Origin of the sequence: Actinomadura scrupuli, from assembly GCF_050971785.1 — a bacterium.
In the GTDB taxonomy this organism is placed as follows: domain Bacteria; phylum Actinomycetota; class Actinomycetes; order Streptosporangiales; family Streptosporangiaceae; genus Actinomadura_E; species Actinomadura_E scrupuli.
This window is the reverse complement of the sequence record NZ_JBPCCU010000006.1, coordinates 457,309-568,807: the sequence shown is the minus strand read 5'-3', so window position 1 is coordinate 568,807 and position 111,499 is coordinate 457,309. Positions and strand designations below refer to the sequence as shown.

At 71.3% G+C, this 111,499-nt stretch carries 107 protein-coding genes (2 of these 107 running past the window's edge); 45 read left to right on the top strand and 62 right to left on the bottom strand.

Annotated elements, in window-relative coordinates; translation table 11 throughout:
- Window positions 1-682, bottom strand: partial view of a glutathione S-transferase C-terminal domain-containing protein gene (locus ACRYCC_RS28225; protein WP_433816728.1) — the 5' portion only. Its footprint begins 311 nt before the window's first position; 682 of the gene's 993 nt are visible here — the first part of the coding sequence; its start codon is at window positions 680-682; its stop codon lies beyond the left edge, outside the window.
- Between the two features lie 753 nt (window positions 683-1,435).
- Here ACRYCC_RS28225 and ACRYCC_RS28220 point away from each other — a divergent pair.
- Window positions 1,436-1,981 carry a helix-turn-helix domain-containing protein gene (locus ACRYCC_RS28220; protein WP_433816727.1) on the top strand — a complete coding sequence of 182 codons (546 nt, stop codon included), beginning with the start codon at window positions 1,436-1,438 and terminating at the stop codon, window positions 1,979-1,981.
- 182 nt (window positions 1,982-2,163) lie between these two features.
- On the opposite strand, the gene ACRYCC_RS28215 is transcribed toward ACRYCC_RS28220, so the two are convergent.
- From ACRYCC_RS28215 to ACRYCC_RS28185, 7 genes are all read right to left on the bottom strand, one after another.
- Window positions 2,164-3,234 carry a peptidase C39 family protein gene (locus ACRYCC_RS28215; RefSeq protein WP_433816726.1) on the bottom strand — a complete coding sequence of 357 codons (1,071 nt, stop codon included), beginning with the start codon at window positions 3,232-3,234 and terminating at the stop codon, window positions 2,164-2,166.
- Between the two features lie 14 nt (window positions 3,235-3,248).
- Window positions 3,249-4,952: a dipeptide ABC transporter ATP-binding protein gene (locus ACRYCC_RS28210; RefSeq protein WP_433816725.1), complete on the bottom strand. Its 1,704-nt coding sequence runs from the start codon at window positions 4,950-4,952 to the stop codon at window positions 3,249-3,251.
- On the bottom strand, window positions 4,949-5,764 hold the full coding sequence (locus ACRYCC_RS28205; protein WP_433816724.1) for an ABC transporter permease: 816 nt from the start codon (window positions 5,762-5,764) through the stop codon (window positions 4,949-4,951). Before ACRYCC_RS28205 ends, ACRYCC_RS28210 begins: the two co-directional genes overlap by 4 nt.
- Window positions 5,761-6,756 carry an ABC transporter permease gene (locus ACRYCC_RS28200; protein WP_433816723.1) on the bottom strand — a complete coding sequence of 332 codons (996 nt, stop codon included), beginning with the start codon at window positions 6,754-6,756 and terminating at the stop codon, window positions 5,761-5,763. The genes ACRYCC_RS28205 and ACRYCC_RS28200 overlap by 4 nt, the downstream gene beginning before the upstream one ends.
- Window positions 6,726-8,369 (bottom strand): ABC transporter substrate-binding protein, encoded by a 1,644-nt coding sequence (locus ACRYCC_RS28195; RefSeq protein WP_433816722.1) that lies wholly within the window; start codon window positions 8,367-8,369, stop codon window positions 6,726-6,728. The genes ACRYCC_RS28200 and ACRYCC_RS28195 overlap by 31 nt, the downstream gene beginning before the upstream one ends.
- A 152-nt stretch (window positions 8,370-8,521) precedes the next feature.
- Window positions 8,522-8,746: a hypothetical protein gene (locus ACRYCC_RS28190; protein ID WP_433816721.1), complete on the bottom strand. Its 225-nt coding sequence runs from the start codon at window positions 8,744-8,746 to the stop codon at window positions 8,522-8,524.
- A 205-nt stretch (window positions 8,747-8,951) separates the two neighbouring features.
- Window positions 8,952-9,725 carry an SDR family oxidoreductase gene (locus ACRYCC_RS28185; protein ID WP_433816720.1) on the bottom strand — a complete coding sequence of 258 codons (774 nt, stop codon included), beginning with the start codon at window positions 9,723-9,725 and terminating at the stop codon, window positions 8,952-8,954.
- 82 nt (window positions 9,726-9,807) lie between these two features.
- On the opposite strand from ACRYCC_RS28185, the gene ACRYCC_RS28180 reads away from it, so the two are divergent.
- Window positions 9,808-10,437, top strand: coding sequence for a TetR/AcrR family transcriptional regulator (locus ACRYCC_RS28180; RefSeq protein WP_433816719.1), 630 nt, complete (start codon window positions 9,808-9,810; stop codon window positions 10,435-10,437).
- 214 nt (window positions 10,438-10,651) lie between these two features.
- On the opposite strand, the gene ACRYCC_RS28175 is transcribed toward ACRYCC_RS28180, so the two are convergent.
- From ACRYCC_RS28175 to ACRYCC_RS28155, 5 genes are all read right to left on the bottom strand, one after another.
- Entirely contained in the window at window positions 10,652-11,404 is a 753-nt protein-coding gene (locus ACRYCC_RS28175) for a TIGR00266 family protein (RefSeq protein ID WP_433816718.1), read from the bottom strand.
- 179 nt (window positions 11,405-11,583) lie between these two features.
- Window positions 11,584-12,429, bottom strand: coding sequence for a leishmanolysin-related zinc metalloendopeptidase (locus ACRYCC_RS28170; RefSeq protein ID WP_433816717.1), 846 nt, complete (start codon window positions 12,427-12,429; stop codon window positions 11,584-11,586).
- 99 nt (window positions 12,430-12,528) lie between these two features.
- Window positions 12,529-12,969 carry a hypothetical protein gene (locus ACRYCC_RS28165; RefSeq protein ID WP_433816716.1) on the bottom strand — a complete coding sequence of 147 codons (441 nt, stop codon included), beginning with the start codon at window positions 12,967-12,969 and terminating at the stop codon, window positions 12,529-12,531.
- 18 nt (window positions 12,970-12,987) lie between these two features.
- Window positions 12,988-13,572, bottom strand: coding sequence for an RNA polymerase sigma factor (locus tag ACRYCC_RS28160; protein WP_433816715.1), 585 nt, complete (start codon window positions 13,570-13,572; stop codon window positions 12,988-12,990).
- Between the two features lie 48 nt (window positions 13,573-13,620).
- The gene (locus ACRYCC_RS28155; protein ID WP_433816714.1) at window positions 13,621-16,197 is read right to left on the bottom strand and encodes a CHAT domain-containing protein; all 2,577 of its coding nucleotides are present in this window, start codon (window positions 16,195-16,197) and stop codon (window positions 13,621-13,623) included.
- A gap of 110 nt (window positions 16,198-16,307) precedes the next feature.
- Between ACRYCC_RS28155 and ACRYCC_RS28150 the strand changes: the two genes are divergently transcribed.
- Window positions 16,308-17,786, top strand: coding sequence for a S8 family serine peptidase (locus ACRYCC_RS28150; RefSeq protein WP_433816713.1), 1,479 nt, complete (start codon window positions 16,308-16,310; stop codon window positions 17,784-17,786).
- Window positions 17,787-17,854: 68 nt separating this feature from the next.
- Here ACRYCC_RS28150 and ACRYCC_RS28145 read toward each other — a convergent pair whose 3' ends face one another.
- Both ACRYCC_RS28145 and ACRYCC_RS28140 read right to left on the bottom strand, forming a co-directional pair.
- The gene (locus ACRYCC_RS28145; RefSeq protein ID WP_433816712.1) at window positions 17,855-19,930 is read right to left on the bottom strand and encodes a LuxR C-terminal-related transcriptional regulator; all 2,076 of its coding nucleotides are present in this window, start codon (window positions 19,928-19,930) and stop codon (window positions 17,855-17,857) included.
- 37 nt (window positions 19,931-19,967) lie between these two features.
- Window positions 19,968-20,510, bottom strand: a complete 543-nt coding sequence (locus ACRYCC_RS28140; RefSeq protein ID WP_433816711.1) for a hypothetical protein — start codon at window positions 20,508-20,510, stop codon at window positions 19,968-19,970.
- 346 nt (window positions 20,511-20,856) lie between these two features.
- On the opposite strand from ACRYCC_RS28140, the gene ACRYCC_RS28135 reads away from it, so the two are divergent.
- Window positions 20,857-21,186 (top strand): hypothetical protein, encoded by a 330-nt coding sequence (locus ACRYCC_RS28135; RefSeq protein ID WP_433816710.1) that lies wholly within the window; start codon window positions 20,857-20,859, stop codon window positions 21,184-21,186.
- Between the two features lie 116 nt (window positions 21,187-21,302).
- A complete protein-coding gene (locus ACRYCC_RS28130) occupies window positions 21,303-21,674 on the top strand; it encodes a hypothetical protein (protein WP_433816709.1) in 372 nt (123 codons plus the stop codon).
- 850 nt (window positions 21,675-22,524) lie between these two features.
- Here the strand turns inward: ACRYCC_RS28130 and ACRYCC_RS28125 are convergent.
- From ACRYCC_RS28125 to ACRYCC_RS28115, 3 genes are read right to left on the bottom strand one after another with little or no spacing between them, the layout of a single operon-like run.
- Window positions 22,525-23,145 (bottom strand): dihydrofolate reductase family protein, encoded by a 621-nt coding sequence (locus ACRYCC_RS28125; protein WP_433816708.1) that lies wholly within the window; start codon window positions 23,143-23,145, stop codon window positions 22,525-22,527.
- Entirely contained in the window at window positions 23,145-23,651 is a 507-nt protein-coding gene (locus ACRYCC_RS28120) for an SRPBCC family protein (RefSeq protein WP_433816707.1), read from the bottom strand. Before ACRYCC_RS28120 ends, ACRYCC_RS28125 begins: the two co-directional genes overlap by 1 nt.
- Window positions 23,652-23,654: 3 nt before the next feature.
- Entirely contained in the window at window positions 23,655-23,996 is a 342-nt protein-coding gene (locus ACRYCC_RS28115) for an ArsR/SmtB family transcription factor (RefSeq protein ID WP_433816706.1), read from the bottom strand.
- A gap of 368 nt (window positions 23,997-24,364) precedes the next feature.
- Here ACRYCC_RS28115 and ACRYCC_RS28110 point away from each other — a divergent pair, with 368 nt between their 5' ends.
- On the top strand, window positions 24,365-25,351 hold the full coding sequence (locus ACRYCC_RS28110; protein WP_433816705.1) for a DMT family transporter: 987 nt from the start codon (window positions 24,365-24,367) through the stop codon (window positions 25,349-25,351).
- A gap of 117 nt (window positions 25,352-25,468) precedes the next feature.
- Here ACRYCC_RS28110 and ACRYCC_RS28105 read toward each other — a convergent pair whose 3' ends face one another.
- Window positions 25,469-25,981, bottom strand: coding sequence for an ester cyclase (locus ACRYCC_RS28105; protein ID WP_433816704.1), 513 nt, complete (start codon window positions 25,979-25,981; stop codon window positions 25,469-25,471).
- 288 nt (window positions 25,982-26,269) lie between these two features.
- Window positions 26,270-27,829: a hypothetical protein gene (locus tag ACRYCC_RS28100; protein ID WP_433816703.1), complete on the bottom strand. Its 1,560-nt coding sequence runs from the start codon at window positions 27,827-27,829 to the stop codon at window positions 26,270-26,272.
- Window positions 27,830-28,028: 199 nt separating this feature from the next.
- Here ACRYCC_RS28100 and ACRYCC_RS28095 point away from each other — a divergent pair, with 199 nt between their 5' ends.
- Window positions 28,029-28,439: a hypothetical protein gene (locus ACRYCC_RS28095; protein WP_433816702.1), complete on the top strand. Its 411-nt coding sequence runs from the start codon at window positions 28,029-28,031 to the stop codon at window positions 28,437-28,439.
- 27 nt (window positions 28,440-28,466) lie between these two features.
- Here the strand turns inward: ACRYCC_RS28095 and ACRYCC_RS28090 are convergent, their stop codons facing one another.
- Window positions 28,467-28,592: a hypothetical protein gene (locus ACRYCC_RS28090; RefSeq protein ID WP_433816701.1), complete on the bottom strand. Its 126-nt coding sequence runs from the start codon at window positions 28,590-28,592 to the stop codon at window positions 28,467-28,469.
- Window positions 28,593-28,765: 173 nt separating this feature from the next.
- On the opposite strand from ACRYCC_RS28090, the gene ACRYCC_RS28085 reads away from it, so the two are divergent.
- Window positions 28,766-31,291, top strand: coding sequence for a tetratricopeptide repeat protein (locus tag ACRYCC_RS28085; protein ID WP_433816700.1), 2,526 nt, complete (start codon window positions 28,766-28,768; stop codon window positions 31,289-31,291).
- Between the two features lie 11 nt (window positions 31,292-31,302).
- Here ACRYCC_RS28085 and ACRYCC_RS28080 read toward each other — a convergent pair whose 3' ends face one another.
- Window positions 31,303-32,496, bottom strand: a complete 1,194-nt coding sequence (locus ACRYCC_RS28080) for a hypothetical protein (protein ID WP_433816699.1) — start codon at window positions 32,494-32,496, stop codon at window positions 31,303-31,305.
- Window positions 32,497-32,557: 61 nt separating this feature from the next.
- Entirely contained in the window at window positions 32,558-33,466 is a 909-nt protein-coding gene (locus ACRYCC_RS28075) for an SDR family NAD(P)-dependent oxidoreductase (protein WP_433816698.1), read from the bottom strand.
- 84 nt (window positions 33,467-33,550) lie between these two features.
- Here ACRYCC_RS28075 and ACRYCC_RS28070 point away from each other — a divergent pair, with 84 nt between their 5' ends.
- The 4 genes from ACRYCC_RS28070 (at window position 33,551) to rnc (ending at window position 37,265) form a co-directional block, all read left to right on the top strand.
- Window positions 33,551-34,084 carry a TetR/AcrR family transcriptional regulator gene (locus ACRYCC_RS28070; protein WP_433816697.1) on the top strand — a complete coding sequence of 178 codons (534 nt, stop codon included), beginning with the start codon at window positions 33,551-33,553 and terminating at the stop codon, window positions 34,082-34,084.
- A gap of 104 nt (window positions 34,085-34,188) precedes the next feature.
- Window positions 34,189-35,670 carry a DHA2 family efflux MFS transporter permease subunit gene (locus ACRYCC_RS28065; RefSeq protein ID WP_433816696.1) on the top strand — a complete coding sequence of 494 codons (1,482 nt, stop codon included), beginning with the start codon at window positions 34,189-34,191 and terminating at the stop codon, window positions 35,668-35,670.
- Between the two features lie 247 nt (window positions 35,671-35,917).
- Window positions 35,918-36,316: an STAS domain-containing protein gene (locus ACRYCC_RS28060; RefSeq protein WP_433816695.1), complete on the top strand. Its 399-nt coding sequence runs from the start codon at window positions 35,918-35,920 to the stop codon at window positions 36,314-36,316.
- Window positions 36,317-36,509: 193 nt separating this feature from the next.
- On the top strand, window positions 36,510-37,265 hold the full coding sequence (gene rnc / locus ACRYCC_RS28055) for a ribonuclease III (RefSeq protein ID WP_433816762.1): 756 nt from the start codon (window positions 36,510-36,512) through the stop codon (window positions 37,263-37,265).
- A 72-nt stretch (window positions 37,266-37,337) separates the two neighbouring features.
- Here the strand turns inward: rnc and ACRYCC_RS28050 are convergent, their stop codons facing one another.
- Complete coding sequence (locus ACRYCC_RS28050) at window positions 37,338-38,024, bottom strand: response regulator (RefSeq protein ID WP_433816694.1); 687 nt, start codon at window positions 38,022-38,024, stop codon at window positions 37,338-37,340.
- Entirely contained in the window at window positions 38,021-39,223 is a 1,203-nt protein-coding gene (locus ACRYCC_RS28045; protein ID WP_433816693.1) for a sensor histidine kinase, read from the bottom strand. Before ACRYCC_RS28045 ends, ACRYCC_RS28050 begins: the two co-directional genes overlap by 4 nt.
- A gap of 134 nt (window positions 39,224-39,357) precedes the next feature.
- Between ACRYCC_RS28045 and ACRYCC_RS28040 the strand changes: the two genes are divergently transcribed.
- From ACRYCC_RS28040 to ACRYCC_RS28030, 3 genes are read left to right on the top strand one after another with little or no spacing between them, the layout of a single operon-like run.
- Window positions 39,358-40,290, top strand: coding sequence for an ATP-binding cassette domain-containing protein (locus tag ACRYCC_RS28040; protein WP_433816692.1), 933 nt, complete (start codon window positions 39,358-39,360; stop codon window positions 40,288-40,290).
- Entirely contained in the window at window positions 40,287-41,855 is a 1,569-nt protein-coding gene (locus ACRYCC_RS28035) for an ABC transporter permease subunit (protein WP_433816691.1), read from the top strand. Before ACRYCC_RS28040 ends, ACRYCC_RS28035 begins: the two co-directional genes overlap by 4 nt.
- A complete protein-coding gene (locus ACRYCC_RS28030) occupies window positions 41,852-42,628 on the top strand; it encodes an ABC transporter permease (RefSeq protein ID WP_433816690.1) in 777 nt (258 codons plus the stop codon). Before ACRYCC_RS28035 ends, ACRYCC_RS28030 begins: the two co-directional genes overlap by 4 nt.
- Before the next feature lie 61 nt (window positions 42,629-42,689).
- Here ACRYCC_RS28030 and ACRYCC_RS28025 read toward each other — a convergent pair whose 3' ends face one another.
- The 8 genes from ACRYCC_RS28025 to ACRYCC_RS27990 form a co-directional block, all read right to left on the bottom strand.
- On the bottom strand, window positions 42,690-43,310 hold the full coding sequence (locus ACRYCC_RS28025) for an L-threonylcarbamoyladenylate synthase (RefSeq protein WP_433816689.1): 621 nt from the start codon (window positions 43,308-43,310) through the stop codon (window positions 42,690-42,692).
- 127 nt (window positions 43,311-43,437) lie between these two features.
- Entirely contained in the window at window positions 43,438-44,646 is a 1,209-nt protein-coding gene (locus ACRYCC_RS28020) for an ROK family protein (protein ID WP_433816688.1), read from the bottom strand.
- Window positions 44,646-45,323 carry a TetR/AcrR family transcriptional regulator gene (locus ACRYCC_RS28015; protein WP_433816687.1) on the bottom strand — a complete coding sequence of 226 codons (678 nt, stop codon included), beginning with the start codon at window positions 45,321-45,323 and terminating at the stop codon, window positions 44,646-44,648. The genes ACRYCC_RS28020 and ACRYCC_RS28015 overlap by 1 nt, the downstream gene beginning before the upstream one ends.
- A gap of 119 nt (window positions 45,324-45,442) precedes the next feature.
- Window positions 45,443-46,792: a HAMP domain-containing sensor histidine kinase gene (locus tag ACRYCC_RS28010; RefSeq protein ID WP_433816686.1), complete on the bottom strand. Its 1,350-nt coding sequence runs from the start codon at window positions 46,790-46,792 to the stop codon at window positions 45,443-45,445.
- Between the two features lie 165 nt (window positions 46,793-46,957).
- On the bottom strand, window positions 46,958-47,374 hold the full coding sequence (locus ACRYCC_RS28005; RefSeq protein WP_433816685.1) for an acyl-CoA thioesterase: 417 nt from the start codon (window positions 47,372-47,374) through the stop codon (window positions 46,958-46,960).
- A 37-nt stretch (window positions 47,375-47,411) separates the two neighbouring features.
- Window positions 47,412-47,954: a dihydrofolate reductase family protein gene (locus ACRYCC_RS28000; protein WP_433816684.1), complete on the bottom strand. Its 543-nt coding sequence runs from the start codon at window positions 47,952-47,954 to the stop codon at window positions 47,412-47,414.
- A gap of 63 nt (window positions 47,955-48,017) precedes the next feature.
- On the bottom strand, window positions 48,018-49,091 hold the full coding sequence (locus tag ACRYCC_RS27995; protein ID WP_433816683.1) for a sigma-70 family RNA polymerase sigma factor: 1,074 nt from the start codon (window positions 49,089-49,091) through the stop codon (window positions 48,018-48,020).
- A 50-nt stretch (window positions 49,092-49,141) separates the two neighbouring features.
- Window positions 49,142-49,846 carry an alpha/beta fold hydrolase gene (locus tag ACRYCC_RS27990; RefSeq protein WP_433816682.1) on the bottom strand — a complete coding sequence of 235 codons (705 nt, stop codon included), beginning with the start codon at window positions 49,844-49,846 and terminating at the stop codon, window positions 49,142-49,144.
- Window positions 49,847-49,902: 56 nt separating this feature from the next.
- Here ACRYCC_RS27990 and ACRYCC_RS27985 point away from each other — a divergent pair, with 56 nt between their 5' ends.
- A complete protein-coding gene (locus ACRYCC_RS27985) occupies window positions 49,903-50,388 on the top strand; it encodes a P-loop NTPase family protein (RefSeq protein WP_433816681.1) in 486 nt (161 codons plus the stop codon).
- An 80-nt stretch (window positions 50,389-50,468) separates the two neighbouring features.
- Here ACRYCC_RS27985 and ACRYCC_RS27980 read toward each other — a convergent pair whose 3' ends face one another.
- On the bottom strand, window positions 50,469-50,834 hold the full coding sequence (locus ACRYCC_RS27980) for a hypothetical protein (RefSeq protein WP_433816680.1): 366 nt from the start codon (window positions 50,832-50,834) through the stop codon (window positions 50,469-50,471).
- A 161-nt stretch (window positions 50,835-50,995) separates the two neighbouring features.
- On the opposite strand from ACRYCC_RS27980, the gene ACRYCC_RS27975 reads away from it, so the two are divergent.
- The gene (locus ACRYCC_RS27975) at window positions 50,996-52,390 is read left to right on the top strand and encodes a hypothetical protein (protein WP_433816679.1); all 1,395 of its coding nucleotides are present in this window, start codon (window positions 50,996-50,998) and stop codon (window positions 52,388-52,390) included.
- Between the two features lie 85 nt (window positions 52,391-52,475).
- Window positions 52,476-53,549 (top strand): alpha/beta fold hydrolase, encoded by a 1,074-nt coding sequence (locus ACRYCC_RS27970; RefSeq protein WP_433816678.1) that lies wholly within the window; start codon window positions 52,476-52,478, stop codon window positions 53,547-53,549.
- Here ACRYCC_RS27970 and ACRYCC_RS27965 read toward each other — a convergent pair.
- Window positions 53,459-55,228 carry an MOSC domain-containing protein gene (locus tag ACRYCC_RS27965; protein WP_433816677.1) on the bottom strand — a complete coding sequence of 590 codons (1,770 nt, stop codon included), beginning with the start codon at window positions 55,226-55,228 and terminating at the stop codon, window positions 53,459-53,461. The two genes, ACRYCC_RS27970 and ACRYCC_RS27965, sit on opposite strands and share 91 nt — an antisense overlap.
- Window positions 55,229-55,505: 277 nt before the next feature.
- Here ACRYCC_RS27965 and ACRYCC_RS27960 point away from each other — a divergent pair, with 277 nt between their 5' ends.
- Window positions 55,506-56,297 (top strand): maleylpyruvate isomerase family mycothiol-dependent enzyme, encoded by a 792-nt coding sequence (locus tag ACRYCC_RS27960; protein ID WP_433816676.1) that lies wholly within the window; start codon window positions 55,506-55,508, stop codon window positions 56,295-56,297.
- Between the two features lie 84 nt (window positions 56,298-56,381).
- Here ACRYCC_RS27960 and ACRYCC_RS27955 read toward each other — a convergent pair whose 3' ends face one another.
- Entirely contained in the window at window positions 56,382-56,879 is a 498-nt protein-coding gene (locus ACRYCC_RS27955; protein ID WP_433816675.1) for a DUF3291 domain-containing protein, read from the bottom strand.
- 238 nt (window positions 56,880-57,117) lie between these two features.
- Here ACRYCC_RS27955 and ACRYCC_RS27950 point away from each other — a divergent pair, with 238 nt between their 5' ends.
- Complete coding sequence (locus ACRYCC_RS27950; protein ID WP_433816674.1) at window positions 57,118-57,561, top strand: phage holin family protein; 444 nt, start codon at window positions 57,118-57,120, stop codon at window positions 57,559-57,561.
- 164 nt (window positions 57,562-57,725) lie between these two features.
- Window positions 57,726-58,424, top strand: coding sequence for a response regulator (locus ACRYCC_RS27945; protein WP_433816673.1), 699 nt, complete (start codon window positions 57,726-57,728; stop codon window positions 58,422-58,424).
- Window positions 58,425-58,434: 10 nt separating this feature from the next.
- On the opposite strand, the gene ACRYCC_RS27940 is transcribed toward ACRYCC_RS27945, so the two are convergent.
- Window positions 58,435-59,247 carry an STAS domain-containing protein gene (locus ACRYCC_RS27940; RefSeq protein ID WP_433816672.1) on the bottom strand — a complete coding sequence of 271 codons (813 nt, stop codon included), beginning with the start codon at window positions 59,245-59,247 and terminating at the stop codon, window positions 58,435-58,437.
- Window positions 59,237-60,070: an MEDS domain-containing protein gene (locus ACRYCC_RS27935; protein ID WP_433816671.1), complete on the bottom strand. Its 834-nt coding sequence runs from the start codon at window positions 60,068-60,070 to the stop codon at window positions 59,237-59,239. The genes ACRYCC_RS27940 and ACRYCC_RS27935 overlap by 11 nt, the downstream gene beginning before the upstream one ends.
- Window positions 60,071-60,446: 376 nt before the next feature.
- On the opposite strand from ACRYCC_RS27935, the gene ACRYCC_RS27930 reads away from it, so the two are divergent.
- Window positions 60,447-61,055 (top strand): hypothetical protein, encoded by a 609-nt coding sequence (locus ACRYCC_RS27930; protein ID WP_433816670.1) that lies wholly within the window; start codon window positions 60,447-60,449, stop codon window positions 61,053-61,055.
- Window positions 61,056-61,164: 109 nt separating this feature from the next.
- Here the strand turns inward: ACRYCC_RS27930 and ACRYCC_RS27925 are convergent, their stop codons facing one another.
- Entirely contained in the window at window positions 61,165-62,832 is a 1,668-nt protein-coding gene (locus tag ACRYCC_RS27925) for an MFS transporter (protein ID WP_433816669.1), read from the bottom strand.
- 405 nt (window positions 62,833-63,237) lie between these two features.
- Between ACRYCC_RS27925 and ACRYCC_RS27920 the strand changes: the two genes are divergently transcribed.
- Entirely contained in the window at window positions 63,238-64,887 is a 1,650-nt protein-coding gene (locus ACRYCC_RS27920) for a long-chain fatty acid--CoA ligase (protein ID WP_433816668.1), read from the top strand.
- A 39-nt stretch (window positions 64,888-64,926) separates the two neighbouring features.
- Here ACRYCC_RS27920 and ACRYCC_RS27915 read toward each other — a convergent pair whose 3' ends face one another.
- The 3 genes from ACRYCC_RS27915 to ACRYCC_RS27905 all read right to left on the bottom strand — a co-directional run bounded on the left by ACRYCC_RS27915 (window position 64,927) and on the right by ACRYCC_RS27905 (window position 66,870).
- The gene (locus tag ACRYCC_RS27915; protein ID WP_433816667.1) at window positions 64,927-65,541 is read right to left on the bottom strand and encodes a TetR/AcrR family transcriptional regulator; all 615 of its coding nucleotides are present in this window, start codon (window positions 65,539-65,541) and stop codon (window positions 64,927-64,929) included.
- Between the two features lie 133 nt (window positions 65,542-65,674).
- Entirely contained in the window at window positions 65,675-66,532 is an 858-nt protein-coding gene (locus ACRYCC_RS27910) for a hypothetical protein (RefSeq protein WP_433816666.1), read from the bottom strand.
- A gap of 2 nt (window positions 66,533-66,534) precedes the next feature.
- Complete coding sequence (locus ACRYCC_RS27905; RefSeq protein WP_433816665.1) at window positions 66,535-66,870, bottom strand: hypothetical protein; 336 nt, start codon at window positions 66,868-66,870, stop codon at window positions 66,535-66,537.
- Between ACRYCC_RS27905 and ACRYCC_RS27900 the strand changes: the two genes are divergently transcribed.
- Together ACRYCC_RS27900 and ACRYCC_RS27895 are read left to right on the top strand one after the other, a co-directional pair.
- Entirely contained in the window at window positions 66,869-67,621 is a 753-nt protein-coding gene (locus ACRYCC_RS27900) for a pentapeptide repeat-containing protein (protein WP_433816664.1), read from the top strand. The two genes, ACRYCC_RS27905 and ACRYCC_RS27900, sit on opposite strands and share 2 nt — an antisense overlap.
- A gap of 96 nt (window positions 67,622-67,717) precedes the next feature.
- Entirely contained in the window at window positions 67,718-67,954 is a 237-nt protein-coding gene (locus ACRYCC_RS27895) for a hypothetical protein (protein ID WP_433816663.1), read from the top strand.
- Window positions 67,955-68,395: 441 nt separating this feature from the next.
- Here the strand turns inward: ACRYCC_RS27895 and ACRYCC_RS27890 are convergent, their stop codons facing one another.
- The 3 genes from ACRYCC_RS27890 to ACRYCC_RS27880 all read right to left on the bottom strand — a co-directional run bounded on the left by ACRYCC_RS27890 (window position 68,396) and on the right by ACRYCC_RS27880 (window position 70,826).
- Window positions 68,396-69,361, bottom strand: coding sequence for a TIGR03557 family F420-dependent LLM class oxidoreductase (locus ACRYCC_RS27890; protein WP_433816662.1), 966 nt, complete (start codon window positions 69,359-69,361; stop codon window positions 68,396-68,398).
- Between the two features lie 136 nt (window positions 69,362-69,497).
- Entirely contained in the window at window positions 69,498-70,190 is a 693-nt protein-coding gene (locus ACRYCC_RS27885; RefSeq protein WP_433816661.1) for an HAD family hydrolase, read from the bottom strand.
- A gap of 129 nt (window positions 70,191-70,319) precedes the next feature.
- Complete coding sequence (locus tag ACRYCC_RS27880) at window positions 70,320-70,826, bottom strand: hypothetical protein (protein ID WP_433816660.1); 507 nt, start codon at window positions 70,824-70,826, stop codon at window positions 70,320-70,322.
- 439 nt (window positions 70,827-71,265) lie between these two features.
- On the opposite strand from ACRYCC_RS27880, the gene ACRYCC_RS27875 reads away from it, so the two are divergent.
- Window positions 71,266-72,051 (top strand): ferritin-like domain-containing protein, encoded by a 786-nt coding sequence (locus ACRYCC_RS27875; RefSeq protein WP_433816659.1) that lies wholly within the window; start codon window positions 71,266-71,268, stop codon window positions 72,049-72,051.
- A gap of 29 nt (window positions 72,052-72,080) precedes the next feature.
- Window positions 72,081-72,914, top strand: coding sequence for a ferritin-like domain-containing protein (locus ACRYCC_RS27870; RefSeq protein WP_433816658.1), 834 nt, complete (start codon window positions 72,081-72,083; stop codon window positions 72,912-72,914).
- 93 nt (window positions 72,915-73,007) lie between these two features.
- Here the strand turns inward: ACRYCC_RS27870 and ACRYCC_RS27865 are convergent, their stop codons facing one another.
- Window positions 73,008-73,829, bottom strand: a complete 822-nt coding sequence (locus tag ACRYCC_RS27865) for a peptidoglycan recognition protein family protein (protein WP_433816657.1) — start codon at window positions 73,827-73,829, stop codon at window positions 73,008-73,010.
- A 302-nt stretch (window positions 73,830-74,131) separates the two neighbouring features.
- Here ACRYCC_RS27865 and ACRYCC_RS27860 point away from each other — a divergent pair, with 302 nt between their 5' ends.
- The 4 genes from ACRYCC_RS27860 (at window position 74,132) to ACRYCC_RS27845 (ending at window position 76,809) form a co-directional block, all read left to right on the top strand.
- Complete coding sequence (locus tag ACRYCC_RS27860; RefSeq protein ID WP_433816656.1) at window positions 74,132-74,839, top strand: LmeA family phospholipid-binding protein; 708 nt, start codon at window positions 74,132-74,134, stop codon at window positions 74,837-74,839.
- Window positions 74,840-75,043: 204 nt separating this feature from the next.
- On the top strand, window positions 75,044-75,238 hold the full coding sequence (locus ACRYCC_RS27855; RefSeq protein WP_433816655.1) for a hypothetical protein: 195 nt from the start codon (window positions 75,044-75,046) through the stop codon (window positions 75,236-75,238).
- An 88-nt stretch (window positions 75,239-75,326) separates the two neighbouring features.
- On the top strand, window positions 75,327-75,575 hold the full coding sequence (locus tag ACRYCC_RS27850) for a DUF6343 family protein (RefSeq protein ID WP_433816654.1): 249 nt from the start codon (window positions 75,327-75,329) through the stop codon (window positions 75,573-75,575).
- 58 nt (window positions 75,576-75,633) lie between these two features.
- Window positions 75,634-76,809 (top strand): PP2C family protein-serine/threonine phosphatase, encoded by a 1,176-nt coding sequence (locus tag ACRYCC_RS27845; RefSeq protein ID WP_433816653.1) that lies wholly within the window; start codon window positions 75,634-75,636, stop codon window positions 76,807-76,809.
- Between the two features lie 6 nt (window positions 76,810-76,815).
- Here ACRYCC_RS27845 and ACRYCC_RS27840 read toward each other — a convergent pair whose 3' ends face one another.
- Entirely contained in the window at window positions 76,816-77,853 is a 1,038-nt protein-coding gene (locus ACRYCC_RS27840) for an iron-containing redox enzyme family protein (RefSeq protein WP_433816652.1), read from the bottom strand.
- A 73-nt stretch (window positions 77,854-77,926) separates the two neighbouring features.
- Window positions 77,927-79,168, bottom strand: a complete 1,242-nt coding sequence (locus ACRYCC_RS27835; RefSeq protein WP_433816761.1) for a carboxylate-amine ligase — start codon at window positions 79,166-79,168, stop codon at window positions 77,927-77,929.
- Window positions 79,169-79,399: 231 nt separating this feature from the next.
- Here ACRYCC_RS27835 and ACRYCC_RS27830 point away from each other — a divergent pair, with 231 nt between their 5' ends.
- Together ACRYCC_RS27830 and ACRYCC_RS27825 are read left to right on the top strand one after the other, a co-directional pair.
- Window positions 79,400-80,728, top strand: a complete 1,329-nt coding sequence (locus ACRYCC_RS27830) for a sensor histidine kinase (protein WP_433816651.1) — start codon at window positions 79,400-79,402, stop codon at window positions 80,726-80,728.
- Window positions 80,729-80,819: 91 nt separating this feature from the next.
- A complete protein-coding gene (locus ACRYCC_RS27825) occupies window positions 80,820-82,580 on the top strand; it encodes a toprim domain-containing protein (protein ID WP_433816650.1) in 1,761 nt (586 codons plus the stop codon).
- A gap of 105 nt (window positions 82,581-82,685) precedes the next feature.
- On the opposite strand, the gene ACRYCC_RS27820 is transcribed toward ACRYCC_RS27825, so the two are convergent.
- Complete coding sequence (locus tag ACRYCC_RS27820) at window positions 82,686-84,119, bottom strand: MFS transporter (protein WP_433816649.1); 1,434 nt, start codon at window positions 84,117-84,119, stop codon at window positions 82,686-82,688.
- An 86-nt stretch (window positions 84,120-84,205) separates the two neighbouring features.
- On the opposite strand from ACRYCC_RS27820, the gene ACRYCC_RS27815 reads away from it, so the two are divergent.
- Window positions 84,206-84,598, top strand: a complete 393-nt coding sequence (locus ACRYCC_RS27815) for a MarR family winged helix-turn-helix transcriptional regulator (RefSeq protein WP_433816648.1) — start codon at window positions 84,206-84,208, stop codon at window positions 84,596-84,598.
- Window positions 84,599-84,668: 70 nt separating this feature from the next.
- On the opposite strand, the gene ACRYCC_RS27810 is transcribed toward ACRYCC_RS27815, so the two are convergent.
- Complete coding sequence (locus tag ACRYCC_RS27810) at window positions 84,669-85,223, bottom strand: TetR/AcrR family transcriptional regulator (RefSeq protein ID WP_433816647.1); 555 nt, start codon at window positions 85,221-85,223, stop codon at window positions 84,669-84,671.
- Window positions 85,224-85,296: 73 nt separating this feature from the next.
- On the opposite strand from ACRYCC_RS27810, the gene ACRYCC_RS27805 reads away from it, so the two are divergent.
- Window positions 85,297-86,547 carry an MFS transporter gene (locus ACRYCC_RS27805; RefSeq protein WP_433816646.1) on the top strand — a complete coding sequence of 417 codons (1,251 nt, stop codon included), beginning with the start codon at window positions 85,297-85,299 and terminating at the stop codon, window positions 86,545-86,547.
- 19 nt (window positions 86,548-86,566) lie between these two features.
- On the opposite strand, the gene ACRYCC_RS27800 is transcribed toward ACRYCC_RS27805, so the two are convergent.
- The gene (locus tag ACRYCC_RS27800; protein ID WP_433816645.1) at window positions 86,567-87,064 is read right to left on the bottom strand and encodes a tetratricopeptide repeat protein; all 498 of its coding nucleotides are present in this window, start codon (window positions 87,062-87,064) and stop codon (window positions 86,567-86,569) included.
- A gap of 156 nt (window positions 87,065-87,220) precedes the next feature.
- On the opposite strand from ACRYCC_RS27800, the gene ACRYCC_RS27795 reads away from it, so the two are divergent.
- The gene (locus ACRYCC_RS27795; protein ID WP_433816644.1) at window positions 87,221-87,973 is read left to right on the top strand and encodes an SDR family NAD(P)-dependent oxidoreductase; all 753 of its coding nucleotides are present in this window, start codon (window positions 87,221-87,223) and stop codon (window positions 87,971-87,973) included.
- Between the two features lie 43 nt (window positions 87,974-88,016).
- Here the strand turns inward: ACRYCC_RS27795 and solA are convergent, their stop codons facing one another.
- Entirely contained in the window at window positions 88,017-89,087 is a 1,071-nt protein-coding gene (gene solA, locus ACRYCC_RS27790) for an N-methyl-L-tryptophan oxidase (RefSeq protein ID WP_433816643.1), read from the bottom strand.
- A gap of 171 nt (window positions 89,088-89,258) precedes the next feature.
- Window positions 89,259-91,502 (bottom strand): family 2 encapsulin nanocompartment cargo protein terpene cyclase, encoded by a 2,244-nt coding sequence (locus ACRYCC_RS27785; RefSeq protein ID WP_433816642.1) that lies wholly within the window; start codon window positions 91,500-91,502, stop codon window positions 89,259-89,261.
- A gap of 206 nt (window positions 91,503-91,708) precedes the next feature.
- Here ACRYCC_RS27785 and ACRYCC_RS27780 point away from each other — a divergent pair, with 206 nt between their 5' ends.
- Window positions 91,709-92,911 (top strand): DUF6183 family protein, encoded by a 1,203-nt coding sequence (locus ACRYCC_RS27780; RefSeq protein WP_433816641.1) that lies wholly within the window; start codon window positions 91,709-91,711, stop codon window positions 92,909-92,911.
- A 17-nt stretch (window positions 92,912-92,928) separates the two neighbouring features.
- Here the strand turns inward: ACRYCC_RS27780 and ACRYCC_RS27775 are convergent, their stop codons facing one another.
- The 3 genes from ACRYCC_RS27775 to ACRYCC_RS27765 are packed head-to-tail and all read right to left on the bottom strand — an operon-like array spanning window position 92,929 to window position 95,152.
- Window positions 92,929-93,870, bottom strand: a complete 942-nt coding sequence (locus ACRYCC_RS27775) for a DUF1963 domain-containing protein (RefSeq protein WP_433816640.1) — start codon at window positions 93,868-93,870, stop codon at window positions 92,929-92,931.
- Window positions 93,871-93,888: 18 nt separating this feature from the next.
- Window positions 93,889-94,668, bottom strand: coding sequence for a tRNA(His) guanylyltransferase Thg1 family protein (locus ACRYCC_RS27770; protein WP_433816639.1), 780 nt, complete (start codon window positions 94,666-94,668; stop codon window positions 93,889-93,891).
- Entirely contained in the window at window positions 94,643-95,152 is a 510-nt protein-coding gene (locus ACRYCC_RS27765; RefSeq protein ID WP_433816638.1) for an AAA family ATPase, read from the bottom strand. Before ACRYCC_RS27765 ends, ACRYCC_RS27770 begins: the two co-directional genes overlap by 26 nt.
- Before the next feature lie 165 nt (window positions 95,153-95,317).
- Here ACRYCC_RS27765 and ACRYCC_RS27760 point away from each other — a divergent pair, with 165 nt between their 5' ends.
- Complete coding sequence (locus tag ACRYCC_RS27760) at window positions 95,318-95,734, top strand: hypothetical protein (protein WP_433816637.1); 417 nt, start codon at window positions 95,318-95,320, stop codon at window positions 95,732-95,734.
- Here ACRYCC_RS27760 and ACRYCC_RS27755 read toward each other — a convergent pair.
- Window positions 95,725-98,139 carry a HelD family protein gene (locus tag ACRYCC_RS27755; protein WP_433816636.1) on the bottom strand — a complete coding sequence of 805 codons (2,415 nt, stop codon included), beginning with the start codon at window positions 98,137-98,139 and terminating at the stop codon, window positions 95,725-95,727. The two genes, ACRYCC_RS27760 and ACRYCC_RS27755, sit on opposite strands and share 10 nt — an antisense overlap.
- Before the next feature lie 481 nt (window positions 98,140-98,620).
- Here ACRYCC_RS27755 and ACRYCC_RS27750 point away from each other — a divergent pair, with 481 nt between their 5' ends.
- Window positions 98,621-99,937, top strand: coding sequence for a hypothetical protein (locus ACRYCC_RS27750; RefSeq protein WP_433816635.1), 1,317 nt, complete (start codon window positions 98,621-98,623; stop codon window positions 99,935-99,937).
- Between the two features lies 1 nt (window position 99,938).
- Here ACRYCC_RS27750 and ACRYCC_RS27745 read toward each other — a convergent pair whose 3' ends face one another.
- The gene (locus ACRYCC_RS27745) at window positions 99,939-102,299 is read right to left on the bottom strand and encodes a hypothetical protein (RefSeq protein WP_433816634.1); all 2,361 of its coding nucleotides are present in this window, start codon (window positions 102,297-102,299) and stop codon (window positions 99,939-99,941) included.
- A gap of 99 nt (window positions 102,300-102,398) precedes the next feature.
- Window positions 102,399-103,253, bottom strand: a complete 855-nt coding sequence (locus tag ACRYCC_RS27740; protein WP_433816633.1) for a helix-turn-helix domain-containing protein — start codon at window positions 103,251-103,253, stop codon at window positions 102,399-102,401.
- 147 nt (window positions 103,254-103,400) lie between these two features.
- Between ACRYCC_RS27740 and ACRYCC_RS27735 the strand changes: the two genes are divergently transcribed.
- From ACRYCC_RS27735 to ACRYCC_RS27720, 4 genes are all read left to right on the top strand, one after another.
- On the top strand, window positions 103,401-104,000 hold the full coding sequence (locus tag ACRYCC_RS27735; protein ID WP_433816632.1) for an NADPH-dependent FMN reductase: 600 nt from the start codon (window positions 103,401-103,403) through the stop codon (window positions 103,998-104,000).
- Window positions 104,001-104,089: 89 nt separating this feature from the next.
- The gene (locus tag ACRYCC_RS27730) at window positions 104,090-105,061 is read left to right on the top strand and encodes an ABC transporter ATP-binding protein (RefSeq protein WP_433816631.1); all 972 of its coding nucleotides are present in this window, start codon (window positions 104,090-104,092) and stop codon (window positions 105,059-105,061) included.
- Complete coding sequence (locus tag ACRYCC_RS27725) at window positions 105,058-105,912, top strand: ABC transporter permease (RefSeq protein ID WP_433816630.1); 855 nt, start codon at window positions 105,058-105,060, stop codon at window positions 105,910-105,912. Before ACRYCC_RS27730 ends, ACRYCC_RS27725 begins: the two co-directional genes overlap by 4 nt.
- Window positions 105,913-105,927: 15 nt before the next feature.
- On the top strand, window positions 105,928-106,167 hold the full coding sequence (locus ACRYCC_RS27720) for a helix-turn-helix transcriptional regulator (RefSeq protein WP_433816629.1): 240 nt from the start codon (window positions 105,928-105,930) through the stop codon (window positions 106,165-106,167).
- A 25-nt stretch (window positions 106,168-106,192) separates the two neighbouring features.
- On the opposite strand, the gene ACRYCC_RS27715 is transcribed toward ACRYCC_RS27720, so the two are convergent.
- The 3 genes from ACRYCC_RS27715 to ybiA form a co-directional block, all read right to left on the bottom strand.
- Window positions 106,193-107,176 carry an HD domain-containing protein gene (locus tag ACRYCC_RS27715; RefSeq protein ID WP_433816628.1) on the bottom strand — a complete coding sequence of 328 codons (984 nt, stop codon included), beginning with the start codon at window positions 107,174-107,176 and terminating at the stop codon, window positions 106,193-106,195.
- Entirely contained in the window at window positions 107,173-107,502 is a 330-nt protein-coding gene (locus ACRYCC_RS27710; protein WP_433816627.1) for a PadR family transcriptional regulator, read from the bottom strand. The genes ACRYCC_RS27715 and ACRYCC_RS27710 overlap by 4 nt, the downstream gene beginning before the upstream one ends.
- Window positions 107,503-107,607: 105 nt before the next feature.
- Window positions 107,608-108,183, bottom strand: coding sequence for a riboflavin biosynthesis intermediates N-glycosidase (ybiA, locus tag ACRYCC_RS27705; protein WP_433816626.1), 576 nt, complete (start codon window positions 108,181-108,183; stop codon window positions 107,608-107,610).
- Between the two features lie 164 nt (window positions 108,184-108,347).
- On the opposite strand from ybiA, the gene ACRYCC_RS27700 reads away from it, so the two are divergent.
- Complete coding sequence (locus tag ACRYCC_RS27700) at window positions 108,348-108,869, top strand: hypothetical protein (RefSeq protein WP_433816625.1); 522 nt, start codon at window positions 108,348-108,350, stop codon at window positions 108,867-108,869.
- A 372-nt stretch (window positions 108,870-109,241) separates the two neighbouring features.
- Window positions 109,242-111,499, top strand: partial view of a DUF4407 domain-containing protein gene (locus ACRYCC_RS27695; RefSeq protein WP_433816624.1) — the 5' portion only. Its footprint extends 400 nt past the window's final position; the window shows 2,258 of its 2,658 coding nt (coding positions 1-2,258); its start codon is at window positions 109,242-109,244; its stop codon lies beyond the right edge, outside the window.

Here is a 111,499-nt window from a genome sequence, read left to right as displayed (position 1 = left end):
GGCGGTCGGCCAGCCGCTCGTCCAACTGCTCGAAGGTGGCGAGCAGCCGGTACCGCAACCTCTCGTACTCCTCCTGCGTGGTGGCCCCGGCGACCCGGTAGGTGCCGTTGTTGACGGTTTCGTACACCTGCTCGTTGAGCGCGTCGATTTGCGGGCGCAGTGCCTCCGGGTAGAGGTCCAGGTCGTTGCCCCACGCGTTGAAGGCCACACCCAGATCGATGGTGATATCGGGGAAATTGTTGCTGACGATCTTCCCTGTGGTGCGGTCCCACAGCGTCGGCACCGAGATGTGTCCCCGGTAACCCGGTTCGGTCGCCTCGTACGCCTCCCGCAGGAAGCGAAAACCGTTGACCGGGTCGGCGCCACGCCGCTCCCGGAACGCCCAGCCGCGCGAGTCGCGCACGTCGTCGACGTACGACAGGGAGACGACGTCGTCCAGACCCTTGACGGAACGGACGATCGCCGTGCGCTGCGCCCACGGGCAGAACCAGCCGACGTACAGGTGGTAACGGCCCCGCTCGGCCCGAAAACCGCTGGAGCCGTCTGCGGTGATCCGGCCCTGGAAGGGGTATACAGGCCGATTGAAGCCCTTGCCGCGCTCGAATCCGTTGCCGGGACCGTACTCCCCGTAGGTGTCGTAGTCCACGGGAGCCGCGTAGGGAGACTCGGTGGATTGTGTCATCGGTTCCACTCCTCGATAGGTGGGTGTCAACCCAGGATGCGCGCCATGCCGGAGCCCCCGGCGAGCGGGGCTCCTGCAGCGAACGGAGGGAGTCTGACGCGATTTTCCTATCTTACCGGTATGAAAAATTGACTACCGGTGCAAACCTCAGTGCTGTGAGCAGCGAACCCCTGACCATCGTCGTGGTGGGAGCCGGCCCCGGCGGCACGGTCATGGTCGATCGCCTGACCGCGAACGCGCCTGCCAGGTGTCCCACAGTTCGAGATCATGACGAACATCCTGATCCCCGCCGGCGCGGATCCCGCCCTCGTCGACGACTGGGTGCCGGTCGGTCAGGAGCGGGCCAGCCGGAAACGTCACCGCTGCGGTCCGCGGACGCGACCTTTTTGCGGCTAACGTCCGCCGTCTTCGGCCAGGCCCGGGCCTGGCGAAGTACGACGACGTAGAGGCACTCAGGCTGCTCCTGCATGCGCACGGAAGCAACCCCGCAGCCGCACGGTTGGCACTGGGTCCCTACGCCGTGGCGGCAGAGGTCTCGGGCTCCGCCCTGGACTTCATTCCCGCGCGATACCAGTTGGCCGGCCTGGTGTTCTCCGCGAGACTCCTGCATCGGCGGGACGTACGAGAACGCGCGGCCCGACTATCGCAGGAGAACGACGGGCGATGATGCGCATCAGGGGGAACGCGGCTTACCGCACCGACCTGGCCTGCGGATCGTCCTGGCCGGGGCCGGGGGCACGCCATCATGTCCGTATGAGTGCTTCCGCGAGTCAGATACGTGCGGCGATCGCCGGCAACCTGCGCCATGCCCGGCAGTCCGAGGGGCTGAGCATGCGCGATCTGGCCGACCGGGCCGGGGTGAGCAAGGCCCTGCTCTCGCAGCTGGAGCGGGGAGTGGCGAATCCGACCATCGAGGTGCTGTCCGGGGTGGCGACCGCGCTGTCGCTGGAGCTCGCGGATCTGATCCGTACGCCGTTGTACGAGCCGCAGGTGCTGCGCGCCCTGACCACCGAGGACGGAGAGGCCCGCACGCTGTTCTCCAGCCCGGAGCGGCGCCGTTTCGAGGTGTACGAGGCGGCTCTCCCAGCCGGACAGGCCCGGGACAGCGCCCCGCACGGCCGGGGGTCAGAGGAGTTCGCCTACGTCATCTCCGGCATCGTCACCCTGGAGGTCGCGCAGTGGACGGTACGGTTGCGCGCAGGTGACGCGGTGCGCTTCTCCGGGGAGACCGAGCACAGCTACCACGCGGGCGGCCGCCCGGCCCGGCTGCTGACACTTCTGTCGATGCCGTCCGACTGAGCCTGCCGTTGGCGGTCTCCGCCAACGGCTCAGTCGTCGGGCGCGGACTCTGCGGAATCGTCGATGGCGGCGAGTTCCTCCGTGGACCAGTGAGACGCCCGGCCCGCAGGTCGTCGGTCACCGAGCGCAGCCACTGGAGTTCGGCGGCCGTCACAATGGCTTCTTCAGCCGGGGATGAACCGTCACGGGCGGCGCAGCACCACCATGCCGCGGTAACTCGGCGTCCCGTACCAGGCCAGCCGGTCCAGAGTGGCGGCGGGCAACGGCAGGTCCACGGCGTCGAGGAACGTCTCGCCCAGGTCGGCGTCGGTCCACGGGTCGTTGGCGTAGAAGACGTCCCCGTCCACCGAGTGCACAGTGATCCAGTGCGGGCTGCTCTCCGCGTGCATGCCGAGTTGCTCGATGAGCACCAGGGCGATCGCGCCCTCCGCGAGCACCGCGCGCAGGGTGCCGAGCTCGAAGGCCTCGATCCGCACGCCGAGGCCACGGGCGGCCGCCTCGGTCCGGAAGCCCCGTTGCAGGAACTCGCGCAGGTCGCGTTCCTCGTCGTTGCGGCACAGCTCCAGCAGCGTCGTGCGCTCGGTGGACAGCAGAACCTCGGGCCTCGCGCCCTCGTCCGCCGCGGTGAGGGCGAGCCCGAACGGCTCACAGCCGCCCACCGTCGTCGCCGTACGCCACAGGCGCATCTCGTCCTCGCGGGTCGGCTCGGCACGCAGGCCCAGCGCGGACAGCCCCATCAGCAACGCGGCCGGACCGCAGGTGAAGTCGGTCGTCTGCCGCATGTACGGCACCGGCCCGCGCGGCGGACGGACCCGCCAGCGCACCTGCCCCAGCCCCGGATCGCCCTGCTGCGGGCCGACCACCGGACCGGCCCAGCGCGGCACGGGAACCTCGGTGTACCCCCGTTCCAGCGAGCGGGACCACTCGTGGTCGCGGGCGCCGAACTGCCGCTTCACCGCGACCGCCCCCTCCCGCCAGGCGCGTTCCTCGATCGCCTCGATGACCAGGTCGCCGGCCGCCGGGTCCGGCGCCCACACATCGACGATCTTGCGGTAGGCGGTCAGGGGCCGGTGCACCTCGAACGCGGCGGCAGCCAGCCTGTCACCATGACGCGCGGTCACCAGCGTCGCGACCTGGATCCCGCCGTGCAGGCTCCAGCGTCGCAGCAGCCCGGCCGGCAGACCGGCGACGCCCTCGGCCACCCCGGTCGCCTCGCCGATCACCGGCAGCACGTCGATCCGAAGTTCCGGCATGATCCGCGATTCCCCTATTCCGCCGTTGGCACGCTGGCCAGCAGCCGTTGTGTGTACGGGTGCTCGGGGGCCGAGAGCACCGAACGCGCCGCGCCGGTCTCGACCACCTTCCCCTTGTGCATGACATAGACGCGGTCCGCGACCTGCCGGGCGATGGCCAGGTCGTGGGTGATGAACAGCAGGGTCAGCCCGAGCTCCCGGCGCAGCGAGGAGAGCAGGTTGAGCACGCCCGCCTGCACCGAGACGTCCAGCGCCGACACCGACTCGTCGCAGATCAGCACCTCCGCGCGCGGTGCCAGCGCGCGGGCGATCGCGACGCGCTGGCGTTCCCCGCCCGCCAGGGCCCGGGGCCTGCGGCGCGCGTAGGTCTCCGGCAGGCCCACCAGCGTGAGCAGCTCCCCGACCTCCGACTTGGGCCGCCCGGCCGCCGCGAGCGCCTCGGCCAGGGACGTGCCCACGGTCAGACCCGGGTTCAGCGCGGAGTACGGGTCCTGGAAGACGATCTGGATCCGCCGGGGACCGGGCGCCGCGCCCGGGAAGTCGATGACGCCGGAGTCGGCCCGTTCCAGGCCGACGACGCACCGGGCGAGCGTGGTCTTGCCCGAACCTGACTCCCCGACCACCGCCACCGCCTCGCCCCGCCCGACGTGCAGGTCGATCCCGTCCAGGGCGGGCGTCGACGCGCCGCGGAAACGCTTGGAGAGCCCCCGCACCGTGAGCGCCGCCTGGGCGGGCTCCGGAGCGCTCTTCTCGTCGGCCGGAGCGGCGGGCGGCGGCACGGCGGCCCGTTCGGGACGGAGGCAGGCCCCGCGATGCCCGGGCGCCACCTCCGTCAGCGTCGGCTCGATCGTGCGGCACGCGTCGTCGGCGAGGTCGCAGCGCGCGGCGAACGCGCACCCGGCGCCCAGCTCGTTCGGCTGGGGCATCGAACCGGGGATCGTCGGCAGCACCGCGAGCCGGTGCAGCAGCGGCGGGTCGCAGGCGGCCAGCCGCGCGGTGTACGGATGCGCCGGAGCGCCGAGCACGTCGGCGGCCGGGCCCTCCTCGACCAGACGCCCCGCGTACATGACCATGATCTGGTCCGCCCGGCTGCGGACCAGCCGCAGGTCGTGGGTGATCAGGATGAGCCCCATCCGCCGCCTGAGCTGCAGATCGGCGATGAGTTCGAGCACCTCGTGCTGGGTGGTGACGTCCAGCGCCGTGGTCGGCTCGTCGGCGATCAGCAGGTCGGGGTCGGCGGCCAGCCCGGCGGCGATCGCCACCCGCTGCCGCATGCCCCCCGACAGCTCGGACGGGTACTTGCGGGCGGCCTCGGCGGGCAACCCCACCTCGGCCAGCAGCCCGGCGACCCGCTCGGCGCGCCGCCGCCGGTCCGCCACCGCCCAGCCGATCTGGTCACCGCACCGGTGCACCGGCGACAGCGAGGTGAACGGGTCCTGTAGCAGCAGCGCGATCCGCGAGCCGCGGACCCGCCGCCACGAGGAGGCGGCGCCGTCGGGGTCGAGTCTGTCGCCGTCCAGCTCGATCAGGCCGTCGGCCCGGACGCCGGGGGGCAGCAGCCCGCTGAGCGCCTTGACCGTCATCGACTTGCCGGAGCCGGACTCGCCGACGATGGCGACGGTCTCGCCGTGCCGGACCGTCAGGTCCAGACCGGCCACGATGACGCCGGACGGCCCGGTGACCCGCAGATCCCGGGCGCGGAGCAGCGGAGCCGTCATCGGGCCGCCACTCTGCGGTCGAGCAGCTCGGACATCCGGTCGCCGAGCAGGTTCACCGCTGTCGCGGTGAAGATGATCAGGAGTCCGGGGACGATCGACGCGAGCGGGTTGTCGCCGAGCAGCTGGCGGCCGTCGGCGAGCTGCCGCCCCCAGTCCGGGGCACCCGGCGGGACACCGAGACCCAGGTACGACAGCGACGAGAGGGCGACCAGCGCGAAGGCGACGTTGAGCAGCAGGTTCGCGGCCACGATCGGGACGATGTTCGGCGTGATGTGCCGGAACATGATCCGCCAGGGGCCGATGCCGAGCACCCGGGCCGACTCGATGTAGGGCCGGGAGACCTGCTCGATCACCGAGGCCCGGACCAGCCGGACGTCGGAGGGGGAGAACAGCACGATCAGCACCCCGACGGTGAGCCAGTACCCGCCGCCGAGCAGCCCGGCGATGACGATCGAGAGCAGCACCGCGGGCAACGCCAGCAGAAGGTCCGCGTAGCGGCCGGCGAGCAGGTCGACGAGGCCGCCGTGGTATCCGGCGACGGTGCCGAGCAGCACCCCGATCACCATCGAGCCGCAGGCGACCAGCAGCGGACCGGCCAGCGCCGAACGGGCACCGGCCAGCGACAGCTCCGCGATGTCGCGGCCGAGCTGGTCGGTGCCGAGCAGGTGGCCGTCCACCCCGGCCCCGACGACGCCCGTGTAGAGGTGCTGGTCCAGCGCGTGCGGGGCGAGCAGGCCGCCGGCCAGCGCGCAGACCGCGACGACGGCGAGGATCGCCACCGACAGCACGGTCGTCACCGCCGGGCGGCTCACCGCCGCACCATCCGGGCCCGTACCCGCGGGTCGATGGCCAGATACGCGAGATCGACCACCAGCGCGCTCATCGACACGATCAACGCCACGATGACGGTCAGCGCCTGGACCACGGGAAAGTCCTTGAACAGCACGGATTCCTCCATCAGCGCGCCCAGGCCGGGCAGCGCGAACGTGACCTCGATCAGCACCGTGCCGCCGAACAGGTAGGCCACCATCAAGCCGAGGCTGGTCACGATCGGGATCGCGGCGTTGCGGAGCACGATCCGCAGCACCCGGCGATGCGAGAGCCCGCGGCTGCGGGCGAACATCACGTAGTCCTCGCCGAGTTCGCGGATCACCGCGGCCCGGGTCAGCTTCACCACGAACGCGCCGAGGCCGAGGGCCAGCGCGACGGCCGGCAGCACGAGATGCCACAGCCCGTCGAAGAACCCGGACCCGGTCCCGTAGATCGGGAACCAGCCCAGTCCCACCGCGAAGACGTACAGAAGGATCAGGCTGACCGCGAAGCCGGGCGCGCTCACCCCGACGACCGCCGCTCCGACCAGGAGCCGGTCCGCCCACCGGCCGCGCCGCAGCGCCGCCATGACCCCGGCCGGTATGCCGACCAGCACGGACAGCACGAAGGCCAGCCCGGCGATGGCCGCGGTCACGCCCAGCCGGTCCACCAGCATCCGGCCCACCGGGCCGCCGGTGCGGATCGAGGTGCCGAAATCCCCGGTCAACGCATGGGTGAGCCAGCGCCAGTACTGCTGCAGGAACGGCTCGTCGAGGTGGTACTGCGCCCGGATGCCGGCCAGTGCCTCCGGAGTGACGCTGCGGGTGCCGAGCAGGTTGCGCGCGATGTCACCGGGTGCCAGGAACATCAGGCTGAACACCAGCAGCGACAGCGCGAGGAGCAGCACGATCGCCGCACCGATCCGCTGGACGGCGAAGACGACGATCGGCCGGCTCACCGCGCTCATCGTGCCGCGTACACGTGACCCGGCCATGCGTTCAGCAGGGTGTACGAGCTGTAGTCCTTGACGCCGATCGCGTCGGTCATGGCGGTGGCGGCCTGCCCCCACCACAGCGGCGCGTAGGCCACGTCGGCCGCCTGCGCCACCTGGGCCTGGATGAGCAGCGCCGCTCGCTTGGCCGGGTCGGACTCGGTCCCGGACTTGGCGATGACGTCGGCGACCTGCTTGTTGGCGTACTTGGCCGGGTTGCCGGCGGACAAGAACCAGTTCGCGAGCTCGCCAGGGTCGCCGGTGGTGTTGAAATACCACATGTAGCTCAGCGCCGGGGAGGTGTTCAGCTCGGCCAGCCACTGCTCGATCGCGAGTTCCTTCACCTCGAGCGTGATGCCGATCTTCTTCAGGTCGGCCGCGAGGGCGAGCGCCGCGGTGCCCAGCTGCGGGCCGGTGTTCGGGTACGAGATCTTGGCGGTGAAGCCCTTCGGCGCCGACGACTGGGCCAGCTCCTGCCGGGCCTTGTCCAGGTCGTACCCGTACTGGGGGACCGCGGCGAGCCGGCTGGCCGCCTGCTCGGCCGTCCACAGCCCGCCGAACTGCTCCGGTGTGGACAGGGCGGTGGCGACCCGGCCCCGGCCGTGCAGGATGTCCTTGACGATCGCGTCCCGGTTGACCGCGTACGCGATCGCCTTGCGCACGTGCACGTCGTCGAACGGCTTGGCGGTGGTGTTGAAGGTCAGACCGACGTACGAGCGGTCCGGCGCGGAGACCACCCGGGTCCTGGGCGCCGACTCCCACTGCCCTGCGGCGGCCGGCGGCACGTTGAGCGCCAGGTCGGCCTTGCCGGCCTTCCAGGCCAGCAGCCGGGTGTTGTCGTCCGGGATGAAGTCGAAACGGATCTTGGTGACCTTCGGCCGGGTGCCCCACCAGGTCTCCACCCGCTCGAACTCCACGTGCGAGTCCGGGGCGAAGCCGGTGACCTTGTACGGTCCGGAGCCGACGAGCAGCGCGGACGCCGTGCCGATATGCCCCTTGGCCTTCTGCCAGGCGGCCTTCGGCGCCACCCAGAGCGCGTCGGCGTTGGTGGCCACCCAAGGGAAGGCCTCGTTGCGGGCCTTGGCGGTCAGCGTGATCTCGTGGTCGCCGGACTTGACGGCCTTGGCGAGGTTCGCCCAGTAGCTTGCGGTGCTCGGGGAGATCTTGGTGTCGCGGGCCATCTCGATGGAGTACAGGATGTCCTCGGCGGTGACCGGGCTGCCGTCGTGGAAACGGGCGTCCGGGCGGAGGGTGTAGACGTACGTCGTCTCCGACGTGCGCTGTACAGCGGACGCGAGGCCAGGCACGATCCGGCCGGCGGAGTCGACGCCGGTCAGCCCCTCCATGCAGATGTTGGCGACGAAGTAGTTGAGGATCCCCGACTCCTGGCCGGGATACAGGGTCGACAGGGACCCGGGCAGGGCGACCCGCAGCAGGTCGATGGTCTTGCCGGTGTCGGTGCCCGCCCCGGCCGACGCGCTGGAGTGGTGCGTGGCCGACGATCGAGCCCCGCACGCCTCCAGGAAGGCCGATGCCGACAGCACCGTCGCCCCAGCGAAGGCGGCCCGCAGGACACTACGCCGGCTCGGCAGAGCCGTTCCCTCGTCCAGAACCATGGCGACCACCATCCAAAAATGTCTACTGTCACTGGCCAATCGGATTGCCATAGTAAACACCGAGAAGACACAACTCCGCTACCTGCATGTTTGTGAGCTTTGCAACCGATCTTCGTCAGTGGCCGGAGTGTCGCGGGGGAGGGTAATCGCCGTCAGGAGGCCAGGTCGTCCAGGGAGTTCAGGCGGATCTCCACCGCCTGCGCCTCCGGGACCTTCAACGCCTGGAACGGGTCCAGCGCCTCGCGCCAGCGTATCCGGGCCGACTCCTGGCCCTTGACGTGCAGCAGCACGCCCGCGATCCCGTCGTGGACCTTCGCCCTCTGGTAGAGGGTCGCCGATCTTCCGGACCACCGTGAGCGCCGCCTCGAATGCCGCATCGCGGCGGAGTATCGCCCTGTCTCCCAGCCGATCATGGAAGCCGAACCGGTGCGCGGGCTCCTCCTGTAGCAGGCTTGCACCGACGGCATGTGTTTAGGGGCATGCAGTTGCGGGGTCCAGGTAATTACGGATGTGGCTCTTGACCCGAGGTGTTCCCTGCTGATCCCGGTCAGGACAGGGTGGGAAGCCGGGCCATCTGAGGGCTTACAGTCCGGCGCCGCCGGTTGCGTCGATCACTCTGCCGGTGACCCAGCGGGCGTCGTCGGAGGCGAGGAAGGCGACGATGTCGGCGATGTCGGCGGGTTGTCCGACGCGACCGAGGGCGGCCAGGGAGGCGGCGTGGGCCTGGGCGCCGGGGTTTCCGCGCAGCCATCCGGCGTTGACGTCGGTGTCGACGATTCCGGGAGCCACCGAGTTAGCGGTGATGCCACACGGGCCCAGTTGCTTGGCCAGGTTCAGTGTGAAGGTGTCCAGGGCACCCTTGGTGGAGCCGTAGGCCATGGCCTCAGGCATGGCCAGGCGAGCCGCGCCGCTGGAGATGTTGATGATCCGGCCGCCGTCACGCAGCCGCTTCAGCCCTTCCTTGACGATGAAGAACGGTGCCCGGACGTTCACGGCGAAGACCTCATCGAACCCCTCCTCGGTGAGCGAGGCCAGGTCGGCGCTACGGCCGATCCCGGCGTTGTTGACGATGATGTCGACGCCGTCGCCGGGGGCGTGGGCGCCGACCTGGGCGTCGAAGGCGGCCCACAGAGCGGCCGCGTCGCCGTGGCTGCCCAGTTCCGCCCGGATCGCAAAGGCCCGGCCGCCGTTCTTGCCGATCCGCTCGACGACCTCGGTGGCCGCTGTCTGGTCGCGGGCGTAGGCGACCGCGACGACGGCGCCGTCACTGCCCAGCCGCTGGGCGATGGCGGAGCCGATTCCCCTGCTGCCGCCGGTGACCAATGCGACCTTGCCGTCCAGTGCGTGTGCGCTCATGGTCGGTTCCCCTCTATTTATTGATCGATGACTCAAGAAATAAGTTAACATGTTTTTTGAGCGATCGCTCTACAATGGGGACATGAGTACGGCAGGTGCGACACGGGGACGCCCCCGAACCTTCGACCGCGACGCGGCGCTGGCCGCAGCCACCCGACTGTTCTGGGAGCGCGGCTACCAGGCCACCTCGGTCAGTGAGCTCACCGAGGCGATGGGTATCAGGCCAGCCAGTCTGTACGCCGCCTTCGGCGACAAACAGTCGCTGTTCAAGGAGGTGGTGGCCACTTACGGGCACTCACCCGTCGGCGCCTTCGTGGGTGCAGCCCTGAGAGAGGAACCCACCGCCTACGCCGCGTTCGCCCGCATCCTGCGCGAGGCCGCGGAAATCTACCCCGACCCCTCCCACCCAGCCGGGTGCCTGACCATCACCGCCGCCACCAACGTCGCCGTCCAGGACGCCGACATCGAGACCTTCCTACGCGACCTGCGCAACACCAACCTCAAGGTCTTGCAGGACCGCCTTACCGCCGCACAACAAGCAGGAGAACTACCCCGCGACACCGACCCCCACGCCCTGGCCGGATACTTCGCCACCATCATCCAAGGAATGTCACAACGCGCCCGAGACGGAGCCGACAAGACCGAACTCATCCAGGTCGCCGAGCTGGCCCTAGCCGCTTGGCCCGCACACCGACCATCCCAGCGGCACTGACCTGCCTCACAGCCACACCCAGCGAACTGACCACGCCAGCACGGGCCACCCTGGACGCGTACGCTCCACCATCGCGCACCAAGTCGTAATGTTGGTACGCCGCGGCGATCCAAATCTGCGCGCGGCGATCACCGTCGCGAAGACCAGGTAGAACATCGGCCGTACCTCCGCGCCCAGGAGGTCCCGGACCTTCCAGCCGACATGGGTTCAGGGCTCAGCGATCGCCGATGGTGAAGGTGAAACCCGACGACGAACGCCGGCCGCCGCCCTGGTGCGAGTGGTTGCTGCTCGCGAACGGCAGTTTCCGCTTGAGCCAGTCGACCAGCGACTGCGGGTTGCGGGACTGCAGAAGTATCTGGCCCGGCCCGGTGAAGTCGAAGACCATGCCCTCGCCGGAGAGGTACGACTGGACGATGTTTCCCTCGACCGCCTCCCGTAGCCGGAAACCGACCTCGGCGTCGTAAGCGACGACGTGCCCGCTGTCCACGGTCATCCGTTCGCCGCTGCCGAGTTCATAGGTGTCGATGGCGCCGTACGCGCCGAGCACGACCCGACCCTGGCCCTCGGTGCGCAGCACAAAGGAGCCCTCGGGGCCGGAGAAGTTCTTCACTCCGCCCCAGGAGGTGTCGAACGTGACGCCGGCCTCGTGCGCGATCCACGAACCCGCGGTCAGGAAGAAGGGATTCTCCGGGGACACTCGGATGGTCACCACGTCACCGGGCAGCTTGGCCGCCACGTCGATCCACCCGCCCTCGTCGGGCGCCGTATAGGTCGTGATGAAGAACGACTGGCCACCGAGGAGCTTGCGCCGGACCCCCTTGAGGATGCCGCCGTCCACCCCGGAGTCCATGCGCACACCATGGCTGGTCGCGTACATGGCACCGGCACCCACCTTGACCTGCTCATCCGGCTGGAGATGGCAGCGGACCACCGAGAAGTGCGGTGCATGTCTGGACTCAACGCGCATGGCGGGACAATACGACACCCGGCTCTGCCGGTGCTGAATAATCATCCGGTGAACTGACCAGGCCCGACACGGGCCTTGATACAGCACCGAACGGCCATTCGGCGGGACGGGCGGGCGGCTTACCCGGGTTGCGGCCGCACCGCGGCCGCTCCGCCACCGGCCCGGCGCCCGTCAGTCGCTCATTGTGCGGGGACCGGTATGGGGACGGTGGGGAGGACGAAGCCGCGGTCGACGGGTGCGGCGTGGGTGACCAGCAGGCCTGCCTGTGCGAGCGAGAGCAGGTCGGGCAAGGTGTAGGGGTCGGCGGCGGCGAGGTCCACCTGGTAGCCGAGGTCCTGAAGGCCGGCGATGGTCAGTGCGCTCAGCGGATTGCCGGCCGCGCCCACGAAGCCGGTCATGAGCTCGGTGCCGAAGACGCTCTCTCGCCAGTGAACGCGGGCGGTGCCTCCGCCGCCCTGGTTCTCCACCGGCACGGGCTGGGGGCCGCCCGTTCCGAGGAGCAGGCCGTACTGGGTCATCGCGGCGGGTCCGTTGAACACCGGGTTGGTCAGCGCGGCCGGGTCGTCCGGCAGTGGGCTGACCAGTCCCTGCAGGGCCCACATACTGCCGATTCCGAGTACGTGACCCATCTCGTGGGTGATGACGTCGAGCAGGGTTCCCTCGCTCTCCATCTGGGCGAGGTCTGCGGTGTCGAAGGCCATGTGGCCCTTGCACGGCTGTTGCCAGGTGCCGTCCGGGGCCCTGCGGGCGTGGGTGGGACCGGCCTGTCCCAGGACGTGGCCGACTCCGTCGATCGCCTGGCCCTGGGCGAGGATCAGTACGTCGTCGATGAGGTCGCCGTCGATCTCGATGTCCGGCAGGTCGCCGACGATGACGTGTGCCCAGCGGTCGGCGGCGCCGGCGAACGCGGCCTGCTGGGTCTCGGTGAGCCCGCCCAGGAAGCGGATCTCGATGGTGAACGGTGAGTCTGTCGCCGCGAGCTCCTTGGCTCGCGCTGCGTCGGCTTTCGCCAGATATGTCTCCATGGCTCGACAATCGCCCTACTGCCCGCACCGCGCATGAGCAGGGGCCTACTCAGGTTTCCGGCCAGAGCACATGCCGCAGAGGCCGAGTCCCCGCGACGATCAGTGGGCCGGGAACCACTCGGTGACGATGCCGGGGTCGAGGTCGCAGCGGAGGCTGACCGGGCCGTGGCCTAGCGGACCCGAGGTGAAGCGGCCCAGGTCGTCGGTGGTGACGGTCACGGTGCGGCCCGGGGTCCGGATGTCGATGCGGACCGGACCGGAACAGTCCACGCGCCCGATGATGCCGGTCTCCTCTCCGTCCACCACGAGCTCGACATCAATGCTGACCGGCCCTGCCGTGAAGGTGAGCAGCCGGCCGGGAGAGCCGGCACGGACGGCGCCCGCCGCCGTACGCGAGTCGAACGTGAGCGTGGCGAGTTCGGCGTCCACCGACCTCATCGTGAACGCGGCCTCGGCGGCTTGCCGGGCCCGGTCGGGCGGCGGGTCGAAGAGCCGGGCCGCCTGCCGTAGCTCCGCCTCGAGTACGGCGTCGTCATCCATGCCCTGCCTCCTTCCGGTTCACCCCGTACCGCGGACGCCCCGTTCGGCCAGCAGCCCGCGGAGCCGCTGGAGGCATCGAGCTCTGGTCGGGCCGACGCTGCCGACCGGCATCTCCAGTGCGGCCGCTATCTCAGCGTAGCTCGGCGGCGGCGAGCCCGACAGGATGCCCAGCAGTCGGCGGCAACGGTCCGGCAGGTCCTGGAAGGCCGCCCACAGCCCGTGCAGCCGCTCGGCCTGGTCCGCGGCTTCCTCGGCGGCCAGCACGGAGGCCTCGGGAGAGTGGTCGTCCACCGCCGGGGCGACGGCGTCGGTGTCGGGCACCGGGCCGACGCGCCGGCTCGCGCGGAGCAGTTTCAGGGCTTCGTGGCGGGCCGTGGTGGCCAGCCACCCACCGATCCGGTCCGGCTCCTTGATCCGGCCGATGTGGTCGGCGAGCCGGAACCAGGTGATCTGGCCGACCTCCTCGGCGTCGTCGCGGCTCAGCCCCTGCGCCCGGGCCACCGACCACACCAGGCCTGTGAAGCGCCCGACGAGGGCGTTCCACGCGGCGGCGTCCCCATCGGCCGCCGACGTCACCAGGCCACCGACATCTTCGTTGTGCACCGTGGCTTGCTCCCCTGTAGAGGGTCCATCGTAGGCAGGCGACCACCCTCAGGCCGCGCCAATCGCGACAAACGACAAGCCGGTCGCCTGGTGCAGCGGATCCGGCGGCAGCGCGCGCCGGGCGTCGCGAAGTGCCTCGGCCATGCTCCGCCCGGCCCGGAGCGCCTCGTGCAGCGCCAGCATCAGCGGGACCGCGGCCTGGTCGTTGACCGGCACCACGGCCGCGACGATCCCGGCCGTGCCGAGCGGGAGCAGCGCGGACGCCAGCCCCAGGAGCTCGTCCGCGCCGACCTGCTCCAGCCGAGCCGAGTCGCAGCTCGGCAGGACGATCCGGTACGGGGCCCGCCGCAGCCGCTCCAGGTCATGCACGCTGAGCGGACCATCGTCCATGCGCAGCGCGGAGAACATCGGACTGTCGGACCGGAATGTCCCGTGCGCGGCGAGATGCGCGAGGCCGCAGCCGTCCATCGCGGCCAGGACCGCCTCCACCGTCGCCCGGCCCCAGCCCAGCACGGCCGGCTTGTCGTAACCGGCGGTCAGCGCCGGTACCTCGCCGCCGGCCAGTCCGGGGCCCTGGACCAGGACCACCCGGTCCGGTCCAGGGCCCTTGTCCAGGGTGCGCAGCCAGGCATCTGCCGACGGCGCCGCACTGTGGACCCGGTCGTGGAACGCGGGCATCACCGCCCACGGCACACCGTGCAGCCGCGCCGGGGGCACCACGATCACCGGCCCGGTGCCGAGACGGGACGCCGCCGGGCCCAGCAGCAGTTCCTGCAGCCGGCGCCCGCCCGTCCGGACGATCGCCAGCCGCTCCGCCGAGGCGTGGTAGGAGAGCCGGTGCAGACCCGCCCGCACATGGCCGAGCTCGGCCAGCGCGTCCGCGGCCCGTCCGGCCCGGAACTTCCGGACCCGGCCCTGGCCGCAGAGCAGCGTGTACAGCTCGCCGTCCAGCTCGGAGATCTCCACGAGCAGGTGGTCGCCGAGGTCGCGCAGCAGCTCGCGGCTGTCGAGGCGGCCGGTCGCCCCGCCGGCACCGCTGATCCGGTACGACCGGGACCGGATCGCGTCCTCCAGCCGGCGCAGCTCCCTGGCGAGGTCCCTTCCGCCGCTCTCGATACGGTTGTGGATCTCCCGGAAGGCCGTCAGGTCGCGCAGCAGGTCCGGGTCGTCGGGCGGGCGGACGGGGGGCACCGCGAGCGTGGTGGCCCGCCAGCGTTCGCTCCATTCCAGCAGTCTCCGGGTGCTGCCGGTCCGCAGGCTGATCCGCTGTGCGAGCGCCGCCAGTTCTCCGCCGTACGCAGTGGCCCGGGCCCGTAGTTCGGTGGCGCCCAGTGTGAGCCGGTACTGGTCCAGGACGTCGAGGCCGCGGCGGCAGGCGGTCAGCGCGGCCGCGTTCTGCCCGGCCGCCTCGGCGCGCAGCGCGTACGCCAGCCAGCCCTCGACGCGGGCCAGTGGCGGGCCCTTGAGCCGGGCCTTCATGGCGGTGGCGAGCACGCGGTCGGCATCGTCGAAGCGGTTCAGTGCCAGCGCGACCCGGCCCGCGAGCAGCGCCGCCGGTACGGACTCGGGCGAGTTCAGTGCGGCCAAGCGCGTTGCAAGGTCTTCGGCCTCGCGGAAGAGCCGCGCGGTGTGTTCCCCGGTGGCGAAGCGGGCCTGGCAGTGGACGAGACGGGCATGCGTCCGCCACCAGTCCCGGCGCTGCCTGGCGAAGATCCGCATCGCCTCTCCGGCCCGTACGGCCGACGCCTCGGGATCACCGGCCGCCAGTGCCGCGCGCGCGGCGGAGAGCAGGAGTTCGGCCCGGCGGATCGGCTGGCCCCGGGCCTGCTCGATCGCCTTGATCGCCTGGTCCGCCTCGGCCAGCGCGTCGTGCGCGAGCCCGGCCATCAGCAGCAGCCCCGACCGTTCGACGTGCAGCACGTACATCGGCGTCCCGAGCACGGCATAGCGCCGGGCCGCCTCGTCGAAGTGCGACAGCGCGGCCGGTACGTCACCGCTGCGGGAGGCGGCCAGCCCTCGATTCTCGATGGCCATCGCCATGTCGACGTCCTGCCTTGTCTCCGCGCAGAGCCGCTCGGCCTCGGCGAAGTCCCGGTCGGCCGCGGCAGCCTCACCCATCGCCAGCCGTACGGTCCCGCGAATGCTCAGCGCACGAACGAGCCAGATGGCGTCGCCCGCCTCTCGGAGAACCGGCATCGCCACCCGGAAATCGTCCATGGCCTCGGCGTGACGGCCGAGGGTCCAGTAGACGGCAGCGCGGCGGTGTCGCAGCTGCGCGGCCGCGAGTCCCTCAGCGGCGATGAGCGCCGCCTCCAGCGTCGCAAGCCCCTGGCGGGTGCGGCCGGCGAGGACGAGCGCGGCGCCGAGCGTGCCCAGCACGTCCGTCTCACGATCCGCCGAGCCGGACCGACGGGCAAGACCACGGGCTCGCTGCAGGGCGGCGATCGACGCGGTGACGTCGCCGAAGTCTCTCTCGAAGATCCCGATTGCCTGGTAGGCGACCGATGCGTCGAACGGACTCACTGAATCCGTCAGAAGGGCGCGCGCCGCGGTAACGGCCTCCTTCGGCCGTGCGAAGACCATCGGCAGCAGATCCAGCGAGTTCTCGAGGCCCCCAGGTGGCACGCATCGATGCTAAGTCCACGGTTCGAGGCTCGTCCATTGCGACGATGTATCAGGAGGGCACTCGGGGGCTCCAGATCGTGTGCCTACTGAGCAACCAAGGAGATCGGGCCATGGCGTCACGAAGATTCGTTGAGCAGCTCCGCGTCGTACAGGATGCGCTGAATGTGCCACTCGCCGCCGGACCCACCGGGACAGGGCCGGCCGATCCGCCGTGCGCCTTCCAACGCGGCACCATCCTGGTCGGCAGTGAGGACGCCGGCTGGCTCCAAGAATCATCCGACAGCCCGCTGCGGCACATGAGCCCCAGGCGACAGAGTCATCCGGAGCGCGCGGGGCTGGTACGACTGAGCGTCGGCTCCGCCGTGGATGAGGCCGAACTCGGTGATCCCACGCGGCGGGACCTCGGTGATCCCATGCGGCCGGACGATGATGTGCCCGAGGCACTCGATCGCCTGAAGAACATGGCGGACCGGCGGGCGATCGATGCCGCACCGAACCACATCATCGGGATCACTAACGGGACCATCTGCCCGGCCGACGAGCCGTGGCCGACCACGGAACCCCGCAGCGTCCGTGACGTGGCACCGGCCCCGGCCGACCACCGCCGACCGCTGGTCCTGGTCATCGACACCGGCCTGGTCGCGGAATACGGCCTCCTCGGCTTCGGCGACGGCATCTCCGGAGCCGCGCGCAAGAACGAGACCACGACCGGCCCGGACGGCCAGGAGTACATCCGCGAATACGTCGGCCATGGCACCTTCATCACCGGTCTGCTGAAGGCCGTCGCACCGACCGCTCTGGTCCAGGTCAGCAATGTCCTCGACCAATCAGGTGCCGCATTGGAGGACGACTTCACCCACCGTCTCTTCGCCGCACTGGATCAGTTCCAGGCGGAGCACTCGGACTGGCCGGACATCATCAGCCTGTCCGCCGGATCACCGGCCCTCAAGGATCTTCACCACCTCCCCGTTTTCTCGAGGTTCATTGAGGCGATCAGGGACAAGCCGACTCTGTTGGTGGCGGCGGCTGGCAACAACGGCAACTCGATCCGCTTCTGGCCGGCCGCGTATGCCGCGGAACCCTCGGCGGCCGACTTCGTCGTGTCAGTGGGCGCTCTGCGTGAATGTCTGACCGGCCGCGCCTGCTTCAGTGACTTCGGCCCCTGGGTGAAGGTGTTCGCGCCCGGAGAGCGGCTCGTATCCGGCTTCTCCGGCGCCGCTCGTAAGCTGCAGTACCAGCACGCGACCTTCGAGCAGTGCCAGTTCCTCCCACCCGCGGACAACTACTGCTGCGCCTGCCGAGCCCCCTACCACGGGGGGGCGCTCTCGCATGAGTCGTCACTCGTCGGCGGGGGCTCCGTGGCGGACTTCACCGGAACGCACGACGCGCGGTGGAGCGGCACCTCGTTCGCCACTCCGCTGGTCGCGGGGTACGTCGCGCAGCGGATGGCCCGGGAGAACCGCGCCGACGCACGCGGCGTCTACGCGGACATGCGTAAGAACGCCGAGAGGATCGACATCGCGGGCGAGACCGCCCTCAAGATCGTCCCCACCGGCTTCACCGTGCAGCCGATGGACGTCGACTGCTGAGCAGCCGGCCGAGCCTCGGGCGGGACCCCCGTCCCCGCCCGAGGCCCGATCGCGTCCACTGGTGACCCCTACTCGGTTTCCAGGCCGGCGAAGAGCTGCGCCAGGCCGGCCCGGTCGTGGACGCCGAGTCGGTCGTAGATCGCGTACAGATGGTTGGCGACGGTGCGGATGGAGACGGTCAGCCGGTTCGCGATCTCCCGGTTGCCGAGCCCGGCCACCGCGAGCCGGGCGATCTCGCGCTGCCGCTGGGTGAGGTCCGGCGCGGCGAGCGCGGTCAGCGCGGGGGTGCACGCGCCTTCGCAGACCCGGCCCAGCCGCCAGCCCTGGTTGAGCGCGGCGCGGGCGCGGCGCGGCTCGCCGGTACGGACGTGCTCGGCGGCCGCCTGGGCATACGCCTCCGCCGCGTACAGCAGGTAGCCGAGATGCTCGAACTCCTTGGCCACCACCTCCAGCGCCGTGCCGTCATGGGCGATGCCGGCGGCCGCCTGCCTGGCCACGAGGGCGGCGTACGCGCCGGACAGCCGTTCCAGCTCCGGCGCGACCCGTTCCGGCATACCGAGCCGGACCACGTCGTGGAGCGCGAACAGCCGCGCTCGCCCCCGTACGGCCAGCGCGGCGCCCACCGTCCCCTCGCGGTCACCTGCCGCGGCGAGCAGCCACACGCGTGCCAGCCCGACGGCCCCGGCCCCACACTCGCCCAGCGGCCCGGCCGCGGGCACCAGAGCGCCGGCGTCCACTTCGGCCAGGGCCTGGTGGGCGGTGGCGGGGTCGCCGAGCAGGGCGGCGGCGTGCGCGAGCTCTCCCATGCAGAGCGGGATGGGACGGCGCAGAGCACCGTCCCGGGCCCAGCGCAGTGCCGTGCGGGGCAGGCCGCGCAGCCGGGCCAGGCGGGCCTGGTGGCCGCAGTAGGCGGCGGCGGCCTCGTCCCAGCCGGTGTCCGCGCCGATCACCGCGGCCACCGTGAGGTCCCCCGCCTCGAGTGCGGCCTCCAGCCGGGCCGCCTCTTCGTCGAGCAACGACGTGTGCCGGGTGGCCGCCGTGATGACCGCCGCCGCCGGCGCTCCTCCCCCCGCCGACAAGGCCGTACGGCCGAGCCGGAGCGCCAGCGGCACCTCGTGGCCGGCCAGCGCCCGATCGGCGGCGGCGATCAGCAGGTCCGGGGCGACCGGATCACCACAGTCGAGCCGCCACACCGCGGCTCGCAGCGGATCGTCGATGCACCGGGCCAGGCGGCGCTGGATCCGGCGGGCCCGAAGCCGGCCGGTCATCGCCCGGATGATCACGGCGTAAGGAATGGTCCCGTCAGGGGCGAGAAGCCCGCGTGTCTCCAGCAGTTCGACGGCCTCCGCACCGGCCAGCGCCGCCAGCGTCTCCACCGGCAGCGGCGTGCCCGCCGGACCGGCCGCGGCGAAGGCGGCGTGAGCCAGGGCGTCCCAGGCGGGCCCGTCGAGGTCGCCGCACCGGCTCGCGACCAGTTCCCTGATCCGGCCGTCGACGGTGTCCAGGCCCCGCCAGGTCCACAGGCCGCCGCGCTGGACGAGGATCCCGGCGCGTACCAGCTCGCCGAGCATCCGCAGGTCGCCTCGTACCGTCGCGGCGAGCCTGCGCACCGCCCGGTACTCGACCGGGCCGTCCAGGACGGCGCCCAGCAGCTCGGCCAGTTCCGGCTCGGTCAGCGGGGCGAGTGGCAGCCGCCCGAGCAGGTCGTCCTTCCACAGGGCGGTGATCGCGTCCGGGGCAGGGGCTCCGTCCACGACGGTGGCCACCACCCGCACCTCCCGGTGCAGGGCGAGCTGGTGGACCAGCGCGGCCGAGGCGTCGTCGAGCAAATGCGCGTCGTCGACCACCAGCACCGGCGCCGGCCCGCGCCGCAGCGCGGCGCGCACCTGCTTCGTCGTGGGCGGCGCTCCCGGCGACAGCCAGCCCGCGAAGGCGGAGAGCGGCTGCCGCGCGGCGCACCGGGTCCCGACCACGCGCAGGGCCGGGCGGACCTCCGCGGTGAGGCGGGTACGTCCGGCTCCCGGCGGCCCGGCGATCAGCAGTCCTCGCCCCTGCCTGCCGTGCAGGGCCCGGGCGATCCGGTCCAGATGCGGCCCCCTGGCAACCAGAGGCCAGTGCGTCGTCCCCATCGCATTACTGGTCATGAACATAGGAGCCGGTACGGCCCGCGCTGATACATGACTACGGGCGCTCATGGGGCGCCGCCGGCCGCGAGTCCCGCTCATCGCAGCAGTCCCGTCCACGGAGCACTCTCGGGAGGTGGGGCGCGTAGGCCCACAGGCGCGAGATGACCCACAGGCTCTTGGCGTCGGTGCGGCACCTGCGGCCGTGCGCGCAGGTGCTCGGCGTAGGCATCCAGATCGTCGGTGGTGACCTGGGAAATTCGGTGGTTCCGCGTGCGGCGAGCCAGGAGGCGAAGCGATCCACGTCTGGAAGTAGTGGCGCAGCGTGGACGGTTGCGTCGTCGAGCGTGAGGCACGCTGCTGGAGCAGGACGGCCGGGGGTCGGCACGTTCAGCTCGGCGAATGCCGCGCGCGTCAGGCCGGGCCGCAGCCCGGCGGGGCACCGGCTCCAGTCGACGACCAGCGAGCGATTCGACTCCTTGGGGCTCATCAGGGCCAGGCGCCAGGCCAGATCACGAAAGCGGGGCCGCTGCTCCGGTTCGAAGCCGGGCCGCAGCCGGTGGAAGAGCAGGACGAAGGTGTCCGGTGCCGGGCCGATCACTTCCGGTGCGGCAGGAGTGGGCGAGGGCGCGGTAACGGATCAAGCCTCCGTTCCAGCATCGCGTGGATCAGCTCCCGGTCGCTGTCGTACGCCACTTCGCTCCCTCAGCCGCAACACGACATGAGGCAACACAGCGTATGTCTACAGAACATCGCTACGTGATCTCCTTGGGAAGGACCGCGGCGAGCGGACCCGAGTCACCATCGCGCTGGCCTCGGTGCGGTACCCGAAGCCGCTCTCTTTGCCAGCCGCCGCGTGACCCTGCAGACCGCACAAATCACCGCTTGCGGAGGCGCGCCCGGCGTGAACAGTGAGAACAAACTTACAAACTAAGTCAGGAGGCGTCATGAACAAGATCGCTAACTACGGTGCCCTGGACCTCCACGGTGTTGAGGCCATGGACGGCAGTGTGCGGTTCTACGTGAGCGTCGTCACCGATCGACACGTGCTAACACGCATAAAAGACGTCCTCGACCGTCTGGACATCCGATACGAGGGTGGCTGGATGGAGGAGGACCACAGTGTCCGCTGGGTGCACGCCATCGTCTGGGACCCGGACATATCGTTCGTGTTCGACGTGGTGCACAACCTGCTGGAGGTGTGGGAGCCCGGGTATTTCAACATCGACTATCCAAGTGATAGTCACCCGGGCGAATGCACGGTTCTCCTCCTGTGAACGGGGGGAGGGCCACAAGAAGGCCTACGGGCTTTCAGGGCCGCTGGACTCGATGTCCAGCGGCCCCTTTTAACGTCCACCACAACGGCAGGTCGAAGACCAGCCACACCAATCTCGTGGATCAGACTCCGCAGGACCGGCCCTACCTCGCTCCATCCGATCAGCAGAATCGGACCCACCGCATCGAACGCCGCACGCCCGTACGCACCGCGCAGGATCGGCTCGGCAGCGTTGAGCGCAAGTGTCGTCATCCCAGAGAACGCGAGAAGAACCCGCGCGGACCTGAGCCGCCGGGGCGAAACGCCATGGCCAGTCAGCTGGTGCAAAGCCAAAAGCAACGCCACGACGGACAGATCGACGGCTGGAGCCACCAGCGGAGCAGCCCACCCAGGAGCACCGAGCTCAAACCCAACGCCCACACGTTAGAGAAACTGAAGGCGAAAGTGAACATCGCGATCAGCAGTAGCGTCGTCGTGATGATCCGCTGAACGAAGACCTCCGCCTCGCCTGTGTGCACGTGTCTGTTCCGGGTCCTGGTCACCAACAGATTCCCTCCCTCCTCAAAAGCCCCCACACGTAACACGTACGGCCCCTTCCCTGTCAGCCATGCCCCTGTCATTGACAGCAGCGACCGACTCCCCACCAACCGCGGACCATCCCACCCGCCCAAGTCCGACCCGTCTCAGCCATCAGGAACCGGAACATCAACTAGATCAACACGTCCCGTGCAACCCTCTCCGAACGCTGAACACGCTCAAGGCTGACGATGTGAAGCCCTGGCCTGGCGGCATAAGGAGGTGAGACCTCCTAGCCAGCCGATCTCATCCGGCATGATGATGGCTGAACCCGCTAAGCGATGAAGGCGTGGCGACAGAACCATCGCAGCCGAGACCACATGTGTTGGCCCGAGGTGTGCCCGGACGTCCGGGAACACACAGGTACCAGCAAGCAGAGCCAGGCACTATTCGGCAACCACAATCGGTCACACCATGCCGAAACGGGATGAAATAACGTTCGTCGAACGGGCAGGCACAGATTAAAACAGCATCCAAACCGCTACGGATCAAGAGGTTGGGGGTTCGAATCCCTCCGGCTGCGCTTCGTCTGACCAGCAGAAACGCCCCTCGAGATGACCATGCGAGGGGCGTTTTGCCAACACCCTTGCCATCAGGGACTTCGTACTCGGTGAGGGGACGTAGTCGGCGTCGCGGGGTATCGACCGGTCGGCCGGCACGCCGTCACCGGCCCGTCACCCGCTCCACCTAGAAGGGCCAGGCCAGGGACATGATCCCCAACCTGGACCTTGATCGTTTCTAAGGGCGAGCAGTCGCCGTGCGCCTACCGCTTCCGGACTGCGTAGGTCAGGTGGGTCGCATGGTGCGTCGGCTCCGCGCGGACCGGCTCCAGGGCCACACGGCCCGCGTCCACGCCCTCGAACAGGCGGATTCCGGAGCCGAACAGCACGGGTGAGAGCGCGATCGAGAACTCGTCGATCAGACCGGCGTTCACGTACTCCAGGATTGTCGCGCCGCCGCCCGCGATGCGGACGTCTCGGTCGCCGGCGGCCTCGCGGGCCTGGTCGAGCGCGGTCTCGATGCCGTCGTTGACAAAGTGGAAGGTGGTCCCGCCCGGCCGCTCCCAGGGGTCACGCTTCTCGTGCGTCACGACGAAGACCTGGGTGTGGAACGGCGCCTCCTCCGGCCACATCTGCTCGCCGGCATCGAACATGCGCTTGCCCATGACGCTCGCGCCGGTGCGCTCGAACGTCTCGCGGGCGATGTCGTTGTCGCGCCCTTCCTCGCCGCCCTCGCCGATCTTCAGGTTCTCCCGGGTGAACCGCTGCGGGAGGAGCCACGCATGCAGTTCCATCCACTGCTGCCCCATCAAGTCCTCGCTGGACTCGGGCGCGACGAACCCGTCCAGCGACATCGACACGCTGAAGAACACTTTTCCGGCCATCAGCCCTCAATTCCATTCCGAACGATTTCGGTGATGTAGGCAGCCAGGTTGCTCAGGGTCTGCTGGCCGCCCTCGATCGCGTGGTACTTCTCGACCGCCTCCTCGCGCAGCTCCTTGGTGGGGAACACCGTGCGCATCTCGATCCGGGTCGCCGCGCCGTCGGGCGCGAACGTGAGGACCGACTCGAAGGCGTTCGGGTCGTCGCGGGACTCACCGTGCAGCAGCGCGATCCGCTCCGGCGGGGCGATCTCGGTCCAGGAGATCCATTCCTGGTAGTCCGTCCCGTCCGGCCCGTGCAGCACGAAGTCCCACTCCCCGCCGACGCGGAACTCGAAGGACCGCGTGGTGGTGGTGAACCCCTCCGGTCCCCACCATCGCGACAGGTGCCGCACCTCGGTGAACGCCTCGAACACCAGCTCCCGTGGGGCACTGATGACCCGGGAGATCACGATCTCGCGGTCGGCCGTCGCCGGCTCCGCCCGGGATTGTTGCCTTGCCCCTGCCATCGGTCATTCCTCCTGCCGTGTCTGCTTGAGGTCCTGCACGTACGCGTCCAGCCGGTCGAAGCTCTCGTTCCAGAACCGCTCGAACCCGCCGGCCCACTCGTGGACCGGCCGCAGCCCGCGGGCGTCCAAGCCGTACAGGCGCTGTTTGCCTGCCTTGCGGTCCCGCACCAGCCCGACCTCCCGGAGCACCCGCAGGTGTTTGGACGCCCCCGGCTGGGTCATCCCCAGTTCCTGGGCCAACTCGGTCACCGGCCGCTCACCCGCCCGCAGCAGTACCAGGATCTCCCGGCGCTGCGGCTCGGCGATCGCGTTGAAGACGTCCGACGTCGTCGCTGCTCGTGCCATGGCAGCAATCATATGCCCATATCGGAATGCGTCAAGCAACGCGTCGCCTAGGTCAGGCGGGAGTGGGTCTTCGCCGGCCAGGGTGTGGGCACCGACCTGATCTGTGCCGTGTGGTAACGCCGCGCGGTGCGCACGAAACGCTTGACGGACGGCGCGGTACCGGTAGCAGGTCACCTTGTCCCGCCGGCCCGCGGCACGCCGAGCGTATGATCATTTTGAACTTCACAAACCAAACCGGTTCTGCGGAGTCTCGTCGTATCCATCGGCGCGATCTCCAAGGGACCGGCTCACAGCTGATCCCTTGCGCGCCTGTTCGAGGGATTGCAAACATGAAAAGTTCACCGGCCACAGGGCCGGAGAATATGGCTTTGGGCGCGGGTCTCACCCTCGTCGAAGGTTCGTCGAAGCTGTTCGGGCGGTCGATCTTCAAGAACTACCTGCTCGACAGCATCGCGATGTCCGCTCTGGTCGTCACGACGGCCGAGTACGGCATCGGTGCGGCAGTTCTGCTGCTGGTGGCGTACAGGCTCCAGATACTGGGGCTGGTCCGCCACACGGAGCCGCGGCCTCAGCGGCTCCGGTTGACCTGGCAAGCCGTGACGGCGATCGCCGTGCTCGGCGGCTGCAACCTCATGGGCCGGGGCCTGATGGCCCTGGCGATGACGTCGGGGACGGCTCTCGCCACCATCAACGCCATCACGTTCGCCGTCTCGACCATGACCTACTCAAAGGAGGTCTGGCAGACGGGGCAACGGTTCGCGGCGATGCTGGTGCCGCTGCTCATCGTGCTGGGTCTTGCCGTCTCCATCGAGGCATGGCACATCACGGTGCGCCCGTGGGGAGTCATCTGGTCCATCGGATCGGCTCTCTCCGGCATCATCTACATGGCGCTGTCCCGGAGTTACGTCGATCGGGGCGGTGCGGACGCCGACCAGTTCCAGGCACTGAGCACGAGCCTGGGCGTGGTGGGTCTCGCCGTGTGGGCCAAGCTGGCGGGCGAGGACCCGTCGGTCGGCTGGTCCTGGGAGGTCCTCTTGGCGCTGCTCTGCACAGCGCTGATGACCGTCGTCGTTCCCAGGTACCTGCACGTGAGGGCGAGAAGGGCGCTCGGAGATGCCGTCTACACCATCTTGTGGAGCGTCATTCCGCTGCTCGGGCTGCTGGTCGATCTGATCATGGAGCAGAAGATCCCGACGATATGGCAGGTCGTCGGGATGTCCTGGATCAGCGTGATCGCCGCCGGAGCGTCCCTGCTCCGGCTGCCGCCCGAGGCGAGGGCCACCCAGCGGAGAAAGTTCCGCAGGGCGGTCAAGCGCCTCAAGAAGCTGTTCGGCTGCGGGTCCGCCTACGGGTGATCCGGGCCGGTCGGCACCGTACGTGTGGTTTCGCATGACACCGCACGAATTCTACGGCGGGGAGGCATCACAGCTTCCCCGCCGTTCCCGAAGCCCGGAGATCCCGGCCCGTACCTGCTACCGCCGCAGTAGCATCCGCCTCCAGCCGGACCGCTGCCCGGGATCCACGACGTCATCGGCCGGGGGCGAGGGAGGTTCGGGCTCAGCCAGGACGAGCCCGAGCTGGCTGTACAGCTCCAGCTGATCGAAGTATCCGCGGTGCGTGACGATCTTGCCGTTCTCGACGTAGGCCGCACAGGCGGCACGGACGGTGACGTGACGGCCGGTCCCCTCCAGCACCCGTCCGTTGGGCAGCAGGAACGGCCCCGTGTGAGTGCCGGTGAGCGCCCATTCCGTGATGGCGGGATCGTCACACTCCATCTCGGCCCACGCCGTCTGGTGGTAGTCCTCGAAGCCGTCGAAGAAATGCTGGTAGAACCAACCGATCTCCTCGGGTCCTTCCGCTACACCCGTCGGCGAGACCAGTACGGCGTCTGGGCTGTAGTACTGGATCGCTCGATGCACGTCGTGCGCGTTGATCGCATCGTGCAACCGGTGTTTGACATCCCAGGAAGAAGAAGAAACAGACATGACGATGGCCCTTCACTGATATGGAGACGAGGCCCTGGGAGGCCCCCCGGTGCACTTCGGGATGACCAATGTCGCAGCGCTCAGGCGACACCGAGCCGGGTCGGAAACCCAGCACCGTTTCTGACGCTACCCAGCGAGGATTCAGCCCCGGACAACGTGTCCGGCCGGCTTGCGTTCAGGAACACCCCACTCTGTCCAGACCGGCCCATACGCTGTCCAAGGCCGCCAAAAGTCGGTTCCGGGCAATTCCTGACCGGCGGCGACGGCACAGGCGCTTCAGTTGCGGCTTCAGTTGCGGCTCAGTGCGCGGGTGATGCTCGCCAGCACGGCGATGGTCAGCACCCAGCCGAACACCCGGAGGCCGGCGGCCAGGGCCAGCCCGCCATGGAGCGGGCTGAAGGCATCCTCCTGGCCGAGGTTGGGTGCGGGCAGCAGCAGGTCGAGTGTGTACAGCAGGGTGTTGAACGGCGGGTGGTCCGCCTTGGCCGCCGCCGGATGATGCCGGGCGAAGTACCACGAGCCCACCGTGAACGCGGCGGCGAGCCAGAGCGCCGCACGGCCGGGCACATACCCGTACCCCGCCAGGACGTCCTGCAGCCAGCCCCACGGGCGCGCCCACCAGCCCTGCTCCCGCATCCGGGCCCGCTGCTTGGCCAGCAGCACCCGCCGCGCCTCCTCGTCATGGCCCAGCCGCCGGTAGTGGGCCGCCAGCTGCTCGTACGGCTGCGCGCGGTAGCCGCCCGCTGATCGCGACAGCCAGCCGAGCCGCAGCCGAGCGGGTGCGTCGGGGTACAGCTCCTGATAGGTCAGTCCGTTCAGTTCCAGCCGGTCCGGCCACTGCCAAGGATCGTCCTCGATGGCCCCGATCCGGGCGCTGACCAGCCGGACCACTCCCTCGGCGGTGAATCCCCCGGTGAGGATCATGTTCTGGTCCATCCGCAGACCGTCTGCGGACAACGCCTCGCCGCCGGGGTTGACCAGCCGCGCGCCGGACAGATCGAACGCCCCGCCGATCCGGCCGTCGAGCACCCGGACCTCACCCTCGGCGGTGAATCCGTGGCGGAAGAACACGCTGCCCGCCACGGTCAGCCTGGTCGCCGACAGGGCGTGCCCGCCCGGATTGACCAGCCGGGCGCCGTCCATCTCGAGGTTGCTCCCGATGTGCGCGCCGCGCAGCCGGATGGTCCCCTCTGCGCTGAACCCGTCGCGGCAGTAGATCCCGCTCGTCACGGTCAGCCCGTCGGCCAGGAGCGCGTTACCGCCCGGGTTCTGCAGGCGGGCACCGTGCAGGCGGAGCGTTCCACCGATGTGCGCATCGATCAGGTCGACCTCACCCTCGGCCACCAGCCCGTCGGCTCGCACGTCGCGCTTAACGGTCAGCCCGTAGCCGACCAGCACCTTGGCATCCGGGTTGACCAACCTGGCGCCCTGCAGGACGAACGTGCCGTCGATGTGGGCGTTGGCCAGCCGAACCTCGCCCACGAGGCTGCCTTGCAGGGAAACGGTGCGAAGCCGGGCCTCCTCGGCCTGGATCCCGGCGCCCAGCCAGCACCCGCGCAGCGCCAACCGGCAGCAGGCCTCCATCCCCGCGAGGTCCAGCAGGCCTTCGATGCGGGCACCCTGCAGCACCAAAACACCGACGCTGCCCGGCTCGACCGGGACGGCACCCGCCAGCAGCGCGGCGACCACCTCGGCCCGCACCCACCGGTCCTGGCCCCAGTCCGGCGGCTCCTCCACCGGGTCGTAGCTCTCCTCGTCACCGGTTCGCAGGTCCACCCACTCACCGGTCGGGAACGCCTCCCACAACCGGCGCTCCGGCACCGACAGATCGTCGACCGTGATCGCCATGGCCCCAGACGGTAGATGAAGGCCGCTTCGCTGTACACCCGGCATCCGCCGGCGGGCATGGCAGCGCACCTTCGTGGGGGTCTCCGTGGCCTTCAGCGAGCAGGAACCGGATGTCCGCTTCGCCGGAGTCCTGTTGTCGGGCCAGGGCGCCGGGGAGATTATTCGGTCGAGACAGCGGTCAAGGACTCGAGGAGTTCGGATGCCCTCCGCCCCCGATCGACGATTCGCTCAGTACTGGTACGTGGATGACGACACCGACAGCCACCTGGAGGTGAAAAATCACCTCGACTCCCCGTTGGTCCTGGTCGTACGCCTGCGTCTCGCCGACGGCGAGAAGGCGGAGCTCGAACCGTTCACTGTCGGTGCCTTCGCGACGATGCGCATCGGTCTGAAGGACCGGCTCGACGACTACCTGGAAAGGCTGCCGGGCGCGCCGGAGCCGTTGGGCCCGCCCCGCTGGGGAGACGGCTCCCGGCCACGCAGCCTGCTCGGCAGTGCCGAGGTGGTGCCGGTCTATCCGAGGGGACCTACGCGCGGCACCTTCCAGGACTACGAAGAGGACCTCGGCCACCGGGTGTGCAACTTCAGCATCACAGGGTGCCGACCCTGACACCTGCAAGGAGTGGCGGTATGCGGGTCATCGCTGTATCCACCAGATGAGCAGGGCGACGATGGTGGAGCCGGCCGCGTTGGCCATGCCGCACAGAACGCCGCTCAGGGCGTTGCTGGCAAGTCGCTTGATGGTGACGTCGCGGTCGTTCATCGGGACTCCCTCGTTCGAGCCACACCTCGTGGCCGGATGTCGAGGAAAGCGTCCACCGGCCGGGCCATGCCTGTCCGCACCAACGGGCGGTGCGGGCGGGTGCGCGCTTACGCTTGAGGTCAACGGTCACACTCACGGTGCCCGCCGCGGGCACGGCGAATGCGGAGCGGCCATTGAGACACGCGGCACGAGCGTGGTACGAGGCGCTGCGCACGCTGGAGCGACGGGCGGCCGCCGCCCGCCGCTCGGCGGGAGGCGTGTACTCCCGCCGGGAGACGGCGCGCGCACTCGCCAGGCCACCCTATGGAGTCCAGCTGAAGGGTCAGCGCCTCAGCAGCTGGCTGCCCGAGGATCCGAGCAAGGCTCAGGTGCCCCGGTTCGCCGACTCCGACACGGTGTGGGCACTGGTACGGCTGTGGAGCAGCTGGTGCGGTGACCCTCGCCCGGATCGCTCGTACTGGACCCACCTGCTCGAGGAGGCACAGCCCGCACGGCCGGGCAACGGCGAGCCGTCCACGACCGTTCCGGTCACTCCGGCCGCCCCGCCCGCACCGCTTCCGCGCGAGCTGCCCCGGCCGGCCGCGGAGTTCACCGGCCGGGAGGAGGAGCTCGCCGCGCTGTGCGAGCACCTCCTCGGTCCCGGTCACGACGGTGGGACGGCGGTGGTCTGCATCGATGGAATGGGCGGTATGGGCAAGTCCGCCCTCGCCGTTCAGGTGGCCCATCAGGTCGCGGCGCGATTCCCCGACGGGCAGCTCTATGTGAACCTCCAGGGCGCCACCCCCGGTCTGGTGCCGGTCGAGCCGCTCGATGCTCTCGGCCGGATGCTGCGGGCGCTCGGCTGCGACCCCGGCACGATTCCCGGTGAGGTCCAGGAGGCGGCCGCCCGCTTCCGGTCGCTGACCGCCGGCTGCCGGTTGCTGATCCTGCTGGACGACGCCGGTGACGCGCGGCAGGTACGGCCCCTGCTCCCCGGCGGACCAGGGTGCGCGGTGCTGGTCACGAGCCGCCGTCCGCTCGTCACCTTGGAAGGTGCGTACAACCTGCGCCTGGACCTGCTCACCGAGGAGCAGGCACTGGCGCTCCTCGGCCGGCTGGCCGGGGCGCGGCGCGTCGCGGCGGAAGCGCGGGCCGCGGCCGCGGTCATCGAGGCGTGCGGGCGCCTGCCCCTGGCCCTCCGCATCGCGGGCGGACGGCTGGCGTCCCGGCCCACCTGGCGGATCACCGTACTCGCGGATCTCCTCGCCGACGCCAATCAGCGCCTCGAGACACTCGAGGCGCTCGCCGTGGACGAGATGGCGGTACGCCCCAGCTTCGACGTCTCACTGAGTGCGCTGCGGAACAGCTCTCATCCGCTGGACCAGGCCGCGGCCACCGCGTTCGGGCTGCTCAGCGCGGCGAGCGGACCGGACTTCGGCATCCTCGCCGCGGCCCGGGCCCTGGACAGGCCCGAACCCGTCGCGCGGGCCCTCCTCGAACGCCTCGTGGACGCGCAGCTCCTGGAGGCCCCACGCCCGGACCGCTACAGGTTCCACGACCTCGTACGGCTGTACGCCCACCAGTTCGCCGCCGCCCACTGCGCCCAGGACGAGCGAAACGCGTTCCTCACCCGCCTGATCGGTTTCTACACCGCCACCGCATGGCGCAGTCTGACGCTGCTCAGACCCGGTGACTACCGGCTGGCGTCCGCTGAACCGCGGTGGAGCCTGGACGGTCAGAGACTGCGGACCGTACAGGAGACACTCGAATGGCTGGAGCTCGAACGCGACAACCTGCTCGCCGCCGTCACCCAGGCCGCGGCCGCGGTGCCCGCGCTCTCCAGCGAGGCGGCCGGGCGGCTCAGCCGTGCCCTGTCCGCGTGCCTCGACAGGCGGGGCTACTGGCGGGACGCCGTCAGGACCGGCCTGATCGCCCTCGAGCTGGCCGAGCGGTACGAGGATCGCGCCGCGCAGGCCTATGCCCACAATGACCTCGGTTTCGCCTACCGGCGTCTCGGACACTACGAAGAGGCGATCCGCCACCTGGAAACCGGCCTTTCCCTGTTCCGGGACCTGGACCATCCGGCGGGCCGGGCGTACGCCCTGGCCAATCTCGGCAGCACCTACGGCGGCCAGGGGAGGCTGCTGGAGGCGATCGACTTCCAGCACGAATCCCTGGCCATCTGGCGGGACCTCGATGACCTCCTCGGCCAGGCCACCGCTCTGATCAACCTCGGTCACGCCTACAGGCAGCTCCGCCGGTACGACGAGGCGATGGCGGCTCTCCACGAGAGCATGACCCTGTGGAAGCAGCGGAAGGACCGGCGCGGGCGCGGCACCAGCCTCGGCATCCTGGGCGTCGTCTACCGTGAACTCGGGCGGTTCACGGAGGCGGCCGCCTGTCATCACGAAAGCCTGGCCATCTCGCGTGAGCTGGGCGACCTTCGCAGTCAGGGCCTCGACCTCTACGAACTGGGCATTCTCCAGCACCGGCTCGACCGCCCCGAGGAGGCGCTCGCACTGCTGCGGGAGAGCCTGACGATCTTCGAGCGGATGGGCCACGGCTCGAACCAGGTACGGGTCCTCCGCAAGCTGACCGAGATCCTTCGGGCCACCGGTCACCACGAGCAGGCCCGGGCGGAGTCGGAGAAGGCCCTGCGGGTCAGCCGGACCCTCCGCTCACCCGAGGAGGTCGCCCCGGCCTCTCGCACGCCGGGCTGACGGCGACCCCGCTATCCGCGCCGGACGGGATTGGCGTGCAGGCCGCCCTCGCCGCAGGGCCAGGCACCGGTGTCCAGGGGAGCGAGGTCGGTGCGGGCGATGACCAGGGAGCCGTCGCCCTTGCCCCAGTCTCTGGTGAGCACGAAGAACAGCCGTCCGCCCTCCAGCAGCAGCATCCGGTCGACGCCCTCGCCCGCTCCCTCGTACAAGGTGTGGACCCGGAGGTCGGGATCGGCGAGCTGGAGCGTGTCGTGGCGCCAGAACGCGGCCCGGCCGTCGCCGCTCAGCACCGGGCCCGCGGTGTAGTAGCCGGGCAGGTAGGGGCCGTCGGTCATGCTGCCGTCCCGATGCAGCCGCCGGAGCAGGCGGGTCGAGGAGTTGGAGTTGTCCTGTTCGAGGACGCGGATTCGCCCGGCGCCGTCGACCAGCGGCGCACCGTGGCTGGGCCACTCGGCCACCACGGCGCCGTCCCGGTCGTACAGCCAGGTCGAGAACGCGCCGTACCCCTGGCTGCCGACCAGGAACCTGCCCGGCCCGGCGATCGCCCGCTCCCCGGTCGGATGCGGCGGCGTCACCCAGACGAGCTCTCCGGTCGCCGGGTCGAGGCAGAAACCCATGCCGATGCCACTGGACCAATCGGTGTAGGTGGCCAGCACCCGGTCGGCCGACACCAGCAGCGCGGCCCAGCGTTCCGGAGTCAGATCCGTCGGCCGCCACGACGGCATGGGCTTCACCCGCCAGTCGTCGTCCGCGCCCATCTCCGCCACCCCGCCGAAGGACATGCGCGCATCGGGCAGCCGGGTCGACCAGCGGCTCGTACCCGATCCGTCGGTGCGTTCCACCCGCGCGTCACGGTACGGACGGCTCGTCCACGCCAGCAGGAACCCGTCCGGCAGGACGACGAAGGTCCCGATCCGCTCATCGGGCGCGCAGGAGAACTCCACCCGCCGGCCCGGCGTACCCGACGCCGCCGTCTCCACCAGCGCCCGGCCGTCGGCCAGCCAGACACCACCGTCCGGTGCGACGCGCATCTGCCCGGTCGCCGTGCCGACGGGCCTGCTCCAGCACGACCGTCCGTCGAGGTCGACCGCGTGCAGGACGGTCCCCGACTCCGCACCGCACAAGACGTACACCGGCCCCGCCGCGGCGGCAGCAGCGATGGGACCGGGCCGCCCCGCCAGGTCCACACGTTCGATCCTCGTCACGACCGTGATCGTCCCGGCCCCGCTCCCCGTCCGCAACCCGGTGGCACGCGCCGGCCGCGCGTCACAGCGCCGGGGGGAGCCCCACGAGGCGGGCGCTCTCGTCCCACAGCCGGTCGCACCGGGTGAGATCGGTGGTGTGCGGCGCGGTGGGGACCTGCTGCCGCCTGACGAAGAAGCGACCCGTGATGCCGTCGGCCGCCGGTGAGGTGGCCAGCCACACCGGTGTGTCGGCGCCGGTGTCGGGCCCCGGCATGAACCGGTTGAGCACAGCGCCGAAAAGTCGCAGCGCACCGCGGGAATCCCGGCCGAGTCCGGTCCCCCCGATGATGCCGGGATGCGCGCCGTTCACCGTGATGCGCCTGCCTTCGAGCCGGCGCGCGAGCGCATAGACGAACATCGCGTTCATGTTCTTCGTACGGCCGTAGGCGGTGAACGGCCGGAAGCTGGGCAGCGGGCCCAGTCCGCGGCCGGTCCGGCAGTCGAGGTCCGCCAGGTCGACCGGCACCCGGGCGAGTGCCCGCGGGGAGGCGCCGACGACGACGAAACGGGCCGGGCGGGTGCCGATGGGGCCGACCAGTGAACGCAGCAGCAGGTAGGGAGCGAGGTGGTTGGTGGCCAGGGTGCGCTGGATCCCCTCGGGCGTGACGTCGTGCGGGTCGGCGATGACGGCCGCGTTGCTCACCACGATGTCCGGCGCGGGCTGGCGGGCCAGCCGTCCTGCCAGGTCACGTACGTCCGCGAGCGACGACAGGTCCGCGCGCTCTGGCCGTACGTCGGCGTCCGGCACGGCGGCGAGAATCCGTTCCCGTGCGTCGTCCAGCCGTCGGCCGTCGCGTCCCACGATGACGACGGTCCGCCCGGCCGCCGCCAGCGACCGTGCGATCGCCTCTCCGATCCCCGACGTCGCCCCGGTGACTATCGCCCGCTGCCGCTCGTGCATCTCGTACTCCGTCCCGACTGAGGTTGACATCGTCAACCTAATCCCGGAGGTTGACAACGTCAACCAGGAGCCATGGGCTTGACAGGCCCTGATTGGCCAATCAATAATGACGTCATGAGCGATCGCCCGACAGCAGACCAGCGCCGCGAGCAGGTGCTGGAGGCGGCGATCCACGAATTCGCCGAGCACGGCTACCACGCGGCCAAGACGGCCGCGATCGCCAAGCGGGCCGGGATCTCCCAGCCCTACATCTACGCGCTGTTCCCCGACAAGAAGACCTTGTTCCTGGCCTGCCAGGAACAGGTCCGCGAGCAGATCCGCGACGCCTTCACCGCGGCCTGGCGGCCGGCGGCCTCACCGGAGGAGTCGCTGACCCTGATGGGAGGCCGCTACCGCACCCTGCTCGCCAACCCCGACGCGCCGCGCTGCCAGCTCCAGGGTCACGCGGCCTCCGCCGACCCGGAGATCCGCGCGGCCATGCGAGCCGGCTTCATGGAGGTCTTCGACCTGGTGCGGAAACTGTCCGGCGCCGACCGCGGCACGGTCTCCCGCTTCATGGCGACCGGCATGCTGCTCAACCTGGGCTCCGTGCTCGAACTCCCCGCCGACTACACCACCGTGTCCCCCTTCGAGGGACCGCGGGCCTGATTTTTTTTTTCTTCAGTCATTGATAGGTTGATCAATCAAGAACGGAGGCCATGAAGATGGCCGGCGCACCCCCCGCTCCTCCGAGCACCGCACCCGTCCGAACCATGTCCGCTCCCGCCCCGGTACCCGGCGACCCCCGCCGCTGGTACACGCTGGCGGTGCTGTCGCTGTCCCTGCTGGTGATCGTGATCGACACCACGATCGTCAACGTCGCCATCCCCACCTTCGCCGCGTCCCTGCACGCCGGGGCGACCGAGCTGGCGTGGATCGTCGACGCCTACACCCTTGTCTTCGCCGCGCTGCTGCTGCCCGCCGGCAGCCTGGGCGACCGGTACGGCCGGCACCTGGCGCTGACCGCCGGCATGGCCGTCTTCGGCGTGGGCTCGCTCGGTGCCGCGTTGTCCGCAACCGCCACCCAGCTCATCGTCATGCGCGCCGTCATGGGCATCGGTGCCGCGTTCATCATGCCCGCGACCATGGCCATCCTGATGCAGGTGTTCACCGACCCGGCCGAGCGCGCCAAGGCGATAGGCATCTGGTCGGCGGTCAGCGGCATCGGGGTGGCGATCGGCCCGACCGCCGGGGGCTGGCTGCTGGCGCACTACTCGTGGAGCGCGATCTTCGCGGTCAACGTCCCGTTCGTCGCCCTCGCACTGGTCGCCGGGTGGTTCCTGGTCCCCGCCTCCAAGGCCCCGTACCGGCCGCGGCTGGACCCGGCCGGCACCCTGCTGGCGGCCGCGGGCTTCGGCGCCCTGACCTACACCGTCATCCAGGCCGGTGAGGGCGGCTGGACCTCCTCGGGCACCCTGATCCGTACCGCGGTCAGCGCGGCACTGCTGGGCGCCTTCGCCTACTCGCAGGTCCGCAGCGACCACCCGATGCTGGACCTGTCGCTGTTCCGCAGTGCCCGCTTCACCGCGGGCTCGGCCGCCATCATGGTGCTGTTCTTCGGGCTGAGCGGCGCGACCTTCGTCCTCACCCAGATCTACCAGTTCGTGCTCGGCTACTCGCCACTGGCGGCCGGAGTGCGGTCACTTCCGTCCGCGATCGCCCTGGCCGTCGCCGCTCCGGTCGGCACCAGGCTGGCCGCCCGGTTCGGGATCAGGGCCACGGTGACCGCCGGTCTGCTGACCGCCACGGCCGGGCTGGCGGCCTTCACCACCGCCGACGGCGGCTCCGGCTACCCGCACTACCTGATCGCGGCAACGGTCCTGTGCACGGGGATCGGGCTGACCATGGCTCCCGCCACACAGTCGATCATGTCCTCGCTGCCGCCCGCCAAGACCGGCGTCGGCTCGGCGGTCAACAACACCACCCGCAACCTCGGCACCGTGCTGGGCGTGGCGGTCGTCGGCAGCATCGCCGCCACCTCCTACACCGACAGCATGGGCCACCTGCCCGGCGCGCAGTCCGTGGGGGCCGCGTCCGCGATCGCCCGGCACCTTCCGCCGGAAGCGGCACACTCCCTGCACACCAGCCTCGCCGGCGCCTTCGTCCACGGCGCCGGGCTCGGCATCCTGGCCACCGCGGCGGTCGTCCTGGCCACCGCCGTCCTCACCGTCCGCGCCCTCCCGGCCCGCCTCTGAGCACCTCACCCGATCCCCCGGAGTCCCGGCGCAACTCCGCCGCGGTCGCCGGGGGATCGAGCCGTTCCGGGAGTGCGCGACGCCAGCGCGTACGTGGCCCCCACCCGCCCGGCCGGTCGAGGCGCCGTTCCCAGGCGGTGCGCCGCCTGCCGATCCGTTCCCCGGCCATGCAACCTGTCCTGAATTGCGGCCGAATACCAGTACATAGCGCTTGTGAACACCGCTATCGATAGCTGGGGAGAAGGGGATGGAGCCACTGAAGCTGTCCAGCCGGCGCCTGCTGGCAGGGGTCGTGGTCGTCGTCGTGGCCGGGGATCTGGACGTCACGGTCGCCGGCCAGGTGGAGGAGTTCGTGCGGCAGGCCCGCCGGCACCCGGGCGACCACCTGGTGTTCGATCTGGAGGAGCTGGCGTCCCTGGACGGCGCCGGTCTCCAGGTGCTGCTCGATGCCCGCGCCCACGCCGAACGGCACGGCGCCGGGGTGCACCTGGCCGCCGCGCGGCCCGGGACCGCCCTCCTCCTGGCCGGTTCCCGCCTCAGGTTGCACGAGACCGTGGAGAGCGCGTTGCACGCGGCGCTGATCGGATCCCTGGCCGCGAGCCGGCCGGGCCTCGGCGGCGAGGACGGCATCCCCGCGACTGCTTGATCACGCTCGGGCTCCGCGCACCGGGAGCTCCGCCCAGGTCGAGACCAGGGGCTTTCGCCTCGGTTGCGTTCCATGTGAGCGTCTGTACGGTCTCACTCAGGTGTCTCAGGGACACCTGAAGTACTACAAACCAAGGAGAAACATGACAGTCATTGACCCTGGGTCGCAGCAAGATCCGACTCGCGGCTCCGACATGACGGACGGTTCGGCGCCGGATTGGGCCGAGCTGCAAGAGTCGCTCGGTGTCACGTTCAGCGACACGCAGTTGCTCGAACTCGCTTTGACGCACCGCTCGTACGCATACGAGCGCGGCGGCCAGAACAACGAGCGGCTGGAATTCATCGGCGACTCGGTGCTGGACTTTGTCATCGCCAGTACGCTCTTCGACCGTTACCCTGCGGTGCCGGAGGGTGTGCTGGCGAAGTTGCGCGCTGCGGTGGTCAACCAGCGGGCAGTGGCCGAGGTGGCTCGCTCCTGCAATGTGGGAGCGTACATCCGGCTCGGCACCGGCGAAGAGAGCAGCGGCGGGCGCGACAAGAAGTCCATCCTGGGCGACACCATGGAGGCTCTGATCGGTGCGGTCTACCTGGACCGCGGCGACGAGGAGGTTTTCGCCATGGTGCTTCGGCTGTTCGGCGGGCTCATCGACCGGGCGGTCGCCCGGGGCGTGCCTGCCCTGGACTGGAAGGCCTCACTGGGGGCCCTCGCCTCCGCCCTGGGACTGGGCAAGCCCGAGTACGTCTGCACCGGGAGCGGCCCGGAACACAACCGGACCTACCGGGCCACGGTCACGGTCGGTGGGAAGCCGTACGGTCCCGGCAATGGCCGCTCCACGCTGAAGGCGGCCGAGACGGACATCGCCGAGGCCGTCTACACGATCCTCCAACACCAGGCCGCGCACTCCCCCGGCAACGGCGAGGCCGGTCAGGGACCTGGAGGATCCCACTAGCCTCCTCGTGAGGCACCGCACATCCACCTGAAGCGGCCCCTCCTCCTCTGGGGGGGCCGCTTCTTCTTCGTCTCAGCTCGGCCGGGAGCGGGGCACTACCAGTCCTGTTTCGTACGCGGTGACGACCGCCTGCGTCCGGTCGCGCAGCCCGAGCTTGTTCAGCACGCGGCTCACGTGCGTCTTCACGGTCTCCTCGGTGACCGTCAACCGGCGTGCTATCTCCGGATTGGACAGGCCCTCGGCGACCAGCCGCAGGACCTGCGTCTCGCGAGGGGTGAGCGCGGTGAGGGCGGCCGTGGAGGGCGCCTCGGGCGCACGGTGCAGCAGGGCGAACTCGCTGATGAGACGGCGGGTGACCGCGGGGGCCAGCAGCGCTTCGCCTACGGCGATCACTCGGACCGCGTCGAAGAGCCGCTCGGCGGTGACGTCCTTGAGCAGGAACCCGCTGGCTCCGGCGCGCAGCGCGTCGTAGACGTACTCGTCCAGGTCGAAGGTCGTCAGGATGAGGACGCGCGGCCCGGCGGTGGAGCCGGCGAGCTCCCTGGTGGCCTCGATGCCGCCCATGCCCGGCATGCGGACGTCCATCAGGACGACGTCGGGCGACAGCTCACGGCAGATACGTACCGCCTCGGCCCCGTCCGAGGCCGTACCGACGACCGTGAAGTCCGGCTGGGTGTCGAGCAGTTCGGTGAATCCGGTCCGGACCACCAGGTGATCGTCGGCGACGACGATACGTACGGCCGGGGGTTGCTCGCTCATCCGGCCGTCTCGTCCCTTCCGGGCAGGCTGGCCTCGACCAGGAAGCCGCCACCGGTGGCGGGACCGGCGCGCAGCTCGCCACCGACGGCCGCCGCGCGCTCCCGCATGCCGGACAGCCCGTGACCGCCGGCCGGCGCCGCCATGGACGGGCCGGGCCCGTTGTCTCGGATGAGCAGCCGCAGGGCGTCGCCGGTGTAGTGCAGCTCCACGTCGACCGCGGCGCCCGGCGCGTGCCGCCGGGCATTGGTGAGGGCCTCCTGGACGATGCGGTAGCCCGCCAGCTCGACACCGGGGTCGAGCTCGACCGGCGATCCGCGGAGGATGAGGCGAGTGCCCGTCGCGGACGCCTCCCGTGACTCGTCGAGCAGCTCGTTGAGCTCCCGCAGGCGCAGGCCCGGCTGGGGCCGCCGGTCCGCCGCGTCCCCCTTCGCGTCCTCGCGCAGCACGCCGAGCAGCCGCCGCATCTCGGTCAGGGCCGCCCGGGCGGTGTCGCCTATGGCGGACAGCCGTTCCGCACCGGCGGCCGGCATCCCCGGGACGACCAGCCGGGCCGTCTCCGCCTGCACGGCGACCATGGAGATGTGGTGGGCGACGACATCGTGCAGCTCGCGGGCGATGCGAGCGCGTTCGCCGCGCGCCGTGTGCTCCAGCAGGGTGCCCGCGATGGCCTGCTGGGCGGCGGTGTTCGCCAGGACGTCGCCGCGCGCCCGCTGCGCGATCCCGGCCAGGGCCGCCGCCGGGGCCAGGGAGGCGAGCAGCAACGTGGGAAGCCATGGCTCGCCGCCCGCCAGCGCCAGGATCGGGAACGGCACGGCGAGGAGTACGGCCAGTGCCGGCGACCCCCCGCGGCCGAGCCGGTATCCGGCGATCAGCTGCGCACCGACGCCCGCCACGGTCAGCGTCTGGAAGGCGGCGAGCGACAGCACGCTCGTCGCGGACACGACCACGGCGGCCGCGGCCGGCTGCGTCCACAGCAGCGCCAGGGGCAGCGTGGTGGCCAGGCCGAGCAGCCCGAACACCATGAAGTACAGCGGCCTGCCGCCCGCCCCGGCCAGCGGCGTACGCCCGGCATGCGCGAACGACTCGGCCGTCGCGAGCAGCGCGAGCGACACCCCGGCCACGACGGGCGCGTACGGGGCCGCGGCGATCCGCCGTCCCCTGCCGGCCCATCCGCCGCGCCGGTCGTACGCTCGGTCCACGAAGGTCATTGTCCCGGCTGCCAGGCGTTCCGGCATCCCTCGCGTGAGGGATGCGCCGTCCCTGGTGCCAGCGACGACGAAGATGGCTCCGCGGCGTGACGATCGCCTTCCCGCCGCTGCCTAGTCTCCCTGGCATGGAAGCAACCATCGAAGTCACCGGATTGCGCAAGCGGTTCGGCCAGGTCATGGCGCTGGACGGGATGTCCTTCACGGTGTCGCCGGGGCAGGTGACCGGTTTCGTCGGCCCCAACGGCGCGGGCAAGTCGACCACGATGCGGGTGATCGTCGGCCTGGACACGCCCGACGAGGGCCGTGCGTCGATCGGCGGGCGGTCGTACCGGAGCCTGCGGCACCCGCTGAACCACGTCGGGGCGCTGCTCGACGCCGCCGCGCTGCAGCCGAGCCGTACCGCCCGCAACCATCTGCTGTGGCTGGCCCACTCCCAGGGCCTGCCCGCCACGCGGGTCGACGAGGTCATCGAGCAGGTCGGGCTGCGGTCGGCGGCCCGGCGGAAGGCGGGCGGTTACTCGCTGGGCATGCGGCAGCGGCTCGGCGTCGCCGCGGCGCTGCTCGGCGACCCTCCGGTGCTCATGCTCGACGAGCCGTTCAACGGGCTGGATCCCGAGGGCATCGTGTGGATACGCGGCTTCCTGCGGTCGCTGGCCGCCGAGGGCCGCGCCGTGCTGGTGTCCAGTCACCTCATGAGCGAGATCCAGGACACCGCCGGCCATCTCGTGGTGGTGGGCCGCGGCCGGGTCGTCGCGGACACCAGCGTGGCCGACCTGATCGCGACGGCGTCCCGCGGCCGGGTCACGCTGCGCACCACGGCGCGGCCGGAGGCGATGGAGACGCTGGCGCACGCCGGCGCGACCGTGGCCGTCACCGACCGCGACACGCTCACCGTCTCCGGGCTGGCGGCCGAGCGCATCGTGACGCTCCTCAACGCGAACGCGGTGCCGTTCTCCGAGGTGGCCGCCCACCGCGCAAGCCTCGAGGAGGCCTATCTGGACCTCACCCGGGAAGCGGTGGAGTTCCGCGCCGCCGAGACAGAGGAGGCGGCACGATGACCACTCTCGCCCCGTACCGCTCGGACCGGCAAGCCGGGCGCGACGGCATGGCACAGCTGCTGCGCGCGGAGTGGACCAAGCTCCGGACCGTACGCGGCTGGATGATCGCCTTGGTGGTCGCGGCGCTGCTCACGGTGCTGCTCGGGCTGCTCTTCGCGACGGGCAGCCGCTCCTCGTGCAGCAACGGCCCGGTCGAGGTCGCCTGTCCGGCCGTCCCGGTGGGACCGGGCGGCGAGGCCGTGGACGACAAGTTCTTCTTCGTGCACCGGCCGCTGGCCGGCGACGGCGCCATCACCGTCCGGCTGACCTCGATGACCGGTGTCATCACCTACCCCCCGCCCGACCACGACAAGATCATCCCCGGAATGGTCCCGTGGGCCAAGGCCGGGATCATCGTCAAGGACGGCACCCGGCAGGGATCGACGTACGCGGCCATGATGCTCACCGGCGCCCACGGGGTCCGGATGCAGCACGACTTCACCCATGACACCGCCGGCCGGCCGGGCGGCGTCTCCGCCACATCCCCGCGCTGGCTCCGGCTGACCCGCTCCGGTGACACGCTCACCGGCTACGAGTCGGCCGACGGCACGCACTGGTCCAAGGTCGGCACGGCTCAGCTGGCCGGGCTGCCCGCCACGGTGCAGATCGGGCTCTTCGTCGCCTCCCCGGGCGACCTGACAGTGAAGGCGAACTCTCTCGGCGGGGTCATCGAGCAGATGCGCCTGGCCACGGTCACCGCCGTCTTCGACCAGGTCAGCCTGCAGGGCACGGCGCCCGGCGGCGCGTGGACCCGCGACGACATCGGAGCCGCCGCCGGCGACGGCCCCGGCGGAATCCACCATCCGGGCGGGGTCAAGGAGTCCGGCGGGACGTACACCGTGACCGGGCACGGCGACATCGCGCCGAGCTCGGACGGCACCACCCTCGAGGCGACCCTGACCGGCGCGATGATCAGCCTGATCGTGGTGATCGTCGTGGCGGTGATGTTCATCACCGCCGAGTACCGGCGGGGACTGATCCGCACCACCCTGCTGGCCAGCCCGCGGCGCGGCCGGGCGCTCGCGGCGAAGGCCATCGTGATCGGCGTGGCCGCCTTCGTCGCCGGGCTGGCCGCCGTCCTCGTCACCGTCCCGCTCGGGACGCATATCCTGGGCGCCAACGGCAACCACGTCCTCCCGGTGTCCTCGCTGACCGAGGCGCGGGTCTTCGCCGGCGCCGCGGCGCTGTTCGCCGTCACCGCCGTCTTCGCCCTCGCCCTCGGCGCGCTGTTCCGGCGCAGCGTCGTGGCGGTCATCACCGCCATCACACTGATCGTCCTGCCCTACATCCTGGCGACCGCCTCCGTCCTGCCCGAGGGCCTGTCGGAGTGGCTGCTACGGCTCACCCCGGCCGCAGGCTTCGCCGTCCTGCAGAGCATCCCGGAGTATCCCCAGGTGATCGGCCACTACGCACCCTCGGCGGGCTACTACCCGCTGGCGCCGTGGGCGGGTTTCGCGGTGTTCTGCGGCTACGCCGCGCTCGCCCTCGGCCTGGCCGCCCGGCGGTTGCACCGGAGGGACGCATGAGGCGGGAACTGCGCGCGGAGTGGACGAAACTGCGCACCGTGGCGGGCCCCGGCGGGCTGCTGCTCGCGACCGTCGCCCTGACCGTCGCCGTGAGCGCCGGGGCGTCCGCGGCCGTGACCTGCCCATCGGCGGGCTGCGACCAGGACGCCGCCAGGATCAGCCTCCTCGGGATCCAGGTGGGACAGGCGGTCGTCGCCATGCTGGCCGTACTGGCGATCAGCGGCGAGTACGGCACCGGCATGATCCGCACCACCCTCACGGCGATGCCGCGCCGGACCACCTTCCTGGCCGCCAAGGCGGCCCTCATCACCGGCCTGACGCTGGCCGCGGGGACCGTCGCCGTGCTCGCCTCCGTGCTGGCCGGACGGCTCATCCTGCCCGGCAACGGTTTCACCGCCGCGCACGGCTACCCGCCGCTGTCCCTGACCGACGGCCCGACGTTGCGGGCGGCCGCCGGCTCGGTCCTCTACCTCGCACTGATCGCCCTGCTCAGCCTCGGCATCGCCACCGCCCTACGGGACTCCGCGGCGGCCATCGGGGGCGTGCTCGGCCTGCTGTACCTCTTCCCGGTCGTCATCTTCATGGTCCCCGACCTGGACTGGAAGCGGCACCTCTGGCAGATCTCGCCGATGAACGCGGGGCTCGCCATCCAGGCCACCGTCGATCTCCCTCACCTGCCCCTCAGCCCATGGGCGGGCCTCGGTGTGCTCGCCGCCTGGGCCGCCGCGGCGCTCCTGGGCGGAGGGCTCCTGCTGCGGCTGCGCGACGCGTGAGCCGCCCGCGGGTCCTCGACCTACCGGCCACAGAACACCCGCGGCGTCCTCGCCGGGTCGTCTACTCGAACAGGGAGGGGTCTCCGGCCCCTCGGCGGAGGATCTCGGGTTCGGCCTGCGAGAAGTCGATGACCGTCGTCGGGACCGCCCCGCATTCGCCGGAGTCGATCACGGCGTCCACCACGTGGTCGAGCGTTTCCTTGATCTCCCAGCCCTGGGTCATGGGCTCGGTCTCATCGGGCAGCAGCAGGGTGCTCGACAGCAGCGGCTCGCCGAGCTCGGTCAGCAGCGCCTGGGTCACGACGTGGTCGGGGATGCGCACGCCGACGGTCTTCTTCCTCGGATGCAGCAGCCGGCGCGGCACCTCCTTCGTCGCCGGCAGGATGAAGGTGTAGCTGCCGGGCGTCGCCGCCTTGATCGAGCGGAACAGCGCGTTGCTGACCTGGACGAACTGGCCGAGCTGCGCAAAGTCCTTGCACATCAGGGTGAAGTGGTGGCCGGTGTCGAGACGGCGGATCTCCCTGATCCGGTCGAGGCCCTCCTTGTTGCCCAGCCGGCACCCGAGTGCGAAGCACGAGTCCGTCGGGTAGGCGATCAGCCCGTCCGCGCGGAGGAGGTCGACCACCTGACGGAGCGCCCGGGGTTGCGGGTTGTCCGGATGCACGTCGAAGTACTTAGCCATGCAGGGGAGCTTAGAAGCACCTGCCCGCGACTCGAACGATTCCCGGTGGTCACCGGTCGGACCTGTCCCGGATCGCACGGCGGCCGCCCGCCGGGAAGGGTGCGCGGAATGCAAAGAGAAAGGTGGATCATGATGTCGTGCGGGCGAGGGTGTCCAGGGGGCTGGCCAGTACGTCGGAGAAGGCGAGCTCGGCCGCGCCGATCAGGGTGGCGTCGTCCCCGAGAGCCGAGGTACTGAGCCGTACCCGCTCGCGGGAGATCACCAGGACGTTGGCCGCGATCCGGTCGCGGACCTGGGCGGCCGAGCCCGGGTAGACCTCACGCAGCATCCCGCCGAAGATCACCAGGCCGGGGTTGAAGAGATTGATCAGGTTCGCCACCCCGATGCCGAGCCAGTCGCCGATCCGGCGCAGGGCGTCCTGGGCCATGAGGTCGCCGCGACCGGCGGCGTGCACCACGTCCCGCACGGCGTCGCGGCCGACCAGGTCGGGGGACCGGCCGGCTGCGTCCAGCAGGGCCCGCTCGCCGACCTCCGCCTCGAGGCAGCCGCGCGAGCCACACCCGCAGGGCCGGCCGTCATAGGGGTTCACCAGCATGTGCCCGAGCTCGCAGCCGTACCCGCCGTCGCCGTCCAGCAGTTTGCCGCCGACGATGATGCCGCCGCCCACGCCGACGTCCCCGTGCAGGTAGATGAGGTTCTGGAAGCCGATGCCCGCCCCGCGCTGGTGCTCGGCCAGCGCGCCCAGGTGGGCCTCGTTGCCCACCGACACCGGCAGCCCGAGCCCGAGCCTGACGCCGAGTTCGGTACCGAAGGCCTGGTCCACCCAGCCCATGTCCGGCCCGAACCGCACCATCCCGTCACCGGGCCGGATCATGCCGCAGTAGGCGGCGCCGGCTCCGACGCACACCGAGTCCGGGGGCGCGTCGCGGTGCAACCGGCGGGCGAACCCGGCGAGCACCCCGACCACGTCGTCGAGGTCGGCCCCGGCGCGCGCCCGGACCGCCTCCCTGCGGTCCAGGACCGTGCCGCCCAGCCCGACCCGGGCGGCGACCAGCCGGTCCACGGCGACGTCGAAGGCGAGTACGTACACCCGCTCCGACTCCGGCCGGACCACCAGCGACGGACGGCCCGCCTTGCCGGAGCCCTTCGGGAGCTCCTCGCGGACCAGGCCCGCCGCGGTGAGCTCGTCGGTCAGCGCCTTGATCGTGCTGCGGTTGAGGCCCATCCGGCCGGCCAGCACCGCGCGGGACATCGGGCCGCCCAGGTGCACGTGCCGGAGCAGGGCGCCGAGATTGTGCTGGCGGATCTCCTCCTGGGCGCGGCCGGCCTTCAGCATCACGGGGTCCTGCCGGCTCGGAGGGCGTCGTCGTCGTACGCCGCGACGGCGAAGGTCCGGATGTGATCGATCACGGCAGTGATCGCGGCGTACAGCGGCTCGGTGCTCCGTCGTACCTGGGTCAGCAGCAGTCCGCCCTGCACGGCCGCCAGCATCGCGGTGGCCAGGCGCGCGGGGTCGGCGTCGGCGGACAGCTCACCGCGTCGCTGCATGGCGCGCAGCCCGGTGCGGATCGGGGTCTCCCACCGGTCGAAGGCCGCGACGAGATCCGCCCGCGCGACCGCGTCGGTCTCGACGAGCTCGCCGGCCAGCGACCCGATCTCGCAGCCGCCCCGGCAGTCCCGCGCCCGCTGCACGGCGATGACGCCGTCGCGCCACAGCTCCAGTGCCTCGAAGCTGTCGAGGCGGTCGAGGACGGGGCGCTGGTGCTCCAGCGCCACCTCGATCTGGTGGGCGATCACGGCGCGGACCAGGCCGTGCTTGTCGCCGAAGTAGTGGTAGACCTGAGACGCGCTGACACCCGCCGCCTCCAGGACATCCGGGATGCTGGTGCCCGCGACGCCCCGCAGGAACATCAGCTCGGCGGCGGCCCGGACGATCCGGTCGCGGGTGGACCGGCCGCGCGCGGTGACCTCGCGCCCCGCCGTGGAGCCCGGTGCCGATGCGGCCTGCGTCATGCCCGCAGCCTACAACAACTGGAATTTCCATTCCAATGTTGCCGAGTTGCGACTGGAAAGATGATTCCGGGATGCGGGCGGCAGTGACGGCGGCCGGTCTCCGCCTCCCTACGGTCCGGTCACACCGCGTCCTCGCGTCCCAGCGGCAGCCGGAGGACGAACCGGGCGCCTCGTGGCGAGTCCTCGATGCCCAGGGTTCCGTTGTGGGCGTTCGCGATGTCGCGGGAGATGGCCAGGCCGAGCCCGCTGCCGCCGGCGTCGCGCAGGCGCCCGTCGTCCAGCCGGGTGAAGCGCTCGAAGACGCGCTCACGGTCGGCCGGTTCGATGCCGACGCCGTCGTCGACCACGGTCACGGTGGCCTGGCCGTCCGCGGATTCGACGAAGATCTCAACGCCGGTCTCGGCGTGCCGCTCGGCGTTGCTCAGCAGGTTGCTCAGCACCCGGATGAGCTGGATCCGGGACCCGCGGACCCGCACGTCGGAGGCCGAGTGCACGTGCACCGGCGGACCGCGGAACTGGGCCGCCTCCTCCCGCACCAGCGTGCCGAGGTCGATCAGCTCGCGCGGCGCCGGATCGGCGGCGCGCAGCCGGGCCAGCAGCAACAGGTCGTCGACGATCGCCCCTAGCCGGCCGGTGGCCGCCAGGGCGCTCCGGATGGCTTCGCGCGGATCGACCTCGTCCGGGTAGCGCAGCGCCTCCTCCAGATGCAGGTTCAGGCTCGTGATCGGTGTCCTGAGCTCATGGGAGGCGGTGGAGGCGAACTGGCGCTGCTGCTCCACCGCCGCCTCCAGCCGGGCCAGGGTCTGATTGGCGGTCCGGGCCAGTTCCACGATCTCGTCCTCACCCGGCGGCATGGGGACTCGCAGGCTGAGGTCGCTCACCGTGATCTCGGACATCCGGGCGCGGATCGCCGCCACCGGCCGCAGCATCCGGCCCACCACGTACCACGTCAACCCTGCTCCGAGGACCAGGAGGACGAGGGCGCCCCCGGCGGTGAAGCCCTCCAGGCGGTGTCCCCGCAGAAGGGCCGGCTGCGGCACACCGGCATAGAGGATCGGAGAGTCGGGCGCGGGAGTCACCCGGTCCGCCATGAGCATGATGCAGCCCTGCCGCCAGGAGCACCTGGTCTGCTTCTGGAGCCGGTCGTCGGCCGGGGGGCGGAGGGAGCTCATCGGCGGCTTCCCCGATGCCTCCCTGCTGGCGCTCAGGACGCTGCCATGGACGTCCACCACCTGGATGAACCTGGCGCCGGGGGAGTCGGGGATCAGGTGCGGCAGGCCGCCGTACCGCAGCATCGCGGCCCGGGCGCCGGCGACGCGCTGGGCGTTGAAGAAGATGTCGTCCTGGATCTTGTACCGGGTCGCCAGGTCCAGGCTCACTCCCACCGCGATCAGAACGATCAGTAACAGCGCCGTCGCGGTCGTCGTGTAGCGCGCCTGGATCGAGCGCAGGCGGGGCATCAGCGTCATCGGGTCGTCCTTCCTCGATAGGCGCGTACGACCAGGTCTGCTTCGGCAGCGGTCGACCGAGGGTAGCCGACGATCGGTAAAGGACATCTGGCCGACTCAGGGCCGTGACCTGCGTATTCGCCGCGAGGCCCATCGAGGATGGACCCTGCGGCCATTGATCATCTGTTACGCCGGACGCCCCTCGGAGGGTCCGCTCACGGGTAGGAGACGGCGCAGGCTCGGGGGTATCGGCACGGCGGAGCCGTCGGCGACGCACACGTAGCTGGCCTTGCCGATCGCGAGGACCCCCTCGTCGTTCCGGACCGTGAACGAGACCGTCAGCGAGCTGGTGCCCGCGGCGACCGGCCGGGTCTCGATGGACAGCAACTCGTCCAGCCGGGCCGGGCGGCGGTACTCGCACCCGTTGGCGACGATCACCAGGTCGGTGCCGGCCGAGCGGAGCGAGCGGTAGCCACCGGCATGCCGATCGAGCCAGTCCAGGAACGCGTCCTCGAAGTACTCGTAGTACCGGGCGGCGTGCAGCATCCCCTGGGCATCGCAGTGCCGCGGGCGCACCTGCTGCCGCCACACCGACGACGGCACCCCGTTCATGATCGCCCTGAGAAGGCGCTGGACAGGCTCATCGGACGACCCGCATCCAGAGGTTCGTCGCCTGCGGCGCGTGGGTCAGGCCGAGGCGTTCGAGCCTGACGTTGGTCCCGCCCGGGTGGTCGAACAGCCGGACGCCGTCGCCGAGCAGCACCGGCGCGACGCACACGAAGATCTCATCGAGCAGGCCCGCGTCGAGGCACTGCCGGGCGGTGTCGGCGCCGAGGACGTTGACGTACTTGTCACCCGCGGCGGCACTGGCGACGGTGACGGCGGCGCGGAGGTCATCGACGAAGGTGACATCCGGCACCGGTGTCTCCGGGGCGTGGTGGGTCAGCACGATCTGCGGCCCGGCCCACCCCCCGCCGAACGGCTTGCCCTCCTTGGCCGTGTCCCGGTGCGGGTCGTCGCCGCGGAAGGTGCGGGCGCCGACCAGAAGGGCGCCGATCTGGCCGATCAGCTCGTCCACCGCCGGGTTGGGCCCGAGATGCTCGGTCAACCAGGACATGTCGCCGCCTGGGCCGGCGATGAAGCCGTCCAGCGACATGGTGCCCGAGTACAGGAGCTTGCCCATGTGATCTACCTCCATCGAGGTCAAGTGATTGACCCCTGTTGAGACGGCGGATCGCCCGGGAACTCATCGGTGCGCCGGTGGCAACACCGCCGGCAGCGCGAACGCCGGGAACAGATCGAGATCATGGAATGCGGTGATCTCCATGATGCGGCCGTCCTCGATCCACGGCACGGCGATCGCGAAGGGACGGTACGCGGGCTCGCCGGGGGGCCGCACGTAGGCCGCCGCGGCCGGCTGCCGGTTGGCCCGGGTGGGCAGCATCCGGAACGTGCCCACATGGCCCGGCGCGCCGGGGTCCCAGCTCGCCGCCAGCGCCGCCAGCACCGCGTCGCGCCCCTCGAACCACATCGGGTAGGGCGGCATCATCGTCCGGACCTCTTCGGCGAGCAGGTCGGCCACCGCGGCGAGGTCGGCGCGCTCGACGGCGTCCATGTAGCGCCGCAACACCGCCCGCTCGTCCTCGGTGGGCTCACTCGACGGCGCCCATTCCAGGCGGCGTTCGGGCAGGTGCTCCTTCAGCGTGACCCTGGCCCGTTGCAGCGCGCTGTTCACCGAGGCGACGCTGCCCTCCAGCAACGCCGCGGTCTGCCTGGCCGGCCAGCCGAGCACGTCGCGCAGGATCAGCACCGCCCGCTGCCTCGGCGGCAGATGCTGGATCGCGGCCAGGAACGCCAGCTCGATCGTCTCCCTGACGACCACGACGGCGTCCGGCTCGGCCTCGCTCGGCGCGGCCGGCTCCCACAGCCGATCCGGGTAGGGCTGCAGCCACTCGAGGTCGGTACGGGGCGGCAGCGCGCGGCCGGGATCCGACGGCCCCGACACGTGGTGCGGGAGGACCCGGCGTGCCCGTCCGTCGAGAGCGTCCAGGCACGCGTTCGTCGCGATGCGGTACAGCCAGGCCCGGAACGTCGAGCGCCCTTCGAAGCCGCCGAGGTTCTTCCAGGCGCGCAGGAACGTCTCCTGCACCAGGTCCTCCGACTCGTCGAACGAGCCCAGCATGCGGTAGCAGTGCACCCGCAACTCCGCCCGATGACGCTCGACGAGGGCCGCGAACGAGGACTCGTCACCCGCCCGCGCGGCCGCCACGACCGCGTCGTCGTCACCCGCGCCCAACGGCCGCCCTCCGTCCTCGCTCACCGGCCGGCACCTCCGAGCACGCTACGGCAGTCCGGCGCGGGCGCGGAAACTCACCCCGCGGCCGCGGCCTCGGCCAGCAGGATCCGCGCCAGCTCGCGCGGCTGGGAGAACATGGGCCAGTGGCCGGTGTCCATCTCGACCAGCCGCCAGTGCTCGCTGGTCAGCAGCCCGGCCACCTCGTCGTTGGGCTCGTCGCCGTCGAGCAGGCACTTGACGTACGTCGCCGGGAGCTCGCCGAGCGGCCGGGCCAGCACCGCCGGATCGGTCAGCGTGGCACCCGGGTGCGGCGTCGCGCCGTCCACGATCCGTGCGATCTGCTCGCCGGTGAGCCCCTGGCCCTCGTAGTCGGCCGCGGTCAGCGGCGCCCAGCAGCCGTCGTGCTCGGCGATCGAGGCCTCCACCATCGCCCGGCCGTCCGGCCAGCCGGACACGAACGACCCGCCGTCGACCGGCACGTCGGAGTCGACGAAGACCACCCGGGCCAGCCGGTCGCCGATCCGCCCGGCGGCCTGACCGGCCGGGATTCCGGAGTAGCTGTGCCCGACCAGGAGGACCTCCCGCAGATCGTGACGTTCGACCTCGTCGACGATGTCCTGCACGTGGGTCTGCTGCCCGGCCGGCACGCCCTGCTTCTCGGCGAGGCCGGACAGCGTCAGCGGGTGGGTGCCGTGGCCCGCCGCACGCAGCTCCGGCACCACCTCGTCCCACGCCCACGCTCCCAGCCACGCGCCCGCCACCAGTACGAATTCCGCCATGCTGGCAACGTAGCGAAGCCGTACGACGAACCTGCCCCCGGGTCATCATGGGGAGTGTGAGACGGGTGGTGATCCTCGGCCGGGGCGGTGCGGGCAAGACGACCTTCGCCCGCCGGCTGGGCGAGGTGACGCGGCTGCCCGTCATCGAGCTGGACGCGTTGTTCTGGAAGCCCGATCTCACCGCGACGGCTCCGGCCCGGTGGGCGGCTCGCCAACGGGAGCTGGTGCGGCACGAGGCCTGGATCCTCGACGGCGACCTCGGCCCCTACGACGTCCTCGACGTACGGCTCCAGGCCGCCGACACCGTCATCGTGCTGGACTTCTCCCTGCCACGGTGTGCCTGGCGGGCGATCCGGCGTGGCCGCGAGCGCGCCGACTTCTGGCGCTGGGTGTGGGCCTACCGGCGACGCAGTCTCCCCCGCCTGATGCGGGCGATCGGCTCGGACGCCCCGCACGCGGACCTCCACCTGTTGCGCGGTCCCCGCGCGGTCCGGCGATTTCTCGACCGGCTCGCCCAGGACGGCCGGGCCCGCGACGGATAGCCCAGGCCCGGACTGCCGCTCACAGCGCGAGACCTGTCGGTGGGGACCTGCGGCGCGGAGTGCCGGGGGGGCGTACCGGCTCAGAAGTCGCCGTCCTGGTCCCGCGTCTGCCGCCCGTGGTCCGGACCCGGACTGCGGCGCAGCATCTCGTCGAAGTACGCGCGGTCGGCCGGCCTGTCCTTGCGGTTCTGGCTGCGCGTGTCGGAGGGGTCGCGCGGGCGCGGATCCCTGGGCACCCGGGAGTAGTCCTGCCCGGGCACCTGGCGGACCGCGCCGGCGGGAACCGATCCGCCGCGCAGCTTCCAGGCGCCGGCGTCGTCGATCTCGACCCAGCCGAGCCGGGCGGCCCACCCTCCGCCGTCGGCGACGGGCATGCGCTCCCAGCCGAGCAGGTAGGCGAGGCCGTCGATGTGCTCGGCGTGGACGACGGGCGGAACATACGGCACATCCGTGTTCTACCCAGGTCAGAGGCCATCGTCAAACATGCGTTCGATTACCGGTGCTGCAGGCCCCGTCGCTGCAGGCCCTGCCGCTGAACCGACAGCGAAACCGGCAGTCCGCATCCTCTTCACCCGCATGCCACGTTCGGCCTCTACGGTCGGCGATCATGAGCCCCCGCAAGAGTGTCACCCTTCTGGTGCTGGCCGGCGCGCTCGGCACCCTCACGGCCTCCCCCGCCTTCGCCGCGAGCGAACCCCCGAACAAGATCACCATCAAGCGAGGCGGTCCGGCCAGGACCGTCCCCTTCGAGCTCAGCGGCGGTGGCGAGGCGGTGGTCCGCTTCACCGTCTCCGCTCCCGGAGTCTCGTGGGCGCGCCAGGGCGCGGAGTCGGCCGTGGTCTCGGTCGGCGTCGACGGCCGCCACCTCACCGACCTGGTGGTGCCGTCCGCCGAACCGACCACCCGCAGCCTCGCGCTCGGCTCCGTACGGCGCGGCCACCACAAGCTCAGCCTGCTGTTCTCCCGGGAGGGCAGTGCGGCGGGCGCCCGCCGGGTCGTCCTGAGCGGCATGGACATCCGTACGCCTGCGGACCAGGTCGCGCTGCGGCACGCGCCCATCGTGGTGGGCCGCACCCTGCCGTCGCTCGGGGACGCGTACCAGAACGCGCGCACCGACACCCCGCTCATCGGCTGGCACGAGGAGTTGCCCGCCGGCACCCCGGGCCACCGGATCTTCGAGTACTCGGTCATCTGGAGCAACGAGGACGGCGGCACCGACTCGCCGGCGCTCATGGCGCGATGGGGCCGTACGACCGACATCGAGTGGGTCTACCGGGTCGAGGTGGACGCCGCCGGTGACCGGGTCGCCGGTTCCGGGGTCTACCAGGCTCCCGAGCACCAGACCCTGAACTTCTCCGGCCGCTACGAGGGCGACCATCCGCTGCTGCAGACCTGCACGGTGAACAACAACATGTGCGACGCCGTGACCGCCCCGGCGCCGCTGCGCTTCTTCCTGGACATGACCGGGACCCGGCCGCAGGACCGCGCTCGCGAGGTCGTCATGGACCGCAACCGCTGGACCTACCCGATCATGGCCCAGGAGATGATCCGCGAGGGGAAGATCGAGAACCCGTCGGACCCGGTGACCCCCGCCGTGGGCGACCAGCGCACCTACCTGTTCATCGAGGTCAAGAAGGAGACCGGCGCGCCCGCCGGCGCGGGCTCGGCGCCCGGCGTCTCGGTCGGCGTACGGCTGAAGTCCGCCCCCGCCACGCTCTACCGCTCCGACCACTCCATCGCGACGTCGTCGATCGCCCGGGATCTGCCGGCGGCGACCACGGTCGAACTGCCCGAGGGCACGACGGCCGCCGACATCTCGAGCATCGAGGCGATCCGGCAGCCGATGGGCGCCGGGGACAACGGCGCTCCGGTGACGGTCACCTCCATCAACCGGGCCTTCTTCCTGGACCGGGCCTACTACCCCCAGCCGTCCGCCCTGACCTGGACCGGCTCGGCCGGCCTGACCCCGGCGCAGCCCAGCGCCGTCCTCTGGCACCCGTAGGCCGTCGTGGCGAAGCGGCACATCGCGGGCGCCCGGCCGGCGCCGCGATGTGCCGCTGTCGCGTGTCCTGCCGGACACTGGGGTGATGAGCAGCGAGGTCGATCCGTTCGGCGTCCAGGTGGCGCACAGGTCCGGGACGTTCGACACCCCCGACGGCCGAACCGTCGCGTTCAGCCACTACGGCTCGGAAGGCGACGCCCGAGCGGTCTTCCTGTACGGCACGCCGGGAACGCGGCTGCTGTCCCCTCAGTCGCTCGCCGCTCTGAGCCGGCGCGGCGTTCAGCTGCTGGTGCTTGACCGCCCCGGCTATGCAGAGTCCACCCGGCGTCCAGGGCGTCGGGTGGTCGACGTGGTGGACGACGTCGTACGCCTCGTCGACCTGCACGGGTGGTCACGGTTCGCGGTGTGGGGAGGCTCCGGCGGCGCACCGCACGCCCTCGCCTGCGCCGCCGTGCTCCCCGGCCGCGTCGACCGCTGCGCCTCCGTCGTGGGACCGGCGCCCTTCGACGCCGAGGGCCTCGACTGGTTCGGCGGGATGTCGGCGGGCAATGTCGAGGAGTTCTCCCGAGCCGCCTCCGGTGAGGAGTCCTACCGGCCTCTGGTGGAACGCCTCGCCGCGGAGGCCCTGGCCGCCGTGGACGCCGGCGAGCCCCCGGTCTCGCCCGACCATCACCTGCCCGAGGCCGACATCCGCGCGCTGCGGGCCCGGATCGAAGAGCCCGGCCACTCCGAACGGTTTCGTGCCGCGTACGCGGACGGTGTCGACGGCTGGATCGACGACTGCATCGCCATGACCAGGCCGTGGGGCATCGATCTCAGCGGCATCCGGATACCGGTCAGCGTCTGGTACGGACCCGATGACGTGCTCAGCCCTCGCGGCCACGCCGAATGGCTTCCTGTCGCACCTACCGGGCGCAGTACGAAAGGAACTGCCCGGCGGCGGTCATCTCCTCACGGACCAGGACCTCGACGGCATCTACCGCTGGCTGCACCCGTAGCCGGCAATGGGCCGCCGCACGCGTCGGATCACCTCCCTTCGGCGAGCCGGGGCGGAGGTGCGCGGGCGGGTCACAGGTCCAGGACGAGTTCGCCCTGGGGCCGGGAGCAGCAGACCAGGACGTTGCCCTCGGCCGGCTCCTGTACGGGTTCGGGGGAGTAACCGACGGTCCCGGACAGCAGGCCGGTCTCGCAGGTGTGACAGACCCCGGTGCGGCACGACCAGCGGGTCGGCACGTCGCAGGCCTCCGCGAACTCCAGCAGGCTCGGGTACGCGGGGTCCCAGGCGACGGTCAGACCGCTGCGCGCGAAGGAGACGGCGGGGCCGTCGCCCGGGGCTCCCGGGGGCGGGTGGACCGGCCGGGCGGGGACGGCAGCCACGCCGGGGGTCATCGCCGGGCCCGCGCCGAAGACCTCCGTGTGGACGCGGGCGGGGGCCAGGCTGGAGTCGGCGAGGTCGGCGGGAAGCTCGCGCATGAAGGCCGGAGGGCCGCACAGGTAGACGTCGGCGGCCGGCGGGACGCCGAGGCGGCGGAACAGGTCGACCGACAGCCGGCCCGCCGTCGCGTAGTCGACGCCCTGCCGGTCACCGGGCGCCGGGCGGCTGTAGCAGATGTGCTCGTGCGCGTGCGGAAGCCGGGCCAGCAGGTCGCGGCTCTCCTGGGCGAAGGGGTGCTCGGTGCCGTCACGGGTTCCGTACAGCCACCACACCTCCCGCGTGGAGCGGGCGGCGGCGAGTGCGTGCAACATGGCCAGCACCGGGGTGGCGCCGATGCCGGCCGACACCAGCACGGCCGGGGTGCCGGCGGTCTCCAGGGTGAAGACGCCGCGCGGCGCCGCGACGTCGAGGACGTCGCCGGTGCGCAGGTGAGCGCGGAAATGGCCGCTGACCACGCCGTGCGGTTCCTGTTTGACGCTGACGCGGTACACCGCGTCGCCCGGGGGACCCGACAGCGAGTAACTGCGGGTGAGGACGGGGCCGCCGGGCTCCAGGCGCAGCCGGAAGGTGAGGAACTGGCCGGGCAGCGCGGCCGGCAGCGGGGCGCCGTCGACGGCCGCGAGCGTCAGGGAGAACACGCTCCGGCTCTCCTCGTCGATGCGGGTGACCCGCAGCGGCCGGAACCCGTCCCAGGTCGGTGGCGGCCCGGCGGCGGCCGAGCTCAGCCCGGCGTTGCCGGACGGCCCTCCCGGTGCTGCGCCGGCCTGATCGAGCATCGCCCGGAAGGAGGTCTGCCAGCCCGGGCTGAGCGCGCCGATGCGCAGTGCGCGTTCGAGTCGCTCGCGGGAGGGGCCCGGGAGGTACAGCAGGGCGTCGATCTCCGCGACGGTCATGCCCTCCGGGCCGGACGCGATCTTGACGATCTCCTGGCCCGCCTCCACCGGCCCCTCGGTGAGGACCCGCAGGTAGAAGCCGGGGCGGCGATGGGACACCAGCAGGGAGGCCATGCGCGGCTCGCCCAGCCGCAGGCCGACCCGGTAGCAGGTGACGCGCGGCTGGGTGACCTCGAACACCGCGCCGCCGATCCGGTACCGGTCTCCGACGCACACCTCGTCGTCGGGGAGCCCCTCGACGGTGAAGTTCTCGCCGAACTGCCCGTACTCGAAGTCGTCGCGTCCGAGCTCCTCCTGCCAGTGACGGTAGGAGTCGAGCTGGTAGACCAGCACCGCACGCTGCTCGCCGCCGTGACCGGCGAGATCTCCCTGACCGTCCCCGTCGATGTTGAGCCGCCGCACCATCCGGGGGCCGGTGACGGGCCGCTTCCACACGCCGGTGTGCACCGTCGTGCCGTGCCACGGGACGTCCTGCGGCAGACCCACGTTGACTGCCAGAAGTGCGGCCATGCGCCCTCCCCAGGTCGTACCTCTCGGCGCGCGTCGTCCGGGGCCCGGGCCGGGAGAACCAGCGGGAACATCTGTTCCCCACACCCTATACAGACCATCACCGCAGGTCAGAGCCTGGTACGACGCCGGCGGCCGCACGCTGGTGCGCATCCGCGCCGAGGGATTCGGGAGGCGGGACCCGCCATACAACTTGATACTTCAACTTATGCGGTACTAGCTTCACTGGAGGTGCCCCGCACCGAAGCGGAACCTGTGCCCCGACCCCCGGAGACCACCGATGACCGATCGAGCCGACCAGACGATCAAGGCTTTGCGCACCGGCCACGACGAGCTCACAGCTCTCGTGGGCGGCTTCACCGCCGACGACCTCATCCGCGGATCGGGGGCCTCACAGTGGGACATCTCGCAGGTGCTGAGCCATCTGGGCAGCGGTGCCGAGATCGGCCTGGCGACGCTCGAGGCCGCGCTCGACGCCACCGGCGCCCCCGGGCACGAGTTCAACCAGAAGGTCTGGGCGCGGTGGGACGCGATGTCGCCCGCCGAGCGTGCCGAGGGTTTCGTGCGGGCGAACGAGACGCTCGTGCGCCGGTACGAAGAGCTTGACGCACCGACCCGGGAGCGGCTGCGGATCGACTTCGGCTTCCTGCCCGCCCCGGTGGACGTGGCCACCGCCGCCGGTCTGCGCCTCAGCGAGTTCGCCCACCACTCCTGGGACGTCAGGGTCGGGTTCGACCCGGCGGCGACCCTGGCCCCGGAGGCGACCGAGCTGCTGATCGACCAGGCCGGCATGCTGATCGGCTTCATCGGCCAGGCCGGCAACCTCGCCGGCCGCCCGGTGACCATCGCGGTGCGGACCACCTCCCCGCAGCGTTCCCTGGGCCTCGACGTCCGGGACGCGGTCGCCCTCGTCGATGCCCCCGACCAGCCCGACGGGGAGCTCACCGCTCCCGCGGAGTGGTGGCTGCGCCTGGTCTCCGGCCGGCACGCCCCCGAGCACACCCCGGCGGGCGTACGGCTGACCGGCGCGGTCAGCCTGGACGACCTGCGCAAGGTCTTCCCCGGCTACTGACGCCCCGACCCGGTGCCGCGGCGACCGGATCGCGCTCGTCCGCGGGCGCGGGGTCGTCGCGGCCCGCGCCGGGACCATCGCCCGTCAGCACGTCCGGGGTCGCAGGCCGCCGGCACGGACGCGTTGGACCGGCCGGCCGGCGGGGTCGAACTGCTGCAGCAGCGAGAACGCCACCGGGGTGGGCCCGTGCTCACGCAGGTGCGCCAGCCGCCGGAGCGCCTGATGGACGGTGGGGCGTTGGCCGAGGCCGACCCACCACAGCGCGGTGGACGGCTGCGGCGTGGGCAGGAGCCACCGCTCCCGCTGCCGCAGCAGGGCACCGTGGGCGCTGCGGTAGGCGAAGGCGTGCAGCGACGCGTAGTCGGCCCAGACCGAGATGTTGATCACCAGATGCTCCACGCCGTCGGCGCTCTCGGTGACCATCGTGGTGTGCCCGTCCGGCGTGCGCAGCCGCCAGACGAACCCCGGAGCCTCGTCGGCCAGCCGGGCGATCGGGTCGAACGCGTCCGCGAACCGGGCCATCACCGGGTCGTCCAGCGACGCCCGCATGATCGCGACGTTCACCTGTGCCAGCTCACGCACAGCACAACCGTACAGACCGCCGGGCGTCGTCGCGGCCGGTACCGCAGACCGCTCACCAGCGCACTCGCCGGTACGGCCGCCGGCAGCGGGACGGCGATCTCAATCGGCCGGCCGCCGTCGGCCGGACGGGCCCGGGGGGCGGTGACCGGTAAGCCGATTCGGGCGGTGATGGCCGTTTAGCGGGGTGAGGTGGGGAACGGAGACTGCACCATCCCCCCGGGCGAGGAGCTGAGCTTCGATGACCGCGACACCACCGGACGCAGCCGGCCAGACCGGACCCGAGACCACCACCGCCACCGGTTCCGAGCCGGTGGGCGAGCTGGTCAAGCAGGCCACGGAGCAGGTCTCCCTGCTCGTGCGCCAGGAGCTGCGGCTGGCGGTCGCCGAGATCAAGGACAAGGGCCGGCACGCCGGGATCGGCGCCGGCCTGGTCGGCGGAGCGGGCCTGGTCACGGCGTACGGAGTCGCGGCGGTGCTGGTCGCGGCGATCGCCGCACTGGCGATCGCCCTGCCGCTGTGGGCGGCGGCGCTGATCGTGGGCGCGGTGCTGCTGGCGGTCGCCGCCGGCCTGTCGCTGACCGGCCGTGGTCAGATCGCGCAGGCCCTGCCGCCGGTCCCCCAGCAGGCGATCGACAGCACCCACCAGGACGTCACCGAGATCAAGGAGAGGGCACACCGATGAGCACCGGGCGCGGTGGACCGGGCGGCCTTGCCCGGGTGACCGCGGCCAAGGCGAAGACCGGGGACGCCCGTGCCATCGCCAGGAGCACGGCCGGGTCCGGCCGCTGACCCCGCACCCGAACGGCCCGCATGGCCGATGCCGCCGAGGTGGCTACGCTGACCCGAATGAGCCCTCCCATCCGCGTCCTCATCGTCGACGACGACGCGCTGGTCCGGGCCGGCCTGTCGATGATCCTGGCCGGCGCCGAGGACATCGAGGTGGTGGGCGAGCTGGGCGACGGCGCCGAGGTCGTCGCCGCGGTCGGCCGGCACCGCCCCGACGTGATCCTCATGGACATCCGGATGCCGCGGGTGGACGGGCTGGCCGCCACCGAACTGCTGCGTGCACGCCGTTCTGGGGCGGCGGGCCCCGTCGCCGGGGACGCGGAGCCGGTCCCTGAGATCATCGTCCTGACGACGTTCGACACCGACGATCACATCCTTCGGGCACTGCGCGCCGGTGCGAGCGGATTCCTGCTCAAGCACACTCCGCCGCCCGAGATCGTACGCGCGATCCGCCAGGTCGCCGCGGGCGAGCCGATGCTCTCACCGGCCGTGACGCGGCGGATGATGTCCTATTTCGCGGCCTCCGGAACGGATCCCCGGCGGGCCAGGGCGCGGGACGCGCTCGGCCGGCTGAGCGCGGGCGAGCGTGACGTGGCGAGGCTGATCGGCCAGGGCAAGGCCAACGGCGAGATAGCCCGGGAGCTGTCGGTGAGCGTCGCCACGGTGAAGGCGTACGTGTCGCGGGTGCTGACCAAGCTGGAGCTGAACAACCGGGTCCAGATCGCCCTGCTGGTCCACGATGCCGATCAGGCGGGCTGACCGGGCTGGATCAGGAGGGCGCCGACAGACCGCGTACGGCCTGCCGGGCCGTCTCGGCCAGAACGAAGCGGTCGGTGAGTCCCATGGTGCGCAGCCGCCGCCTGAGCTGCTCGGACAGGCCCGCGAGGACCAGCTTGGCGCCCGCGGCGGTGTTGATGCGCTGCTGTGCGGTGATGAGGGCGGCGATACCGGAGGAGTCCCAGAACGTGAGCCGGGTCAGGTCGAGCACCAGGCGGGGGGTGGGCGTGGCGTCGATGGCCGCGCTGATGGTGACGGTCAGCTCGGGGGCGGACCGCAGGTCCAGCTCGCCGGCGACGGTCAGCACCGTGCAGTGGCCGAGGTCGTCCTGGCGGACCTCGAACTCCGAGCGCCGGTCGGGTGGCCCGAGGGTGAGGCTGATCGCGGCGATGGTGCCGTACGGGCCGGTCTGCAGGTGCATGTGGTCGGCCAGCCGGCGCACCAGCCACAGGCCGCTGCCGGGCGTGGTGCCCCACAGCGCCGTGGTGTCCTGCTCGTCCGAGCTCGGGTCCGGGCCCTCGTCGCTGACCTGGCAGTGCAGGACCTGGTCGTGGTTCCAGAGGCGCAGCCGGCCCGCGCCGCCACCGTGCCGTACGGCGTTGGCGGCGAGTTCGTGGGCGGCGGCGACCAGATCGCTCACGCGGCCCTCGGACAGCCCGGCGTGCGTGGCGTGCGCGGCCACGGCCGATCGCAGCGAGTACAGCGTGTCGCCGTCGAAGGCCTGATCCAGCAGTGGCTTGGTGGACGCGAGGTCCGTGGGCTCCTTGGTCTGGTTTGCGCGGTCGCGCGACATGTCACCGGTCATTGACGGTCACCACACTGACGCCGGGTAGCTCGGTGGCGCCCAGATAGACGAACTTCGGGGCGACCGCCGGACTGCACCGCAGAGTCGTCGCGCGGGGCGGGGAGAGGCTGCGCGCGGCGTCGAGGATCATTCGGGTACAGGAAACGTCGATGAACGACAGCTCGGCCATGTTGATGGTGATGTCCCCCTTCAGCCGGATGGCCTCCGCCAGCGCCACCGCCAGCGGCTCGGCGGCGAGGTGGTCGATCTCCCCGGCGAGCCGTATCCCCGAGGGCGCGTACTGCCGGCAGATCCGCAGCACCGCGTCGTGATGGTAGGTGGCCGCCGCGACCGAACGGGTATGGCTGGCGGCGACCGAGGCCAGCGTCACCGGGTCGAACCGGTCCCGGTCGTACTGGCACAGCACCGACACCGGCGTGCCCGCCAGGACGGCGGCGACCTTCTCCTCGAACCCCGGCAACTGCTCGATCCCGGCGACGGGGCGCAACGCCCAGCTCATGTCCACCGCCACCCGCAGTCCCGGGTAGCCCTCCCGCCGGAACGCCGCGACCTGGCCGTTCAGCCAGGCCATCGCGTGCTCGGTGTCGAAGACCTGCTCGGTCAGCAGGCCGGTCTCGTTCTCGGCCACGACCATCTGCCCCGCCGCGGCCGGCGCCTCGACCGCCACCCCCCGGTGTGCGAGCTCGGTGAGCGCCAGGAGCGGCGGCGAATCGCTCAGCCAGACCACCTTCAGCCCGTCCGCCAGCCCGTCACGGACGAACGCCGCGGTGAGATCGAACAATTCCTCGGCCTCACAGAACGTCAGGCAAGCATGATCGTCCACTGTGAGATCCGTGATCTGCGTGTCAGCGCCGACCGTCACGCACCACCTCCGATCTGGCCGCTCCTGCGTCCCGGCCTGTACCGGACCGCCGGACAGCGAACCGTCACCGCACCGTAGCGCGTCATCCGTTCGAGCTGCTCCCAGGCGCCATCACGGGTCAGGCTGCGTGGGTTCCCCCATTTGACGGCATCAAACACCCCTATCCCCACAACCCCGCAAAGACCAGCTCACATCAGGGGCTTCCACCCTTCAGATGATGGCCCGCCCCCCGAGCGGGGGAGCCGGTTCCCCTCCCGGCGGGAACCGCGCCGTACCCCCTTTCTCCAGGATGGTGCGCAGAGCCGGCGGGCGGCTCGCCACGCGGAAGGGAAATGCCGTGATCGAGCTCATCGAGGCGACAGCGGATCGGCAGAACACCCCGGGCACCACCGGCACCGCGAGCACCACGGGCTCGGCGCGCACCACGGGCTCCGCCGGGGACCGTCCTGTACGGGGACTGACCGTGATCATCGGCCTGTTCGTCATCGTCGTCATGGGATTCGTGGTCGCCAAGCCGTTCACCGGCCAGGCCTACACCGCGACCGACGCGATCGTCGTGGGCGCCTCGGCGCTGCGGGCTCTCACGCTGGCCATGGCCTGGGCGGCCGTGCGGCCCTGGGGGCGTCATGTGCCCGGCCCGCTGCTGCTCGGCGGGCTGTGGGGGGCGGCCGGCTGCCAGATCCTCTATCCGGCGGCGGAACTGCTCATCAAGCTCCTGGTCATCGTGGGCATCGCGCCGGAGACCTCGCTCGGCGCCACCCACACCTCCTGGGTGAGCTGGTTCAACCTCGCGATGACCGTCCTGATCTGGGGAGTGCCCGGCCTCCTGCTGGCCCGGATCGCCCGGGACTACCGGCGCCGCACCCGGGTGCCCCTCATCTGGGCGCTGCTCGGGGTCCCCGGCGGCATCGCCTTCGTGTGCCTGCTCGGCGTCCTCATCGGCTAGATCGGCACGCGCCGACCCGGTGGCAGGCGATCAGTTCGCCGCCACCGGGCCGGATGCGCCGGGTCCCGCCAGGCCGAAACGGCCGGGCAGAACCCCCGGGCAGAACCCGTCAGGCCGGTTCGTGCGTGAGCCGGTCGAGCTCCTCCTCGAGCATCCGCTCGTGGGCCTCGGCGTCCTCGCGGGCGCGGCGCGGGCTCCACCGGCCGGCCATCACGAAGATGAACGGCACGAAGAGGAGCTCGCCGCCCAGGCAGACCCACCACCAGTGCTGCCACTGGGACGGGTTCTTCTTCGCGGCGTGCTCGACCGTCGCACCGTACTTCGTGAGCACCGCGAGCTGGGGACCGGCCTTCTGCACCGTGGCGAGATCGGCCAGCCCGACCTCCTGCGCCGCCCGCTGCTGGACCGCCGCCGGCGCCTGGCCGGGCGGGTACTTGCCCAGCTCGGCGAACACCTGCGGATGCGCCTTGATGACGGCCAGCGCGGGTGCCGCCTCCTTGGCCGCCTCGGTCACCTGGGCGCCGTGGCCGACCAGCGGGGTCACGCTGGTCACCACGAGCGGCAGGCAGGCGGCCGAGACCGCGACGACCAGCCGGATGATCCAGCCCCAGATCGCCAGCCCGGTCGCGGTGGCGGCCGGGTTGTGCTTCTCCACCGTCTCGGTGAAGCTCGCCATCCACGGCGCGTAGGTGATCCCTCCGGCGACGCCGATCCCGGCGGCCAGCAGCGCGAAGGTGTAGTAGCCGGTGCCGGGCTCGGTGGCCCGCAGGGCGAAGGCGATCAGCACGGCCATCGAGGCGACTGCGCCGGCGAGCATGAAGGGCTTGCGCACCTTCAGCCGGTCGGAGATCAGGCCGACGACGACCAGGCTCACCGCGTTGGCCGCCCAGTACCAGTTGAGGACGGCGTTGGCCCGGGCCACGGAGTACCCGAACACCGTGGTGAAGTAGATGACGAACGAGCCGACCGCCGCGAAGTAGAGCAGCAGGAACACGCTGATGGCGAAGGCGGAGCCGATGACGTCCAGGCGGAGCATCTGCCGCCAGTGGCCGCGCAGTGCCTGCTCGGTGTCCAGCCCCTTCGCCCGGGCCTCGACCAGCGCGCGATCCCGCAGGCTGACCATGATCTGGTCGCGCAGCTGCGGCGACAGCTCACGCAGCCCCGCGAGGGCGAGCACGAAGACCAGCAGGCCGGAGATCCCGGCGTACGTGATCTCGTCCTGCCAGGTCGTGGAGCCGTGGAAGGTGTTGCTGGTCACGACCGTGACGACGAGGCTTCCGATGACCGGCCCCATCGTCCAGTACCCCATCGCCGAGGCCCTGCCGAGCTGCGGGGAGAAGTCCCGGACGAGCGCCGGGGTGGCGACCAGGATGATGCCCTCGACGAACCCGATCAGGGCGCTGACGACGATGAACGCCCACTTGTCGGGCGCGTGCGGCAGCGCGAAGGTGACCAGGAGCCCGGTGACGAGGAGCCCGTAGATCACCAGGTTGGCGCGGCCCCACCGGTCGGCCAGCCCGGCGAGCAGCGAGGAGAAGGCCCCGACCGCGTTGCCGACGACCGAGACCCAGATGAAGAACGTGAAGCTCATCTCGTAGTGCGTGATGATCGGTGTCGCCACCGCGAACTGCACGTAGAGCTGGTAGTAGAGCGAGATGGTGGCGAGGACGACGATGGCCAGATAGAGGTAGCGCCGGTTGTTGTCGGGGTAGTGCGAAAGCTGCCGATCCCAGATACGGGCCGCGAGCGTGGGGGTCTGCGGCGATGACGAGGTCATCGTGCCTCCTGCGGGTGCGAGCGGGGCCGGCCAGGACGTCGCTCGACGCGGTGTCGGGAGGCACCGCACGACGGCATGGCTCGGTACAGGCGGTATGCCGTCGGCCGGCTGCACCGGTCGTACGGCTATCGGGGTGGGCCTGGTCGGAGGGGATTCCTGTCGCGGGTGCGCACCGCTGGGTGGACCATACGGTGATAGAAGTCACAAATCAATAGTCGTAAATCCAGAACCGCCACCGATCCGGTAAACCCATACCGACCAGGCGGTATGGGACGTTCGGCCAGCGTTGACGGAAGCCACATCGCCGTCCTACCGTGAAACCGACCGGTCGGTATGCCCCTGGGTGACGCGAGCCGGTGAGCCTCGCGCCCCGGGGCCCGACCACGAGACGGCCAAGGAGCCCCCATGATCGTCAGCACGATGCAGGACGTGCCGCTCACGATCACCGCGATCCTGCGGCACGGCACCCGCGTGTACGGCGGGAGCGAGTGCGTGACGTGGACCGGCACCGGCACCCGGCGGGCGACCTTCCGGCAGATCGCGGCCAATGCCGGGCGGCTGGCCGCCGCGCTGACCCGGCTCGGGGTACGGCCCGGCGACCGGGTGGCGACGTTCGCCTGGAACAGCCAGGAGCACCTGGAGGCCTACTTCGCCGTGCCGTGCATGGGCGCCGTGCTGCACACGCTGAACATCCGGCTCTTCCCCGAGCAGCTGAGCCACATCATCGGGCACGCCGAGGACAGGGTCGTCATCGTGGACGACACCCTCGTGCCGCTGCTGGCCCGGGTCGTGGGCGAGCTGCCGACGGTGGAGACCTTCATCGTCGTCGGCGACCGGGACGCCTCCGTCCTGGCCTCCGGAGGCGCGCGGGTGCTGAGCTACCACGACCTGCTCGCGGCGGAGGAGCCCGGCTTCGACTGGCCCGAGCTGGACGAACGCTCGGCGGCGGCGATGTGCTACACCAGCGGGACCACCGGGGATCCCAAGGGCGTGGTCTACTCCCACCGCTCGACCTTCCTGCACGCGCAGGCGCTGCTGTCGGCGACGCTGGTGGGGATCACCGAGGCCGACCGGGTGCTGGCGATCGTGCCGATGTTCCATGTCAACGCCTGGGGGCTGCCGTACGGCGCGTTCCTGTCCGGTGCGACCCTGCAGATGCCCGGGCCGTTCCTCCAGCCCGAGCACCTGACCCGCTGCATCGCCACCGAGCGGACCACCGTGGCCTCCGCCGTGCCGACCATCTGGAACGCCATCCTCAACCTCGGTGAGCAGCAGGACCTGGACCTGTCGTCGCTGCGCGCCGGCACCTCCGGCGGCGCCGCCGCGCCCCGCGTACTGCTGGAGCGCTTCGAGGAGCAGTACGGGTTGCGGATCGTCCAGGGCTGGGGCATGACCGAGACCAGCCCGCTGGGCGGCATGGCGTTCCCGCCTCCCGGGGTCGAGCCCGGCTCCACCGAGGACATGGACTGGCGGATGAAGTCGGGCCGGGTCGCGGCCGGGGTGGAGATGCGCATCATCGGCGAGGACGGCACCGAGCTGCCCTGGGACGGCCGGTCGGTCGGCGAGATCGAGGTGCGCGGACCGTGGATCACCGGCTCGTACTACCGGGACCCCGCGCCGGAGAAGTTCCACGACGGATGGCTGCGGACCGGCGACATCGGCACCATCGACGACCGCGGCTACTTCCAGATCACCGACCGGATCAAGGACGTCATCAAGTCCGGCGGCGAATGGATCTCCTCGGTGGAGCTGGAGAACCACCTGGCGGCCCATCCCGCGGTCCTCGAGGCGGCGGTGATCGGGGTGCCCGACGCCCGCTGGGACGAACGGCCCCTGGCATGTGTGGTGCTCAGGGACGGCATGACGGCGACGGCGGCCGAGCTCGCCGCCTTCCTCGCCGATCGGGTGGCCCGCTGGCAGGTCCCGGAGAACTGGGCCTTCCTCGACGAGATCCCGAAGACGACCGTGGGCAAGTTCGACAAGAAGCCGCTGCGCGCACGGCTGCGGGCGAACGAACTGACCGTACAACGACTCACCCGCGAGCCCCAGAGCTGACCGCTGACGGGCGGGCCGGTGGGGGCTGGTCGGGCGCGGTCAGCCCGCGCGGACGCCGTCCATCAGCAGGTCGACGTAGTACTTGCTGACGGCCTCGGCGCTGAGCCGGCCGCCCGGGCGGTACCAGTTGCCGATCTGGTTGAGCGCGCTGAGGAAGTAGTGGACGGCGATGTCGGCCGGGATGTCGCAGCGCAGGATGCCCTCCCGCTGCCCCTCCTCGACGAGGGCGAGGAACCGGTCGTGGTAGCGGCGCCGCTCGGCGCGCACCGTCGCCTGCTTCTCCTTGGGCAGCATGTGCATGGACCGGAAGAAGACAATCAGCTCGTCGAGGTGCAGGAAGCTGGTCTCGATGACGTCGGAGGCGGCCGCGCGCAGGCGCTCCTCGACCGATCCGGTGCCTTCCGCGAGCTGCTCCAGGCGCTTCATCTGCATGGCGAGAAGCCGATGATAGATCTCGAACAGCAGCTCGTCCTTGGACGCGAAGTAGTGGTACATCGCCCCCTTGGTCACCCCGGCGGCGGAGACTATCTCCTGGACCGAGGTGCCCTCGAAGCCCTTCTCGGCGAACAGGCAGGTCGCCACGCTCAGCAGACGTTCCGGGATGGCGACCGCACGCCCCCCATCCGCGATGCGCCTGGAGGAGGTACCTGTCATGACGTCACCGATCCTCTGCTGCGGCTCTGCGTCGCGTCGTTGACGATCGTACAGCGGGTTCCCCCAGTGAATCATACCGACCAGTCGGTATGAGCCCGGCCGATATCGTCCGATTTGCCGGAGATGTAGGAGTTCAGCCGGGACGTCCCGGACCGGCGGTGCTCCTGGTCACGCCCGTCGTCGCGGGCGGGGTGCGGGGCGCGGTACGGGACGTGGTGCCGGGCGTGGTCGGTGCCGCCGGGCCGGCCGACGCGGTGGCCGAGGGGGTGATGACCGGCAGGAGCGGTCCGGCCGGGGCGGAGAGGCCGGATGCGGCCGAAGTGGCGGAGGCGCCGGCGATGCGGCGGATCACCGGCTTGGACCCGATGACCCGGCGGATGCGTTCGACGGCACGGCCCGGATCTCCGGAGACCGCCATGACCAGTCCGTTGCCGTAGGGCACGCCGATCCGCTCCCCGGTCCTGGAGCTGACGATCATGTCGATGCCGGGAACGGTGGTGGCCAGCCCGGCGATCCGTACGGTCGCCCAGCCGGCGGGGACCGTCGCCTCGAGCGGCAAGTGATGGCGTATGCCGACCTCATGGCTGACCAGCGCGCCGCCCTGGCCCACGGCGGTCCACACCGCGTCCGAATCCTGGGTCTGCGCCGGGGTGAAGGGGCGGTACGTCGACGGATCGATCGTCGCCGTGGGGATCTGCTGTTCGTAGACCTGGACCAGCCCGTACCCGATCAGCGCCAGCCCGGTCACCCCGGTCACGTGGCGCAGCCGCTCCACGTCGCTCGCGCTGAACGGCGTGTCCTGGTTGACGAGCAGGCCGGGCCGCACCGGGGCCGGCGGCACGCCGGCCCGCGCGGGGGTCGCCGAGCCGGGCGCCCGCCCGGCGGCCGCCGGAGCCGAGGCCTCCTCACACCCCGTCAGGCCGCTGAGCGCCACGGCCCCGCACACGAGGACGACCGCCGCGCGCCGCCGTCCGGCGCGCCGCACGGTCACCCTCACTTTTCCGCCACCGGCCGCGGATGGCGCCGGCGTACGGCCACGCGGGCCACCCGGCCGGCAAAGGCCACCGCGACCAGCAGCACCGCCACGGCCCCGAGGAGGAAGCCGAAGCCCCGGCCGCTGAGATCCTCGTCGGAGTAGTCCGCCGAGCGCACCACCACGTCCGGTGGAACCACCTTCGGAGCACCCGGCTGGACCGCCGCGCCGGATTCCGCGGAGTCCAGGGGCACGAGCGGTACCCGGTCCACCTGGGACAGCACCCGGCTCTTACCCGGAGCCGGCGCGGGAAGGGCCGGCGCGCCCGGCGCCGGCACCGCGGGCGCCGCGACCATGGGCGCCGGGACGGCGGGCGCGGGGACCCCGGGCGCGGGGACCCCGGGCGCGGGGACCCCGGGCGCCGCGACCGCGGGCGCGGGAAGTCCTGGCGCCCGTACGGCGGGCGCCGCGGAGGCGTGGATCTTCGGCTTCACCACCGGCGCCTTGGCCACCGGGGCCTTCGCCACCCGCGGACGGGCCGCCGGAGCCTTGGCCACCGGCGCCTTGCCCACCGGCGGGCGCGCTGCCGGAGCCGGGGTGACCGGACGGGCGACCGGCGCAGGGGTGATCGGTGCCCGGCTGATCGGAGCCCGGGTGACCGGTGCCCGGCTGATCGGAGCCCGGCTGATCGGAGCCCGGGTGACCGGAGCCCCGCTGATCGGAGCCCGGGTAACCGGAGCCCGGGTAACCGGGTGGGAGACCGCGGCCAGGCGGGGCGGCACCCGGACGGTGGCCCGGCAGGAGGGATCGACGGGTTCGTGGCCCGCCCCGTCCGCGGGACAGTTGGACCGCGGTCCCTTCGTGGTCAGCTCGCCGGACAGCACACCACCCCGGTCGCCGGGCCGCACCCTGACCAGGAACGTGGCGGTCTGGGGCGTCTTCTCGAGGTCGAGCCGCCAGACCAGCGCCCGGCGTCCCGTGGTCCCCTGCCCCGTCGTCAAGGCCGGCCGACCGACCAGCCAGGCGTCACCGGCCGGGCACGTCAGACGAGCGGTCACGGTGATGCCGTGCTGCGGGCCCCGCACGGAACGGGCATCGATGCGGTAGCGGACCAGGTCACTCGTGGCACCGCGCGCCTGGGCGGTCAGCCGCACCTGGACGGGGACGGCCACTCGCAGCGGCGCGGTCAGGCCCAGGAGGTCGGTGACCGGCTCCCGGGCGGGGCCGGCCGAGCGGGCGGGCCGGGCGGGGGCGGCCGAGCGGGCGTGCCGGGCGGGCGGCGCGGACGGGCACCGCGTCGCCGCGGGCACCGTCTTACGCCGGGGTGCGGACGGATCGCTCTGCGCCCACGCGCAGGTCGCCGCCGTGGTGACCGCCACGGCGGCGGTGGTCAGCGGCACCACGGCCCTGGTCATCTTGCGCTGCATGTCGTCCCTCTGATCGCTCCGGTCGGCCGTGCCTGTGTCGAACGGGTGCCGCCGGCCACCGCGACCGGCCGCCCGGGCACACCCGGCGAACGGCCGCTGATCGCATTTCCGGCGACGCGACGGTGACCGGCCCCGGATTCAGGGCATCGGGCTTCTGCCGGTCAGCGGGCCATGACCTGGTGGGATCCACGCATCGGTCGAAAGGCGGCCGCGCCCTGATGCCGCACTCTCAGCGCCCTGGAATTCCTCGAATCGTGGAACCATAACAATGGACCCGAAGACTCGGCCGGGCATTCACGCCAACGAACGGCCAAGGCTCTTCCAGGAAAGCGCCGCGACCTCACGAATGGGTTTTCGCCGCAATTCTTTGACGAACCGGCATTTCCCGGCGGCCGGCGGGCACCCGCCCATGACCGGACGGCAGCGGACCGGCTCCTCCGCGGCCGGACCCGTATCAGCTCCGGCTCAGCGCGCTCAGCGGCTCGCGCAGCTCGTTGGCGAAGAACTCGAAGAAGCCGTCCATGTCCGGCCCCGCGTTAATGAGCGCGAGGTGGTCGAAACCGGCGTCGACGAACTGCTGGGCCACCTCGAGGTGGCGCGGGACCTCGGGGCCGCAGCCGAACGACCGGCGTACCTCGTCCTCGGTCACCGAGGCCGTCGCCGCCTCGAAGTTGATCGGGTTGGGCAGCTCTGACTGGACCTTCCAGCCGGTCAGCCCGAACCGGAACAACCGGTGCGCCGACCCTGCCGCGGTGTCCTCGTCCTTGGCCCACGACAGCGGCACCTCGGCGTATCGCAGGCCGTCGCCGCCCGCCTGCTCGTACGAGCTGTTCAGCTCGGGTTCGGGCTCGGTGACGAAGATGCCGTCGCCGAGCTCGGCGGCGATGCGAGCCGACCGCTCGCCCCCGCTGGCCACCACGATCGGCGGCGGCTCCGGAGGGAGGTCGAACACTCGTGCGTCGTCGAGGGTGAGGTGCTTGCCCTCGTACGACTGGTATCCACCCGACCACAGCAGCCGGATGATCTCCAGTGCCTCGCGGAGCATCTCGTGCCGCACGGTCACCGAGGGCCATCCGCCGCCGACGACGTGCTCGTTGAGCCGTTCGCCGGCACCGAGTCCGAGGGTGAAGCGCCCTTCGGACAGCAGTGCCGTCGTGGCCGCGGCCTGCGCGATGATCGCCGGGTGATAGCGGATGAACGGGCACGTCACCCCGGTGGCCAGCCCGATCCGGCTGGTGCGCTCCGCCGCGGCGGCCAGCATCGACCAGGCGAAGCCCGAGTGCTGCTGGCTGTAGAGCCAGGGATGATAGTGATCGCTGATCTCGACGAAGTCGAAGCCCGCCTGCTCGGCCGCGGCGGCCTGCCGGACCATCTCCCGCGGAGAGTACGCCTCGGCGATGAGCTTGAACCCGATCTTCATGTCGTCCTCTCCCAGCAGGTAGGGCGCGGCCGGCCGGAGAGTCCGCGCGGCGCGTTGGAGGCCTACCCTGGACCGTTCCGGTCATGCCCTGGGCCGGTGTCTCCGCGATCACCCGGTGTGCGTGGGAGGGGGCGCCTCAGAAGTGGTCCAGCAGCTCCCGGAAGCGCTCCAACCTGAGCACCCGTTCGTCATCGGGGTCGACTTCGCTGTGCTCGAGCACCCAGGTGTTGTCGTTGGGGATGAAGACGGCGTTCATGCCGGCGTGCCGGGCCGGGTTGATGTCCGACTTCGGGGAGTTGCCGATCATCCAGCTCGTCGCGGGCGTCAGGCCGTGCTCCCGGGTCAGCCACCGGTAGGTGTCGACGTTCTTCTCCGGCACGATGTGGATGCTGCGGAAGTGGTGTGCCAGCTGTGAGGCGTCGAGCTTGCGGCGCTGCTCGTCCGCGTCGCCCTTGGTGAGCAGGAGCAGGTCATGCCGGCCGCCGAGGTCGGCCAGCGTCTCGGCGACGCCGGGGATCAGCTCGACGTGCCGCTCGACCAGCGCCGACGCCAGCCCGTCGATCTGCTGCCGCTCCTCCTCGGTCGCGGGTCGCTCACGCAGCCGCTCGAAGCACTCGCCGAGGCTGCGCAGGAAGATCTTGCTGCCGTACCCGTGGGCGACCGCGTTCGCCGCCTCGATGTCGTCGAGGATGGTGCGGAGCTCGTCCTTGCCGAGCGTCGGGTGGTCCAGCCAGTCCAGGTAGTCGTCGATGACGCGCTCGAAGATGACGTTGTTCTCCCAGAGGGTGTCATCGGCGTCGAAGATGAGCACCTGGCCCTTGACTCGCATGTCCTACCTCCGTGAACGCCGTTGTCCGACCCTATGGCCGATCAGCATGGTGACCTGCCTGGCGGCCCGCAAACGGATTTCGGGCCTGGAGTGACGCCGGTGGGCGGGTCGGTGGCATCCGAGGGCGTCCTATCGGTTTCCGTCGTGGTGCTGCCACCACCACGGCGGCGGCCGATCGTGCCGGGGGCGCGGCCAGTGACCCGGCCACTGACGTGGCCAGTGACCCGGCCAGTGCGGTGTCGCGGACGTGGGGCGTACCGCCGGAGGGCGCGTCGGCCGGGGAGACGGGGAGACGCGGTCCGACCGGGCGGCCGTGCGCGCGGACGGGCGGGGCGACGGGCGGACGGTACGAACCGGACGGACGCGCGGGGTGCGCACCGGCGCGGCGGTGGCGGGGGCCTTCATCGCCTGCCGCTCGGGACCGGCGGAGGGTGATCCGCCGCGGCCGAACACGCCCGACCCGGCCAGCAGGGACCCGATGAGCACCAGCATCGCGAGCCCACCGGCCAGGAACACGGCGGCGCGGCTGAAGCTCGTCCGCTCCAGCCAGCCGTAGACCACCGCCCGCAGCCGCCCGGTCCGCTCCGGCTCGGGCGCGGGCCCCGGATCAGATTCATCGCGATGTCGTCCGCCCATGAGGCAGCACCATAGTGATCGACGACCGGAATGGCGCCCTGAAACACCGCCACGGTCCAAAGCTGGCCATCACTGGCATAACCGGCATAGATCAGCGGACCTCGCGGACGAAAGCGGCCCACCCCGTATCCGGCGGCCAGAAGATCGGCGGCCGGGAGAAGACCGGAAGGAGAAGGCCGGAACGTCACCCGGGGGCCAGTGACGTTCCGGCCGGCGCGGAGGACTGGGCGGGCGGGCGGCCAGTCCTGTGCCACCTGCTCCTTACACGCCGCACCGGATCGAAAGGTTGTCAGCGTCCCGCGAACTTTTCGAGGCCGCCGGGAAGGGCGTCCCCTGCCCACGTATGCGGAGTTTGCCACCCCTGGCGATTAGTACTCTCCGTACCGAAGGTATAACCGTAAGTAGTCCGATCGACATCGGTGCGTTTGGGGGGTTGTACATGAGCAGAGACCACGTGGATGTCCGGCGGCTGAGAGAGTTGACAGAGCAGTCGCAGGATCTCAACAGCGACGCGGTGCGCAGGACCCGCGCGGCGTTGGGAGAGTTCGCCGAGGAGTCGGCGGCGGTGCGAGGACGCTCTCGCTGGTCACGGGCGGGTCTCGTCGGAGCGCTGACGGGGGCGGGCGGCCTCCTGGGAATGGGCCGTGCGGCGGCCTCCCCGGAGGACGTCATGGCCCTGCAGACCGCCGCGTCGATCGAGAACCTCATGGTCTCGGTCTACAAGACCGCGGCGGACCTGCCGTTCATCAAGCAGGGCAACAAGACCATCGCCGAGTTCATCTCCAAGACCATGGAGCAGCACAAGGCGCACGGCGAGGCGTACAACAGCGCGGCGACACAGGCGGGCGGCAAGGCGCAGACCGGGCCGAACCCGAGGTACGACGCCGAGGTCAAGAAGGCCCTGCCAGGCCTGAAGGCCCCCGCTGACGTCGTGAAGCTGGCCCTGTCGCTGGAGGACGTCGCGGCACAGACCTACACCAAGAACATCAGTCAGGTCAGCGACGCCAAGCTGCGCGGCCTGTTCGCCGGCATCGCACCGGTCGAGGCCCAGCATCGCGCCGTGCTGCTGACCGTGCAGGCACTGCTCGCCGACGGCAAGACCGACCTGATCGCGATTCCCACCCAGCCGGAGAAGCTGCCGGACACGGTGGGCAGCGTCGGCATTCCCAACGTCTTCTACCCGACCAACAACGCTTCGCCGATCAATGAGGGGGCGGTGAAATGACGGCCGACAGGCGTCCATGGGAGATGCCGATGAGCGAGTCGGAGCTGGCGGCTCTGACCAGGGAGCTCGACGACGCGCATCGCGAGACGATCCCGGTGATGTTCGCGCGGGCTCACGACCTGTCCGAGGAGTTAGCCGACACCTCGCCGCGGAGTCCCGGCACGGTGTCCGCGCGGCGCGCGTTCCTGGTGGGCGCGGGCGGCGCCTTCGTCACCCTGGCGCTCGCGGCCTGCGGCAACAGGGCGAGACTGGTGAGCGCGACCCCCGAGTCCCCGGTGGACTCGGAGTCTCCGATGGAGTCGGAGTCACCATCGGCCTCGGAGTCGGCCTCCGCGTCGCCGTCCGCCTCGGCCGGCGCCTACACCGGGGAGCTCAAGATCGTCGCACTGGCCGCGGCCCTGGAGAACCAGGCCGCCGGCGCCTACCAGTCCGTGCTCTCCGCGTCGCAGAGCGGCAAGCTCGGCAAGGTCCCGCCGGCCGCGGCCACCTTCGCCAAGACCGCGATGAGCCAGCACACCGATCACGCGAAGGCGTGGAACGCCGTGCTGCAGAGCGCGGGCAAGCCGACCATCACCGGCACTCCGCTGAAGAACCAGCAGAGCCTGGCGGAGGACCTGAACAAGGCCACCGACTTCGGGGAGGCCGCCAAGCTGGCGCTCAAGCTGGAGGACGGCGCCACCCAGACCTACGTGTCCGTGGCGTCCAAGGTCGCCAACAAGCGCGCCATCGACATCGCGGCGTCGATCGCGCCGGTGGAGGCCATGCACGCCGCCATCCTGCATTTCATGCTGGGCGAATACCCGGTACCGGACGGCACCATCGGCACCGACAAGGCGGCCAACCCAAACGATCTCACCGCTTGAGACCGGGCGATGAACGCCACGGGCACGACACGACCCGGGTGGGGGACTTGACCGCTCCATCCCCCACCCGGCAGGTCGGCGCGTCACGGGTCGTCAGGAGACCTCCCATGCCACCGGCACGTCGCCGTCGTCCTCGCGCCGCACCGAGAGCCCCACGGTGCCGGCCGCGTCGGAGAAGGTGACCACGGCCTGCCCCTGGGTGGAGTCGACCGTCACCTGCCGGCTCTCCCAGTGACCGCCACCGGTGGCGACCGCCACCCGCAGCAGCGCGGGCGGCTTGCCCTGTAGCGCGTTGTCGCAGACGAACCCGACCGTCTTGTAGCGGCCCTTCGGCAGCGCGATGGGAGTGACCGCCTGCGGGCCGTCGTTGAGCCGGCCGCCGGGCAGGTCGTCGTCCTCGACCGGAAGGGGCCCGGGGCGGGGCGCGCCCTTCTTGACCCACGCGTAGAGCGGCGCACCCGGGCAGTCCGTGCTGTAGCCGTCGCGGTGGCCCTTGATCTCGTTGCCCGCGCCGCCGTGCGCGCGAAGGTGGTCGATGGCGTCTCTGATGCCGATCAGCATGTCGCGGGGCGGCTCGGTGGTCCCCTTGTTGCCGACCAGACCGCAGACCGCATAGTGGGCGGTGTTCAGCCCGGGCCCGTTGGCGGCGGACAGGTGGTGCAGGCCACGCCCCTCGAAGACGTACCCGTGGACGCAGACGAGGAAGTTGTAGGCGATGTCGTTCCAGCCGTTGGAATCCATGTGGTCGTTCTGGATGGTGCGCAGCCGGCCGGCGCATCTGCCGTGGTTGGTGAGGATGGCCGGGTCCTCGTAGGTACCGGTGTAGTGGACCTTCACGCCACGCGCGGACGAGAGGTAGGCCGGCGACGCCTTGGGCGCCCTGGCGCCCCAGTCCTTACGGCTGACAAGCTTCATGGCGATTCCTGGTATGTGGGGAGGCTCAAGGGAAGAGGCATGCCTCGCGAGTGCGACGGTACTCAAGGATTCCCCCTTGACTAGGGCAAAACCTCCGGAACCGCTTCAACCCGGCCGGGACGGCGAACGAACCGCGGCCGGAACGCCTGCCACAGGGCGGGACCCGGCACCGCCCATCCCGTACTGATCTGTATGAACTCCAGGGTTTTCCTATACGTCTCACGGTGAGAAGACTGTGCGTTGACAGGGGGGACTATGTGCATTTCGCTGGTCGTCATGACGACTGACATATGCGGTGACGGGTGACCGTCCACGCGCCCGAATGGACGGGATCCGAGCCGCCCGCCAGGAGGAAGCGAGCGCCCCGATGGCTGCTCGTCGTCCTCCTGGTCGTGATCGCGCTGCTCGCCATCGCAGTGATCGTCGATCGCGTCGCCGTCGCGTACGCCGACAACACCATCGCCACGGAGATCCAGAAACAGGGTTTCAACGCCAAGCCCGATGTGAAGATCAAGGGCTTCCCGTTCCTCACCCAGGCGATCTCCCGTGACTTCAAGCACGTGAGCCTGCGCGCCCGGGGGGTCAAGGAGGGGCCGCTGACCATCAGCCGGCTGGACGCCGACGTACGAGGCGTCCGCCTCGAATCCAGTTACCAGAAGGGCACCATCGGCAGCCTGGACGGCACCGCCGTCGTCACCTTCGCCGACCTGGCCGCCGCGGCGGGCCAGTCGGACCTGTCGCTGTCGGCGGCAGGCCCGGACATGGTGCGCGCCAAGGTCGACCTGGGCATCGTCGAGGGAACGGCGACGGCCCGGGTGACCAAGGTCGGCAACCAGATCCAGGTGCACGGGATCTCGGTGGAGGGCTTCCCGCTCTCCGAGCTCGGCGATGAGCTCGACTTCTCCGTGCCGGTGCCGGCGCTGCCACTGGGCCTGACCTTCCAGAGCCTCCGCATCAGCTCCGAGGGCGTCATGCTGCGCATCACCGGATCGCGCGTGCGGTTCGGCTGAGCCCTCCGCACCGCCTCACCCGCCGCCGACTCCACCGCGCCTCACCTGAACGCTCTCCGTTGAACGCTTCATGTCACTTAACGTAGCTGTCCCATGACATAGTGTCATGGCGGGAGCGAGGTGAGAAGAGTCGTCGATGCGCGCTCGGCGGGCGGGGCCTGGAGGGCGACCCGGTGGCCTCCGATCGGTGCCGGACGTGAGCCGGTGAGCCCCGGTGAGGACGCCGGCCCCGAGGCCGGCGAGTGGAGCGGCGGCGCCGTCGACCTGTTCCGGCTCTTCCTCGACACGGTGCCGACCGCGCGGGACGTGTGGTCACTGCCCTGGGACGAGGTCGCCCGGCGGGAGAGGGCGGCCCGCCAGATCGCCGAGCGCATGAACAACCATCTCGGCGACCACTGACCGGCGCGGCGCGGTGGCGCCTCCGGTGTTCCGGTCAGACCGTATGGGTAGTAAATAAGCGCCTCGAACCTGTGAGAGGGAGTGCGCGATGAACCGCCCGGAACCAGAGGGGACCCATGATCACCCGAAGAGTGCGCTGAACCTGCGGCTGGCGCTGGCCACGTTCGGGCTCGTGATCTGCGCGGTCTTCGCGGTGATCGCCTTCTGGGCGGGCATCCCGGTGCTGGGCGCGGTGCTGGCCGTGCTCGCGGTCGTCGCCGTCGTGGACCTGGCCGTCGTGGGGAGGCGAGTGGCCCGCCGGCGGCGGCGCGGCGAGCACCACACCCTGTTCGAATGACCCACCGGAGCCGTCGGCCGCCGCTCGATCCTCACAGGTCGGCACAGGGGGGAGAGGAGTGAACGGCGAGAGAATGCTGAGCGGGCTTCTCGATGCCAGCCCCCGGGCTGCACTGGAGGACCTGCCCCGGGTGGTCGCGGAGCACGCCCGGCAGGCGGGCCTGCAGGACGCCCTGATCTACCTGGTGGATCTGCAGCAGAACGTGCTCTGGCCGCTCGGCGCCCCGGCCGCCCTGGACGCCGCCCGGACGGAGCCGACCAAGATCGACGGCACCCTGCCCGGCAAGGCCTTCAGCGACGGTGACCTGGTCGTGGCCACGGGCGACGGCGAAGAGGAGCAGCGGCTCTGGATGCCGATCGTCGACCAGTCCGAGCGCCTCGGGGTGCTGAGTGTGACGGTGCCACGGCACGACGCGGCGAGCGAGGCCCGGCTACGCGAGCTGGCCACGCTGGTCGCGTTGCTGGTGGTGTCCCGGCGGCGCAACAGCGACCCGTACACCGGCCTGGTGCGTGTCCGCGAGATGAACCTGGCCGCGGAGCTGCAGTGGATGCTGATGCCGCCGATGACCTTCGCCAACGACAAGGTGGTGATCAGCGGAGCCCTGGAGCCCGCCTACGAGGTGGGCGGCGACGCCTTCGACTACACCCTCGTGGGCACGACGGCGCATCTGGCCATCTTCGACGCCATGGGCCACGACACCGCCGCCGGGCTGGTGGCCAGCATCACGATGGGCAGCTACCGCAACAACCGGCGTCGCGGCACGGGCCTGGTGGAGACGAGCCAGGCGATCGACGCCGACATCCGCCGGCAGTTCGACGACCGTTTCGCCACCGGTGTGCTGGCGCGCCTCGACACCGGGACCGGGCTGCTCAGCTGGGTCAACCGGGGGCATCCCGTCCCGTTGATCCTCCGGCAGGGGCGCTGGGTCGGCAGCCTGGACTGCCTGCCCACGCCGCCGATGGGCCTGGGTTTCGAGGAGGAGCCGTTGCTGTGCACCGCGCAGCTCGAACCCGGCGACCGCCTGCTGTTCTACACCGACGGCATCGTGGAGGCACGCGGGCCCGACGGCGAGCCGTTCGGCCTGGAGCGCTTCGCCGACTTCGTCGTCCGCCGCGAGGCCGATGGGTTGAGCGCGCCGGAGACGCTGCGCAGGCTGGTTCGCGCTCTGCTGGAGTACCAGAACGACGAACTCCAGGATGACGCCACCGTCCTGCTGACCGAATGGTGCGGCTGAGCGCGTTCAGGCCGGTCCCGGATGCGCCGGCAGGGCGCGCAGCAGCGAGGACCTCCCCGATCGCCAGTGGTCCAGCAGATGATCGCCGAGCCGTGCCTCCAGCAGCTCGGTGGCCTGGACGCCCAGCACGACGTCGGCCGCCAGCCCCGGCTCACGGGACAGCAGATCTCCGATCACGTCCCGGCGCATGATCTGCTCGTGGACGGCGTCGGCCTCGATGTGCTCGGTGAAGAACTCGGTGCACCGCGGCCCGGCCCCCAGCCGGTCCAGCCCCCGGGCCATCCGCTGGGCGCTCGGCGCGGTGGTGATCTCCGCGGCCGCGAAGTGCCCCACCAGGGCACCGCGCAGCCCCCGGTGCAGGCCGAACAGCGACATGAGGTTCACCGTGGCCAGCATGACCGCGGGCACCACGTCCAGGTAGCGGCCGTAGGCGGGGTCCAGCCCGACGCCCTCCATCAGGTCGGCGAACAGCCGCGCGTGCATGCGTTCCCCGCGGCCCCCGCCGAACTCGTCGAACTCCACCGCCACCAGCGACGCCTTCGCCTGCCCCTGCAGGCGCGGGATCACCCAGGCGTGCGGGTCCGCCTCCTTCAGGTGGTAGATCGAGCGATGGGCGACGTACTCCCGCAGCTGCCACCAGGTCCCGGTGTCCCGCAGGTGATGGGAGACCCCGCGCGCGTCGACGTGCTCCACCAGGAGCTCGTCCAGGGCCGAGGTGACGTCGGCACCGCCGTCGATCCGCGACCGTACCGCCGCCAGGAAGCCTCGCTCCATCGCCGCGCGCAGCCGCAGGAGTTCCGGCTCCCACTCCCAGTCCGGGTCGACGCCGTCGAAACCCCGGTAGTGCAGTTCGTAGCAGGTGTAGAGGGCGAGCTGCAGATCCTCACCGAGGGGATCCGCGGCCGCCGCCACCGGCGGGAAGACCTTCGCCGGCGGACTCTGCGAGAGCGCCGCCAGCACCGCCGCCGACAGCGGCCCGCGCGGCGCCGGCAGCGTTGCGGCGGCCGGCTCCGCGATGGTGGTGCCGATCGTGTTCCCCGACATGGTGTGTCTCCCCCTCCGGCTCTGCCTCCGGTGCCGGCGCGCCGGATCCGTCGATCCGGCTACCCGTGCCCGTTCAGATCGATCTCATACGCATCGATCCACTGCGTACCGATTCCCCGCTCACGGCCTGGTCCGGAGGCCGTACGGCATCGTCACCGCGGACGGTCTGCTCGACGAGCATGTCCACCACCGCCCGCGGACCCTCCGCCGCCGCCCGCCGCTGCCGGGCGGCGCCCGTCCCGCGCCGGAGGACTCCCGCCACCAGCGCCCGCACCTCCGCCCGGTCGCCGGTCTCCTCCAGTGCCGGATCCACCCGGTCGAGGAGCTCGGCCAGCAGCCGCCCCGCGGGCACCCGGCGTTCCTCCAGCAGGTGCACGGCCGGCCCGTCCATGCCGTAGCGGGCCGCCGACCACACGGCGGCCGCGCAGATCTGGTCACCGGGCGCCGGGGCCTCCCGGCCGGCCGCGAGATCGGCGAGCGCGGTCCGCACCAGCGCCCGGGCGAGCGCCGCCTGGAGGACCGCCTCGTCCACCGTCGCCGCCGCGTCCGCCGCCCTGATCTCGACGGTCGGCCATCGCGGAGACGGCCGGGCGAGCCAGAACGTCATGGTGGAGTCCACCAGCACCCCGAGCTCCACCAGCCGGTCGAGCTGCGCGGTGTACGCGGCGGCGGACGGGAAACGGGGCGGGATCCCCGATCCCGGAAAGCGGGCCTGGTCGAGCATGCGCCAGCTCCCGTACCCCGAATCGGCGCCCTGGTCGAACGGCGAATTGACCGACAGCGCGAGCAGGGCCGGCAGCCAGGGCCGCAGGTGGTTCACCACCGCCACGGCCGTCTCCTGGTCGGCGACCCCGACGTGGACATGACACCCGCAGGCCTCGTAGGTGCTCACCACGCCCTCGTACAGCCCCGAGATGCGGGCGAACCGGTCGCCCGGCGTGCACGACTGCGAAGCCCCCGGGAGCACCGGGGTGCCCGAGGAGATCAGCCTGACGCCCTCCTCCCGGGCCGCGCGGGCCAGCCGCAGGCGGCCGTCCCGCACCTGACGGCGCAGTTCCGCGAGGTCGGCGCAGACTCCGGTGGCGGCCTCGACCTGGGTGCCGAGCAGCTCCGCGTGCAGGGCCGTCCCGGGTGCCCCCGGCCGTGCCGCGGCTCGCGCGAGCACTCCGGGAGCGCCCGCCACCGACCGCCGCGAGAGCGGGTCGACGAGGAGGAACTCCTCCTCCACGCCCATCGTCGCCCCGTCCGCCCCGCCACGTGCCGGCACTTCCACGCCGGCCGCAGGAAAGGCCGATGCCGCCTGTCCGCCGCGCATGTTCACCGTGACCTCCCTTTTCGCGGAACGGTGCCCGCCCGCGTGGTGTTCCCCCGGCGCGCGTCCCCTACCGTCCACCGGCCTGCGCGGATGATCGTCGCGGAAACGGATGTTTGCCACACCTTGGGCGTGCGCTTGCCCGATATCGGAGTACATGCCTTGGAGGAGGTGATCACCTCACCTCTGGGAGGTCAGGTGCTCTGCTGGTTCACATCGTCGCTTCGGACCCGCATGACCGTGGTGGCCGGGGTCATCGCGGCGCTGGGATGTATCGCGGTCAGCGCCGTCTTCGTACTGGCCGTCCGCGACAAGGAGGCCGACGAGGCGAGGGTAAGGCTCACCGAGTCCTCGGAACGCGTCCTTTCCTTCATCCGGCGCGACGAGCTTCCCGCGTTGTTGCCGGACGGCCGCGAGGAGGCCGTCCAGGTCCTCGACCCCCGCGCACGGGTGGTGGCGGCCACACAGCAGCTCGCCGGCAAGCCGCGAATGGCCACCTTCCGTCCGCCCGGGGACAGGCTGCGGGCCGCCGAGACGCTCTGCCCTCCGGCCGGTCTCCAGGGCTGCATGGTCGTCACCGCGATGAAGGTCCACGAGCCGGACGGCGTCTGGCTGATCTACGCCGCGAGGCCGACGATTCCCTGGTACGGGCCCGGGCTGCTGCCACTCCTGCTGATCAGTGCCTCCCTGCTGTTCATCGCGACGATGACCTTCGTGACCTACCACGCGGTCGGCAGGACGCTGGCACCCGTGGACGCCATCCGCACGCAGCTCGCGGAGATCACCGCCACCGCCCTCGGCAGCCGGGTGCCGGTGCCCAAGAACCAGGACGAGATCCGGATGCTGGCCGAGACGGTCAACGACACCCTGGACCGGCTCGAGGCCGCCTACGCCCACCTGCGGCAGTTCACCTCCGATGCCTCGCACGACCTGCGCAGCCCGATCACCGCCGTCCGGACCCAGGTCGAGGAGGCGCTCATGCACCCCGAGAACACCGACTGGCCGCAGACGGGGCAGGCGGTGGTCGCCGGGATGGAACGGCTCCAGGCCATCGTGACCGACCTGCTGGCCCTGGCCCGGCTGGACGCCGGGGTACCGCTCAACCGGGTCACGACCGACCTCGCCGAGCTGGTCGAGACCGAGGTGGACAGCCGTGCCTATCGGGTGGAGGTCGTGAAGAAGCTGCAGAGAGGCGTCTACACACTGTGCGACCGCCTGCGGCTGGCGCGGCTGCTGGCCAATCTCATGGACAACGCCGAGCGGCACGCCGCCACCCAGATCCAGGTGGTGGTGCGGGCCGAGGGGGAGACGGCGGTCCTGGAGGTGATCGACGACGGCACCGGAGTCGCCCCAGAGCTCCGCGACGTGATCTTCGAACGCTTCAGCCGACTGGACGCCGCCCGCAGCCGGGACGCCGGCGGCACCGGGCTGGGGCTGGCCATCGCCCGGGAGATCGCCGAAGCGCACGAGGGCACCCTGACCATCGAGGACAGCGAACGCGGTGCCCGCTTCGTCCTGCGAATAGCCCAGTGCGACCCCTTTTCGGGCAGATCGCTGCGATGAGATGGCCTTGTACCGGGTATGACGCCAGCAGCGCGGTCTTCAGGCCGTGTCGGCTTCCCCGCTGGTACGACGGCGAACGCGGAGACCGAGCATGCCTGACGTGTCCGTTCCGGACGAGCGGGAACAGCGGCGGCTGCCCGGCGTGCTGGCCGCGATCGCCGACCGCGAGACGGCCCGGCTGCGCACCGGGATACTGCCGTGGACCTGGTGGCTGGAGCGCGCCGCGAGATACGGGCAGTACGGGTTCACCAACACCGTCCTGATCGCCGCCCAGTACAGATTCGCTTCGGACATCCGCTCCTACGACCAGTGGAAGGCCCTCGGCCGGCAGGTCCGCAAGGGCGAGCAGGGGATCCGCATCCTGTCCCGGACCGGCAGGCCCTTGCCCGTCTTCGACGTGGCACAGACCGACGGCCCGCCGCTGCCGGACCGGCCCGCCCCCACCGCCGCGCAGGCCCGGCCGCTCCTGCGGCGGCTGACGGCCGGCCGGCCCGCCCCCCTGCGGTTCTGTCCCGCCGGTACGGAGACCGACCCGATCGGCGAGCTCGCGCACCTGTACGCCCACCTGCTGCTGGACCACCGGCGGATCGGGAGCTGTTCGGGCGTCGAACGGGTGGAGGCCGATTCCGTCGCCTATCTCCTTCTCGCCCACCTGGGGCTCCCCTCCGGCCTGACCTTCGCGCCGGTCTGCGGCTGGGCCGGACCCGGCGCCCGGCGGCCGGCCGACCTCGCCGCGGTGGGCGGCCGGATCCTGCGGACGGCGGCCCGCCTCCGTACCCACCTCGGCACTCACCTCGACGGCGGCGGGATCCCGGCCGCGGAGCCGCCCGGCGGCATGCCCGCGGCCCGGCCGAAGCCCGCCGCCACCTGGCAGAGCAGCGATCTCATCGCCATGCAGGCGGTCGCCCACCGGTTCTTCCGGTCCCAGTTGCCGAGCGGCTGGGCACCCGGCTACCTGAGCGCTCGCGGCTTCGGCCCGGCGGTCCAGCGGCACTGGGAGGTGGGGTACGCGCCGAGGGCCTGGCGGGCGCTCACCGACCGGCTGCGCGCACTCGGATATACCGGCGACGAGATCGTGGCCTCGGGATTGGGCCGGCGCGGGCAGGGCGGGTCGCTGTTCGACACCTTCCACGACCGCGTCATGCTGCCCCTGCGGGACGGCGACGGCACCATCAGGGGTTTCATCGGCCGCCGGCCCGACGGAGCCGCCGGCCCGAAGTACCTCAACAGCCCGCAGACCCCGATCTTCCGCAAGCGGGAACTGCTGTTCGGGCTGTACGAGACCCGTGACCGCCTCGCCCGGGGCGCACGGCCGGTCATCACCGAAGGGCCCTTCGACGCCATCGCCGTGCACACCGCCGGCCCGCACCTCGCGGCGGTCTCCCCCTGCGGCACGACGATCGGCGACGGGCAACTGGACGTGCTCGGCCGCCGCGCCGATCTGGCCTCCACCGGGATCCTGCTGGCCCTCGACGGCGACCGCACCGGCCGGCACGCGGCCGTACGGGCCTGGGACGTGCTGACGCGGGTGCCCGGCCCGGTCGGCGCCGTGCTCTTCGGTGACGGCCAGGATCCCGCCGAGGTACTGCGTGACGGAGGGTGCGCAATCCTGTGCGAAGCGCTACAGTCTGAGATCCCGCTGGCGGACGTGGCCGTGGACGCGGCCATCGAGCGACACGGGGGTTCGCTCGAATTCGCCGAGGGGCGGCTGGCGGCGGCCCGAGCCGCCGCCAGCGCGATCGCCCGGGTCCCTCCGGCGCAGGTCGCCCGCCAGGTCGCCCGGGTCGCCGCCCGCCTCCGCATCGACCCGGCCATCGTCACCGAGGCCCTGGTCTCCGCGGTCAGCCCGTAGGCCGCGGGGCACGCCCCCCGTGACGAGGAGGGCGTGCCCCTTTCCGATACTTCGTTACTTCGTGGCCCGGTCCGATACTTCGTGGCCCGGTCGAGCCGGCCGGAGTCACCAGGACTCCTGGCCGGTCTCCTTTCGCGTCATGCCGACGAGTGCGACCAGCAGGCCCAGCACCGCGACCCCGGTGACGACGCCGAGCGCCGGGTAGAAGGAGCCCGGCACGTGGCCCGGCGTGATGGCGCTGTGGCCGACGATGGCACTGGTCACGGCCAGCACCACCGCTCCGCCCACCTGGAAGGAGGTCTGCACGAGGCCGGATGCCAGGCCCTGCTCGTCGTCGGCGACTCCGGTGGTGGCCTGCGCGTTCAGCGAGGAGAAGCAGAGCGCGAACCCGATGCCGAGCAGCACCGCGGTCGGCAGGATCACCGTGACGAACCTCGGGTCGGTGTTGACCCGGAGGAACAGCGCGTAGGCCGTGACGAAGGCGATCATGCCGACGGGGATGAGGCGGCTGGGACCGTACCGGGTGATGAGCTTGCCCATCGCCGGGCCGGAGGTGGCGACGATCAGACCGGCGGGAAGCAGGGCGAGCGCCATCTCCAGCGGCGACCAGCCGAGGACGGTCTGCAGGTAGAGCGCGACCAGGAACTGGAAGGCCGCGTACGCCCCGAAGACCGACATCGCACCGAGGTTGGCCTGGATCAGCACCCGGCTGCGGAAGATCCCCAGTCTGACCAGCGGGTGGCGGACCTTCCGTTCGGTGATGACGAACGCCACGCCGAGCGCGGCGGCCAGCGCGAACGAGCCGAGCGTGCGGACCGAGCCCCAACCCGCGGCCGGGGCACTGACCACGGTGAACACCAGCAGCAGCAAGGCCCCGGTGGAGGTGAGCGCACCGATGAGGTCGTGACCGCCGGTGGCACGCTCACTGTTCTTCGGGATGAACTTCATGCCCGCCAGCAGGGCCAGCAGCGCGAGCGGAGCGGGGAGCAGGAAGGTCGCGCGCCAGTCGATCTCGGAGAGCAGCCCACCGAGGATCAGCCCGGAGGAGAAGCCACTGGCACCGAAGACGGTGTAGATGCCCAGCGCCCGGTTGCGTACCGGACCCTCAGCGAACGTGGTGGTCAGGATGGACAGGCCCGCGGGCGCGGTGAACGCGGCGGAGGTGCCCTTGATGAAGCGGGTGGCGATGAGCAGGGCACCGTTGTCGACGAACACGCTCAGCAGGGACGCGGCGGCGAAGACCGCCAGGGCGATCAGCAACACCCGTCGGCGGCCGAGGAGGTCGGCGGTGCGGCCGCCGAGCAGGAGCAGCCCGCCGTATCCGAGCACGTAGCCGCTGACGATCCATTGCAGGGTCGAGGTGGACAGGTGCAGGTCGGTCTGGATGGCGGGGAGTGCCACTCCCACCATCGAAATGTCGAGGCCGTCGAGGAAGAGCACGGTGCACAGCACCAGCAGGGTTCCCCACAGCCGTGGTGTCCAACGAGAGTCGATCTCCGTGGTCGATGACGGGGAGGTTTCAACGGCTGTAGCGGTCATGGCGGCAAAGTTACATGCGTACGCATTGGATGCACAAGCATTAAATCCGTTTGCATAAGATGTGCGAGCATGCTATGTTCCGCAATGTGAGCCAGGTAACGTCCACCCCCGCGTCTCCGCTGGTCGAGCAGTGGAGGGACCTGGCGCGCCACTACGCCCAGATCTCCTGCCGGCTCGACAAGGCTCTTCACGAGCGGCACGGCCTGGGCATGAGCGAGTTCGAGATCCTCGACCGGCTGGCCGAGTGCGGCAAGGACTGCGTCCGCATGCAGGAGCTCGGCGACGCGGTCCACCTGAGCCAGAGCGCGCTGTCCCGGGCGGTGGCCCGCCTGGACAAGGAGGGCCTGGTCAGCCGGGAGATGTGCGATATGGACCGGCGCGGCGTTTTCGTCCGACTGACCGACGCCGGGCGGGTGCGCTGGCAGGCCGCCAGCCCGACGCACCGCGAGGTCGTCGAGGCGTCGCTCGCCGGCTCCTGACCGCCCGCCGGTCGGCACCCGCGGCCGGCACGGCTTTCCGACCGGCCGCCGCTCCGCGTGCCGGCCGGGGTCAGCGCAGCAGTGCGTCGACGAGCTCGCGCGCCCAGCCGGGCTCGGCGGGATGCCCGGTGAAGATGGCGCGGTAGTAGAGCGGTCCCAGCAGCGCGTCGGCGGCATGCTCGACGTCCGGCGGGGCCCCGCCGCGTGACCGTTCGCGTTCGAGCATCGCCGCGAGCTGGGCGTGGCGATCGGCGATGCAGGCACTGCCGCCCGCGGGGCCCGTGCCGACGGTGGCGCGCATGAGCGCCAGGACGTCGGGGTCGGCCAGGTCGGTGGCGACGTCGGACGCCCAGCGCTCGAGGTCACCGCGCAGAGTGCCGGTGTCCGGCACGACGATGTCGCCGCTGAAGCGGCTGATCGCGACGTCGCCCAGCAGCTCCGCGAGCGATCCCCACCGCCGGTAGACCGTGGTGGGGTGGACGCCGGCACGCGTCGCGATGAGGGGCATCGTCAGCGTCTCGGGCGGACCCTCGGCCAGGAGCTCCTCGACCGCGCGGTGCACGGCGACGCGTACCCGCGCCGAGCGGCCCCCGGGGCGGGTGTGGCTGGTAGTAGTGGCAGGCACCCCACCATTATTGCATTGATCGATGCGTTTAGTGCTAGGCTGCGCTAACGCATTGATCGTTGCATTCAGGAGCATGATGTCCGTTCCCTCCGCCACCGCTCCCATGACCGCGCACACCGGGTCCCCCGTCCGCACCGGCCGCCTGTCGCGTCCGGTCGCCTTTGCGGCGATCACCGCCATCTTCATGCTCTTCACGGCGGCCTCCAGCGCGCCGTCGCCGCTGTACGTCGTCTACCAGCAGCAGTGGCACTTCTCCGCCACCACCCTCACCATCGTCTTCGCCGTGTACGTCCTCGGGCTGATCGGCTCGCTGGTCGTGCTCGGCGCTCTGTCCGATCACGTCGGGCGGCGTCCCGTCCTGGCCGCCGCGATCGCGCTGGAGGCGGTCGCACTCGTGCTCTTCATCGTCGCGGGCGACGTCACGGTCCTGCTGATCGCCCGGGTCGCGCAGGGCATCGCGACCGGCGCGGCCATGACGACGCTCGGGGCCACGCTGGTCGACCTGAACCCTCCGCACTCACCCGGCCGCGCCGGCGTCGTCAACGGGGTCGCGCCGATCAGCGGGCTGGCGGTGGGCGCGCTGGGCTGCGGGGCGCTCGTCCAGTTCGCCCCCGCCCCAACTCACCTCGTCTACGCGTTCCTGCTGCTGGGGGTGTGCGTCGCCGCCGTGGTCGTCGCCGGTCTGTCGGAGACCTCGGCGCGGCGCCCCGGCGGCCTGGCCTCACTCAAGCCCCGGCTCGGGGTGCCTTCCCGTCTCCGCCCCGACGTGTACGCCCTCGTACCGATCCTGGTGGCGAGCTGGGCGCTGGGCGGCCTCTACCTGTCCCTCGGCCCCTCGGTCGCCGCCGGGCTGTTCGGCCTGAGCAACCACCTCGTCGGCGGGCTCGTCGTCACCCTGCTCTGCGGGACCGGCGCCGTGACCGCCTTCGTCCTGCGGACCCGGCCGCCCGGCCGGGTCCTCACCAGCAGCGCCGTCCTGCTCACTGCCGGGGCGGCCCTGGCCCTGGCCGGTGTGGAAGCCGACAGCGCGGCCCTGGCCGGTGCCGGGACGGTGCTGTCCGGTGTCGGCTTCGGCGCCTCGGCCCTGGCCTGCTTCGGAACCCTGGCGCGCCTGTCCGCCCCGGAGGAACGCGGCGAGCTCTTCGCCGTCGTCTACGTCATCGCCTACCTGGCCTTCAGCCTCCCGGCCGTGGCCGCCGGCTTCGCCAGCACCTCTGTCGGGCTGCACACCACCGCGGTCGTCTACGGCCTCGGTGTCGTCGCCCTGGGCCTCGCCGCGATGGCGGCCCAGCGCATACGCTCCGCCCGGCTCTCCCGGCGATGAGCACGGCGGCCCCGGTGCCCTAGGTGAGGGGATCGGACAGGGCGCCGGCGTAGGCGGCCAGCGAGCGGTTGTAGCGGGGCAGGTGGCGCGCCAGCGCGGCGAGTGCGAGTCCGGCCGCCTCCCTCTCCCGGCCGGTGTCGGCCAGGGCCAGCGCCAGGAATGCGGCGACCGCGTCATCGAGGTCGTCGGAGGCGGCTTCGCGTTCGGCGGTGAGGAGCACGACGCTCTCCTCGGGCCGGCCGAGATTGCGCAGGGTACTGGCCAGCTGGATCACGGCACGACGCCGCCGCGGGCCGGTCAGGCCGGCGGCGAGGGCCTGCCGGTAGAGCGGAGCGGCCTGTTCGGGACGGCCGGTGGAGTCATTCGCCGACGCCAGCTCGAACAGCGCGATCCCGTCGCCCGGCGGGCGTTCGGCGGCCAATGCCTCGGCCTGCGCCAGGAAGTCGGCGGGGCCGAGGTCGTCGAGGGCGGCCCACAGCTCCGCGAGGCGCTGCTCCCAGGCCGATTCGGTGGTCATCGGCACAGCATCCCAGGCCGGGGGGCGACGGCGTTCCGCAGGCCGGGCGATCAGGTCACCCGGTGGGACGGTGCCGCCGCCCCCGGCATCGCGAGCGCTGCCGAGCGCTGCCCGGCTCCGGTGGCGGATACGGGAAACGAGGGCGATGATCGTGGCATGTTCGTGGGTCAACGGCGCGTCGCCTTGGTGACAGGTAGCTCGCGAGGGCTGGGCGAGGCCATCGCACGGCGCCTCGCCCGCGACGGTCTCGCCGTCGCGGTCAACGGTCTCGACGGTGACGGGCGGCTGAGTGAGGTCGTCCGCGCCATCACCGCCGACGGCGGAGTGGCCGAGGCGTTTCCCGCCGACGTCACCGACGAACGGCAGGTCGCCGGGCTGGTCGCCGCGGTCGCCGACGGCCTAGGGCCGATCGACGTGCTCGTGCTGAACGCGACCGGCCCGCAGCCGGAGGGCCGGCTGACCGACGTGGTGTGGCGGGACCACCTCGACCAGCTCGACTTCTTCGTCAAGAGCCCGGTGCTGCTGGGACGCGTGATGATCCCCGAAATGCAGGCCAGGCGGTTCGGCCGGATCGTCCAGATCGACTCCGAGGTCGCGGACCGGCCGCCTCCGGGCAGGTCCGCCTATGCCACCGCCAAGAGCGCGCAGATCGGCCTGACCCGTAGCTGGGCACGCGAGCTCGCCCCGTTCGGCATCACCGTCAACACGGTCGCGCCGGGCTTCGTCCCGGTCGAACGTCACGCGGACGTACCGGCGGAGGTCCGGAGCGCCTACCTCGCCTCCGTGCCCGCCGGCCGGATGGGCACGCCCGACGACATCGCCCACGCGGTGAGCTTCCTCGCCTCGGAAGGAGCGGGCTTCGTCACGGGGCAGCGCATCGTCGTCGACGGCGGCCGCGGTCTCGGCTGACGACCACGCGTGCGATCGACCACGTCAGGGGCTCGTCCGGTGGTCAGCGCCGGGGCAGGGCGAAGCGGCCGATCGGCGGATGCCCGTCCACCAGGTCCGCGACCAGCTCCCCGATCAGCGGGGTGAACTTGGCGCCGTGCCCGGAGCACGCCGAGCAGACGACGAACGGCCCCTGCCGATAGAGCACGAAGTCCTCGTCGGGGGTCGAGGTGTAGAGGCAGGTCAGCTCCCGTACGGGCACCGGATCGAGGCCGGGCAGCCACTTCCGGACGTACTGGACGAGCCGCTCCCGGGCGGCGGGGTCCACCACGAAGTCCCTGGCCGTCGGGGTCGTCACCGTCCCGGTGGCGTGCTCGCCCACCTTGAAATACGGGCCCTCGGGCAGAGCGTAGATCGGTAGCTCCGCGTCATGCACGATCGTGGGCCAGCGGATCGGCTCGCGGGGACGGAAGAACAGGACCTGCTGCTGGCTCACGGTGAGCAGCGAAAGGTCGACCAGCCCGCTGAGCAGCGACCCGGCCCATGCCCCGGCCGCCACCACGACGGTCCGCGCGGACCAGGTCCCCTGATCGGTACGGATCCGTACGCCCTGGTCGTCTGGCTCCAGGCCCAGGACCGGGCTCTCGTAGAACACCTGTGCGCCGGCCGCGACGGCCAGCCGGACCAGCGCGGCCATCGTCCGCTCCGGGTCCAGCACCCCGCCCTCTGGGTCGTGCACCACCGGGCCGTCGAAGGTCACCCCCGGCCAGCGGGCCGCCGCCTCGTCGGCGGTGAACAGCTCGGCCGCGACGCCGTGCTCGTTGAGCAGCCGGGCCATCCGCTCCGGCTCGCGGCCCCGCCCGTGGTCGACACCGCCCGTCCTGACCAGCAAGGATTCCCCGGCCTCCTCGCCCAGGCGGTCCCACAGCGTGCCCGCCCGGCCGGTCAGCTCCACATAGAGCGGGTCGAGATAGGCCCTCCGGAAGATCCTGGCGCTGCCGTGGGAACTGCCGTTGCGGTGCCCGGGCGCGTACGCCTCGAAGGCGGCCACGCTTCGCCCTCGCCGGCTCAGCTCCCAGGCCGCCGCCGCACCCGCCAGGCCGAGTCCCACCACCGCAACGTCGACGCTCTCCATGACCCGATTATCGATCTCGCCACTGGTCAAGGCCACGGCAAGGTCGCGATGGACGCCCTCGTGCCCCGGTCCGGCGAGGGGCACCTCCTCGCGATGCATTGCCCTGATCGCCCGAGCGGGAGCGAACCCGCCCTGCGTCGTCGAGTCTTCCGCAGGGCGGGGATCACCCGGTCAGCCCACGACCGCCGGGCCCGGCGCCACCAGCCGTGCCGCCGAGGTCCCCAGACCGGTGGGCAGGAGAGAGAAGGTCCCCGGCGTGCCCGGGAGCCTGCGGCGCCGGAGCTCGGCCTCGGTGTACCGGGCGCACCTGCGGTGCCATTCCAGGATTCCCGACATCCATTCCTTCAGGTCGTCGGCGTGCCGGGTGAGGATCTCGCGGACCGGCTCGTCCAGGGCGAACTCCTCGAACAGCGCGGGCAGGTCATGGGCGATGATGTGCTCGAACTGCTGCATCCGTGCCGCCATCAGATCGGCCACGATGTCCCGCGCCGTACACCGGTCGACGTCCAGGAAGTTCTCCACGACCAGCACCAGGTTGTGCATCTCACCCTCGAACTCGATCTCCTTTTGGTAGGAGAACAGGTCGTTGGTGAAACACGCGTAGTCCTGCGCAGCGGTGTCCAGCTCGCGCATGACCCGGGTCTGGTAGATCTCCGCGGGCACCTCGTCCGAGTGGGCGAGCCGGGCCAGGCTCATCGTCATGTCCGACCCGAACGTCCTGCGGCGCATCTCGATGTAGTCGATCGGGTCCGGGATGCGGTGCTGGGCCTGGTTGGCCAGCTCCCACAGCCAGCTGGAGGTCATGGCCTCCACCGCCGTGCGGAACTGCTGCCGGGCGCTGGCCGTCATGGGGCCGGCGGTGCGCCGCCACAGATCGCCCAGGCCCCGCTCGATGGGGTTCGTCGGCTCCGGGGTGGCCCCGGCGTCCAGCGGCATGAAGGCCGGCAACCGGTCGTTGCAGAGCTTCGCCGCCGCGAGATCGCGCCGTGCCCCGAAGACCAGAGGGAAGTAGTCGTCGCCGTAGGTGCCCCAGGCCAGCCAGTCGGCGGACAGGTTGAGCTGCTCGGGACTCGCGTCGGCGTGGATCATCGCGGCGCAGTGCGCGAAGTCGAAGCCGAGGAAGCGCCGCTCGTCCCACACCCCGCCGGCCTCCAGCCCCGGCACCGAGTCGAACATGCCCATCCGCCGCGCCCAGCCGACCGCGTATTCCCGCGCGGCGTCCAGGTGCGGGCTGGTGCGGACCGGATAGGGCATGTAGAGGTCCGGCAGCGGCAGGTGTCCCACCGGCCGGAACGGCGTGTGGGAATGCCGCCGGGCCCGGGATCTCAGGCCGAGGCTCGCCGGGGACACCGCCCTGGCCGCGGAGGTGCCCAGGCCGGCCGGGCCCCGCAACACGCTCGGAGAGTCGGAGACGGCGCCCTCGTTCATGTACCGGCTCGACCGCGCGTGCCACTCGTGCCCGCCGGACTGCCAGTCCTGCAGGCCCTTGACGTAGGCGGCCACCCCGGCCGGCTCGGCCACGGGCCCGGCGTGCTCGGCCAGCAGGCCGGGCACCTCGATCAGCGCGGTGTTCTCGAACTGCTGCAGCCGGGAGGTCAGCAGGTCGTTGACCAGCTCGGCGGCCTCCTGTGTCGAGCAGTCGAAGAACCGCTCGAAGACCAGCACCGCGTTGGAGTTCTCCCCCTCCTCCTGGACCTCACGCTGGTACGAGAACAGGTCGTTGCGCAGGTGCACCGCGTCGGCGAACGTGTCCGTCAGCACCCGCATCGGCCTCGTCCCGGCGAGCCGGTCGGGGACCTCCGCGCCGACGGCGTACTCGACGAGGTTCGCCGACCACGGCGCGCCGCCGACCCGCCGCCGCATCTGCACGTACTCGATCGGATTGGCGATCCGGCCCCGGTCGATGTTGTTCAGCTCCCACATCGACTCGACCATCAGGTTGTGCGTGCTGGTGATGAAGCGCCGCCGCCATCCTTGCGACATCGCCGGCACCGTGCGCTCCCAGAGGTCCCGCAGGCCCGCCTCGGCCGCGTTCTCCGGCTCCGGCGGCGTCTCGTCGTCGGCGGTCATGAACAGCTCGAGGCGGTCGAGGTAGGCCTTGGCCCCGGTGACGTCGCGGGAGTACTTGAACTGCTCGAGGAAGTGGTCGTCGAAGAAGAACACCCAGACGTACCAGTCGGTGATCAGGTCCAGGGCGGGGCCGTCGCAGTCCGGATGGGTGTAGGCGCACATCAGCGCGTAGTCCATCCGCGCCAGCGCGGCTTCGTCCCAGACGACGCCACCACCGGGCTTGGGCGTGTCGAGCATGCCCATCCGACGGGCCCATGCCGTGCTGTGCTCACGTGCGCGCTCGAGATGAGGGTTGATCCGGGCCGGATACGGGACGTAGAAGTCAGGCAGTGCGAAAGGCTGCATGGCAAATTCCTACACTCTCGAGCCGCCTGGCACAGTGCACTTAAGGGCAGGACAATGTAACCGCCAACCGGCCATGCCACCAGCACAAATACCATCATAAAAAGGACGGACCACACCAGAAACCAATGCGCCAACTAAAGGGTTCCACCTCCCCTTTGGGGAGCAAATCCATTTACCGGGCGATCGGGCTCTGGCAGGATCGACCGGTGGCCGCTTCGCGCAGGTCGTCCCCCGAGGACCATTCCGTCCAGCGGGCCCTCGGCCGGCTCAGGGACGTGTCGGCGCCGCCGGGCCCTCCACCGGCGGTGCTGACCTGGCTGGCCTCCGGCCGCCTCGATCTGGTGGAGGAGCTGCTCGGCGGCCTGCTCGCGACGCGGCGGCCGACGTTCGAGATGGTGAGAACGTTCCGCGAGGTCCTTCAGCGGCTCGCCCGCGTTCCGGGGCAGGACTCCGTCGCCGCCGTACTCCGGATCGCCGACCTCACCCGCGCCACCGTCGCGGATCGGCTGGCCGACCGCAGGCAGACCTCGCCCGGCCCATGGCTCCGCAACGGCGACCGTGAGATCGCCGGCTGGCTGGCCGACGGTCAGCGGCTCGCCCTGCTGACGCCGCTCTTCGCCGCGGCCGCACCCGACGACGAACTGGCCGCCTGCCTGTTGCAGGAGGCGGTACGGCGGCACGGCGACCTCGGCCCGGTCACCGAGGCGGCCGGCCTCGGGCAGCGGCTGCGCGCCGCGGGTCATCCGCTGGGCCACCTGCCACTGCGGCTCCTCGAGACCGAGCGGTTCTACGCACCCGAACGCCGGCTCGAGTCGCGCTCCATGCCCGACGGGTACCCGGCCCCGTACGAGTCGCGACCGCGCCCGTCCCGCGCCGCGGACGGCCCGCCCGATCTGGAACCGGCCGCGGTGGAGGTCGAGTGGCCCGCCGCCCGTCAGGCTCGGCAGGCCTTGCAGGACTACCAGATCGAATCGGACGGCGAAGCCGAGTCACGCCTCTACCTGCTCGACCGGCCGCTCGGCGCCGCATCGTTCGGCGGCTCGGCGCTCCTGCGGCTGGCGCCGGACTGTCTCGCCGGCGCCGAGGGCCGGCAGGTGCGCGCCTGGCGGGCCGGTGCCCATGACGTGTGGGCAGTGCTGTACGAGCAGTCGCTCTGGGGCGGCCCGAGCGGCCACGGTCGCGGCGCGGCCTACAGCCGTGCGGCCGCGTGGGGCGCGCTCGCCGCGCTCTGCGGCGCGACCGGTGACCTCGAGGACGTCGAGCGCGCCGCCGCGCAGTGCGCCTGGCTGCTCTTCGACGCGGATACCCCGTGGTACCTGCGGGTGAACGAGAGCCTGGACGTCGGCATCGCCGTGCTGTGGCCGGACCGGCAGACGGTGGCGCTGCTGGCCGCCACCGACTCGGACTAGCCTCTGCCGCCGATCCGCTACGAGGTCTGGATCCCGGCATAGGTGCGGTCGAAGCGGCCCTGCGCCAGGTCGCGGTCGTCGATCAGGAAGACGAGCCGGCCGGCGTCCCACCACATCATGTCGGCGGCCTCGTGCGAGTCGACCTCGAACAGCACCTTCCAGTGCGCGATCTCGCTCTCGTGCCGGTGCTCGTTGTCGGCGTACCACTGCAGGTCGGGGAGCTCGGACCGGAGGATCCGCGCGTAGTCGTCCCGGCCCTCGCGGCGCAGCCTGTCGATGTCGGCGCGCACCTGCTCGACGGGCAGGTGCCAGTCGTAGAGGATCGACTTCCTTCCGGCCGAGCAGAGATAGGCGTCATGGGCCGGACTGCCCGGGTGGTCGCTCGGATGCCCGCCCACCCGGCTGCGCCCTTCCGAGCCGGGCACCGGAGGACTGAGCAGGTCCGACAACCGTTCACCCGCCGTGCCGAGGTCCAGCCACAGCAGGCTCTCGGGGAGTACGACCGTGGGCCTCAGCACGAGCGGGCATCCGGGGAAGTCAGGCTGCTCGTCGTTGACGAACTCCGGCACGGGCGGTCGGCAGGTGCGCAGCGCCTTCACGTCGGGGAAGTAGCGGACCTCGTGATCGACGTCGGAGGCGGGCTCGTCGACCCCGATGAAGAAGGCGAGCAGTCCTTCGGCGGGCAGGCCGACGTCCGCGGCCGGAAAGCCCCCGAGGTCGAGCTGGCCCACGAAGGTCAGCGCCCGCCCCTCCCGGGTCGGCCAGTGCTCCGGCCCCGGCAACGCGGGCCGCCCGCCGAGCCGGCAACCCGCCGGGCGGTCGGCTTCGCCGGTCGTCACCTCGGCGCTGAACGCCGGCAGCGCCCGCTCGCGAAGCTCCTCCCAGCGCGCCGACAGCCCCGCCTGCGTGACCGCGTCACGCAGCATCCTCGCCTGCGGGTCGGGCAATGTCGCGGCCATCGGCAATCTCTAGCAGACCTAGGTGGGGTCAGCGCAAGCCGGCTCCGCGGAGTCGTCGATCAGCGTCCTGACCAGCTCCCGGTAAGAGTCCTTCATCGGCAGATCCCGCTCCACGTGCACGCCGCGGCGGGTGGCCGTGACGTCGACCTTCCGGATCGGGTCATGGCCTGTCCTGAGGTGGGTCCGCCACCAGAGGCCGATGCCGCGCCGCTGCCAGGCGGGCACCTCGTTGAAGTTGATCCCGCGGGCGTACAGCATCTCGTTCTTGGCCGCCACCGTGGTGCCGTGGAGCGCCTTGGTGGCCTGCCGTGCCGACCGGCCCTCCTTGCGCAGGGTCCAGTAGCACCAGCCGTTCAGCGCGCAGCGGGCCGCGTCGGCCTGCCGCCAGGACAGATAGTCGACCACGTCCGCGGTGCCGGTGCCCATCCAGACCCGGCTGTCGAAGTGCGCGGGTTCCCCGGCGGCGTGGGTGAAGGCGGCCGAGGCGATCGAAGCGGAGATCGACACCAGCTTCTCCATCTCCCGCCCGAACAGGTCGAAGGACGGGTCGAACACGACCGAGATCTCGTCGCTCTCGGTATAGGCGTACCGACCGCCCAGCTCGGTCAGCAGGGTCTGCGCGGTGCCGGTCATCAGCGCGGAGAACCGCGGATCGAAGGGCTTGTCGAAGCGCCGTTCGGTGAACCGGGAGAAGCCCCGCCCGTCCACCCGGATGATCGCCCACGCGCCGGGCAGCAAGGTCAGCGTGTGCAGCCATTCGCGGGCCCGCATGTCACGTTCGAGATCCCGGCCCCGCATGCTCACCTTCCCCGGTATCGGTCGACGTCACCGTGAAACCACCCGCCCCGTCCATCCGTACGGTGTGCACCGTGTCGAAACCGTCACGGGTCATCGGGCGGCGCAGGCGCTTGAGCGTCGCATGAATCCCGATCTCCGGCACCCGGATTTTCACCCGCCGGGCGGCATTGCGCTCCAGCGAACCCGCCACGTCCGGGGGGAACCACAGCCCGACGACCTTCGCGCCATGGCGGCGGCCCAGCGCTATCAGCGGCTCCCATTCCAGCGGCGACGGATTGGTGTTGTCCACCGCGACACTGCGGCCCGCCGCCAGGGTCTCGTCGATCAGCCGCACCTGGCGGGCCTGCCGGCGCCGGGCGTTGGGGAACAGATCCTTGCTGACATGGACGTGCGTGTCCGACAGCCGCTGCCGGTAGAACGTCGACTTCCCCGATGCCTGCAACCCGACCAGGACCACGAGTTCCAGCGGGGGATCCTCATCCACACCAGAACACTACGCAACCGGCCGCGGACCGACCGGCGCGGAGGAGCAGCGGCACCTGCGATGCCGGGCGGCCACCGTTACACTCGCCGGTATCGGCGGGTGAAAGATCCCGGACGTCGGCCCGCGATCGCCGGGACGGCACCGGGCCGGGCTGCTGGAGACCATGTGCTGCTGTCTCGACCCTTGAGGAGCCTGGCCGCGCTGACGTGCGCCGGCGCTCTCGTGGCCTGCGGGTCCGAAGCGGAACAGCCCGCCGACCCCACCGCGACCCCGAGCGTCTCGGCGCCCGGCCCGTCGTCGGCCGCCGCCGATGCCTGCCCGCGGCCCGCGGAGATCGTCAAGGCGATGGACGCCAGAGGCTGGACCGGGTTCCGGGTACGGGGTTCCGTGGTCTGCGACGGTGACTGGGCGACCGCCACCGTCCAGCAGACCGCCGTCTCCACCGACCCGGCCCGGGCGGTGCTCCGGCGTAAGGACGGCAGACTGCGAGCGGTGATCTACGGTACCGACGCTCTGTGCGGCAATCCGGGGGTCCGGCCGGCACCCCAGAAGATCAAGCGTGCGCTGGGCGCCTACTGCTGAGCCCGGCCGGCGTGGGTGACCACGCGGGTGAGGACGGACGGGAGCGGCCCCGGGTGCAGGATGCCCAGGCGCTTGGTCGCCCGGGTCAGGGCCACGTAGAGGTCGTTCAGCCCGCGCGGTGACGCGGTCAGGATGGCGGCGGGGTCGGCGAGCAGGACCGAGTCGAACTCCAGGCCCTTCGCCTGGCGTACGCCCAGCACGACGACGCGGCTCTTCAGGTCGGGCCGGGAGCCGTAGGACGCCTGCGGGAGCGCCGCGCGTACGGCGGCTCCGAGCTCACCCAGCCCGGCCTCCGGGACGATCACCGCCAGCGTTCCCTCGGCTCCCTCGCCGAGGGCCGCGGCCTCCGACACGGCCCGCTCCGCCAGCGCGGCGGGCAGGTCGCCGCCGGTCCGCAGCCGCCAGGGCGCCACTCCGGTCTCCCGTACGGAGCGGGGCGGCCGCATGCCGGGGTCGAGGGCGGACAGCACCTCGGCGGCCACCTCCATGATCTCTGCGGGAGTGCGGTAGTTGACCGACAGGCGGATCAGCCGCCAGCGGTCGCCGACATGGGGCTCCAGGACCCGCCGCCACGACGTCGTACCGGCGGGGTCGCCGGTCTGGGCGATGTCCCCGACGACGGTCATCGACCGGGTCGGGCAGCGCCGCATCAGCGACCGCCAGGCCATCTCGGACAGCTCCTGGGCCTCGTCCACGATGACGTGCCCGAAGGTCCACGAACGGTCGGCGGCGGCCCGCTCGGCCACACTGCGGTGATCTGCGATCTCGTGCCGGTCCGCCAGCGCCCGCGCGTCCATCAGGTCCGCCGCCGTCAGCAGTTCGGCCGCCTCGTCGTCCTCCAGATCGCTGGACCGCGATCCGGTGCCGATGTCGAGGACCCCCTGGGCATAGGCGACCTGTTCGGCCCGCCTGCGGTCCGCGACGGAGACCCTCTCGCGGTCGTCCTCGCCCAGCAGTTCGGCCGCCTCGTCCAGCAGCGGCACATCGGCGACGCTCCAGCCGCCCGGGCGGCGCAGCAACGACCGTCGCTCGGCGGCGGTCAGCTCCGGTGCCACGGCGGCCAGCCTCGCCGGGTCGGCGAACAGCTCCTCGAGCAGGCGCTGGGGCGTGAGCTCCGGCCACAACCTGTCCAGCGCGGCGTGCACACCGGGCTCGTGCCACAGTTCCCGTCGCAGCGCCGCCACCTCCTGTGGCCCCCCGATCGGGTCGGGCGGCATGCCGTCGGGGTCGACAAAGGCCGGGAGGCCGTCGTCGTCGGGCATCGCCCGCAGGGCCGCCAGCTCCGTCTCGTCGAGCACCTGGGCCAGGTCGTCCTCCAGACGGTCGGCCAGCCGCCGGGTGAGGTCGGCGGACTCCCCGGCGAGCACCGCGACGATCTCGCGGGCGAACAGCCGCCGGGCCTGGTTGTGCGGGAGGCGGGAGGCCCGGGCCCGCTCCGCCGCCCGGGCACAGACCTCGGGCTCCAGCCGGAGCGTCTCCTCCCCGACCTCGACGTCCACGGGTCCGGTCACGGCGCCCTGCCGGGCGGCGACGGCGGCGGCCAGCACCCGGGCCATCACCGCCCGGCCCTTGATCTCGGCGGTCGCCGCGGGCTCGTCGCGGTCCGCGCTCACCCCGGGGTACAGGGCCCCGACCGTGGACAGCAGCACGTTGGTCTCCCCGAGGCCGGGCAGAACCTGTCCGATGTACGACAGGAACGCGGCGTTGGGGCCCACGACCAGCACCCCGCGGGCCGCCAGCCGCTGATGGGTGTACAGCAGGTACGCGGCGCGGTGCAGGGCGACCACGGTCTTGCCGGTGCCCGGACCGCCCTGCACCACCAGCACGCCACGGTGGTCGGACCGTATGATCGCGTCCTGCTCGGCCTGCAGGGTCGCCACGATGTCGCCCATCCGGCCGGTCCGGCCGGTGTTCAACGCCGCCAGCAGCGCCGCCTCGCCGACCAGCCCGTCCGGATCCGCGAGACCCTCGCCGTCGAGCACCTCGTCGTCCAGGCCGATCACCCGCCGGTGGCGGGTCGTGATGTGCCGGCGCCGGCGCACTCCCTCGGGGGCCGCCGAGGTCGCCACGTAGAACGGTCTGGCGGCCGGGGCCCGCCAGTCCAGCAGCAGCGGCTCGCCGTCGTCGGAGTCGTCCATGACGTTGATCCGCCCGATGTAGCGGCGCCCGCCGTCCCGCAGGTCCAGGCGGCCGAAACACAGGCCGTTCTCCGCCGCCTCCAGCCGCGCCGCCCGCTCGGCCAGCGCGGAGACCGACACCTCACGCTCCACCCTGGCCTGCGCCGACGCACCCGGATCGGCCAGCGTCCCGGCGAGCCGTGCCGCCGTCCGCTCCCGCAGGCCGTCCAGCCGCCCGTACAGCATCCCGACGTAGGCCTGCTCCCGTTGGAACTCCTCAGCGGACAAACCGCGCCCCTTCCCGGCAACCGCGCCTGCTCTCCCGCCCGGTCCCCGAACCACCCGTCACCGGTTCCGGGCAGGAGTCACCCCGTCTGCCGACTCCACCGGCCTGACGGGTCATCGACGCAGTCAGGGTGCCTCGAATGTCACCGAACAACCAGTCTTGTACTTTCGCCTCGCGTCAGCCGGTCCGGGCCGAGCCGTCATGGTGATGCCACTGCCGCCATGGCGGCGGCCTTGTCGGTGAGCGAACGCGGCATGGCCGTCACGGTGTACGACCACGACTGGCATCCGGCTCGGCCACGGCAAACAAACCACCATCTGCCGGTCGGCCATGCGCGGACCCGATGATGATGTCGTCGTTCCCTTGTTGCGGCGTGGGTCCCGGCTCTCGGGCGTCAGGTTCGGAGAATGGCGCCATGGCCCTGCCTGCGTCCTCGACGTCACCGGGGCACTCACCGACGTACACGGTCACGGGAGCTCACACATGGCGGGTGGCAGCACCGACGTTCAAGGCCCCGCGGGTGCCCGGGGGATCGCCGGATCCGTGCTGGCCGCCGGGCTCATCGCCGCGGCGTTGACCCCGGGCTCCCCGGCCTCCGCCCAAACCGGGGTCGCGCAGGTGGCCGCCAGGCCCAAGCCCGGTCCGGGCGGCGGCCAGTACTTCGACTCCGCGCAGTGGCAGCGCGAGGCCCGCGACGAGATGCTGCGCAGCATGCGGACCGGCGAGCCCTTCGACTGGGCCAAGGTCTACCGCAGATCCTTACACCCGCTCGCCCGCCCCAGGACGACGGCGAGACGCCAGCACGTGAACTCGCATCCCGCCCACGCCGGCCGGCACGGCGCGGCGCACCACCTGCGAAGGCCGCTCCACCGTCCCGTCCCGCTCGGCCGACCGAGCCGGCCCGCCGCTCCGGTGACGGTCTCCGCCACCCCGACGGTGAGGACGCCGCACCCACCGTCGAAGGCACCGCTCGCGGCCGCCTCGGCGACGCGTCCGGCCGGCCGGACGCCCGCTGCCGCAGGCCGGCATCGAGTGGCCTCCAGCCCGCGGGTGACGGCCTCGCCCTCGCCGGGGCGGAACTGGTGGAACGTTCCCCTTCTGATCCTCATGCTCGGGTCGCTGCTGCTCGCCGTCGCCGCGCGGCGGCGCCTCACCCCCGTGGCGGCCGTGATCCGGTCGGCGCCGAAGCTGTCCGGGCTGCGGGTCGTACGCCCGCGCCGAGCGCCGGCCCCGCCCGAGGCCGTACCGCTGCCGGGCCTGGACCCGTTCGCGGTGGGCGGGCTCGCGCTCACCGGCGCCGGCGCCGCACCGGCCGCCCGGGGCGTCATCATGGCCGTGCTGACCGGCCGGCCCAGCGGATCGGCCGAGGTCGTGATGTCCCGCGTCGCCGCCTGGAACCTGCTCGGCATCGGCGCCGGCGACCTCGCGGGCGATCAGCTCCCGGGCCTCGTGCTCACCGGCGACTTCCTCCAGGCCAAGGCCCACCTGCAGACACCCGGGCCGGCCCGGCTGTTCGTCACCTGCTCCGGCGGCCTCGACCTCCTCCACGACCTGCTGACCCGGGAGCGCGGACGGATCGCGGCCATCAGCCTCACGCCCTGGCCGCACGCCACCATCGAGGTCACCGCCGACGGCCGGATCAGCGGGATGTCGCACCCGCACCTGGCAGGCGCACTGACCAGCCCGCTGCCCACCCTCACCAGGGCACAGGCGCACACCCGGCTCATGACCCTGCCGACCGTACGGAGGCCGGAGCCGCCCGAAGCCCGAAGGGATCCCCCAGGCTCCGATCACGGGTGACTCACTCGGCGGGAGGCGGCGCGGGCGGGTCGCAGGTGGGCAGCGCCCAGGCGGTACGGACCTCGTCGATGAGCCGCCAGGCGAACCTCGTGTCGTCGGCGAACATCGCCCGGGCTCTGGCCAGCCGGTCGAGGTGGCCCGGATGGTCGGTGTCGCTGGTGGCCCACCGTATCCGCCGCTCGTCGAGCCGCTCGTCGAACACCTCGACCAGCGTCAGGCAGAAGTAGAGGTAGCCGGCCAGGTCGAGGCGGAGGGCGGCGGCCTCGGCCGACATCCCGCGCTCCGCTTCGCCCACCAGAGTGATCAGCCCGATGCTCGGCTCCGCGCCGCTCACATCGTTGATCATGGCGTGCAGTGCGGCGAGCAGGTCCTGGGTCGGCCCCGCCCGGCCTCGGGCGGCGAGGATCTTCGCGACGGCCCTGGCCTTCCGCCGGGACTCCTCGCGAACGAGCCGGGTGCACACCTCCGCGAGCCGTACCGGCTGCCCGTCCGGGAGGCTCTGCCCGATCCGCACGACCAGCCTGGCCGAGCGGATCAGATCGCGGGCCAGCCCGCCGGACAGGCAGTGGCACAGCGCGATGTACGGCTCGGTCAGCCCGACCACCCGGCGGTAGAGCAGCCTCCGGGAGTCCTCGTAACGGAAGGGCTCGACCCTGATGATCTCGTCAAAGGAGCTGTCGAACACGTCGCGTAGCGGCAGGCCGCGCCGTTCGAAGGAGGTGAGCGCCTCGTCCGACACCGAGACGAGGAAGTACACGTGCGGCACCCCGAAGATGCCCTTGATCTCGTTGAGGAACCGCTCGGCCTGCTCCGCGGTGCCGATCTTGTCCAGTTCGTCCACCCCGAGGAAGACCCGGTGCCCCTGACCGGCGACGTACTCCGCGGCCCGGCCGGCGAAACCGCGGAACTGCTCCACGATCTCCGGGTAGCTCAGCGGCTGCTCGGCCCAGGACGAGCCGCCCGAGCGCTGGCCCGACGGGCCGCCCGGCAGGGTCATCGACCCCGACCACCCGGAGGTGCGGGTCTGCAGGTACCGGACCCGGGCGAGATTGCGCCCGGCCTCGGCGCTCAGCCCCTTCGCGGAGGTGATGCTCGCCGACGGCGCCTTGATGAGGAAACCCCACCTGGCCGGGCCGAAGGCGTACCACGCCCCCAGCGCCAGGACCGCGAGCGCCACGTAGTCGACCACGGGCCCCGGGATGACCGCGTGCCCGCCGGCCTTCAGCCGGATGACCGGGAAGTGCTGCATCACCAGCAGCGCCGCCCCGAGACCGGCCCAGTAGTACCTCCTGACGGTGGCCACCACGGCCGAGAACGACACCCGGAGCAGCTCGTAGGGCGACCTCGTCGAGGTGACGTACGATCTCGGCCGCTCGTCGACGTACCCGGCCACCGCCCGGCAGAAGGTGGCGAACAGGTGCAGGACGAAGTCGCGCGCGGCATAGTCCACCGGCGCGGAGACCATGCAGCACAGGTCGCCGCCCGGCTGGTCGGCCCGCGGCTCGCAGTAGCGCCGGATCAGGGTCGACTTGCCGGAGCCCCGGCTGCCCGCGATCCCCACGCTTCCGCCCGACAACCGGTGGGTGAGCTCCTCCATCTCCGCGCCGACACTGGTGACCACGTGGTAGTCCGACCTGTAGACCTCGCTGAGGCCGGGGCTCGCGGTGACCCTGAACTCCGGGTCCAGCCTGTCGTCGCGCGCCTCGTTGAGGAGCGTGCGGATGAACGCCAGCAGATGGTCCTCACCGACCACCCGCAGCAGGCGTTCCCGCGCGAACCTGACGTTCATCGCCGCGGAATCCTCCATCGCGGAATCCGGCTCGGCGAACCGCCCTTCTCTCCGGGCGCTGACGAACGCCATCGCCAGACCGCCGATGATCAGGCAGCCGAGGCCGGACCACCAGACGACGAAGCCGGCGGACCAGGAGGCGAGCTGCCCGGCCACACCGGCCACCACGGCGATCGCACCCGACGCGGCGAAGGCCATGGCCGCGGCGCGCAGGATCCGATCAGCGGAGTCGCGGGTCTTCTCCTGCCGGAGCTCCAGCGCCTTGCGATACGCCTCGTACTCCGGGGCCGCCTGCTGGAGCACCCGCCCCGCCGCCGCCACGCACGCGTTCCGCATCCAGGCCCGGGTGAGGTTCTGGTCCTCCAGTACGGCACTGATCTCGGGCAGGACGAGCACCTGGTCCAGCAGCGCCATGTAGTCGTAGAGGAGATCGGGGTCGGGGCCGAACACTCCCTTGCGGGTCGGCTCCGTACCCCGGTCCGCGGCCCCGGCGGCGGGCGGTGCGTCGTCGCCGGCCCGGCGGGCGGCGGACCCCGGGCTCGAGTCGGTCTCCGGTCCAGACGGTGAAGCCACGTGCCAGCCTCCCTATCCCCACGCACAGGATGCCGCCCACGCTCGCTCGCCCGCCACCTTCCCGCCGCACTGCCGCACGGTCAGGGGCCGGGGTCCGGGTCAGCCGGGCACGGCGCGCAGCGCGCCCACCCGGCGGCCGGTGAGGCGGTCGAGGGCGGCGGAGGTCTCGTCGTCCGCCGGGAGATGGACGATGAGGCGCTGGTCGTCGTCGGCGGGCAGTTCGAGGGTTTCGTAGGCCAGGCGCAGCTCGCCCGCGGCGGGGTGGACCAGCCGGGCGATGCCGCTCGACTTCGGCAGGCCGGGCAGGGCGGCCACGCGTGCGGTGAAGGCCGCCCCGGCGGTGACGGTCAGCTCGTCGGCGAGCATGGCGACGTGCCGGTCCGCTCGGAACGGCCCCTGCTTGAGGGCGGCGACCTGTTGGTCGGCCATGTGCTCCCAGTCGGGATAGGCGGTACGCGCCCGGTCGTCGGTGAACACGAAGCGGGCGAGGTTCGGCGGGCTGTCGTCCAGCAGGCCGATGGGTCCCGCCAGCCGCTCGTAGCCCGCCGTGCAGGCGAGGATCTCGCTCAGCCGGTTGAGCAGTACGGCGGGGGCGGGCTCGAGGCGGTCGAGCAGTGCCCGCACGGTGGGGCGTACGGTGCGCGCCGGCTCCGCACCGCCCATGCAGCTGAAGCCCCCGTCGGCGGCCTTGGTGAGCCGGTGCAGGTGGACGCGCTCGCTCGGGGTCAGCCGTAGCGCCTCGGCCAACGCGGAGAGCACGGGCGCGGACGGCCGGCGGTCGCGCCCCTGCTCGAGCCGGGTGAGGTACTCGACGCTGACTCCCGACAGCGTGGCCAGCTCGGCCCGGCGCAGGCCCGGGGTGCGGCGGCGGGGGCCGGTGGGCAGCCCCACCTCGGCCGGTGTGACGGCTTCCCGGCGGATGCGCAGGAACATGCCGAGCTCGTTGTCGCTCACGTTTCGAACGTAACAGCCGCGGTCACCCGGATCGTGGCCCCAGTGGTACCACTCTCAGCCCGGCCTTCCTGGTCTCCGCCCCGCCCGGCAGCTTGAGGGGCGTGACCTCCACGGTCACCTCGTGAACCTCGGACAGGGAGTACGACCATGCCCAGCCAGACCCTGAACCTCGCAGTGATCATCGGTAGCGTCCGGGAGGGCCGGTTCGGCCCGGTGGTCGCGAACTGGTTCGTCGAGCAGGCCGAGCAGCACGGCCGGTTCGCGGTGGACCTCATCGACCTGGCGGACACGCCGCTGCCGCTGGAGCTGCCGCCCGTACCGCCGGCGCTCGAGCCCGCCATGGCCCGCCCCGCCGCGATGGCGGGCCTCACCCGGCGGATCGAGGCGGCCGACGTGGTCGTCGTGGTGACGCCGGAGTACAACCGCAGCTACCCGGCGTCCCTGAAGGCGGCCATCGACTGGCACTACACCGAGTGGCGGGCCAAGGCGATCGGCTTCGTCGGCTACAGCGGGGGGACCGGCGGCGTCCTGGCGGTGGAGCACCTGCGGCAGGTCTTCAGCGAGCTGGAGGCCCACACGGTCCGCGACTACGTCACCTTCCCCCGGTACTACCAGCTCTTCAGCCCCGACGGCACGCTCCGCGACCCTGAGGGCCCCAACGGTGCCGCGAAGGTGCTGCTCGACCAGCTGCTGTGGTGGGGCGCGGTGCTCCGCGACGCCCGGCGCGACCGCCCGTACGCCACGTAGAGGCTGCCTGCCGGGCCGAGTATCACTATTGCGATAGATAGTACGTCTGCTATCTTCCGGAAGAGGAGTCGGACGGAAGGTAGCGGGTCATGACCGTGGTGAGGGAGTTGGGTGATCCACCCCGGGGCGCGGGGCGCCGGGGCGAGGACGCGGTGATCGACGTCCGTGGCCTGCGCATGCGGTACGGCCCGGTGGACGTGCTCGACGGGGTCGAGTTCACCGCTCACCGTGGCGAGGTGCTCGTCCTGCTGGGGCCGAACGGGGCCGGCAAGACCACCACGATCGAGATCCTGGAGGGCTTCCGGATGCGCTCGGCCGGCGAGGTCGGCGTCCTCGGGATCGACCCGGCGGACGGGGACGAGCGCTGGCGGGCGCGTCTCGGCGTCGTGCTCCAGTCATGGCGCGACCACGGCCGGTGGAAGGTGCGGGAGCTGCTGCACGACCTCGGCAGGTACTACGCGCCGTACTCCACCGCGGGGCGCGAACGCCCCATTGACGCGGGGGAGCTGATCGAGATGGTCGGGCTGGGCGATCAGGCGAACCAGAAGATCTCCTCGCTGTCGGGTGGGCAGCGCCGCCGGCTGGACGTGGCGATCGGCATCGTCGGCCGGCCCGAGGTGCTGTTCCTCGACGAGCCCACCGTCGGCTTCGACCCGCAGGCACGGCGGGACTTCCACGACGTGGTGCATCGCCTGTCCGACCTGGAGGGCACCACGATCCTGCTCACCACGCACGATCTCGACGAGGCCGAGAAGCTCGCCGACCGCATCCTCATCCTGGCCGGCGGCAGGATCGTCGCCGACGGCAGCGCCGACCGGCTCGCCCGGCAGGTGTCCAGCCGGGCCCAGGTCCGCTGGAGCCGGGACGGCGAGCACTACGTGCACGCCACCGACGACGCCACCCGGTTCGTCCGGGACCTGTTCACCCAGCACGGTGACCGGATCGCCGACCTGGAAGTGAGCCGGGCGAGTCTGGAGGACACCTACATGGCGATGGTCGCCCGGCACGAGACCGGCCGGTCCGTGGAAGCGGTGGCGGAGTTCCAGGAGGCCGGCCGATGAATCCGACCCTGTACGCCGCCCGGCTCGGGCTGTCTCGCGGGTGGCGTGAGTTCCGCCAGACCCTGACCTCGGTGCAGGACATCTTCTGGTACGTCTTCGTCGCCGTGGCTTTCGTGGTCGTTCTGTACTTCCAGCGGGACTCGACGGTCAAGGGGACCGAGGTGTCCCTGGCGTTCTCGGTGCTGCCGGGCATTCTCGGCATGATGGTCGCCCTCGGCGGGCTCCAGGGCGCCGCCGGAGCGCTGGCGGTCGAACGGGAGGACGGCACGCTGCTGCGGGCCAAGGCGGTACCGAACGGCATCGCCGGTTATCTCACGGGCCGGATCGTGTCGGTGTCCCTCGGCGCACTGCTCAGCCTGGTGATCATCCTCGTTCCGGCGCTGTTCCTGGTCCCCGAACTCGCCGGCACCGATCCGGGCGGATGGCTGACCTGCCTCTGGGTGCTCGCCCTGGGACTGCTCGCCACCCTGCCCCTCGGCGCGATCATCGGCTCGCTGGCCAAGAGCCCGCAGACCGTCTTCGGTCTGGTGATGCTCCCGACCATGGGGGTGACCGCGATCTCCGGGATCTTCTATCCGATCTTCGCGCTGCCCGGGTGGGTCCAGGCGATCGCCCAGGCGTTCCCGATCTACTGGCTCGGGCTCGGCATGCGCTCGGCCTTCCTGCCGGACTCCGCGGCGGCGGTGGAGATCGGCGCGTCGTGGCGGCATCTGGAGACACTCGCGGTGCTCGGGGCGTGGGCGCTCATCGGTCTCCTCCTCGCCCCCCGGATCCTGCGCCGCATGGCCCGCAAGGAGTCCGGCTCCGCCATGGACGCCCGGCGCCGGCAAGCGCTACAGCGCTTCGCCTGAGAAGATGATGCCGCGATGAGCGAAACCATCCACAACCGCATCGCGATGCTGCGCGCGGAAAGGGGAATCTCCCGCCGGCAGCTCGCCGACGCGCTGGGCGTCCACTACCAGACGATCGGCTACCTCGAACGCGGGGAGTACAGCCCCAGCCTCTACCTGGCGCTGCGGATCGCGGAGCACTTCGAGGTGCCCGTGGAGGTGATCTTCTCCACCACGCCGTTCCCGCGGATCGGGAGCACCGAACGTTCGGCCTGACGCGCCGTCGTGCGCTCGCTCCTGATCACGGGTCGTTGTCCCGGTCGGATGCGCGGAGCCGGTCGCGGGCCGCCCGGACCCCGGCACCGAGGACGGGCGGCACGGTGATGAGGACCGCCACCGCATCCGCCGGGCCGCTCGCCGCCGCCTGCAGGGTCATCCAGGCGACGAGCGGAGTGAGCAGTGCCCACACCCGGGCGTGTGAGCCGAGCACCCAGCCGATGACCCGGAGCGCCGCGGCGATGGCCAGGTCGGGGAGGCCCGTCGCCGACCGCAGCGCCACCGCCAGCCGGGGCATCCCCGCCAGCAACTGGGTCGCGAAGCGGGTACGGCTGCGCCGGTCGGGGAGCTCATGGAGATCGCTGAGCCATTCCTCCAGCCACCGGGCCCGGCTGTGCCGTGGCAGCAGCACGGCGCCGGCGGTGAGGGCGTGGAAGGACAGCCGCACCCCGCTCTGGCCCGGGCCGGCCAGGCCGGCCTTGGCGAGCGTCTCCAGCTCCCGGCGGATCTGGTCCAGGCCGAGCCGCCCGGCCAGCGGCGCGAGCACCTCCAGGGTCTGCTGGGCCTTCAGCCGCCGCCGGTCCGGCGGCAGGAAACGCAACGTCCGCAGGTTGTGCAGCCGGTCGGCCAGCTTGAGGATCAGGACCCGCTCGTCGGTACAGGCGTCCAGCCGGCCCGACTCCTCGAGCGCGCGCAGGCCCGTCACCAGTTCAGTGATCGGCTCGCTGAACTCGGCCGCCAGTTGCGCGCGCGTACAGGCGGTGTCCTCCAGCACGTCGTGCAGCAACGCCGCGCACAACAGCTCGTGATCGCCGCCCAGCTCGGCCAGGATCGTGGCGACGGCCACCGGATGGGTGATGTACGGGTCGCCGCTGCGGCGCGTCTGGTCGCGGTGCCAGTAGGCCGCCACCGTGTAGGCGCGCTCGATGAGCCGGGCCTGCTCGGCCGTCAGCGTGCGGGGCAGCACCTGGAGCAGTGGCTCCAGGGAGGCATCGGCTCGCCCGGTCATGACGGGCTCCCCGCGGTGCCCGGCCGGTGCAGCCAGCCGGGGACGGGCTGCCTGCGGGACCGGTACGCCTGCGCGATCGCGGTACGGGCCCGTACGGCACCGTCACCGGTGATCGTGTAGTAGCGGCGCCGCGGACGGTGCCCGCTCACATGCACCTCCGGCTCCTCCCACCGGCTCTCCACCCAGCCGAGGAGCTCCAGCCGGGCCAGGATCGGATAGACCGTCCCGCTCGGCAACCCGGTCTCCGCGCACAGGTCCAGGCCGTAACGGTCCCGGGCGGGATCGTCCAGCAGCACGCGCAGCACCGTCTGAACCTGCAACGTCATCCGCGGCGTATCCGACATAGCTCGGACTCTACATAGCCCCCCGCGCGTACGGATGTCCCCCCATCGTGACAAACCGGTTGCCACGCACCTGTCGCCTACGAGCCCCTACCGGGTGGCGGCCGACAGATCGGCCCGGGCCCGCATCAGCGCGAAGCCGAGCAGATTGAGGCCACGCCACTGCGACGGCCGGACCGCACGCTCATCATCGGCCGGCAGCCCGATACCCCAGATCCGGTCGAGTGGGCTGGCCTCCACCAGTACGCGTCCGCCGGTGCCGAGCAGGTACTCCTTCAGCGCGGGGTCCTGGCCGAACTTCGCGACGTTGCCGGCCGTGACGATGTCGGATCGGTGGGCGGCCCAGGTCTCCTCGTCGTACCCGCGCACCCGCCGCCCCAAGTCCTTGGCGGCCTTCGGATGCGGGGCCGCGACGATTCGGGCGAGGACCTCCTCATCACCGAACAGCCGGGCCTTGCCCGCCATCATCCAGTGCTCGGCGGTGCGGTAGGTGACGCCCTCGACCGTGAAGGGGTGCTCCGACCACTGGCTCAGGCAGGACTTGTCGATCCGCCCCGGCCGCGCCGCCTGATGGCCCCAGAAGAAGACGTACTTCAACCGCTCGCCGCGCTCCTCACAGGCGCGGGCCTCCTCGACACTGCGCGGCTCACCGACCGTTTCCGACATGTCGGCACTCTGCCCGAGCGGGCGCAGCCCACGCAACGCGAATTCCCGCCCATGCGGTCTTGCGGGTCTGATGGGCGCTCGGGAAGGACGGCACCGAGCGCTCGCGTGAGCCTTTCGGGCGGCTCGCGTGTCCACTATGTATGCGCCCGTATATGAGCCCGTATATGAGAAGGACGTTGGCCGTCGCGCTCATCGCCGCGACCGGCGTGCCCATGCTCACCGCCTGCAGCCCCGTACGCCGCGGGGCCACCGGCATGACCCTCGACGCCGCCGGCCGGCCGGCCGCCGTGGTCGCGTGGTGCCCCGGCAAGCCACCGAGCGCCCTCGTCCTGTACGACCACAACGAGCGCAACCCTGACAACGCGGACACGACAGTGCACTTCACCGGACCGAAGCCCTCCGGCACCTATGCGGAGATCCCGCTGACGGCCTTGCCGGCCGGCTGGACCGCGAAGCCCTCGGCGTTCACGATCACGTCTTCCCGCGAATATCGCGTGTACGCGGGCAGCTCCGACAACGACTACACCACCGACGCCGTCGTCTTCACCACGGAGCGGCTGCGGCCACGGGGACCCGCCACGATCCTCGCCCGGGTCGACCCGGCGAAGCCCGCCGACCACGACGTGTACGAGCTCCTGACCGTCGAGGAGTTCAAGCGCCTGGCCCAGAAGCGCGGCGGGTGCTGACGGAACGACCGCGGGGCCCGCGACCCGGCACGGTGGCCGTTTTACGTGCATTCGTAGTGATTTGCCGGGCGGGGACCCCGGAAGTCCGGGATTGACATATATGCACAGATAAATTATGCGGGCTCGGGCCTCGTCACACGAAATAGATGCCTTTCTGTGACCGCACAGTAGTTTCACTCCGCGAAATCTGAAATCAACGCGAGAATCCGGCTTTTCGTAAAACCTCCGCCTCTACTGACGCGTCTCATAGTCGACGATCCGCGAGGGATCGGGAAAACGGGTGGGCGCCAACGGTGTCGGTGCGGAACTCAGGGCGGTGATGGTCCTATGAACGGACAACGGGGGGACAGGAGCGTCAGGTCGCGGAGACCGGTGGGGGACTTCCTTGTCTTCCTGACCGGGGCGAACCTGCAGAAGATGCCCGAGGCGAGCCGGCAACGGTACGTCACCATGGGTGCCCTGATGCTGCTGACGATGGGGCAGGCCTGCTACGCGGCCACCGCCATCGCGGCACTCGGGCTGAACCAGCCTTTCGCCAAGGTGATGTGGTTCGGGCTGTTCTTCTCGGGCTTCGTGTTCTTCATCGACCGGTCGATCATCAGTCATATCGCGCCCTGGGGGGAGCCGCCGACGGGGGCGTCCGACGACCTCGACTTCAGTCCGCCCAAGAAATCGCGGCGGGCACTGGTCATCCGTTTGATGATCGCGATTTGCGCCTCGGTGCTCATGGGCGAGGCCGTCATGCTGCAGATATTCTCCACGCGGATCCAGGCGCAGGTGACCGTCATGCACGCCACCGAGAGGAGCGAGGCGTCCAAGGGGATCACCAAGGACTACGGCGATCGCATCGCCAAGCTGCAAAAGGCGATCGACGATGCGGAGACCCTGGTCACTGCTCGGCTCACCGACTACAACAGCGCACGCGACGAGTTGACCTGCCAGCTCTACGGCGGCCGCAGCTGCAAGGGCGTCCCCGCCGGAAACGGCCCTCAGGCGAAGGCCGCGAAACAGGCGCAGGACGCCGCCTTCGGCAAGTGGCAGTCCGCGGACAAGGAGGCCAAGCGCATCACCGCGGTCAACTCACCGGAGATCACCAGACTGGCGAACGCCCGGGCCGGTGCTCTCCGGCGGACCGATGCCGACATCGACGACGCCAACGACATGCTGTCGCGCGAGGAGGCATTCTGGGCCCTCACGCTGGAGCACCCGTCGATCGCGTTCTGGCGGATCATGCTGTCGCTGCTGCTCCTGGGCATCGACCTCGCACCCCTGCTACTGAAGATCTCTTCGCGGGCCGACGCCTACGAGGACCAGATCCGCGGCGAGGACCTGGTGCTGCGACGCCGGGTCCGGCTCCAGGTACGCAAGCAGTTCAGGCGTGACGACGAGCAGCTCCAGCAGGACCGCGACGACGACGAGTTGCGCCGTGCCCTGTCCAACGGCGACCGGGAGAACCGGCTGCTGGAGATCGAGAGCCGCCAACGGCTCGACCGTCTCCGCATCGAGGGTGCCGAACAAGTGGAGCGCTTCCGTCAGAACGCCATGACGAGACTCGAACTCCGTCAGCTTCGGGCCTACTTCATCGATCTCTTCAAGAGAGGCGGGAATCCGTCGACCACGCCGTACGCCACCCGGCCGGAGAACGCCGCCAACGGCGACCAGCGGGTGCCGGCCGCGTTTTCGCACGATGCACCCGGCCCCGCCGCTTCCCGGCCGCGCGGCAACGTCCCTCCGCCCCCGTTTCCGGGCGCCGTTCCCACCCCGATACCGCCGGGCCCCACGCCTGGCGGGAGCGGCGCGGCGGCGCGGCGGACGCAGTCGCCTCTGCGTGACATGCCCGGCTTCACGGCGAGGGACTTCCGGCCTCGGCCGGCCGAAGCGCACAGCGACCACGGCAAGCCCCCCACCCCCGACGCGGGCAATGGCTTCGAGCCTTTCGACCCGTTCGGTTCGTCCAGCCAGGGTGAATTCGGGTCCTGGGACGACACCGAATTCGACCTCGACGACCTCGAGCCGGTCGCCGAGCAGGAGATGCCCGCGCCCGTGGCGCCCGATCTGGAGGACGACCTCGTCTTCAAGATGGGCACCGCCGCGCAGGGCCTCGTGCTGCGCGGCGCCCGCGACTGGGACTGCCGCCGTCCCTTCCCGGGAGCGGATGGCGGCAGTGGCGCGGTGTTCTGGCTCGCCGTCGACGTCGCCCAGGGCTCGGGCACCCAGTACGTGCTCAAGGCGATTCCGGAGGAGAGCCTGGAGAACCTGAACTCCAGCGGTTTCCTGCAGCGGCGTTCGCACCAGAAGGAGGTGCGGATGCAGGTCGAGCATCCCAACATCGGCGAGGTCGTCGACTTCGGCCGGGACAACGGGTTCTACTTCCTGGTGTCGCCGCTCTACCGGCCGGGAAGTCTCGGCCGCTACTGCGACAACGGGCCGGGAGGCCGCCGCACACTCCGCTGGTGCGCCGAGGTCGTCCTTCAGGTGCTGGACGGGCTGGCAGCCGCGAGCCAGGCGGGTTTCGTCCATCTGGACATCAAGCCGGGCAACCTCGTCCTGGACGGCGACCAGATCCGCATCATCGACTGGGGCCTGTCGCGCAGATGGGCGGACCAGGACGCCAGCTACACCCATGTACC

What these genes read in the sequence shown, in the direction of transcription:
- ACRYCC_RS28220 (WP_433816727.1), top strand. Translation starts at nt 1,436, where the DNA reads ATGAGTGCTTCCGCGAGTCAGATACGTGCGGCGATCGCCGGCAACCTG.
- ACRYCC_RS28215 (WP_433816726.1), bottom strand. Translation starts at nt 3,234, where the DNA reads ATGCCGGAACTTCGGATCGACGTGCTGCCGGTGATCGGCGAGGCGACC.
- ACRYCC_RS28210 (WP_433816725.1), bottom strand. Translation starts at nt 4,952, where the DNA reads ATGACGGCTCCGCTGCTCCGCGCCCGGGATCTGCGGGTCACCGGGCCG.
- ACRYCC_RS28200 (WP_433816723.1), bottom strand. Translation starts at nt 6,756, where the DNA reads ATGGCCGGGTCACGTGTACGCGGCACGATGAGCGCGGTGAGCCGGCCG.
- ACRYCC_RS28195 (WP_433816722.1), bottom strand. Translation starts at nt 8,369, where the DNA reads ATGGTTCTGGACGAGGGAACGGCTCTGCCGAGCCGGCGTAGTGTCCTG.
- ACRYCC_RS28190 (WP_433816721.1), bottom strand. Translation starts at nt 8,746, where the DNA reads ATGCGGCATTCGAGGCGGCGCTCACGGTGGTCCGGAAGATCGGCGACC.
- ACRYCC_RS28185 (WP_433816720.1), bottom strand. Translation starts at nt 9,725, where the DNA reads ATGAGCGCACACGCACTGGACGGCAAGGTCGCATTGGTCACCGGCGGC.
- ACRYCC_RS28180 (WP_433816719.1), top strand. Translation starts at nt 9,808, where the DNA reads ATGAGTACGGCAGGTGCGACACGGGGACGCCCCCGAACCTTCGACCGC.
- ACRYCC_RS28175 (WP_433816718.1), bottom strand. Translation starts at nt 11,404, where the DNA reads ATGCGCGTTGAGTCCAGACATGCACCGCACTTCTCGGTGGTCCGCTGC.
- ACRYCC_RS28170 (WP_433816717.1), bottom strand. Translation starts at nt 12,429, where the DNA reads ATGGAGACATATCTGGCGAAAGCCGACGCAGCGCGAGCCAAGGAGCTC.
- ACRYCC_RS28165 (WP_433816716.1), bottom strand. Translation starts at nt 12,969, where the DNA reads ATGGATGACGACGCCGTACTCGAGGCGGAGCTACGGCAGGCGGCCCGG.
- ACRYCC_RS28150 (WP_433816713.1), top strand. Translation starts at nt 16,308, where the DNA reads ATGGCGTCACGAAGATTCGTTGAGCAGCTCCGCGTCGTACAGGATGCG.
- ACRYCC_RS28145 (WP_433816712.1), bottom strand. Translation starts at nt 19,930, where the DNA reads ATGACCAGTAATGCGATGGGGACGACGCACTGGCCTCTGGTTGCCAGG.
- ACRYCC_RS28135 (WP_433816710.1), top strand. Translation starts at nt 20,857, where the DNA reads ATGAACAAGATCGCTAACTACGGTGCCCTGGACCTCCACGGTGTTGAG.
- ACRYCC_RS28125 (WP_433816708.1), bottom strand. Translation starts at nt 23,145, where the DNA reads ATGGCCGGAAAAGTGTTCTTCAGCGTGTCGATGTCGCTGGACGGGTTC.
- ACRYCC_RS28120 (WP_433816707.1), bottom strand. Translation starts at nt 23,651, where the DNA reads ATGGCAGGGGCAAGGCAACAATCCCGGGCGGAGCCGGCGACGGCCGAC.
- ACRYCC_RS28115 (WP_433816706.1), bottom strand. Translation starts at nt 23,996, where the DNA reads ATGGCACGAGCAGCGACGACGTCGGACGTCTTCAACGCGATCGCCGAG.
- ACRYCC_RS28105 (WP_433816704.1), bottom strand. Translation starts at nt 25,981, where the DNA reads ATGTCTGTTTCTTCTTCTTCCTGGGATGTCAAACACCGGTTGCACGAT.
- ACRYCC_RS28100 (WP_433816703.1), bottom strand. Translation starts at nt 27,829, where the DNA reads ATGGCGATCACGGTCGACGATCTGTCGGTGCCGGAGCGCCGGTTGTGG.
- ACRYCC_RS28095 (WP_433816702.1), top strand. Translation starts at nt 28,029, where the DNA reads ATGCCCTCCGCCCCCGATCGACGATTCGCTCAGTACTGGTACGTGGAT.
- ACRYCC_RS28090 (WP_433816701.1), bottom strand. Translation starts at nt 28,592, where the DNA reads ATGAACGACCGCGACGTCACCATCAAGCGACTTGCCAGCAACGCCCTG.
- ACRYCC_RS28075 (WP_433816698.1), bottom strand. Translation starts at nt 33,466, where the DNA reads ATGTCAACCTCAGTCGGGACGGAGTACGAGATGCACGAGCGGCAGCGG.
- ACRYCC_RS28070 (WP_433816697.1), top strand. Translation starts at nt 33,551, where the DNA reads ATGAGCGATCGCCCGACAGCAGACCAGCGCCGCGAGCAGGTGCTGGAG.
- ACRYCC_RS28065 (WP_433816696.1), top strand. Translation starts at nt 34,189, where the DNA reads ATGTCCGCTCCCGCCCCGGTACCCGGCGACCCCCGCCGCTGGTACACG.
- ACRYCC_RS28060 (WP_433816695.1), top strand. Translation starts at nt 35,918, where the DNA reads ATGGAGCCACTGAAGCTGTCCAGCCGGCGCCTGCTGGCAGGGGTCGTG.
- rnc (WP_433816762.1), top strand. Translation starts at nt 36,510, where the DNA reads ATGACGGACGGTTCGGCGCCGGATTGGGCCGAGCTGCAAGAGTCGCTC.
- ACRYCC_RS28050 (WP_433816694.1), bottom strand. Translation starts at nt 38,024, where the DNA reads ATGAGCGAGCAACCCCCGGCCGTACGTATCGTCGTCGCCGACGATCAC.
- ACRYCC_RS28040 (WP_433816692.1), top strand. Translation starts at nt 39,358, where the DNA reads ATGGAAGCAACCATCGAAGTCACCGGATTGCGCAAGCGGTTCGGCCAG.
- ACRYCC_RS28035 (WP_433816691.1), top strand. Translation starts at nt 40,287, where the DNA reads ATGACCACTCTCGCCCCGTACCGCTCGGACCGGCAAGCCGGGCGCGAC.
- ACRYCC_RS28030 (WP_433816690.1), top strand. Translation starts at nt 41,852, where the DNA reads ATGAGGCGGGAACTGCGCGCGGAGTGGACGAAACTGCGCACCGTGGCG.
- ACRYCC_RS28025 (WP_433816689.1), bottom strand. Translation starts at nt 43,310, where the DNA reads ATGGCTAAGTACTTCGACGTGCATCCGGACAACCCGCAACCCCGGGCG.
- ACRYCC_RS28020 (WP_433816688.1), bottom strand. Translation starts at nt 44,646, where the DNA reads ATGCTGAAGGCCGGCCGCGCCCAGGAGGAGATCCGCCAGCACAATCTC.
- ACRYCC_RS28015 (WP_433816687.1), bottom strand. Translation starts at nt 45,323, where the DNA reads ATGACGCAGGCCGCATCGGCACCGGGCTCCACGGCGGGGCGCGAGGTC.
- ACRYCC_RS28010 (WP_433816686.1), bottom strand. Translation starts at nt 46,792, where the DNA reads ATGACGCTGATGCCCCGCCTGCGCTCGATCCAGGCGCGCTACACGACG.
- ACRYCC_RS28000 (WP_433816684.1), bottom strand. Translation starts at nt 47,954, where the DNA reads ATGGGCAAGCTCCTGTACTCGGGCACCATGTCGCTGGACGGCTTCATC.
- ACRYCC_RS27990 (WP_433816682.1), bottom strand. Translation starts at nt 49,846, where the DNA reads ATGGCGGAATTCGTACTGGTGGCGGGCGCGTGGCTGGGAGCGTGGGCG.
- ACRYCC_RS27975 (WP_433816679.1), top strand. Translation starts at nt 50,996, where the DNA reads ATGAGCCCCCGCAAGAGTGTCACCCTTCTGGTGCTGGCCGGCGCGCTC.
- ACRYCC_RS27970 (WP_433816678.1), top strand. Translation starts at nt 52,476, where the DNA reads ATGAGCAGCGAGGTCGATCCGTTCGGCGTCCAGGTGGCGCACAGGTCC.
- ACRYCC_RS27965 (WP_433816677.1), bottom strand. Translation starts at nt 55,228, where the DNA reads ATGGCCGCACTTCTGGCAGTCAACGTGGGTCTGCCGCAGGACGTCCCG.
- ACRYCC_RS27960 (WP_433816676.1), top strand. Translation starts at nt 55,506, where the DNA reads ATGACCGATCGAGCCGACCAGACGATCAAGGCTTTGCGCACCGGCCAC.
- ACRYCC_RS27950 (WP_433816674.1), top strand. Translation starts at nt 57,118, where the DNA reads ATGACCGCGACACCACCGGACGCAGCCGGCCAGACCGGACCCGAGACC.
- ACRYCC_RS27945 (WP_433816673.1), top strand. Translation starts at nt 57,726, where the DNA reads ATGAGCCCTCCCATCCGCGTCCTCATCGTCGACGACGACGCGCTGGTC.
- ACRYCC_RS27940 (WP_433816672.1), bottom strand. Translation starts at nt 59,247, where the DNA reads ATGACCGGTGACATGTCGCGCGACCGCGCAAACCAGACCAAGGAGCCC.
- ACRYCC_RS27925 (WP_433816669.1), bottom strand. Translation starts at nt 62,832, where the DNA reads ATGACCTCGTCATCGCCGCAGACCCCCACGCTCGCGGCCCGTATCTGG.
- ACRYCC_RS27920 (WP_433816668.1), top strand. Translation starts at nt 63,238, where the DNA reads ATGATCGTCAGCACGATGCAGGACGTGCCGCTCACGATCACCGCGATC.
- ACRYCC_RS27915 (WP_433816667.1), bottom strand. Translation starts at nt 65,541, where the DNA reads ATGACAGGTACCTCCTCCAGGCGCATCGCGGATGGGGGGCGTGCGGTC.
- ACRYCC_RS27900 (WP_433816664.1), top strand. Translation starts at nt 66,869, where the DNA reads ATGGGCGCCGGGACGGCGGGCGCGGGGACCCCGGGCGCGGGGACCCCG.
- ACRYCC_RS27905 (WP_433816665.1), bottom strand. Translation starts at nt 66,870, where the DNA reads ATGGTCGCGGCGCCCGCGGTGCCGGCGCCGGGCGCGCCGGCCCTTCCC.
- ACRYCC_RS27890 (WP_433816662.1), bottom strand. Translation starts at nt 69,361, where the DNA reads ATGAAGATCGGGTTCAAGCTCATCGCCGAGGCGTACTCTCCGCGGGAG.
- ACRYCC_RS27885 (WP_433816661.1), bottom strand. Translation starts at nt 70,190, where the DNA reads ATGCGAGTCAAGGGCCAGGTGCTCATCTTCGACGCCGATGACACCCTC.
- ACRYCC_RS27880 (WP_433816660.1), bottom strand. Translation starts at nt 70,826, where the DNA reads ATGGGCGGACGACATCGCGATGAATCTGATCCGGGGCCCGCGCCCGAG.
- ACRYCC_RS27875 (WP_433816659.1), top strand. Translation starts at nt 71,266, where the DNA reads ATGAGCAGAGACCACGTGGATGTCCGGCGGCTGAGAGAGTTGACAGAG.
- ACRYCC_RS27870 (WP_433816658.1), top strand. Translation starts at nt 72,081, where the DNA reads ATGAGCGAGTCGGAGCTGGCGGCTCTGACCAGGGAGCTCGACGACGCG.
- ACRYCC_RS27865 (WP_433816657.1), bottom strand. Translation starts at nt 73,829, where the DNA reads ATGAAGCTTGTCAGCCGTAAGGACTGGGGCGCCAGGGCGCCCAAGGCG.
- ACRYCC_RS27850 (WP_433816654.1), top strand. Translation starts at nt 75,327, where the DNA reads ATGAACCGCCCGGAACCAGAGGGGACCCATGATCACCCGAAGAGTGCG.
- ACRYCC_RS27840 (WP_433816652.1), bottom strand. Translation starts at nt 77,853, where the DNA reads ATGTCGGGGAACACGATCGGCACCACCATCGCGGAGCCGGCCGCCGCA.
- ACRYCC_RS27835 (WP_433816761.1), bottom strand. Translation starts at nt 79,168, where the DNA reads ATGCGCGGCGGACAGGCGGCATCGGCCTTTCCTGCGGCCGGCGTGGAA.
- ACRYCC_RS27830 (WP_433816651.1), top strand. Translation starts at nt 79,400, where the DNA reads ATGACCGTGGTGGCCGGGGTCATCGCGGCGCTGGGATGTATCGCGGTC.
- ACRYCC_RS27825 (WP_433816650.1), top strand. Translation starts at nt 80,820, where the DNA reads ATGCCTGACGTGTCCGTTCCGGACGAGCGGGAACAGCGGCGGCTGCCC.
- ACRYCC_RS27820 (WP_433816649.1), bottom strand. Translation starts at nt 84,119, where the DNA reads ATGACCGCTACAGCCGTTGAAACCTCCCCGTCATCGACCACGGAGATC.
- ACRYCC_RS27805 (WP_433816646.1), top strand. Translation starts at nt 85,297, where the DNA reads ATGATGTCCGTTCCCTCCGCCACCGCTCCCATGACCGCGCACACCGGG.
- ACRYCC_RS27800 (WP_433816645.1), bottom strand. Translation starts at nt 87,064, where the DNA reads ATGACCACCGAATCGGCCTGGGAGCAGCGCCTCGCGGAGCTGTGGGCC.
- ACRYCC_RS27795 (WP_433816644.1), top strand. Translation starts at nt 87,221, where the DNA reads ATGTTCGTGGGTCAACGGCGCGTCGCCTTGGTGACAGGTAGCTCGCGA.
- solA (WP_433816643.1), bottom strand. Translation starts at nt 89,087, where the DNA reads ATGGAGAGCGTCGACGTTGCGGTGGTGGGACTCGGCCTGGCGGGTGCG.
- ACRYCC_RS27785 (WP_433816642.1), bottom strand. Translation starts at nt 91,502, where the DNA reads ATGCAGCCTTTCGCACTGCCTGACTTCTACGTCCCGTATCCGGCCCGG.
- ACRYCC_RS27775 (WP_433816640.1), bottom strand. Translation starts at nt 93,870, where the DNA reads ATGGCCGCGACATTGCCCGACCCGCAGGCGAGGATGCTGCGTGACGCG.
- ACRYCC_RS27770 (WP_433816639.1), bottom strand. Translation starts at nt 94,668, where the DNA reads ATGCGGGGCCGGGATCTCGAACGTGACATGCGGGCCCGCGAATGGCTG.
- ACRYCC_RS27750 (WP_433816635.1), top strand. Translation starts at nt 98,621, where the DNA reads ATGGCGGGTGGCAGCACCGACGTTCAAGGCCCCGCGGGTGCCCGGGGG.
- ACRYCC_RS27735 (WP_433816632.1), top strand. Translation starts at nt 103,401, where the DNA reads ATGCCCAGCCAGACCCTGAACCTCGCAGTGATCATCGGTAGCGTCCGG.
- ACRYCC_RS27730 (WP_433816631.1), top strand. Translation starts at nt 104,090, where the DNA reads ATGACCGTGGTGAGGGAGTTGGGTGATCCACCCCGGGGCGCGGGGCGC.
- ACRYCC_RS27725 (WP_433816630.1), top strand. Translation starts at nt 105,058, where the DNA reads ATGAATCCGACCCTGTACGCCGCCCGGCTCGGGCTGTCTCGCGGGTGG.
- ACRYCC_RS27720 (WP_433816629.1), top strand. Translation starts at nt 105,928, where the DNA reads ATGAGCGAAACCATCCACAACCGCATCGCGATGCTGCGCGCGGAAAGG.
- ACRYCC_RS27715 (WP_433816628.1), bottom strand. Translation starts at nt 107,176, where the DNA reads ATGACCGGGCGAGCCGATGCCTCCCTGGAGCCACTGCTCCAGGTGCTG.
- ACRYCC_RS27710 (WP_433816627.1), bottom strand. Translation starts at nt 107,502, where the DNA reads ATGACGTTGCAGGTTCAGACGGTGCTGCGCGTGCTGCTGGACGATCCC.
- ybiA (WP_433816626.1), bottom strand. Translation starts at nt 108,183, where the DNA reads ATGTCGGAAACGGTCGGTGAGCCGCGCAGTGTCGAGGAGGCCCGCGCC.
- ACRYCC_RS27700 (WP_433816625.1), top strand. Translation starts at nt 108,348, where the DNA reads ATGAGAAGGACGTTGGCCGTCGCGCTCATCGCCGCGACCGGCGTGCCC.